The organism is Bacillus cereus group sp. BfR-BA-01430, assembly GCF_022663115.1.
Taxonomy (GTDB): Bacteria; Bacillota; Bacilli; order Bacillales; family Bacillaceae_G; genus Bacillus_A; species Bacillus_A cereus_BD.
The window spans coordinates 1-115343 of sequence record NZ_JAKUEW010000004.1 but is presented as its reverse complement, the minus strand read 5'-3'; the positions used below and the strand labels follow the sequence as shown (position 1 = coordinate 115343).

The following is a 115343-nucleotide window of genomic DNA, read 5'->3' as shown; positions in this document are numbered from 1 at the left end:
CGAATACACCGTTAATTGCTGTAATTAATGCTACGAAACCGATTAACATCGCCGCTACTGTTACAGCGATAGAGAAACCAAGCATAATATATTCGCCTAACATTTCAAAGAATGTTTGTTTCTTATCTTCTTGTAATTCTAAAATATCGTCCTCTTCTTTTACATCATATGGATTAATAATATGAACGATAATGAATCCACTAAATAAGTTTAATACAAGTGCTGTTACTACATATTTTGGATCAATCATTTTCATATAAGAACCGACGATTGACATCGATACTGTTGACATGGAAGATGCACAAAGTGTATATAAACGATTTTTCGGTAATTTACTTAATTGATCTTTTACTGTAATAAACACTTCACCTTGACCAACAATTGCAGCTGCTACTGCATTATATGATTCTAGTTTTCCTAAACCATTAATCTTACTTAATACGAAACCGACTGCACGAATGATAATCGGTAAAATTTTAATATGCTGCAAAATTCCAATTAATACAGCTAAGAAAATAATTGGCAATAGTACTGTTAAAAAGAATGGTGCTTGTCCATCATTTGCTAGACCACCAAATACAAAATTAACCCCTTCTTCCGCATATTTTAAAATAGCGCCGAAACCATCTGCAATTCCTTTTACTAACACATATCCTATTTTTGTATTTAATAAGAAATAAGCTAGCGCTAATTGAATAACAAGCATAATTGCAATTGGTTTATATTTAATTTTCTTTCGATCTGAACTTACAAGAAAGCCTAGTACAAATACTACCAGTAAACCAATTAGAAACATTACTAGTTTCATATGTGAATCCCCACTTCCCATGCGTTATCAGTTGTCCAACGAATGACGTCTGACTATTAATGTTAAAAAATAAAAATCCTTAAAATACGATTAAGCTACCCTTTACAATCAGTAAGCGTTTACATAAATTGCAATTTACAAATAGCGGTCTCTTCTTCCCTACCTTACTCAAAGTCTGAAATGGATACCACCTACAACACAAATTGTAAGCGTTATCTAACAGAAATGCAACATAATTTTTCCCTTATAAACAAAAGCAGCGAGTTTATGCTCACTGCTTTTAACCTTTATAACATTACACCAACAATAATTGCTGATAAAATACTTACTAAGGTTGCGCCATATACAAGGCGTAATCCAAACGACGACACAACATTTGATTGATTTTCGTCGATTCCTTTCGTGGCTCCTGCGATAATTCCAATGGATGAAAAGTTTGCAAAAGATACGAGGAATACAGAGAGAATTCCGACTGTACGAGCAGATAATTCCCCTCCCACTTTGCCAAGATCAAGCATCGCAACAAACTCATTTGACACTAATTTTGTTGCCATAATTTGACCCGCTGTTACCACTTCCGATTTTGGAATGCCCATTACAAATGCAAGAGGAGAGAAAATATATCCTAAAATAGCTTGGAATGTAATTCCAAAAATCGCATCGAACAAGCTATTAATTGCTGTAATTAATGCAACGAAACCAAGTAACATCGCTGCTACTGTTACTGCAATTGTAAAGCCAAGCATAATATATTCGCCTAACATTTCAAAGAATGACTGCTTCTTTTTATTTTCTAATTTTAACGTGTTTTCTTCTTCTGTAACATCATACGGATTAATAATATGAATAATAATAAATCCGCTAAATAAGTTTAGTACAAGTGCTGTTACTACATATTTTGGCTCAATCATTTTCATATAAGAACCAACAATTGACATCGATACTGTTGACATGGAAGATGCACAAAGTGTGTATAAACGATGCTTTGGAATTTTACTTAATTGATCTTTTACCGTAATAAATACTTCCGCCTGACCAACGATTGCAGCTGCTACTGCATTATATGATTCTAGTTTTCCTAAACCATTTACTTTACTCAACAGAAAACCAACAGAACGAATGAATAGCGGTAAAATTTTAAAGTGTTGCAAAATCCCAATTAATACAGCGAAGAATACAATTGGTAATAACGCTGTGAGGAAGAATGACGTTTCCCCCTTGTTCACAAGACCTCCAAATACGAAAACGATTCCAGATTCAGCATATGTGAGCAATGCTCCAAATCCATCAGAAATTCCTTTTACTAAAATATACCCAATCTGTGTACTTAATAGGAAATATGATAATGCCAATTGAACTATAAGCATCACCGCAATTGGTTTATACTTAATCTTCTTTCGATCTGTACTTATAAGAAAACCAAGTATAAATACAACAAGTAATCCTACAAGAAACATAACAAATTTCATATATAAAATCCTCCGTTTAAAACTTATTCAACATTTTAGTAGATTATTAAACGTTGAACGTCTGACCATAAAAAATAATCAATAATCCGAACTTTTATCTTTTACATAAAAACGAATATGATATCAATAAAAATCAATTTATCTCTTATTTACAAAGGCCTTAACCATTCTAACATAAATTTAAATTCACATCCTTATATTTCCGAAAAAAATTACAATAAACATAAAAAACTTATTAATGTTCGTCTTTTATAAATCCACAAAAAAGGTATCAGATTTTCTCTGATACCTCCTAATTACATAGTTTGTTCTTTTCCTTCTACTTTAGAATCTTCCCAGCACTCTGTATTTTCTAGCCCTGGAATCGAACTTGCATGAAACACTGGGTCTTTTCCTTGTTTCTTTTGTTTTACATAGTCTGATAATGCTGTAAAGGCAAACTTAGATAGAAATACAATCGCCACTAAGTTAATAACAGCCATAATTCCCATAAATAAATCCGCTAAATCCCACACAACTTGAATTGTAGCTACAGAACCAAGTATAACCATACCAAGCACTGCAATTCGATAAACGATTAATATCCCTTTACTTCCATTTAAGAATTCAATATTTGTTTCACCATAATAGTAATTCCCAACAAGTGAACTAAATGCAAATAAGAAAATCGCGACTGCTACAAAAATAGATGCCCAAGGTCCAATATGTTGACTTAATGCTTGTTGTGTTAATTGGATACCATTTGTATTGGTTAATCCTGATACATCTGATAATAAAATAATAAATGCTGTACAACTACAAATTAGCAATGTATCTGTAAATACCCCTAATGTTTGGATAAATCCTTGTTTGACTGGATGTGTTACATTCGCAGTTGCTGCTGCGTTTGGCGCACTCCCCATACCAGCTTCATTTGAAAATAATCCACGTTTTACCCCTAATAAAATAGCCGCTCCAAATCCACCACCAACAACTTCTTTAATTCCAAAAGCATGTAAAATAATTTCTTTAAATAAGCTTGGAATCTCTGCAATATTTGTAATGACTACAAACAGGGCAACTCCTATATAAATAAGTGCCATAACAGGAACAATCATTTCGACAGCACGAGCAATTCGTTTTACCCCACCAAAAATAATAATTGCTAACAGCCCAGCCATTACAACCCCGACTAATCTACTATCTGCATGAAATGCGCCATCAAATGCTGCTGCTACAGTATTTGACTGTACGGCATTAAAAATCAAACCAAAACTAACTGTAATTAAAATAGAGAAAATAGCACCTAGCCAGCGCTTATTTAGTCCTTTTTCCATATAATACGCCGGTCCCCCGCGGAACGTATTTCCATCTTTCACTTTATAAATTTGCGCTAATGTACTTTCTACAAAAGCAGATGCACCACCAATTACCGCAATCAGCCACATCCAAAACACAGCCCCAGGTCCACCAGTTGAAATCGCAATTGCTACACCTGCTAAATTACCTGTACCTACACGAGAAGCTGTACTCATACAAAACGCCTGGAACGACGAAACGCCACTCTTTTCCTTTTGTGCTTTACGTGTTTTCGAACTCGCTCCATCTCCTAGTAAGCGAATCATTTCACCAAAATAGCGAATTTGAACAAATTTAACTCGCAAAGAAAAATAAACGCCAATACTAATTAACATCCCAATCATAATATATGTCCAAAGAACATTATTTATATCCGTAATCAATCTCGCTAACATTTCCATCGAATCACTCCCCCTCTTCTAACAATAAGAAAATTATATTCTAAAAAATTTTAAGAATCAACAAGTTTAGACAAAAAAATGTTAGGTTTTATGACATGATTATGTAATTATTTATAACATCGTTTATTTCCTAAACAAACTGGGCATAATTATTTTTCATACAATTGAATTGACAAACAACAAAGCTGTAACTATAATGATTACATCAGATTGATAAAACAACCTGATCATAAAACTATCTATCCACCTTTAGATATATAGCTTTACTACTTATTTTATAAAATTTCGGAGGGATTTCTTATGAAAATTGGAATTATCGGAGCAAGCGGAAAAGCTGGAAGCCGCATTATGAAAGAAGCATTTGACCGCGGTCATGAAGTTACTGCAATCGTACGAAACGCATCAAAAATTACAGACAAGAATGTAAAAGTATTAGAAAAAGACGTATTCGATCTTACTTCTAATGACCTTCAAGTATTCGATGTAGTTGTGAACGCATTTGGCGCTCCAGCTGGTAAAGAGCATCTTCACGTTGATGTCGGCAACGTATTAATTGAAGCAATGAAAGGTGCACCACATACAAAATTAATTGTTGTCGGCGGCGCTGGTAGTCTATTTGTAGACGAAGCAAAAACAACACGAGTATTTGAAACACCAGGTTTCCCAGCAGAATATCTTCCAACCGCTCAAAACCAGGGCAAAAACTTAGAAATTTTACAACAAACAAACGATATTACTTGGGCATTCATTAGCCCTTCTGCTCTATTCGCATTAGGAAAACGTACTGGTTCTTATAAAGCTGGTAAAGATCACCTTCTTGTTAATTCAAAAGGCGATAGCTATGTAAGTTATGAAGATTTCGCTGTAGCAACACTTGATGAAATCGAAAATCCAAAACACGAAAACGAACGCTTCACAGTTGTTTCTGAAGCAGAATAATAAAGTAAAACTCCCATCTAAAATCTTGAGGTGGGAGTTTTACTTCTTATTATAATATCTTCCATCCAAAACCATCCACTCGTTTATCTCTTGTAAGGTGTAGATGATTTAAGCGCTTCAGCTTTTTCCAGCTCATAGCTAATTCTGAGCCTGTTTTTTCCTTGCTCCTTTCACGTAGTACAACTGCATTTTGAATTGTCGCTGTTCCCTTATGAGCTATCCCCTTTAAATTGAAGACAAAATTCCCCTTTTTCATTGATGACCTTTAACCAGTTGCTAGCACTTGATAGGTTCCACTCTTCGCCTTTACTTGAACTATAATCTTTTGTCAAAAAAACTCATCTTTTCATACCACTTCTTATTTTTAACATCAATATAAAATGATGTAACTATTCTTAAATCTCCTCTCCATATTTCACTCGCATCAAAAGCCTCTTCATTCTTTTTATGTAACGCGCGAACTATAATCAAAAAAGGAAAAATGAACAAAACTTACTCATTTTTCCTCTTTCTTCTCTATATTCGACTATATTTTAAAGAATTCTAAAATAAAATGTCTGCTCTCTTCCGTTGTCATCACTAAGTTATGGAATCAAATCCATATAGTTACGAATCATTTTTTATGTTAACATAAGTGTATATAGTATATAATAAAAGATATATATATATTATACACTTGCCGATAAAGGAACTTTTCTATTATGCGGACAAGTCATGTATCGGACAAGTTCATAAATAATAGGTAAGACATTATGATTTTAAATTTCTTCAACTGTAATTAGAAATTTAAAGGTATTGATCTCATTTTGTGAAGCTTTGTATAAAGTTTTGCATTTTTTTGCTGTTCTTACCTATATTCGGGATACTTATTCCACAAAATAAGAGTATTGTTATCGTAAAGGAGAATTGGAGATGCCAGAAACTATCACTCAAACAAAGCCTGAACAAGAATCTGTACAAATTTCTGCTAGCCAAGAACAACTAGATGTACTTGACCAGTTATTAAAACCTGAAGTACAACAATCATTAACTACGCTAGTAGAACAGCTTCCAAAATTAACTGAGCTTGTTAACATTTTAACTAAGTCTTATGATTTCGCACAAACTGTTGCAAATGATGAAGTATTAAAAAGCGACACTGTTGGTGCAATCCAAGAGATTGTAGAACCTGTAAAAGATACTGTAAAAACAATGGCAGCAACTGCTATTGAAGCAAAAGATCGCGCTGAGGAAAGCACTGAAGTTATCGGTCTTTTTGGTTTATTAAAATTATTAAAAGATCCACAAGCACAAAAAATGTTCCGCTTTGTAAATGCTTATCTTCAAATTAGTGCAGAACGCAATAATAAATAATTTATCTTATAACAACAATTAGTAAAGACGGGGGATATCATACTATGTCAAAACAAATTGTCATCTTAGGCGCTGGTTATGGCGGACTTCTTGCCGCTTTAAATGTACGCAAATATTACAGCAAATCAGAAGCACAAGTTACAGTAATTAACCAATATCCAACACACCAAATCATCACAGAACTACACCGCTTAGCAGCAGGTAATGTTTCTGAGCAAGCAATTGCAATGCCACTTACAAAACTTTTCAAAGGAAAAGATATCGATCTTAAAATTGCAACAGTTGAATCTTTCTCAGTAGATAAAAAAGAAGTAAAACTAGTTGGAGGCACTACTTTATCTTATGATGCACTTGTAGTTGCTTTAGGAAGTAAAACTGCTTACTTCGGTATTCCAGGATTAGAAGAAAACAGCATGGTATTAAAATCTGCTGCTGATGCAAACAAAATCTTTAAACATGTGGAAGACCGCATTCGTGAATACGCAAAAACGAAAAATGAAGCTGATGCGACAATCTTAATCGGCGGTGGCGGATTAACTGGCGTTGAGCTAGTGGGTGAACTTGCTGATATTATGCCTAAACTTGCAAAAAGCTACGGCGTAAATCCAAAAGAAGTAAAATTACTTCTTGTTGAAGCAGGTCCAAAAATCCTTCCAGTATTACCAGACGATTTAATTGAACGTGCGACAACTAGCTTAGAAGCACGCGGTGTTACATTCTTAACAGGTCTTCCTGTAACGAATGTTGAAGGTAACACAATCGACTTAAAAGACGGTCAAAAAATTGTTGCGAACACGTTCGTTTGGACAGGTGGCGTACAAGGTAACCCATTAATTGGCGAATCTGGTCTTGAAGTGAACCGTGGCCGTGCAACTGTTGATGACTACTTACAATCTACTTCTCATAAAAATGTATTCGTTGCTGGAGACAGCGCTGTTGTATTCGGTCCAGAAGGCCGCCCATACCCACCAACTGCACAAATCGCTTGGCAAATGGGTGAACTAATTGGATACAACTTATACGCAGCATTAGAAGGAAAAGCCCTTGAAGAGTTTAAACCAGTAAACTCTGGTACACTTGCAAGCCTAGGACGTAAAGATGCTGTTGCGATTATTGGTGCAAGCTCAACTCCACTTAAAGGCTTACCAGCATCATTAATGAAAGAAGCAAGTAACGTTCGTTACTTATCACACATTAAAGGATTATTCAGCTTAGCTTACTAATCCTTAATTAGCCCAAATCATACTTCACTATGGTTTGGGTTTTTTCATATCTCTTTTTATTCGCTACAAAAACAAAATAACCTTCAATAATAAAAGGAAAGAATTCTCCTCTTACTAATCACCCGATCAGTAGAGAATGAATCCCACTAATCGAAATTTCACTTTACCTATTTAAAACTTCACCTAGTTAAATACTATGTATATAAAAATTACTTTTCCTTCATTCTCTTAAAAAGTAAATCGTACATATCATTCCCATAGTTTAACGATCTTTTCACCCGAGAGATTGTAGCTGTACTTGCCCCTGTTTCCTCTTCAATTTCATGATACGTATTATGATTATAGAGCATTTTAGCCACTTTAAATCTTTGAAATATTGTCTTCATCTCATTTACCGTACATAAATCGTCAAAAAAACGATAACACTCATCTACAGTTTCCAATGATAAAACTGCTTCAAAAAATTCATCTAAATCTTTCCCACGTAATTTCTCTATTAGCATATGTCTACCTCCATTTTATTAGAGTAGTTGCTACGCTACCGTAATTTTATATACCTGCTTTTCTCTCTAACCAAAACAGATATTCTTTCAACTCTTAAGTAGAACGTCCGAATGATGCTACGTTCTTTTAAAATACATCAGAAAAATAATGAAAGTGATTTATTTATATTTCAATATTGTTAACATTTTAAAGAGCATAATATATTATATCATTATTTTATATTTTCGAGATAAGCAGCAATATTACATATTCATGGCGACTTTTTGTCTGAAATATGTCCGCAATAAAAAAAGCTGGTAATTACCAACTTTTTTTATTGCGGACATATTTCTTTGCAAATCAAACAAATTAACTCACTTTTCTTGTCTCTTCTAATTTGTGATTTCCATCATCTATAAAAGAAAAAATAACATGAAGAACTGGGACTATTAAACAAAATACAGCAAACGGCAAATATTCCAAGGTGGACACACCAAGTGTTCCTGTAATAAAGACACCACTTACTCCCCATGGAATTAAAGGATTCACAGCCGCACCTGCATTGGCTAAAATTCCGGATAAATTTTTAGGATCTAAATAAATTGCTTTAAACTGTGATTTAAATGCTTCTCCTGGTAAAATCACTGATAAATATTGCTCGCCTAACATAATATTAATACCTATAGAACTTAACGCCGTCATCAACATAACATTTCCTTTTGCATTCACCATACTTGAAATTTTTGAAATTAACTTTTCAATAATTTTCACTTCAACTAATAGTCCCCCAAGTGTTAAAGCGAGAAGAATGAGCGAAACAGACCACATCATGCTTTGCATCCCCCCACGTGTAAACAACAAATCTACACTCTTCACACCTGTTTTCGAAACAAATCCATCTTGCATAAAAGCAGCTATTTGATTAAAACTAGTATGCGGGTGATACACGTAACAAATTACAATAGTCATGGTGATACTCATTAATAAAGTTGGAATAGCTGGCACTTTTTTTCTTGCACATAAAAATAATATGAGTACTGGAATTAATGTAAAAATTGAAATGGTAAAAGATGAATGAAGTGTATGAATCAGTTCTTCTATTTTATTTCCTGCCGATACCGATGCCCCATGTCCCACAAATATAAAAAAGATAAGAGTTATAACAAAGGCCGGAATAATTGTCCGCATCATACTGCGAATATGCTCAAACAAATCTACTTCTGCAATCGCTGCGGCCAAATTTGTTGTATCAGATAAAGGTGAAATATTATTTCCTAAAAAAGCCCCTGATATAATAGCTCCTGCAATCATTGCAGAGTTTAGCCCCATCATTTGTCCCATCCCTAAAAATGCAATACCAATAGTAGAAATTGTTGTAAATGAACTACCTACCATCACACCTACGAGTGCACATCCTATAAAAACGGAGGGTAAAAAGAACTTCGCAGATAAAATTTTGAATCCATAAATCATAATAGTAGGAATTGTTCCCGCTGCAATCCAAACACTAATTAAAATTCCAATTAGCATAAATATAATGATAGGAATTAAACCTGGCAAAATTCCATTTTGAATTCCTTTATGGATTGTATCCCAAGAAACACCTTTTATTCTTGCAAATAACACAACAATTCCTATAGCGATTAAAATAGGGACCTGTGGCGGTAGACTGAATCCGATAATACAAATTCCTATAATTGCTAATAAAACGACTAAAAGAAAGATACTCTCTTTAATGGTTACATCTCTTTTCATCTTAATAAACTCCTTATCAGTTACATCGTAAAATACCATCAATATTTGCAAATTATTGTACATTCAATATCTAAACACTATATATCACAAGAATCAATAGAAACAACATTCATCATATATTCCTCTAATTATACAAACAATACATAATAAAAGAGCACAAACATCGATTTGGAATGAATATACAATACTGTTTACAAATCATACCAATAAACATTTATGCCCTTTTTATTTATCTAAAAATAGGAGTGATTGTTCTGAACTACTTAACGTAGATTAGCTTTATAAAGTGAAACTTTAATCAGTGGGGTTTTCTTCATCCCCCACTGATTATGAGCCCTCACCAATCGGGCTGTTACGGGCAGCCCTACTCCCACCTATCTTCCTTGCTTCTCTCTGCATCTTGAGGTGGGGAGTCTTACTGCCCTAAAATAGCGGGATAATATGCACCATGCCAAACAGGGCTAACAATATAAAGGTGAATGCATAACATTTTTTAATGTTATGCATTCCTACTCTTATTCTACTACATTGTAGATTCTTTCAAGTTTTTCTTGGATTCCCTTCTCCATCTTAACAGCATATTCTTCAAATACATCTTTATCGTGAGCGTATGGAGATAATGCACAAGCACGAAGTACTGTAACTTTTCCTTCACGATCCCATTCACTCTCACTAAATCCAAGACTCTTCACAAATGGCAGTGGGCTATTTCCGTAATCCGGAATCGCAAAGTCTGTATGAGATGTAATAAATTCATTATTATATAAGCCGCCTTTCACATAAGACGCTTGATCAAAGAAATCATGATTTAACTTGTTCATTTTTTCTAAATCTGTATTACCTTCTTCATTAAATACATAGTCAACCATATTAAAGTCTGGTTTTGTTAATGGATACACATGAATCGTTTTATCTCCAACTTTAAATTCTTTTCCTTTTAAGAAATCATAGAAGCGATACGCTCCTTCAATACTTGCACCAATCAATTTCCCATAACCAGTCACATTAAGCGGTAATACTTTATGAGCTGTCCAAACTGCTGCTGCAGTTGCCCCTGCTTTAGACCCTTCTAACATATAAGCACCTAATAACGCTGGAATATCTGCACCTTTTTCGAATACATAAGTCGCAAAGTAAGAAATTACATCACGCATTCGAATATCTTTAATAACAATACCGCCTGCAGAATAAGGGATATATCCCATTTTGTGTGGATCAATTGTAATTGTTTCTGCTTGATTCATCGCTTTAAATGAATGATATACCTCTTTTGTTAACCAATCACATTTTTCAGTGAAAATTTTATGTTTTGCATATACTTTTTCCAATTGGTCCCATTCGATAAATTGATTATTTTCATCTAAGAAAATAGACCGAGCATAACCACCATATGCAGCATCAACATGGATATAGAAATAGATACCTTCTTCAGCTAATCTCTCACGAAGCTCTACCATTTTATCAATGCGGTCAACTTGCCCTTCTTCTGTTGTCCCAATCACCCCAACAACACCAAGAACTGGAATTTCTTGCGCTGCTAATTCACGAATTTTTTCTTCTAATTTGTTAATATCCATACGATAATGATTATCTACCTCTACTTGCTCTACACAATCAAGACCTACACCGATAATATCAGCAGCTTTTAACCAAGAATAATGTTTTGTTTGTGGAATTAACCATTTCCCTAGTTTTTGCAAGTTTGCACCATTACGTGCAGAATGAGCTTTGATCTCATCCATTTTTTCAGGAATTTGATCTAAAATACTTAAAATATCTTCCGTAGACATATTTAGTAATTCCCATTCAGACTTTCCTTCTACAAACTCAGGAGCTACTTCTTTAATTGCTAGAGGTAATGATTTCATGTTTCGCGCATACCATAATCCCTCTAAGTTAGCGATAGAACCATCTGCACAAATATGGCCCCAACTTTCACCTTTTTTATAACTCATAAGTGCGGCAAATTCATGTCCAACTTCCTCTTCCATTTGAGACGTAGCTGGTGATGATTCATAAGCTACGTTATTACCATTCCATAGCATTGCAGCAGTATAAGCAATAATAGATGGCATTAATGTTTCAGAGTTCATATGCCCCCAAAAGCGGCCTGCAGCATGCCAAGGTAATGACTGTGTACGTAATTTTGAAGATAGTACATTAAATACACTACGAATATGATCGGCAGTTGCTTGGAAACTTTGAGAATGTTTATCCTGAGGTGTAATAACAGGTAAATCTTGTGGCATGTAATTTTGTCTCCAACCAACATGTTCATCTACCATTTTCATTAATAACTCTTTGAATAAATCGACATTTTCACCTTTATCTCCTAAGAATAACGCTTTTAAATTAATATCTGGCATTTCATATTTCATTTTTATTTCCTCCACTCACATAAGTATATTTATTTATAAAGAATTTTAGATTGATTTAATTAGCTTGTTTCAAGTATTCCTCGTTCTTCTCTTCTTTTTTCCACTCTGGTTTCTTACATTTGTTAATGATAAGAGCAATGCCGATCATAACTACTGTAGCAACCACTTGGTAAATCACATAGCCTGTATATTGGCTTGGTTTTAAAATGGAAGGTGGAATCAAACTTACAATAATCGTTAGAACAATACCTATCATTGAGAAAATAGATACGAACCACATTAATCCATTTCCTTTGCTGCCTAATCTAAATGGTCGTTTCACATTAGGCATGCTATAACGTAAACGAATAGCAGAAATAGCAATTAAAGCATATACGACACAATATAGAATTGTCGTTGTGATTGTAATAATTAAGAATGCACTATTCACATCAGGAACGACTACATATAAGAAAGATACTAGTGAAATAACAATTGCTTGAATCATTACGAAAGTAATCGGAATGTTTTTCTTCGTTCTCTTTTGGAAGAATTTAGGTAAATTCCCTTCCTCTGCCACTTTAATCATTGATTTACTTGGTCCAAGCACCCATGCACTTAACTGCACTAACACACCAATTAAAATCATTGCAGAAATAATGTTAACAAAAATTGATGGAATACCTAAATCTTCACAGAAGATTAAGTACGGTTGTGTAATATTTGCTAATTCTAGCTGTCCACGCGGCACTGCATTAGAAACCGTTAAACCAGCGATGATATTGAAAATGACTAATAAAATAACAGAAGCAATAACAGCAACAGGATAGTTGCGTTTTGGATTTTCAATATTATTAGCATGTACAGATGAAATCTCTACACCAGCAAAAATAAAGATGATCCCTGACAAATATGTTAAACTACCTAAATCTTTGAAGTTAGGAATTAAATCAGTTGGTTTAAAATCGCCTAAATAACTATTTGGTTGGATTCCATTTTTTATCATATAAATAACACCAAGAACAACAAGAATAACAAATGGAATGTATACACCAATAACAGCGCCCCAGTTTCCTGCTACTTTAACCATGTCAAATTTTAAATTTAATAGCGTTACTCCCCAATATGAAATGAGGATTACTGCAAAGATAAAGTAGTTGTTTGAAGATAGCTCTGGTTTATCAATGACATAACCTAGTAATACGCCAACTGTTGACGAAACCATTACCATTCCAAAAAACATCTGAACCCATAATAACCATGAAGTAACAAATCCCCATTTTTCACCTAATGCATTTCTCACCCAAACTTGCGGGCCACCTTCTTCAGGAAATCCTGTCGAAAGTTCAGCAGACATGAGGGCAATTGGTAGCGCAAATACAATCGCAGCAATTAACATATAAAATATTTGTGTCCACCCTGTAATGGAAAGTGTTGGCACACTACGTACAGTACCGAAAAATGCCATTGTAATGCCGATTAACCCAAACAGAGTTAATTTTTTTGCCTTGGCCATAACGATATCCTTCTTTCCTTTATTTAGTTTTTATAGAATTCGTACCATAGACTTATAACCTGAACTAATACGCTAGTTTTCAAAGAAAATACATATTTAAAAACTAGGGTATTAAAACAAGAAATCTGCTCGAAACTTGATAGATCTATCACTCCTTCTTTTTCGAAGATTTTATTATTTTGCAGAATACATCCCATTACATTTCATCAGACTAACAAAAAGATATTATTCACAAAATAATCATTTTCCTTATAAGAGCACTAGTCAAAAAATATAAAAATTCATTTGTGAATAATTATACAAATCAACTTACGACGCCAGTTTACTCCTGTATTTTTGTTTTGTCAATATCTAAACAAACACTGATATATCAATAAAAATAATATATTTATAAAAACTTATTATTTAAAGCATTAAAGGTTTAACGCTTTTATCAATTAAAACATTAAATCTTTAATTAATAAAACAAGTACCATTAAATATACATCTTATTTAATTTTTATTCATTTTGTATATAATAAAAAAGAGTGAAAAAATCACTCTTTTCTTAACATTTTATTTTATAAGTGAATTTCCCACCTCTTCTCTTAGACCTGGGTGCCATGTAAGCATATTGATTAACGCTTGATTCGCAACTGCATCATTTATACAAAATTTATCCATATCTAAATACAAAGATTTTCCACCCTTTAACTGATCCGCTACATTTTTTAGCAATTTACTATATCCAATGAAACGTCTAGGTGTAATTATTTTACTTTTCACAGAAGAAGATTCATTTTCCTGTTCACGAAAATTTAACAATTTCTCAGAATAAAATTCACACTGTTCTTTTTCTTTTATTGTTTTTACTTTTACATATAGACTTTCTGTAGTTCCTAGTGATCTGCTCCATAAAGAGGACCACTCACTACGTTTAATATAATATCTTCCTTGAAAGTAGCTTTTCATCATCGGAACAAGAATGTGAATTCTCGGATGATACACATCTCCTTGTTTTAAAATATCCAACATCCGAAAATATCCTAGATGAACTTGTTGTACTGATTTGTACTTAAACAGGCGATTAAAAGCAAGTAACATTCTATCTAACGCCTCATTAATCTCTTCTTTACCTATATTGTCTAGTCCGAAATCAATCAATAACCAATTCACTTGCTGCGTCTTATTAATTTCTGCTATGACACGGTGATTAAAATATGCTAATTCGACTGACCTTTCCCACGATGTAAGCATAATTAATCTCCTCGCTTCCACTCTATGCTAACAATTATTCTCCTAATTTCACTAAGCTGTAATTCTTTTTCCCTTTACGGATAATAACAAATCTTCCATCAAATGAATTTTCCATTGTAACATCTGTATTTACATCTGTTACTTTATCTCCATTCATTAGAATCGCGCCATTATTAATATCCTCCCTTGCTTGACGTCTAGAAGGTTCAATTCCTAAATCGACTAACCATTCAACAATATTTTTTGTTTCCTTTTTAGCATGGAAAGTTGGCATATCTTTAAAACCTTGTTCAATTTCATCAGCGGTTAATGATTTAATATCCCCGCTAAATAAAGCTTGTGTAATTTTTACCGCTTGTAAGAATGCTTTCTCACCATGAACAAATTTTGTCATTTCTTCTGCTAATACTTTTTGCGCTTCACGTTTATGCGGTTCAGTTTGAACTTTAACTGCTAATTCATCAATAATATCTTTTGTTAAGAATGTGAAGAATTTCAAGTACTTAATGACATCACGATCATCAGTATTTACCCAAAATTGATAAAATTCAAACGGTGTTGTTTTTTCAGGATCTAGCCAAATTGCTCCACCTGCTGTTTTCCCAAATTTCGTACCATCAGATTTTAATAATAATGGAATTGTTAAACCAAATACTTTTGCCTCATGCCCTTCTAATCTACGAATCAAATCTAATCCACCTGTAATGTTACCCCATTGGTCACCACCACCGATTTGTAACTGTACACCTTCTTCTTTGTACAAATGATGGAAATCCATCGCTTGAAGAATTTGGTATGTAAATTCAGTGAATGAAATACCAGTATCCAAACGACTCGCTACAATATCTTTTGCCAACATATTATTTACACTGAAGTTTTTACCGTAGTCACGTAAAAACTCAATAATGTTCACTTGATGTGTCCAATCGTAATTGTTTACCATCTTCACTTCGCTGTTACCACCAAAATCGAATAGTTTCTTCATTTGAGCTGTTAATGCATCGACATTATGTTGTACTTGTTCTAATGTTTGTAGTTGACGTTCTGTTTGTCGTCCACTTGGATCTCCAATTGTTCCAGTTGCTCCTCCAATTAGAATAATCGGATGATGCCCTGCTAATTGGAATCGTTTCATCATCATAAACGGAATCAAATGCCCAATATGCATACTATCACCAGTTGGATCTACACCACAGTACAAGGAAATTTTTTTCTCTTCTACTAGTTTTCGTAACCCTTCTGCATCTGTTTGTTGATTGATAGCGTCGCGCCATTCTAATTCATCAATGATATTCATGTTTTTCTAGCTCCTTTTTCGTTTTCTTTTTCTTATCTGAAATTCTTAAGAATATAAAAAGTCCCTATGTCTACACTAGACATAGGGACGATTCTTAACCGTGTTACCACCCGTATTGCACAAATAGTACTGATTGTATCCTATTCATGCCACTCTCAGCAATCGTATCGGTCGCTACTCCGCTTAGCATTACCTAAGATACTCCAGAGTGTAATTCACAAGTTTGTTTGTGCTAGGTTCCAGCAGCCCCTAGCTTTCTCGATAACAGTGACAAACTGCTACTGGGCTCTTTCAACGTATTTGTTATGTTAAATTATAGTCATTATAGTGAATTAAAATTTTATTGTCAATTCTATGGTAAAATGTTTTAAAAATATTCACATTTTATTTTTGTGATAGTAAAGAATAAAAGAGCTATCTCATAAGTCGAATTATTAATGATATGCCACTGTTTTTTAGGTTAAAAACGTTGATATATCAATGTTTCTATTTTTATATTTTTTGGTAGCGTATCCTTTTGGGACACCCCTCATTCATTTCCTACAAAAAAAGAGTTCTTTCAAGATTATACGAGAAATTATTATTTTGATATAATTATAAATCTTCCCCAATAATTCTTACTTCTCTTTCTAACTTTACACCAAACTTCTCTTCCACTGTTTTTTGCACAAAATGAATTAAATCGATATAATCTTGCGCTGTTCCGTTATCAACATTGACCATAAATCCAGCATGTTTTGTAGAAACTTCTACACCACCGATTCTCTTTCCTTGCAGTCCAGAGTCTTGAATTAATTTTCCCGCAAAGTGATTCGGTGGACGTTTGAACACACTACCACATGAAGGATATTCTAACGGTTGCTTAGATTCTCTTTTATATGTCAGATCATCCATTTTCGCTTTAATCTCTGCGTAATTACCTTTTTCAAGCTCAAATGTACCTTCCAATATAATGTAATGATTATTAGCAAATGTGCTTTTACGATATCCAAATTCAAAGTCATCTTTTGTAAGAGTGATAAGCTCTCCCGCTTCTGTCATCGCAAGTGCCTTTGTTAATACATAGGAGATCTCACCACCATATGCACCAGCATTCATATATAAAGCACCGCCCACAGAACCAGGAATACCACATGCAAACTCAAGGCCTGTTAAAGAATGTTCTAGCGCTGCTCTCGAAACATCAATAATCGCCGCACCACTTTGTGCTATGATTGATGTTCCTTGCACAGTAATATCCGTTATATGAGTTAAGCTTAATGTAATCCCGCGGATACCTCCATCTTTTATAATGACATTAGAGCCATTTCCTAAAAATGTAATGGGAATATTGTGCTCGCTTGCATATTTTACAACCTTTTGAATTTCCGTATAACTAGTAGGCATGATAAACACATCCGCCTTGCCTCCGACTTTGATGTGCGTATGATTTTTCAACATTTCATCTTGTTTCACATGATTCTCTGGTAATATTTCACTTAAGTATTTATAAACCTCTTGCATATTCATGATCCGATTCCTCTATTTCTATATTCTTTTTTCCCCGCTTATGACGGGCAATCATATCCCCACTAAAAAGATATGTTAAGAAACAACATAACGTGGTAGATAAGCTATAAACGTCTAATTGGAAATCATGCAACAGATAAAAAAATCTTACTCATTAAGGCATATTTCCCCACAAAACTACTCTGTGATTATACAAGATTCCAATCTCAGTTTCATACCTTATAAATCTGTTATTTTATAAGGTGTGCCACTCATATTAAAATATATATTTCTCAATAAAGCAACCCAAATAGGTCGAAACTCCATATATTTCAAATTTGTAACTTTAGCGTAATAAAGTAACACTTACATCACTCAGGATTTTCTTCGCACACTACTAATTATGGCACCTAACTTTCTTGCTTTGATGAGGGTCGCATTGCAATAAAATAGTTTGGTTTCTTTAATTGTTCGATAGACAAATACGCCTTATATACAGTCTCTTGTACAACGTCTAGCGCATCTTCTTTATTCCCTACATATAAGTAAGCGGTGCGATATAGCTGATTTTGATATAAACGGATCAACTGTTCAAAAGCTTCATCATTACCTTTTTTTGCTTTTTTCACTAATTTTACCCCACTATTTTAGGGCAGTAAGACTCCCACCTCAAGATTCAGAGAGAAGCAAAGAAGATAGGTGGGAGTAGGGCTGCCCGTAACAGACCGATTGGTGAGGGCTCATAATCAGTGAGGGATGAAGCCCCCCACTGATTAAAGTTTCACTTTATCTCATCCATCGTATCTCTCCTTTCATTGTATTAGATGCGCTGAACTACTATTTGGTTTCAAAAAATAATATTTTTATTCCACAACAAAAGCACATCCACTAGAATGTGCTTTTGTTCTTCATGATTGATTTTCTTCTTTTTCCTTATCGAACCATAATAACTCATCGTCATCAACGTCACCGTTATAATTAATCAATATCTCTTCCCCTGCTTTTATATCTGTATAAGCATAGAAATCGAATGTATGATTGTCAAAATTGATTTCGTATGTGGCATTCGGACGATATGCATGGTTAAACAGCATACCATATCCTAATAGAATCGCTGAATGATTCACCCCGTACTCAAATGCATAATCGGCAAGTAACGTTTTTTCAATAAATATATGTTCTTCGTTTGGATAAGAAATAACTGGCGCTTCATGCAATAGCTCACCTTTTTTTATATCACGTGTTGCAAATACCCCTCGATTAAATTCCCCACTACTAAGTGCAGATGTCTTAATTTCAATCATATTATTCACCTATATATTTCTTTCTCTACAGTATTTTCTTACCTTAAGCTTGACAGATAAAGACGAGAAAAGCAATTTATTTTCATAAATATTTCTGATCATTGCCCTTTCCACTCTAGATGAAAAAAATCTATGCGTACTTATTGGAAATCACCAAAATATTTAGTACACTAGTAAATGGAATGAATACGGCGATGGAGTTCGCCACAACCGCTGCTTAGCTAATGACTCCTACCAGGATACACACTGGTAGGAGTCTATTTTTTTTTGAGCAAACTAAGAGAGAGGTGAAGAAAATGGTCTATCTTATTGTTGGGTTAGCTGGGGTATTAGGTGCTCTTTCACGATATTATTTAGGACTAAGTATTGATGTATTGTGGCAGCATTCCTTTCCACTTGCTACACTATTTATTAATTTGATTGGATGCTTTTTATTAAGCTGGATTACCACTTATATTTCTCGTCTAAACATTTTTCCTTCAGAGGTCGTTACGGGGATTGGAACAGGATTTGTAGGATCTTTTACTACATTTTCTACCTTTAGTGTCGAGACAATGAAATTAATCAACCAATCAGCGTGGTCGATTGCTATCGTATATGTACTCTGCAGCATATTCGGTGGACTTTTCATGTCTAGTATGGGATACAAATTAGGAACTGTCTTATTTACAAAGCGCGCCGCTATAACGAAAAAGGGGGACTAAACAATGCCAGAATATTATGCATTACTCGTCGCTATTGGCGGCTTCTTCGGTGCGATTACACGCTTTTATATAAGCAATTGGTTTAAGAAAAGAAATAAAACCTCTTTCCCACTTGCCACATTCCTTATCAATATAACAGGCGCTTTCTTGCTCGGATTCATCGTCGGAAAAGGCATCGATAAAAGTTGGCAATTGCTGCTAGGAACAGGCTTTATGGGAGCTTTCACTACATTTTCTACTTTTAAATTAGAATCCATTCAGCTTTTTACAAATAAGAAGTGTGGAACTGGGTTCTTGTACATAGGAGCAACCTATATCATCGGAATCATACTTGCATGTATCGGAATAAAAATAGGTAGTTTATAAAAATAAAAGGGGTGGTAACAACTACCATCCCTTTTCCTTTCTATTCCTTCTTATGATTCTCTACTTTTTCAAGCAATCGTTCTTTTCTTATTTTAGAACGATCTATATATTCATCTGAAAACTCTGTAGCATATGTTCCTCGATACTTCTTAGGAGAATTCAGCACATGCTCTTCTTCCTGTAAAACCATTCTCTTCATATATATGTGGAAGAACACTTCTACTATGCCAATCAGAAGTGCTGCCCAAAACGAAGATGCAGTAAGACTCCGAGTTGCATCAATACCTGTAAGAAGATATGCTAATACCCAAATTCCGAAAAAACTTAAACCGAAATCAACAATAGTAGCAACTGTGTTTCCATACTTAGACAGAACAAATAAATCTCCAATTACATAGGCTGCTCCTGTAATGACTAATGAGATAAACAAAACTCTAGGAACTGAAACCTCCCAGAAAATACCTAGTACCATAAGCAATACAGCACTAATTGCCATATACTTAATCAATAAAGCAACAATATGTTTCATTGATTATCCTCCATTTTGAACTTCCATATGGAATCGTATTTTCACCCAGTACTAGATTGTGTTGATTTCATAAAAGCATACAGGAAATTGCAACCATTACATTATCTGATTTATTCTGCTATTTTAAGGAAGTAACAGCCCGAGTCGTGAAGCTTTATTTATACCCTTATTCATACAGAGAATTGTCGTATAATTTGCTTATTATTTTAAGCAATTGGTGTTCCATTTGGAACTAGCTCATCAGGTTTTAAAAGCACAACATCCCCTTCTTCTGGAACACCACCTATTAGTAACACCTCTGATTTAAATCCCGCAATTCGTCTTGGTGGAAAGTTCACAACTCCAATGACCTGTCTACCAATTAACTCTTCCGGCTCATATCTTTTCGTAATTTGGGCTGAAGATTGTTTCATCCCCACTTCTTCTCCAAAATCAACTTGTAATTTTATCGCAGGCTTCCGCGCTTCTGGAAATGGCTCTGCTTCTACAATCGTTCCGATGCGGATATCTAATTTCATAAAGTCTTCAATCGTTGCCATATATATTACCCCCAATTTTTGAAATACTTACCTACATTTTAGACAAATAAAATAAAAGATGTTTCACCAAAAATCAGCTGTTTTTATCTATATGTCATATATTCGTTACAACTTCCCAATCACCTTTGCGATATTGACTTGGTGACATCCCCTCATACTTTTGGAACAAACGAGTTAAAGAAGACTGATGCTCTAATCCAACTTGTATGGCAATATGTAAGATAGATAAATTTGTATTTCGCAATAATTCTTTTGCTTTATTGAGGCGAACTTCCTGTATATATACCGATGGAGATTTTCCTGTTTCTTTTAGAAACCACTCCGAATAATAAGAACGATTATAGTGCTCAATCGCCGCTAATTGTTGCACAGTTATATTTTTATGATAATGTTCATGAATATATTGAATAGACTTCGGCTGCCGCTCTTTAAATAGGTAGCGCGAAATATATGGATAGAGTTCTTTCAAGGAAGATTGTTCTTGTTCTATTTCATTTAAAATGAGATAACGAATACCTTTCCACTGTTTATCGAACGCATGTGAAATCCCTGTCCTCTGCATATTTCCTTCAGGGATCATGAAATGAGGAATATCTAATACTAAAAATTCATTGCGTACAGCGGAATAAAAAGTATGATTGCATGCAGGAGGGACAAAAAATAACGTCTGCTGGTCAATGAGAAGATTTTGTAACCCTGCTGTGATAGAAAGTTCTCCTTGAAGAGGTAAAATTAACTGAGCATGGCTATGAGCATGCGTATGTTCAATCTCTCTATACGTTCGGCGTTCCGCAACAATCTCTTTACATATTTCCATATCCTCTTCTTCTCCCTTTTCATATTTGGATTTATCATATCAAAAAAAGTAGTGCAAACCAATCGCACGGTCTGCACTACTTTTTTAATGTTTTTTTAAATCTCTCAAATTTGATATATATAAAGCGATTATTAAAATAAGAATTGATCCGGCATATAATAACGTTTCAAATGGTTCTTCATGAGAAACAATAATTAAGCGAATAAGTGCTGTAATTCCTATATAAATAAAATAACGTAACGGAAAATGATAATTTGACTTAAAATACTTAATAATTAACGCGATAAACTCAAAATATAAAAAGTACACAATAATGCTTTCAACAAGCTTATACGATGTAAATTTTTTGGCTGAAAATATGTACTGTATAAATGTAATGGTTTCATTCACTAAAAAGATAGCTAAAACAATAGATAATATAATAAGTGCAATGTTTAAAATCCATTGTAAAATACTTGCGATAAAGCGATCAATATGCAATAACTTCATTTCCTTTAGAACTCCTCTTCCTATTCATACTTATATATTATAGTAAAAACATATTCTACGGAAGTTGAAGCTGCATTTCTCGCCTGTTTATTTATCATATCAGATCTAATTTTTCCCATCGCAAATAAAATAGCCCGCTCAATTACTTTCTTGTACCGCAACTTACGACTGTATCCTTTTCCGAATCGTAGCGATAACGAATAAAATAACTGGTATTACAATTTGGAGTGGAATATGTAGAAAGATTGGAATCGTCTTCAGTCCAATTTCTTCATGCTCCATATAATTCGTCGCAACCATAATTGATAACAGGACTACTACTGCACCAAACACAACAACTATAGAACGATAGCTTTTCAATCTAAACAATTGAGCAGTTCCTACTGCAGCACCATATAAAAACGATCCCACTTTAAAAAATCCACCGACCATCATTGTTATAATGATAGCTACATCCATTCGTTCAATTAGATTTCCAATAGATGCTATCCTCACGATTGTAAGCAGTGGATATGTTTTCATACTAATTAAATTGGGTCCTAGAACGGAAAGAATACTAATCATATTTACAGTTAATAAAATTCCCGCTACAAGGACCACCACCATCCCTAATTTCTTTGCCTCTCTCGGATCATGTAATGCCGGCCAAAACATCATAAACAATACCATTTCACCGAATGGAAATGTGATGGTAAGAGGAAAGGCTGCCTTCCATACTGGTCCGAACCCTTTTTCTAGTACAGGTGTGAGCTGTTCTACATCAACAACTTGAGAGCTGTATACAATAGCCCATGTTAATATCGCAATAAGAAACAGAAAAGGAAAGAATATCTCCCCCATACGTCCGAATACTTCAAGTCCACCATATAAACAATACACAATAACAACTATAAAACTGCCGATAACGATAATAAGAGGCGTTTTCGGCAAGAAGGTTCCCGTTATAAGTTCACCGAAATCTCTCAATACTCGTGCGGCTATATAAACAAAATAAAGAATATAGATTACACTCAAAGGATAACCGATAAATTTGCCCACAATTTTAGGAATCATTTGTGTAAGGGTATCTCCCGAGTAGTACTCGAATAAATTTGTATATATCCACATTAAAACGAGACCACAGAACATGCTGACTAGAACGACTAACCAAGCATCTTGTTTCGCTTCTACCCCTAATCCATAAATCACTGTACTTCCTACTTCGAAAGCCATCATAATATAAAAAAGTTGCATAAATCCTATTTTTTCCTGCCTCATATCTTTTTCTCCTTTGCCTAAGGAACATACGATATTATTCTTTCATGGTATAAGACCTCTTTTTTCTAATGAAAGTGATAAGTAACAGCACTGTTGGAATAAGCGTCATCATGCACGGTATATAAAAAGGAGAAATATTCCCTAAAAATTGAGTCATTTCCTGCCCGCTAGAAAATGCCCATATACCAAATAGTATGACAAGAAAACCAAGCGGAAACACTATGGGACGGTAGTCAGACAGATGCAGCCATTGAGCAGTTCCGAGAACAAGTACATAATAGAATACGGAAATTTTGATGAACACTCCCAACACCCAAAGAATAATCACAATTGACTCAAGATGTTCAAAAAAAGTAGCAACACGAATGTATCGAAAAGCAGTAAACACCGGATATATATGACTAATTACTGTTCCTCCAAACAGCAAAACTCCAATTACATTAGCATAAAGCAGAATGAACATAGCGACAAACACCGAAATCATCCCCCACTTTCTCCCTTTTTCACGATCCGTTACAAAAGGAAGTAGCATAGAGATAAGAGAAATTTCACTGAACCAAGCCTGCGGTACAGTGGAACCAAGGATTGAAGGCAGCATACCATGCTCCATAACCGGAAACATATTCTCTATTTTTAAGTCAGGTATAAGTAAGAAAAAAAGGACAGGTGGAAGTAAAAATAGCGGAACGAACAGTTGAGATGCCCTTCCTAATACTTCTATACCACCTCGAACCGCAAACCCACAAATTAGAACCATGCTTCCAATCACTACAATGATTGGAGTCTTAGGTAAAAAAGAACCAATAACGAAATCTGCGTACTCCCTAGTTATTATGCCGCATATATGCAAAATAAAGAACAGATAGACAAGCCCAAGGATCTTCCCTGGGATCCGGCCGACGATATATTTACTATATTGTATAATCGATTCCTCTGGATAACGCTTATGCAATTGATATACGACAAATACAGTAAAAAAACCATTGAGGGACGCCCAAATTGGCGAAATCCACATATCGCGCTCTGCGTGCTGACTTGTAATGGCTGGAACAATAAGAACAGCCGTTGCAATGATTGTCGGTATGATGATAAGCGCCATCTGAAACGCAGAAATTTTCCCTTTTTCGACCATTTTCTTGTCTCCTTTTTGTCCTACTTTTTCTCAAGCAGTTTACCAAGCGGTTTAAAAAGCTCCTCAACCATTTGCGTAGGCCCTAACATGTCCGGAAAAAACAAAAGGAGAATAGCGAGCAAGTATCCGATCGCTGTTAAGGTGATAAAGGCCACTTTCTCCTTTTTCTGATCCCGATTCATTTTTGGCCACTCATATAAGGCAATGACAGCCATGCACACTGTTATTCCTGCTATTGTTAGCCATTTCATTTCTTTTCGACCTCTTTTTCTTTCACTCCCACTGGTGTGGTAGACAAACCAGGTCGGCGTACGCGCGTTTTAATAACAATCTTCACATCCACCTGCGGAAGGAGCTTATCCCAACGATGTTTACTCCCATTCTTTTGGATATTTGCGGTGAAACGCATCTGCAAAACCAAATGCGTCCGCATTCATTCCCTTCTTCACTTGTTTCAAGGCTAGGTTCATGTACTGTTTAATATCTTTTTCTAATTCTTTTTCTACCTTCTTCACAATTTTGGGGCTCATAATGTCAAGATGGCTTCCATTTTGTACAATTGTACCTTCTGACTGAACTCTCGCTACAATTTTCCACTTTCCATTCTCAATAGTAGGAAGAAGCTTTGTCTTTTGACGAACTGGATCTAACGAGATGGATTCTCCTTTTTTGGGATTTACTGTCACCACACTCTCTTGAATTTCATTTCGTAACCATAATATCCCTCTAGTTACCTTCGTATTCATTCGACCGATCATTTTATCTTTCTTAAAAACAGCTGTGCCAACTACAGTAGCCATCGTTTCATCTTTGTTTTTTCGGGATACTGGTGGTAGCTTTTTAATCAAAGGTAGTAGAGCCACTCCTGCCTCACTTATTAACATCTGTTCAAAATCTATCACTGTCACATTTATACCGATATGTAGCTCTGATAACTTTCGGAGCGCTTCTCCCACATATGACTCTAAAGGTGGCTGTAACTTCAGAAGATCGATTGCTTCTCCATCACTAACGAACAAATAAGCTCGTTCCCGAGGTTCTGGGTGGCGAAGTAAAAAGTCAATTTGCTTATGAATATCCCCTTCTTTAGCAAACTTTTTACTGAAAATATATATTTTACAGTGCCCCCAAAAGAGCTTACGTGGAAATTTCGCTTGAAGCTTTGACGCAGCATCCGCCATATTTTCTCCAATCGCAGACCTTACCAAAATTTGAGATCCTCCACCACTTCCTCCCCCTGCCTCGGACTGTCCTCCGTTCACAGCCCGAGGCACCAAAATTTGAACGGTAAGCCTAATGTTTTTCCCTTTTTCTTTATCAATGCCAGTCCCTAACACTAGCGCCGTGTCATTCACTTCTCTTCTGTCCCAACAACCAGAAAGTAAGACACTAGCTAACAAAAAGAGAAGAATGAGAAACCTGTTTATGATGTTCCGAGATAAGAGATTCATACTTGTTCACACCCTTCTCGTCATATCTTTACTCTATGAATCGTCTCCTTCGCTTGGATTTGGTTTTTGACCAGAGGCCTGTCGGTAACGATTGAATTCATTCGTTAAATGGGGACGTGTATTCATCTTCCACCACGGAGCTCGAATTAAAGTATCTTTCAGCTCATGTGCATTCATCGGAGCGATTGGTGTAAGATACGGAATACCAAAAGAGCGCAATGTACATAAGTGAACGACGATTGCAATCACCCCAAGCATCACCCCAAGTAATCCTAGAGAACCGGCAAGAAACATAATTGGAAAGCGTAACATCCGCAACGCAATCCCTTGTGTATAATGCGGCACCATAAAAGAGGAAATACCTGTAATCGCAACAACGATAACCATCGGAGCGGAAACGAGACCAGCTTGAACAGCAGCTTGCCCAATAACTAAAGCACCCACAATACTAACAGCTGCTCCTACCTGTTTTGGAAGTCGAATCCCCGCTTCGCGCAGTGCTTCAAATGTAACCTCCATCATGATTGCTTCTATAAGAGCTGGAAAAGGAACTGTTTCCCGCGAAGATGCCATACTGATCAGCAAAGATGTCGGCACCATTTCCTGATGATACGTTAATACAGCTACATAGATAGAAGGCAAAACAAGAGAAAATATCATAAACACAAAGCGCAACAGACGAATGGCTGAACTAATTAAGAAACGTTGGTAATAATCTTCAGGCGATTGAAGTAGGGAAAAGAAACTAATCGGAGCAATTAAGACAAAAGGTGTACCATCCACCAGAATCACCACACGTCCCTCTAAGAGATTAGCAGCAGCTACATCCGGCCGTTCTGTATTAATAAGTTGCGGAAAGGGTGAATAAGGATTATCTTCAATCAATTCCTCGATATAACCACTTTCTAATATGCTATCTATGTCAATGCGCCGCAATCGGCTTTCGACTTCCTCAATTAGTGATTCATTCGCAAGTCCTTCTATATAAGCAAGTACAACCGAAGTATCCGTATAGCGACCGGTTTGTATTAATTTCATCTTGAAAGCCGGGCTTTTAATTCTTCTGCGAAGTAAGGAGGTGTTAACTGACAACGTTTCCACAAAACCTTCACGCGGTCCTCGTACGACATTCTCAGCCACCGGTTCTTCAATCGAACGCTTTTCCCATTTCTCGAGCCCTAACGCAAGCCCCGACATTTCCTGGTGCACGAGAAGTACAGGGTGTCCGCTGGAGATATTCTCTATACAATCTGTAAATGTCCTGATTTCTTTCGTCTTTGAAAGATGTATCTGTTTTTCTAACACTTCCAGTGGACTAAGCCCGTTCCCCTCTGCTTCCGACATAAGCGGAGAGAGCACATGAGTATGAATCTCCTCAACATTAGATAATCCCTCTACATAAATAAGAACTGCTCTCGTTTGTCCACGAATCAAAAACATACGAAAAACCACATCAAAACAATCCTGATACATAGAGCGAAGAATCTCTAAATTTTCATCTAGATCCGAAGAAAGTAAAACTTGTTGTTGCTGATCAACCTTTTTTTGATTCTTTCGAAAGAACATGAACAGCTCCTTTCTTTTATTCAATGTTGCATGAAAACTACCCTTATCTTGCGATATATCTAGAAAATCTATCCAATATAATTAAAAAATTCTTCAATTTATTTATGACTCTCTAGATTGACTTACAGAGAATGAATGGGATGAATAAAATACTGCATACGTAGGTGAAGAGGATATTTTACAAAATATTGATAAGCCAGGGATTGTTGATGATAAGCGTTTCTGATAATGAGACGTTATGTCAACTTCACATGAATATTCTATTCATCCAAAATTGCTCTTATTGATGATATAATTAAAATCACGGAGGGGTATTATGGAATATATTTTGTATTTTATTTTGGATTACCGTTTCTTATAATTGGTACTGCATTATTTTTATTTATTATGGCTGCATTACCAAAAATCAGGAAGAAAAATCTATCATTCGTAATGATCGGTTTAGGAATAAATATACTTGCCATTCCGTTGTCTTTTTTTATAGGTGGGATGGCAACAGATTCCCCAGGTAGTACTATGCTCGATTTTTGGAAAGGATTTTTCTTTATTCAAGCAATACCGCTCTTCTTACTACTTCTAACTTTAGTGTGGTGGTTTATTCGCAAGAACAAGAAAAAAGTCCATATGTAGAATCTTAAAATGACTTCTTCTAAGAGACGTTATGTGAACTTGACATAAATATGATATACATCCGAAAATCCTAACAAATCTATTCTTTCAAATGGAACAATTAGGAAGAAAGAAGTGTAAAATCACGAATAAACGTTCGGATTTCCTATTTATAGAAATTAGTATATACTTTCTCGTATTGACTTTAATAATAAATATTCAGAATGTTACATAAACTCAGACGTTAGATGTCAACATTATGTCGAGTGTAACAGGGGCAGCTTTATTATTCAAATACATAAAATTGATCATAAGTAAGGCATTCATATAGATGATTAGGAGGAAGCATCTACGATATCCCATTTATGACCGTGTTTTATACACCTAATCCTGTTTAGTAGAATGGTTTTGAAAGATAATTTTGCGATATTAGGCTTTAAAACCGATGATTTTATGCAAAGTTACGGGTTATTTTGTTATGTGATTTAAAGCATATATTTTCATGAAATGAAAGCTTATAATTGAATATATTGTTTATTAATAATTAAACGAAAATTATTAATAGTATATATAGATAATAGATTTGATGATGTTGATTTGCAAAAACATATTTTGGAAATATCGCTATAATAAAGTAATATTGATTTACATAACAGATTAAATAGCGAAAAGGACAAACCTTACAGTTACGTTATCATAAACGTCTATATAGAATATTTTCTTTACGTTTATATGGTGAATATGTAAGTTGACGTGATTATGCATCTTGGTCATTTTTTTCTTTTTATAATATGAGTAACAATAATAAAAGAGGGCATTAGTTAGGAATAAAGTATCCAGTACAATCATATGGGGAATGGGATTGTTAGCTCTTGGTGCTTTTATTAATTGGAAAAAATCAGAAGTGTTTTCTAGCTTTTTTCACGGTCTTAGGAATATTAGCAAATCTCGCAAATCCCGCTAGATTTCCGTTCGCATAACGGTTAATTAATTCTAGAAAAGCTCCAGAAATAGATTCTTTATCATAGTTCCGAGCTAAAAATGCTCGATTCTCTAGTAAGGTACTTAATTCTTGAACTTTAAATAGTTCCTTATCATTTTCTATTGCTTTTGATTCACTTACTCCTAACCAATTTTTACAGTAAGGGCAATAGCCAACCAAACTTTTCTATGCAATATTGGTAAGTTTGTATCATAATAAGAGCAGATATCTTTCAACTCACAATTATGATATGCACAAATATTTATATCTTTAAAAAACCAAACCAACGGATAATACGCCTCTTCTTTCCAAGTATTTAAACATCTTGAACACCAAGCTAAATTTCTTGAGGAAACAAGATTTTTAATTTCTAACAACGTTGTATCTTTTAAGTCTGTTCTTCCTGTTAATGATTCTAAAATCCGAGTCAATTCTGCTGCATTTTTGGCAAAACCATTTAAACTTTTAGCTCCATCATAAAACCTATTTCCACCATTAATACTACTGTTCAATATGTACTTACTCTTTAACATAGGTGTAACTATTTTACTAATTAATATTCCAGGTAAGATATTATGCTCTTTAGCTAATCTCATAATATAACTAGTTAGGCTTTCATAACTCCCAAAACTTTTATATTTAGGTATTACACCATATAACACATTAATATCATTTTGTGGCAATTTTATCATTATGTTTAATCCTCCAATACTTTTATTATTTTCAACAGTTCTTTGCAAGTTTAAACTCTAATTACTGTTTTTTCATAATTTTAAAATTATAAAAATCTACAAATGAAAAAATCAGTAAATATCTCTCCTGTAAATCTAAATTTTGTATAGAATCTTTTAAAGACAAAAAATAGCCTTGTATATACACAAGACTATTCCCTTCATAAATTAATGTGTTGTGATAATTTATTTATATAAAATGAACGCAGTAAGAAAAAGAATACTAGTTCAATTATCCAAAAAAGACACAATACAAAGCCCAACTCTTTTAATAAGATAACATCAAACTGACTTTGTAAAAATTTAACAGCGAATATAGTGTGGATTGTAGCAACGATATAAGGAATAAAGAATAAAGCTGCCAATTGAATTGTTGCTGAACGAAACATTTCTGATTCAGTTAATCCAATTTTTGTGATTGTGATATATTTCATTTCCTCATTTGTTAAATCGGTATACATCCGGAAATATAGAACACTCGCTGCCCCTATAAAGAAAATAACTCCTAAAAATGTACCGATAAAGAAACCAGAAATATTATTTTGCTTACTTACATGTAGTGCGTCACTTGCTGTATAAATATTGAATATTGCATTTTGATTTCCCTCTTTAGATTGTACTAACCTCTCACTATCTTGACTAATTACTTTTAGCATGCTTTTTGTAGGTATCAGGCTAGATTCCCAATCATCAACAAAATAATTATAAATTGTCGCTGTCTCCAAATGAGGAATCATCCTATCAAATACAATATCTCTCATGATCATAACCTCTTGGTATGGTTCAATTACCTTTGATAAAAAATTCTTTATAGGAAATGTCTTCTTATTGGAATCTAAAGTAATAAAATTTTGTTTTACAAAAGGGTTAGTGTTAGTCAGTACATTCGATGTAAATGGTGATGCAATAACAACTTCAGTATCCTCCAATTGAATCTCCTGTCTATCTAATAACCTAGAAAGGGAATTATAATCACTTTCTTTCATAATCATGATTTCTCTTTCAAAAGCTCTGTCCTTTAGAACAATAGACTTGTACTTTTTATACTTGAATTGGTGATTCCTTAACTCTTTTTCAATGATAGTAATATGTTTTTGCTCTAATTTGTTGTTTTCATAAGATATATACGTAAAAGGTATTGGATAATATTTTATAATATCTGACTTTGTATCATTATTTATTGCAAACAACGCTGTAATGATTGTAAATGTAAGTGCAGATAACATCGTAACAATAAAGAGCATATTAATATTTTCCCTTGTTCTATTGGCTAAATCAGAAATCCATAACATATTAATTTGCTTCATATAAAATTTACGACTCTTTTTTAGCAAACTAATACACACAAAAATAATTTGTGAAAATAATAAGTAAGTTCCTATTGATACAAGAGGAATAATCGAAATGATAATATAATCCCTATATATATTTGCAAAACCATTTTTCTTCATGTACCAATCCGTATCCCCAGCAATATAATAACCTACTCCTAGACATACTAAGCCTAAGAAAGGCAGAAGAAAAGAAGGTTTTCTCTCTTGTTTATTTAGATGCTTCTCTTCTATAAGACGTTTTGTCTTACGAGTACGAATAAGTATAGGTGTCAACATAGATACTATCAAAAATAAAATGATAAATATTATAATTGTTAATATGACTGCTTTTATTGGTAAATATAAATAAAGATTTTGTGCACCTGTTAACTTTGAAGTAATTAATAGAAAAAGATAAAAAAAGACCAATCCCGCTTGGGTACCCATAAAAATTGATAATACTCCAATAAACATATTTTCAATAAACACAAGTCGCCTTAATTGCTTGTTAGAAATTCCGAGAATAGTTAAAACACCAAATTGTTTTTTACGAACTTTTAAAAATGTACTAACAGAATAGAGTAAAAATAAAAAAGAAAAGAGAACAATTGTAACTTGAGCACTTTGACTCATATTTAGGAGAGCTTCATGTTCTTGTAATTCTTGTATTTTTTGTAGTTGGGGATGAAATACATAAACAGAAAATGAAAAAAAGACCGCTATAGAAAAGGAACTACTCAAAAAATAAGCAAAATAAGCCCGTGAATTGCGCAAGACATTTTTTAATGCGAATTGCCAAAATTTCACCAACTTACCCCTCCTTTAATTGATTATTCTCAATATCAACAAATCAGAGATTATAGACCATTGAAAAATGTCCATATATCCTCAAAATTCTTGCCATGTATCCTTTATTTAAAGCTACGAATAATAACAATGTTATTCTTTCCAGGTTATCTTAAATCGATATCCTAATCCTCGTACTGTTTCAATAACATTTTCGATACCAAGATCATTAAATTTCTTACGCAAACGTGTAATATTTACATTCAGCGTATTTTCCTCAACAAAACTTTCTTCATCCCAGAGAGCAGTTAATAGATCCTCACGACTAACCGTTCTAGGATATTTAGTTAGTAATGCCTCAACTAACACCGCTTCTTTTTTGGTAAGAAAAATTTTTTCATTTACAAAATGAAGTTCCGGGCGTTCAGGAAATAATTTCACCCCTTCTAATACCACGGTGCGCTCTGAGATATTTGGTGCATACTCACCGTACATACGTCTTAGCTGTCCCTTGATTTTTGCCATTACAACGTCGTAGTAGAATGGTTTAGTAATATAATCATCTGCACCACTTTCAATAGCCATAATTTGTTCCATTTCACCAGCACGAGCAGAAATAAAAATAACGGGACATGTAGACTCATGACGAATCTGACGACACCAGTAGAATCCATCAAATTTAGGCAAATTTACATCCAATAACACAAGGTGTGGTCTAACTGAATTAAATGACTCCATAATATTATCAAAATTATCTACTATCACTGCCTCATAACCATATTTTTGAATATGAGCTTGTAATAAAGAAGCAATGCTCAAATCATCTTCTACAATTAAAATTTTATACATTTATATTCCCCCATAAATTATGATCTTCATTCTTGTTATAAAAATACAACTACTATCATTCCATTTTCCGCCCATAAAAATACCGAGTAGGATATACTCGGCACTTTTACTATCATTCTTTCGGAAGTACAATTCCTTTATATAATTGAACAGTAATGAAGTAGTAAATCGTATAAATAACTACAAAAATTACAATTGGTAACCAAATACGGAAATACGGATCCACTAAAATAAATCCAAAGATATTCATCCCCATTAGTACGTGTGCAATACCTACTACAGCTGGAAACAGGAATACAAAAAATAGTTCTTTATAAATAGACTTTGCTAGTAATTCACGGCGAACACCTATTTTACGAAGCATTTCATAACGAACAATATCTTTTGAAGCACCGGTAAGGATTTTAAACATTAAACAACTTGCCATCATCGCTAGAAACGCAATTCCTAGGAAAAAACCCATAAATACCGTTCCGCTGGCAACAGCATAAGATTGTGTATATAGATTGTACTTACTTAATAAATCATCAGCATTTATTTTATATTTATCTAGTTGTAACTCGTCAATTTTTTCCCATTCTTTTTTATATGCCACAAAATTGTCTGTTCTTCCAATCAGAACTCTTTTTTCAGCTTCCTGTATTTCATCATACATTTTTTGATCTACAATTTTAATCGCTTTATTCATATAGTTTAAATATGTCGGTTGTATAGATATTAAAGCCATATTCCACGTATCTGGAATAACGTTTTCATTCTCCCCTTCTTGACTATCTCTTGAAGTGGCACCTACTCGAAGTTCGTCCGATACACGTTGAAATTTATCTGAACTCTTTTTTCTATCAGCATCATACACCAGTGGATGGTTTTTCTCTAAATCTTCTTTTAAGTAGTAAACGAATTTATCATCTACTTTATAGCGATATTCACTTTTCTCCTTAAATGTAATACCACTTAAAATTTCCCTCTCTTCAGGAGTTGGATTATGAATCACTGTATCATATATTTCAAACTGCTCAACAGAGTTCATAACATTATTTTTAAAAGCCATTCCACCAGAAATTGCACCTGCGCCAAGTGCCACAAGCATTGCTACTGTTGCTAATACTTTCGTTAAACTAGTAACACGGAAATTCAACTGTGAAAATGTAAAAGCATTAATTCCTTTTTCATTACGATTTTTATTTCCCTTTAACTTTTTAATAATAAGCGGGAGAACTGAAGCGAAGAGCAAATATGTTCCTGCTGTAGTTGTGAACATCGCAATCATCAGGCCTTGTTCTTTTAATTTATTCATATAAATCATAGAAGCATAGCCAATACCTAATAAAACGATAGCCAGAATTGCAATTATACCAGTCCACTTCCCTTTAATCATTGTACGTTCTGCTGAAGCATCTGCATGTACAAGCTGTAAAACTGAAATGCGCGATAGTTTCATGCTATTCATAATTGCTGAGAACAGAAATAATATAAAGAAGAATACACAAGTAATTGCTATGGATGGGACATAAAATCCTTGATATCCACTTGCTGTAAAATCAAGTTGTTTCATCAATAGCTTGCCAATTCCTTGGGCAAGACCCACACCAACCGTGATTCCGATTGCTAAAGATGCTATTCCAATCATCATTGTTTCCAAAAACATAAGCACTGTAATCTTATGTTTTTTCGCTCCTAACATCATATACATCCCAAACTCTTTTTGACGAAGTGATAATAAGAATGAGTTTGCATACAAAATATAGAAAAATGTAATAATTGCTAGTAACACTGAACCTGTTTGGAAAACCACTCCGACTGATTTAATCATCGCATTTGATTCCAAAAATGATTTATTTAGTGCTAATGTTTGAAACATGTAAAAAATTGAAATTGACATGACAAGACCAACAAGTAAAACTATATAATCTTTCAATTTACTTTTTAATCCTGACATAGAAAGTTTAAATAACATGCTGAACTCCCTTTCTTATACCTTTTTTGTTCCTAAGGCTGCCAGTACATCTAAAATTTCTTTATAGAATGATTCGCGCGTACCACCACGGTGAATTTCTTTGTACAATGCACCATCTTGAATAAACAAAATGCGCTCACAGTAACTTGCACTATATGGATCATGAGTCACCATCATAATAGAAACATCTTGTTTTTCGTTTAAATTTTTCATTGCTTCTAAAAGACTTGTTGCGTTTTTAGAATCGAGTGCTCCTGTCGGTTCGTCCCCTAAAACAATTGCTGGCTCATGTACAAGAGCACGGGCCGCTGCGGAACGTTGCTTTTGTCCGCCAGATACTTCCGATGGATACTTTTGAAGTATTTCTGAAATCCCTAACATTTCTGCTACCTTTTCTACTTTTGGTCCAACCTTTTTTGAAGGAACGTTTTGAAGCGATAGTGGTAAAGCAATATTTTCATAGATTGATAAATTTTCAAGCAAGTTAAAATCTTGGAAGATGAAACCTAATTTTTGAGAACGGAAATCCGAAAGCTCTCCTTGCTTCATTTTAGTAATATCTGTACCAGCAATTTCAACAACACCATCTGTTGCTTTATCCAAAGTGGAAATAACATTTAGTAATGTTGTTTTCCCTGAACCAGATGGTCCCATAATTCCAACAAATTCACCCTCTTGAATTGAGAACGATACACCTTTTAATGCATGTGACTGACTTTCACCTTTTTTCCCGTATACTTTTTGTACATTTTTAACATCTACAACTAATTTGTTCATATATATATTCTCCTGCTTTTATTATTTTTTTAGTTTTTCCTTTGCCTTTTCAGGAACTTCATTTTCTTGTACTTTTTCAAATTGATATACATATTTACCTTTTACATGAACCTTCAAATAATTATTTCTATATTCATCTTTACCAGCAAACCCTAGTTTTATGATATTTTCATCACCTGATTCATCAACTCCATTTAACATGGAAAAATATCTCTTACCACCATGTTCAGGATCAGGCTTCGCTTCTTCTTTCTGAAGAACGTACACATCATTTTCTTTCACGAGTGGATTAAATCTATCTCTATTTTCCTCTCCTATATAAGCTAATAATCCTCCACCCACAACGATTAATCCGGACATTGCAATTAGTGCTTTTTTCATCTATCTTTTCCACCTTTCTTTTCTCATCAAAAATTATTTTTATTCCTTTTTTAATATTTCAATGAACATGTATATACCTCATCAGTACATTTCTAAGTATAGATATTATTTCTTAACAAAAAACAAGGAGCTTTCTTAAGTTTTTCTTAACAAATACTTTCATAAAGCATAAAAAAGAACTCTTCTGATTAAGAGTTCCTTTCTATCGAAAATATTCAATTTTTTAACTACATTTATTAAATGTAGAGGTGTGATTATTTTTCAGTTGTAATGGGTAATAAAATAGTAAACCTCACAATACCATTTTCATATTCTGCACGAATTTCTCCATCTTGCACTTCGACAATACTTTTTGCAATTGCAAGTCCAAGCCCTGAACCTTCAGTGGTTCTACTTCTTGATCGATCTTTTTTATAAAAACGTTCAAATACGTTTTCTAACTCTTTTTTTGTAAATTCTTCACTTTGGTTCGCAACAGAAATTTGAATATAATCTTCCTGCCTTTGAAGAGAAACGTTAATTTCTCCCTCATCTTTACTATACTTAATTGCATTCGTTAACAAATTATCAAAAACACGTATAATTTTCTCCGAATCAAGTTCAGTATATATACGTTCATCCGGAAATTCTTTCACAAATGCAAGACCATGCTCCTCAGCTTGGGGTACTAATTCCTCGACTAACTGATCAAGCATTTCATTCATGCATACTCTTTGTTTTTCCAATACAATTTTTTCATTTGTTAACTTTGTATACTCAAATAAATCTTCTATTAAATTTTTAAGTTGTTCTGATTTTGAAAAAGCAATCTTTATATATTCATTATACTGCTCTCTATTATCATATTTTGCATCGCGTAATAAACGTAGATATCCCATAATAGAAGTAAGAGGGGTACGTAAATCATGTGAGACATTCGTAATCAATTCATTTTTTTGTCTTTCAATTTCTCTCTCTTTTTCAATTTTCATCTCAAGTTCCTCAGCCATTTGATTAATATTTTTTGTTAACAAAGCCATCTCATCTTGCCCCCCCTCTTCAATTCGATATGCTAGATTTCCTTTTGCAATTTCATTTACTCCTTGAGCCATTACCTCAATTTGTTTCATCTTTCTCTTTGTAATATAAAAAAAAGAAAAAATAAACACGATAATCCCAATAAGTGATGGAAAAATCCCCTCTTCTATATGATATGTGATATATCCGTCTGGAATTCCACTTACAAACATATATAGATTTTCACCTTCAACTGTAATTGGATAAAAAGTGATAAATTCTTTACGTGTTTCATCTATATCTTTTACTCTTTCATTCAATTTAGATTGATTAACTGCAAAATTCATTACATTACTAATTGTGTTATGCAAGTTAATCTCTGCTTCTTGCGCTTGTTTCGTTTTATATAAAACCTTTCCTGTTTCATTTGTAATTAATACTTTTAGGGCAAGCACACCCTCTTCGGCCTCACTATTAATTATTTCCTGCAAACTTCCTATATTATTTTCACTTACTGCTTTTTCTGCAATCCTTTTTGCTTGAAAGTTAATATTCTTCATACCAGCACTATAATCAACGAAAGCTTTCGAATTTATATCTTCAGCAAGGGGGGCTACACCTCTTGATACAATGAAACCTAGTGATGCACAGAGAAAAAAGGTTGTGATGAGTTGCAGCCTAATACTTTTTAAAATATAATCACTACATCCTTTGATTAAATTCGTCAATTTATTGTTTAAATAATAAATTGGTTTAAATATCTTTTTCAATTTTATATCCTACTCCCCAAACTGTTTTAATGTAGCGGGGTTTCCTTGGTGTTTCTTCAATCTTTTCTCGTATTTTTCGAATATGGACCATCACGGTACTATCAGATTCAAAAAACTCCTCTTTCCACACTTTTTTATAGATTTGTTCAGCGCTCATTACTATTCCTTGATTTCGAGCAAGTAATTCTAAAATTGCAAATTCCCTCGGCGTTAATTTTACTTCTATATTCGTAACAATTACTCGATGCGTTGCTACATTTATTTTCATATCTCCAATTTCAATTTCATTTTCGTTTTGCATGCTTATTCCACTGTTCATTTTCATATATCGTCGAAGCTGTGATTTAATTCGAGCAATAAGCTCTAATGGATTAAAAGGCTTTGTAACATAGTCGTCTGCACCGGTTGTTAATCCTAAGATCTTATCCATATCTTGTGTTTTCGCAGATAACATAATAATAGGCATTTCTGCTATTTCTCTCACTTTCATACACATATGAATTCCATCAATTTTCGGCATCATAATATCAAGTACAATTAAATGTACTTTGTTTTTCTTTAATATTTCTAATCCTTCTTCTCCATCTCCAGCTTGTAAAACTTCATAGCCCTCATTTTTTAAATAAATAGCGATAAGTTCCCGAATTTCCTTTTCATCATCCACTATCAGTATCGTTTCTTTACTCAAAAAATCTCCTCCAATGTTGTCTCTATGCTATAGATGCTTTTCTAATTACTTATTACAGTACTCCTTCTTTTTATATGCAATACTAACAATAACAAAGACGATACTACCAAAGTATATACTGTATTCTGTCGCAAATACTACAGTCACTTCTATATGCTTTTCAAATAGGGAACCCAGCACAAAATAAACAAGCGTCCAAACAAATCCTGTCATATAGGAATGCGCAGCGTATCTTTTAAAGGATCTGTTATTCATGTCGACTATATACGGTACAATATGTCTTACGACAGGAATAAAGTAGCGTGTTACTAATGCATAATGCCCATATTTTCTAACCATTTCTTGTGATTTAAAAAGATACTTCGCCTTTTTCTTTTTCATCAATTTATGAAGCACTTTTATACCGAACAACTTTCCTAGTATACATCCTAGAGAAAGCCCTGATATAACACCTAGATATGTTAACAAAAAGCAGGAATTACACTTAGTATACCCACTGATGATACAAACCCACCGCTCATAACAATCATTTCATCTGGAATTGGCATTCCTACAATCCCAAGCCATAGACAAAAGAAAATCGTCATATAACCATATTGGTTAATATACGATAATAATTCATGTAACTCCATTATGCGTATATCCTCCTTGCATCTTTTTGGCAGCTAAGCACAAAATTTAGCCACAACTTTTTCAGTGTGACTTCTGGAAAGAAGTATTGGATAAACTCTTTTTTCAAAAGTGAGTATTGAAATGTAATAAATTTACCATTCTCATGCATAAGCTCCATAACATTACTTAAAGTTTGTGCCGAAACTTCTTTTGGTAAAGAAGTAAAAAGTAGACCTGATAACATATAATGAATGCATGTTATATTTAACTCTTTCATATACTTTTTTATATCTTCAGCTAAATCATGAATAACAATTACATTCAAATCATCTTTAAACTTTCTCTCTAATTTTTCAAAAAATAATTCATTAATTTCAATAAGGATGAGTACTGTTTCTTTTTTTCTTTCTCTTCATAATCTCTTTCGTAAAAATTCCTGTTCCCGGACCCAATTCTACTATACATTTGGTTGCATCAAAATCAATCGTATTTACCATTTGTCGGGCTAGCATATTGGAACTTGATGCAATTGCACCAATATTTTTCGGTTTTTTTATAAATTCACTTAAAAAAGTAATAAATTGTATTAACTATCCCCTCATTTATTCTTTATTTTGTTAGGTTGGCTTAAGTATGAATTAAATTTCTTAATAAATATTGAGGGGATTTCTTAACGTTTTCTTAATAAATATAGAAAAAATTTGATGACGTATAATACTATTGAAATTCTCGTACTAATTTAAATGTTTTTTATATGAAAACAAGAACCTTAGACGATATAAAAGACAGATTGTTGAAATGAATCTCATATAAAAAAATTAATGTTAAATGCGAGGAGGAATAACTATGTTTATAAAAGTTGAAAATAATGTACATATTTTTGTACAAGATATTAACCCTCATGCTAATAGTAAACCTATTTTTTTCGTTCACGGTTGGCCTTTAAATCATAAAATGTTTGAATATCAGTTCAATATACTTCCACAATACGGATTCCGTTGTATCAGTATGGATATTCGAGGCAATGGACAGTCTGATAAGCCATGGGGAGGTTATTCCTATAACCGATTAGCGGATGATATTTTTATCGTATTAGAAGCTCTTCAAATTGAAAATGCTACTTTACTTGGTTTTTCAGTAGGAGGTGCCATCTGTATCCGTTATATGACTCGATACCAAAGTAAACATATTTCAAAGCTGGCATTAGTAGATGCCGTTTCTCCTTCGTTTGTTAAAAATACTAATTCTCCATATGGAGTTCCTAAAGAACAAGCAGACGCCCTTATTAAACAAATGCATGTAAACCGTCCCAAGTTCCTGCATGATATATCTCTCATGTTTTTCAACCGAAACTTAGGACCAGAAATGCTAGATTGGTTTGTAAACCTTGGACTCGAATCCGCTTCGTATGCCCTCATTAAAATACTTCAAGCAGCAATAAATGAGAACGTAATAAATGATTTAAATCAAATTAATGTTCCAACAGGTATCTTCCATGGTGTTCATGATCAGCTTATTCCATTCCAAAGTGGGGAGCTTACTCAAAAACAAATTAGAGGCTCACAATTATTCCCTCTCAATAATAGTGGTCATGGATCATTAATTGAGCAAGCAAATGATTTTAATCAAGCACTTATACATTTCATTCATGCATAATAACGTGACAAAACTGTAATATTGATGTCATGATTTTAGATGTTTTCTCCCAAAAATATTCATTATGATACTCATAGTACGAAAACATAAAAACAAGAAGGAAGTTGATTAATTGTATGAAACGATATATTTTATTTTTTAGTCTTTTTGCTCTATGTACTATGATGTATATTAAAAGTTATGATCTTAAACATTTTTTCATCCATTTAACAAGTGATAAATACTATGTTCAAATCACAGATAATGGAAAAGAGAATGTTGAAACCTTTGAAAATAATGAAAAACCATTTAAATCTTATCAATACAAACTAAAAGGATTTGATAAAAATGGAGAAATAAAAACAATAGATTTTACAGCTTACAGAACCCTTCGTAACAAAGCCTTTTTATGTGTATATCATGACGGTAAAAACGTGGTAGATTGGGACGAAATAAAGAAAGAAGAATTACCAGAAAAAGCGAAAGTAAAATTAAACATATAGCCTTAAAAGAGTTGATTTACTTTTAATAAAAAACATCAAAAGAAAGAGCTGTTAAAGCATATAATAAGAAACCCTATTCTTTTAAAACAAGTCAAAAGAATAGGGTTTTTTATTTCAATTCACATGAAATTCTCCTAATTCATTTACATAAATATTTTTCTTTGTGAATATATATTTTTTAAACAGAAATCTACTGTACATTAGAAACATAAATTAGCTGGAATTTACATATTATTGAGGAATTTTAGTTTATTATTCGTGGAAAAAGGAAACATAAATGTATCTTGGTGTCATTATAATAACCTTCCCCCCAAGATACATCTTGAGTCTTTAAAATATTAATTAAGGAGCTGTTATGTAGTTACAACATTCTTTCTAAGTTTTTAAGAATCTCTGAAGAATTTTATTATGTATTTGTTGAAGAAGACTCTTTATAATTTAGAATGTCTCATTACAATTTTTAATCCTATTTCTGAAAAACAGATATATAAGGAGCAAGATAAATGAAGAAATTACTACTTCTAATCATAGGGTTGGGGTTCATAGTATATGTATTACCTTATATTTTACGAGGAGATCTTGACAGATTTAATCCATTCTTTAAACAAAAGTATGTATATGCTATGGCAAAAGGGCATGGAATACCTGACCCCAATTATAAAGGAAGATATATTTATAAATTAAAAGGCTTTGACGAATCGGGAAAAGAAAATAAATATACAGTAGGCGTTAATAATCCTAATGATTTTATAAAAAAAACATACTTAAAAATTTCTGTTCAAGGAAGATATGTCTTATCTTATGAAAAAATATTAGAAAAAGAAATTCCAGAAAAGGTTAGAAAGAACTTTAATGTATAATTCATAAAGAATATTTTTTAACTCGTATAAAAAAATCATATATCTTAAAAGCGTTATTCTTTAAAACAAATTGAAAGAATAGCTCTTTTTTTATTGCAATTTAGATGAAATTTACCACGCAGTTGAACTAATTGGCTTTCTTTAGAGGTTATATAAAATTTAGAATTAAACAATCTGTTACTTTGGAAGCATAATGTTGCCATAAATAAAAAGAACCATAATTTTGCCAAAGTGGCAAGGTTATGGTTCAAATCACACAATGTAAGTTAAAGAATATATTGTCCTCTAAATTAATCATAATTTGTCCAAATCATTCCTATTTTCATTTTATATAATTATGTAAAGAAAAAAAATCTATCACATAAATTGTCCTAAACACGTAAAATTAACCATATAATGTCCCTAATCCATTATATTCCACTCTCTTTGTATCACTTGTTTCCAGAAAACCCTTATTCCATACCTCATCATAGAAAACATAATGTCCACATCAATTTAATTAATACAAAATTTGGTCAGTATTTCCATTTAGATTAACCAAGCATTGAACATAGAATAATAGAAATGTACTTTCAAATTGTAAAAAAAATCAGGTACTATGATTATTAATCCGTCTTCTGTTAAAGATACAATAGATACATGCGAACAACTTATAGAGTATATAAAACTTATTATGATTGGAGACCTGTTAGAATTATATCCAGAAAGAGAAATTTATCACCTAACTATTAATCAAATAATAAAACCTAATACAATAGATGCTATTTTTACAATCGGAGTATGTAAAAAGGAATGTTAGACAAGAAAAAATTAAAAATTATTCCTTGAAGAATGGCATTAGCAGGAGTAACAAAAATATTAATATGATATTTCAATGTTATAGATCATCTCCACTCATTGAAATACAAGGAATGAGAACTATATTCTACACCTGTTTTTAGAAAAATACTCCTTACTGTCCAGATATATAATAAGGAGTATTTTCATTTTATTTTTCCGAGAAGCACTCTTTCCTCTTTATTAGTTTAACTTAACTACCTAAAGTGGATAAAATCGAAGTTACCTGCTGAAGAATACCCGTGGCTACTATACTACCTGTCGTACCTTCCGCAATATTTCGTACGGATTTCAGTGCTTCTTTAATAATAACTTTTTTAGGATTAGGAGATTTTAATTGTGACTGAAGAACCTCAATTTCGGAAGCTAGTTCCTGCTTTAGTGTCGGTTCTTGTAACTCTTTTTGAAACTGATCTAGGTTACTGATTAAAGAATCAAGACTTTCTATTTTAAATTCCTCTACTTTCAGCGATTGATTAGAATGTTCCGTATTTTGTTGAAGCTGAGAATTTATCATTGTTCCAATATGATTTATAATAGGCGCTGTACTTTTTACTGCCATTTCCTTTTCTTTTTCACTAAATGTCATACCCTCACCTAACACCCCTTCTTCTTCTAATTTTAAAGTCCATTGAAGTATGATATTTCGAACTTGGTCCAAAATATTATTGAATTGAGATACCGGTATATGCAAAGATGTTTCAAATTCGTGTTTAGTCATTTTCATAAACATCATTTGAACATTTGACGGAAACTTATACATAAGTGTTCCCCCATTTTCCTCCCCTTGTTTTACCAACAATTCAACTTCAGTAAGGGGTGAAAATAAATTCCGCTTTCTTATCATACTCTCAATTTCAGTATGGAAATAGGACGGAATATAACCATGATAAGGATTAAATGCCTTTATCTCGCCATGCAATACCCTATAATCTGGAAGGTCTTCAGCTGCCTTATAACCATTCAACTCCAGCTCTGCCCATTCAGTAAGCTCTTTTACCTTTAACTTTATTGATAAAGCATATGCTTTTCTAAGCAAAACAGATACCGATGTTCGCTGTTGATATGCTTCATGCTGTAACTCTAAAACAAGTGACTCCATACTTCTCCACATCCCATTTTTTTATCTGTTTATTACACTTTTATTATAATACTGATTTAACTTTATATGGTAGATAAGAAGACTCCATTTTGAAAAAAGATTAATCAAAATGGAGTCTTTGGCTATAAATCAGCATTTAATTTTATAAAAAGGTTGTTCAAAAAACTATACAATATGACAAGTAGCCCCATAAGCTAACTCATAGCTAACAATAACATAGATAAAAATATTTCTCTCTTTTATAAAGTAAATCAAAAAATTTATAAATAACAATGATACAAACCTTATCTCTCAAAAAACAAAGCATAAACTGTCCATATCGGACAATTTATGCTTTAACTTACACACAAAAATGTGACTTAACCCATAAACTTGCATACCAATAACCCATAACTTTGCATAAAATTATCGGTTTTAAAGCCTAATATTGCAAAATTATCATTGAAAATAACCCATAAACTTGCAGAAAGTTTATTTTAGAAACATAACATTGCAGGAATTTTTTACACTGGATATCTTATCTCCCTACCATACCAATCTATTTTATCCTTTGTAAATAATTCTCCTAAGCCCACGCCGGTACAATAACTAAATCTTAATAATTCATCCAAATAAATTTTGGTTCTCCAGCTCTCAGTGGTACATAATAATAATAATTCCCTACCCATATATTCATAAAATACATCTGCATTACAGTTAAATTGTTGTTTAAAGCATTCACCAATCACATCAAAAACTTTGTTTATGCTAGGAGTAGCGATATTAGGAGCGGCTATCAATAAACCTCTTATATTTTGATTAATCCAAGATTTCCATTCCTTTTCCTTTTCTATCATTTGAAATTTGGCATGTGTAGCATCAGATGTCCCTAACCACCTATTACATTTTTGACAATGTACATTGCTGTATCGATTAAAAGTTTTTTGTATACTTTGACAATCTATATATGGACATTTTGTAAGGAGCGTTCTATTATGTTTTGGGCAAAAATTTACTTGTTCAAAAAACCATATTAACGGATCGTATACTTCCCCATGTGCATTAAACATTTCATTATAACAATCTGGACACCAGGCTCTTGTTTCCTTGAATATCCCCTTACTATGTAGAATATACTCAAAGGTTAACATAGTAAGGGGTTTAAGATTCTTATTGCAAGTCATATATTCTAGCCCTTGGACAAACCATTTTATAAAAAAAAATATACCATTCAAACTTGTATTACATCTGTGAGAATATGTTCGTTTTCTCCCTCCATCTTTTCTTACTTGACTACTAATTACATCTTCTATTATAAATTGTGGTTTCACATTATGTTTATAAGCTAACCTTCCCACATAACTAGTTAGGCTCTCCACAAAACCAGTACCCAATCCATAAGGCTTTAAATTTTGATATATACTTCTTCTTGGATAATCCGCATAGATTTTTCTTTCTATGCTCACTAAATCAAATATTTCTACCATCTATTTTCCCTACTAAGTCCCGTTTAGGCTTCCTCTGCCCGACCTTTTTTACGGTATTATTCTTCTTTGGCAGCATTTCTTCTTGGACATTGAAGCCCAACATATAATGAATCTTCTTTCTTTTTTCTCCATCTTCCATAAGTAAAGATTCCCCTAGCAATACCTCAGACACAATTTTATCAATCTTACTTATAGAAAGTGCATATTTCTCCAAATCAGCAATTTCAATACACTCTCTTCCATCACTTAATACTCCGTATAAACAGCGCTCTAGCCAATTTTTTAAAATACCAACACATCCAACAGTTCTTTCGTATATAAATTCCCAATGTTCTAGCAAATCTATTTGATTTGCTAACGGTAACTTTCTCTGCAAACTATAAATAATCCTTTGAAAATGAATTATATCTTCTTGTTCTAAAGTGTATCGTGGAAAATTAACATCAACTGTACGCCTACTTAACTGCCCACTAAGATTAGTGAAATTTATTAAATCATAAGTTCCTATTAAAACATGTGTTATCCCTGTTATATTCGCTATAGATTTTATTGAATCTAGCTGATCCTGAACTCTTTTACCACTAGTCATTTTGGCAAAATGTTGCGCTTCGTCTATTATAAAAGCTAGTGGTTTACGATATTTAAATGCTTTTTCCAAAGACTCCCTGTACTGCGGAGCAGTCCTAGGGTTCGTATGGCTAAAATACTTTTTCTTCTCTTCACCATTTATCACTTTTTCAAAACTAATTTTATGTTCAATCAGAGGTTCCTTTAGCGCTTGTAATGCCCTTTTATAATAATCCTTCCAATTAAAATTCCCTAAATCAGGTGAAACTAACTCAATCCCGGTGACTGGTATCATCCCTGGATCTGACTTTAACTCCGGCATTAATTTTTCAACAATCTTTACTTCTACTAACCTTTTCAACGTTGTTTTCCCTACACCACTTGGACCAAAAACCATAATAATTGATGCTCCAGCTGGCTTAAATATATTCTCCAACAATGTATCCATTGTATCTTGCATAGTCTTGTGATTAACAGTGAGATTTCCAAAATAAGCAACTCTTTCGTTTATAGATTTGCTTAAAAGCTCAGCTGGAAAAAGATATTGTTCACCCATCATTCACACTCCTCAAAGAAATCTAACATTTCGAGTTCAGTATAGTCTTGCAATAAATTTCTTTTGACTGACTGTTCGAGATTCTCTACCTTCACAGAAGTGCTATTACTTTCAATCACCTTAGTAACTCTCTGTTCCTTATCCTTCATTTGCTGGATTAACAATTTTTCATTATCTTCCATCGTTTCAATATGCCCAGCAATCAATTTTGCGTTTATATTTAGAGTTTTAGAATGGTTTTTATTCTGTTTTCTTATTTCAGAAGCTATAATCTTTAATTCCTTTTCAGTTCGTCCCTTTAACATCGAATAATATTGTGAGATACACGTTACCCATTTACCATTAACGAACGCATAAGCAGTTCCCAAATCGTATGGATCAAAGCGAACAGGAACTATTGTATTCTCTACACCTGGATCTTTAAATACTTCATTCCAATAATAGATATAATTAATTTTCACACCGTTTCCTACTTGAACTTTGGCCCTTCCCTTATCTGTAGTAGGTAATGTAATGACTTTAAATAATTCATCATAACGTATTAAACGATACGGACGCTTTCCACCTAAAGAAATTCCAAGTTCAAATGCTTCTTTTGGTGATTGACCGAGCGCTGGATGATCTAACTCATGATAGACATCCTCTATCCAACTATTAAAAACCGTATTTAAATCTCCCAAATTCCAAACTGCATTATTCTTTGGAAGAAATTCTTTTGTTACCTGTCTAACATTTTTCATTATTTTTGTATGCCCTTTAAGATTATGTATGAATGTTGTATTCACTGTGCCAAACATTCTTTCTACTACATTTCCAAATCTCGGCTTCGCTCCTGGCCTTACTTTCTTTGTGCATTCATAAGTAGCTAATAGGGTGTCAAAATAAGTACTGTGAAACTCCTTCAGATATAGTGACGCGTTTTCCTTAAATGTAAAATAGTGTCAAAATAAGTACTGTGAAACTCCTTCCCTCCATCAACTACCATAATTTGTGGTAAACGAGAATATTTACTTACACATTCTCTTAGAACCATCATTGTAGAACGATAACTAGGAGGATCAAAAGTTATATAATGCGCTAAAATTTTCCGAGAGTATGCATCAACTAGAAGTGTAATATATGGCCTAAAAGTATACTTTTGAGATGTAGATAAAACCAATTCAATATCTAATTCAGTATGATCCACATGACATACTTCAAAAGGGCGATCTCCATGTCGCGGTGTAGTCTGATCAAGTGCCCAGTAAAACTTTTCATACTTATATGCTGAACGTCTTCCCTCTCTCTTTCTGACCTGCCTTTCTTTAGAGCTATTTTTAACATATTGACAGAATGTTTTATAGCTAGGTGCAATAATATTTTTCTCTTCACATATATTTAATAAATGTCCATGAACCACTTTTTTAGATTTTTGCTTCATATTTTCATAATGCTTATCTATAAATTCAGTCATTAACTCCAGCGTTTCAACTGGTAATTTATTTACTCGGTTCCCTCTTTTATTCGCTTTTGGAATTAATCCGGTATATCCATTTCCGTATAACTCTTCAGCTTCTCTATAAAGTCTTCTCCATTCCATTAAGGTACGCCATGGTACTATATCTTCACTAATTTTTTCTCCATATAAACTTCTTTTTACAATTTCAAATCGTTGATTAGCAATTGCTAGGTCTTCTTCTGATGCTTCCAGTAATAACTCTTTCTCTTCTTGCATATGCTTAGGCAATTGTAATTCACTAATCCCTTTTATCTTACCTTGATTGAAAAGAGAAACTATCCCCTCTTTTGGCAACTCAATAAATTGTTTTTGACTATTAATTAAAGTTAAATTTTCCAAACCTATATTTACAATTTTCCATGCTTGTCCTTCCCATGATATCTCTTGGCCAATTGTTATCTCTAAATCAAGAAAAGCATGTACTGATTTTCTTTTATCATTCAGAAGGATTTCAAAAGCCATTGATTGTTCTTTAGTCAAAAATACTGGTACTCGGTCATATTCAGCTATAGAATATTTGTTAATGTCTATATAAATCCTACTTTGAATTAACAACGTATATAAATCATCAGCTTGAAAGCCCCGCCCTTTGCTAATTAAATCTAATAAAAAAATTCCAGGTTGCTTAGAAATTAACTTCTCAACCTCTTCTATCTTTTGAATTGAAACCTCTCTATCAGTATCAAACATATAATCTTCAAGAAATGAAATGTTCCTTTCCAAAGTTCTATTTATTTCAGAAGAAGATCTAACGTGAAATTCTAAACCAAATTGGGCTGCATATTCTTCACCAGGAGGACATCCCCAATACCACTCTTGTCCTTTTTATAACGATTAGGGTTTTTAGCCGATAAAGCGATTAGTTCCGACTCTGTTTTCCATTCTTCCCATGCAGCCGAATCTTTTCTGATAACAAAAAAATCTGGTGTATATATCACCCCTATATTTTTCTTTTTGCTACCAGAATAATTGATTTTTATAGAATTAGGTTGATCATAATATTCCAACACATTTGAATCATGTTCCATCATATAAATCCCCGGAAACTCTACAGTATGACTCTCAAATTGAATACTGACTCCCATCTTTTTACTAGGATAAATTCCAGGAACATTCCTTCCTCCACTACTCACTGACCTTACCGGCTCTGACGATCTAATCTTTTCTATCATCGCCTTTGCTTTTTCCGATACATTATTTTTCTTACACCAAATAATGAATTCTTGTTCGCTTAACAACCACTTCACCCCTTAATTATGAATAATCTCCTTCCATACTTGTTGAATATATTTTTCACGTAATACAGCTGGTTTCCCTAAACGTTTTTCAACACTTCTTCTACTTGGATAAATGTCATTTCTCATTAATTCTTCTACAGCAACTTGTACACGAGAAGCAACCGTTTCTTTGCGCTTCAAACTTTTTTTCTCACGATACTTCTTGTAATTTTCTACAATTTCTTTACATTGTTCTGGGCAATGTCGATATAATATTTTCCTGTCATACCCTATTCTTTTAGAAATTTCACTTAAAGACAATGTTTCATCTGAATGAGTATAACCTTCCAGTTTTTTATTGAGTAATGCAGAACTAATTTCTCTCCTTCTATTGGTTTTATTACTTGAGTAAATTACAATTCGCTCTTTTGTTTTTTCTACTGAATAATTAAGTGTTTTGATATTACCGGTTAGGAGATGCCCTATCGATAATTCCAATTGCAAACAGATTTTCAATAATCCCTCTAGGCTTGGTAAACGTCCTCCTTTAAGCCAATCCCACATCGTCACTTTAGGAATACTCATTAGACGAGCAAATTCTGCAATATTCCCACATGTGACCTCTCCAATTAATTTTTGTAAGGATTGAGAAATAATTTTTAAGTTAGTGGTATCTATAGTTAATAACTCTTGTATATTTTTACTGATGAAAATATCTTGATTTGTAATACCGGAAGTATGTTGAGGCTCACCTAGCCATCTTTTACACAATGGACAGTAACCATTTATGCAACTTCTATGTAAAATAGGGAGTTGTTTATTACAATGAGGACAAATATTTGACAGGTATATATTATGAATCAAACAGACTTGCGTTGAAGATAGGTGCCAACTTAAGGGATAATAAATTCGACTACCTTCAGCTCTCCAATCGAAGATACAATTAGGACACCAAGATAGATATTCCCTCAACAAACCCCTCAAAGATACAATATTTTTCCATTTTATTAAAGTCAAATCTATTAGACTATTATGTAAAGTTAAAGACTCTAATACCAGTGAGCAGTCTAATGCATTTTTGCAATAACCATTTATACTTTTGGCACCGTCATAAAATCGATTACCACCTCTTTGTGCACTTTTAATTAAATATTTTTTATCCATGTTAGTTGCCAATATTTTATTAACTAATGTTCCAGTTAAAATATTATGTTCATAGGCCAATCGACTCATATAACTTGTTAAACTTTCTACATAAGAAGTTTTCAATGCAATTGGCTGAAGACAATACAGTTCACTAAATTTTTCATTCCGAAAATTTCTTATATAAATGTACTGAAAATCCCCCATATAATCCCCCCTAAATTAATCTATTCTATTACATACAAGTATGGCTATTTTCACTTATTCATAGACATTTTTAATACAAAAAAAATTCATTTGAAACAAAGATTTGTTCAAATGAATTCTTTCTACTCTATATTGAAATTTACTTTTATAACATCCTGACTTATTATCTAAATTGGGGTAATTAATTGTGATGAACACTAATTCTGTACTAAATTATTTGTGCAATTATATGATGAACAGAGCTTCCTAATTCAGTCTTTAATGCCTTATTATCTGTGGCATATCCCTCTTCAATATGATTAAGGAATTCAGGGAATTTTTCCACAAAGAAATTCGCATTAAATTTAGCCTTTTTATAATTTTCACCAAAACTCTTTAAAGCTTTATTCAACTCATCTTCTACAAATTTTTTATTCCTTGAAACTCTAGGGTTTTCTAAAAGCTTTGACTTATCGTATTGTTTTGCATCATTAATATGTAAAAGTAAATAAAACTCAAAATTCGGATTGGTTATACCTAACAGGAAGTTATTCTCTTCACATATTTTTAATACTTGATCATATTGGAAATCCTTAAAGCTTCTGTAATCCCTATCTAATATTAAGCATATTCTATCATAATCTTCTTCATAAGTATTTAATTCTGTTAATACTCGTATTTGTTCTATAACATTATTATTATAATCTGTAATAAAGGAGTCTTTCATATCACCTAGTATGTCATCAAGAGCATCAATCAAATCCACTTCACTTATCTTTTCTTCTTCATATTCATTACATAAATTAACAAGCTGATCCTTTATTTTATCGTCAAGCTTTGCATTTTTTGCCAAATAATTTTGAATTGAAGAAGTAATTTTATACTGATTAGAATGTGCACCTTGAATTCTTTCTAAAATTAATACATCAATAATAGAATCTTCTTTTACATTTTGTGCTATCTCTCTAATGTAGATATGCTCAGTTTTTTCTCCTTCTAAAACAAAGAAATATTTTCTTTTAGCTTCTCTCTTTTCGGGGATACTTCTTGATTGATTGGGTAATTTATTAGAAAGTCTAAATGTCACAACTAAATTCCACCTTTGCTATTCTCTCGATTCTAAATCATTAAAAACCTTAAATTGAGGAATACTTCCATATCTCCCTTCTAAATACGCTCTCAAAATATCCCTATCAAATCTTTCTTTGAAATTTTCTAGAGAATATAACTTCGAATCTCCACCTTCTTGTTTTTCTACAAACCAAACTTCATCTCTACGTAACATTTCTAAATCTAAAAGACGATCTTCATGAGTAGTAACAATTAATTGACCTTTATTCTTCTTTTGTAAATACGACTTAATAAAATTATATGTTAAATTCGGATGTAAACTACGATCAATCTCATCTACTACAAATACCTTCTGGTTATTACTAGCTAAAATATCATAAATCTCTACTAATCGAACAGTTCCATCAGACTCTTCACCTAACGAATAAAAGACATCTTCAGAAGAGTGCTTAAAATAAACTGTTTTAATACTTACATCTCCATTTTTCTCCTCTATTTCGTGTATATTATGAGGCGTTCTTAGCAATGCATGTGTAGCGTCTGCATCACCTTCTCTAATCTGTTCAAGGATTTTTTTGACTATCCTAGAAGGCATTTCATTATACAAATCTTTCTCATGTATGTCTTTAGTACATACTTCCTTTACACCTGTACCAAATGCATCTAAAAAATTAGACAACGCAATTCCCTTATCTTTTCTTAAATAAGTAATACCAGTTTCTGCCGGAGATTCGTCAGGAGAAATTACCTCTAAACTTGTCTCAAACCATAAATATAATAAATTAAAAATTGATAAGTTATTGCGATCCAAAAATGGTTTTTTATTCTTATTTATTTCAGTAATGAATAAGGAATCCATTAACTCCTTAGAATCTTCTAAATAAACATTTAATCTAGACTTTTCTACATCAGAAAAATTTAAATACTGATTATTTAATCTAAATTCATATTCATTTCCCTTTAATTCCTTAACAAATATCTCTTCTTCACCATTATTTTCAAGAGAATACAACCATTCTCTATATACTACTTTTTCAAATAGATTTATTGAAAAACCATAAGAATATACAATATCATTAAAAACTATCTCATATTCAAAATGTGTAAGTTCTTCTTTATTAGAAGGAAATATCTTACAATATTTATCTGAAGTTATTGTATTTTTAAATCCTTTAACTACTAAATTTTTTGAAAATCCAATTGCCTTAACTAAATTTGATTTCCCTGATGCATTTGCTCCGTAAATTGCGGCAAATTTTAATAATGAAACATCTTTAAATTTCATTACATGCTTTGGGTGTCTTCTTGTACCTCCAGACACCATTGAAAATTCGGCTAACTCATTATAAGATAAATAATTTCCGAATCTAAAATTAACTAACATAAAATCAACTCCCTAAGTGATATTTTCACTCTTACGATAATTATAAACGTTTAAAAGCAAAAATATACCCCTAAAAACAAAAATATATGTGATTTTTTCTCATTTGTCTCCGTGATGTTTATTCCTAGTTTCTAAAATAAAGATTTAAAACTCTTTATTTCAGAATGCATACACTTCTTCAAATACTTAAACTAATATTTGAGGTAATATTATTATAAGAAATATAATTCTATTTCGAATCTATATTAAAACAAAATATCCTTTATAAAGATAAGTTGTGTAAAAACCCTTTAGTTTTCGACAGTTATTCTAAAAAATAAAATCCATTTTAAATATTTAAAACTTCTAAGAAGCATATCCCTGCACAACAAAAAAGGAAGCATAAACCTGCATTTTATGCAAAGTTATGCTTCCTGTTATAAAAAATAAAAAAACCACCAAATATGTATTGGTGGAGACGGTGGGAGTCGAACCCACGTCCAAAGATATTGGCACTTAAGCTTCTACGAGCATAGTCGATATATTAGCATTTCGCAAACTTTTCGGCCTATCGACAGGCTTCCAAGTCGCTAGTCTGATTGTTCTCTTCCTTTGCCCTCAGACGGTGAGCTCCGGCGTAGTCCACTTAGAGTGAGTCCCTTACCCTACCACATGGACGATGGAGGGAGGAACCGCTAAGCTGTATTAAGCAGCTAAAGCGAAGTTGTTTTGTTGTTTGCCAGTTATAGGCTTTGACGTTTTAACGAGGCCGATCCCCTCGACTCGCAACTTAAGCTCAAACTACCCCTGTCGAATCCGTAACGTCCCCATATAAGAAATGGAGCATACGAAGTATATGCGTGATAGCTACAAATGAGCTGTTTTTCAATGTTCACTGGCCTTACATGAATTATTATATCATACGTTCGACATTTTACAAATGTAAATTTCTGTATTACATCTTTTGACGATCACGGAAAGCACGTGCAATTTCACGTTTTGCTTCTTTCTCTTTTAAGTCATGACGCTTATCATATTGTTTCTTACCACGCGCTAAACCAAGTGCCATTTTTGCAAATCCATTTTTCAAATAAATTTTTAGTGGAACAAGTGTATAACCTGTCTCTTTTGTATAACCAATTAGTTTCTGAATTTCTTTCTTGTGAAGAAGTAATTTTCTTGTGCGAAGCGGATCATGATTGAAGCGATTCCCTTGCTCATATGGACTAATGTGCATATTATATACCCAAACTTCACCATTATGTACGCGAGCAAAAGCATCTTTTAAATTAATGCGCCCAGCACGAATCGCCTTAATTTCCGTTCCTTGAAGGACAAGCCCTGCTTCGTATGTTTCGTCGATGAAATAATCATGAAATGCTTTTTTATTTTGTGCAATAACTTTACCGCTACCTTTTGGCATTTAACGTCCCTCCTCTATTTGTACTATTTTAACAAAAGTTATAAAAAAGTGAAAGTGGCTCGCTCAGAATGTGAGAAGAAGCGAAGCCACTGAAACTGAAGCTAGATTATAAAAAAGTAAAAGTGGCTCCGCTCTATTACAAGCGAAGCCATCCCTTCCTTACTTACGCTTTTTCTTTTTCTTCTTGAATCCTGGGACGTTCTCAAAGAATGGCTTTTTCTTTTTGCCACCTTTTTTCCCAGGGTGATCCGCTCCACCTTTTCCATGGCTGCCGCGCTCATGTTTGCGACCTTTTCCGCGCTCGTCACTACCACGGCCACTGCGTTTCTTTCTGCCACCTTTAGGTTGTTCAATGACAACTGGACGATCTTTGAATTTACGTCTTGGCGTGCCTTTCATACCGACAATTTCAAAATCAATCGCGCGCTCATCTTTATTAACATTCATTACGCGAATTGTAATTTCATCACCGATGCGGAAGACGTTACCTGTGCGCTCACCAATCATCGCAAAGTGCTGTTCATCATAACGGTAGTAGTCATCTGTTAAATAACTAACATGAACGAGACCTTCAATTGTATTTGGAAGCTCTACAAATAAACCAAAGTTCGTTACAGAGCTAATCATACCGTCATACTCTTCACCAATCTTATCAAGCATGTACTCTGCCTTTTTCAGTTCATCTGTTTCACGTTCTGCCTCAACAGCGCGGCGCTCCATATTGGACGAATGCTCTGCGATATCTGATAACTTCTCACGCCACTTTGCTTGTGTTTCATTGTCTATATTGCCATTAATGATATATTCACGAATCAGTCTGTGAACAATCGTATCTGGGTAACGACGAATTGGCGAGGTGAAATGTGTATAGAATTCTGTTGATAGACCGAAATGTCCTAAGCTTTCCGCATCATAACGCGCTTGCTTCATAGAGCGAAGCATCACTGTTGAAATAACTGGTTCTTCTGGTTGACCTTGCACCATTTCAAGAATTTGCTGTAAAGCGCGAGGATGCACTTCATTTGCACGTCCTTTTACCGCGTATCCGAAGTTTGTGACAAACTCGAAGAAACGTTCTAATTTATCTTCTTTCGGATCTTCATGAACACGGTACATAAACGGTACGTTCATCCAGTGGAAATGCTCTGCCACTGTTTCGTTTGCAACAAGCATAAATTCTTCAATGAGCTTTTCAGATATTGAGCGATCGCGCAGCACAACATCTGTCGGCTTTCCTTCTTCATCAACTAGCACTTTTGCTTCTTTGAAATCAAAGTCAATAGCACCGCGTCTCATGCGTTTTTCACGTAAAATTTGCGCTAATTCTGCCATCTCTTTAAACATCGGAACAAGCGGCTCATAACGTTCCATTAATTCCTCATCTTCATCTTCCAAAATGCTTCTCACATCAGCATATGTCATGCGTTCTGTCGTCTTAATTACACTTTGGAAAATTTCATGTTTTACAACATCGCCTAGATGATTAATTTCCATTTCACAAGATAATGTTAAACGATCTACTTTGGGATTTAATGAGCAAATTCCATTAGATAAACGATGCGGAATCATTGGAATTACACGGTCTACAAGATAGACACTTGTCGCTCTCTCTGCTGCTTCTACATCAATTGGAGAGCCTTCATGAACATAGTGACTCACATCTGCAATATGCACGCCTAGCTTATAGTTACCGTTCTCAAGCTTCGTGACTGTAACTGCATCATCTAAATCTTTCGCATCTGCACCATCGATTGTCACAATCATTTGATCACGCAAATCACGACGATCCTTTAAATCTTCTTCCGAAATTGTTTCCGGTACACTGTTTGCGTGCTCCATTACTTCTTCTGGGAACGCTAAAGGCAAATGATGTTTATGAATAACCGATAAAATATCTACCCCTGGATCATTTTTATGTCCTAAAATTTGAATGACTTCGCCCTCTGCACTTAAACGATTTTGCGGATAGCTAGTAATTTTCACAACTACTTTATGTCCTTCAACAGCACCCATAGATGCGCTTTTCGGGATAAAAATATCGCTTGTCCATCTTTTATTGTCCGGAATAACAAACCCGAAATTTTTTGATTCTGTATATGTACCAACTAATTCTTTCGTTCCGCGCTCCACAATACGAATAATCGTACCTTCTTGACGTGAGCCGCTAGATCGCGAGCTAATTCGTGCTAATACTGTGTCTCCATGAAGTGCACCGTTTAATTCTGTCGGCGGAATGAAAATATCATCGTCTCCCGTTTTCTTCTCTTCTGGAACAACGAATGCAAAGCCGCGTGCATGTCCAATTAATTTACCGCGCACTAAATTCATTTTTTCTGGAAGGCCGTAGCGATTGCTGCGCGTACGCACAACAAGTCCCGTTTCTTCCATCATAACGAGCGCTTTGACAAAATCTTTAAACCCTGCGGAATCTTCAATTCCAAAGGCAGTTTCTAATTCTTGTATCGTTAGCGGTTTATACGCTTCTTCTTTCATAAATAATAACAACTTATCAATATGTTCTTGAATGATATCTTCCAAGCACAAATACCTCCTTTAAACCCTCATATTGTCTAGTGTATCCGAAAGATGAGGGATATATAAAGTGAAACTTCTATAAACATTCATTTTTCACCATTTATCTTGCGATTACTTCTACCTAAAAAAGAGTTACATCCCCATGAAAAAAAGAGGCAACTAGATCTTACCAATCTAGTTGCTCCAAGAAGTTATATACATCTTCATGTAGCTCATCACGTTGTTTATCCAGCGTAATGACGTGAGTAGAGTCTTCATACCATTTTATTTCTTTTAATGTAGATTCTACACCGTTATAAATAATGTTTGCACTGTCAGTATTAATCATTTCATCATGGCGTGCTTGCACAACGAATGTTGGTGCATAAATCATATCTACATTATTGCGTACGTCACGAATTAAACCTTGTAGTGCCTTTAATGTATTCATTGGTGTCTTTTTAAATTCGAACATCTCTTGTTCAATTTGCTCTGGCGACTTCTGTTCGCGTTTTTTATACTCACGCGCATATGCCAATATACCTTGGTACATCGTTTCTTCACTCTTAATATACATTGGGGCACACATTGGTACTACACCTAAAATTGGAACTGTATAAGCAAGCTTTAATGAGAATACACCACCAAGTGACAATCCAACAGCAGCAATCTTCTCATATCCTTGATCTTTTAAATGCTGATACGCGTTCATTACATCTTTCCACCAGTCTTCAGGACCTGTATGTACAAGCTGTTCTGGCGGCACACCATGGCCTTTATAAATAGGGGCGTGGCAAGTATATCCTTTTTTTTCTAAGAAACGCCCTAACATACGTACATCAGCTGAGTTTCCCGTGAAACCGTGTAATAACAAAACAGCGCGGTCTCCACCTTCAAATGTAAATGGTTTCGGAGATGCTAATTTCATCATCATCTTCTCCTCTTTCTCTTCTGTAATCTAGTCGTATTGTTTCTGTCCTTAGTTTACCATAGTTCTATTTCTATAATCTAATTTGAAACGTTGTTTCCATCATAAAGCACAAAAAAAGAAGAACCACTAGCACAACATTGCTAATGCTTCTTCTTTTTTCTTATAAGTTAAAGTACGTAACACCAATTGTTAGTACGAAGAATAATACAGCTAAAACAACTGTAATGCGGCTTAATACCGCTTCCATTCCGCGTGCTTTTTGCTTGCCGAATAACTGTTCCGCACCGCCTGAAATTGCACCTGAAAGGCCTGAACTATTACTAGATTGCATAAGTACCATCACAATCATTAAAATCGATACAATAATTAGTAAAACTGATAAAAACGTATGCATCTCAGCGTACCTCCTACAAGATTCAGTTAGTTTAACTGTAGCATAAATTGTACAGAAAAGCGAGAGCCGTTCGCTTGCTCTCGCTTTTCTATATTATACAAACATCATTGCAAATAAAGGTCCCAGTAAGCATGTTAAAATAGCCGTTAATGTCATTGTTACCGATCCAATAACACCTTCACTCTCATTATTTTTCATCGCTCTCATAACACCCATAATATGTGAAGCACAGCCAAATCCAATTCCTTTACCAACTGAATTTGTCACACGGCTCCATTTCAATAAAAAAGGCCCTGTAATCGTCCCACTGATTCCAGCAACAACAACGAACGCTGCTGTTAATGACGGCACACCACCAACTTGTTCTGATACGCTCATAGCAACTGGCATTGTTACTGATTTTGGTAAAGAAGATAAAATTAAACTTTTATCTGTTCCCATCAGCGATGCAATAATAAAGTCACTTGCAATCGCAACCGTTGTTCCCACAATAACACCACCAGCAATCGGTACAACATATTTTCGAAGTACATGACGCTGTTTATAGAGCGGAATTGCAAATGCTACAACACCTGGTCCAAGTAATTTAGAAATCCAGCCCCCGCCACTTTGCATGTATTGTTGATACGGTACATCCAGCATCATTAATAAAATAATCATGAGCACTGTTGCGATAATCATTGGAATCGTAAACGGCGTTGGCAATATCTTATAAATCATTTTAGATAATTGATATACTAACACTGTCAGAAGAACCCAACCAATCCCGATTAATATACTACTCATCTTGTCTTTTTTTCCTTTCTCGTCGCAAGATATTGTCCTGTATGTCCTGCGACAATAATAATTAAAAATGTGCTCGCTAAAACTGTAATGAAAAGAGAAATTCCTTTACTCATAAAAAAAGCACCGTAATTCATTAAACCAATCGTTGGTGGAATTAATAAAAACGGCATAATCGCGACGAGTGTTTCGGCTCCTAAATCAAACCATTTCACAGGCAGAACTTTCAAACCAAGTAAAACAAGCAATAAAAACATCCCAATCAAGCTTCCTGGTATTGGAATTTCTAACGTTTCTTGTATCCATGTTCCTAACATGTAAAACACATACAGAGCTACGACTTGAACAATAATCTTTGTAAACTTCATGTTCATCATCCCTCATGTTTATACGATCTTTTCTTTCTTATCCTTATCATAGTATAAATTGTAAAAACCTGCAATTTATCAACTTGACAAAGAAAAACGCATGTGTTATACGCTTACATCCTTGATATGACTGGATTTTCGATTCGAATTTACGTCAAAAATGTTGACCTAAAGGTAAAAGTTTTTATTTTCTGAATTTTTAATTTTGCTATTGCGATAAAACATCATCTTCTTTTCATTTACATAAAAAAACAGACCGTGATTTCTCACGGTCTGCCCTTACTTTCTACCATTATTTTTTAAGGTTGTAGAAAGATTTTAAACCATCGTAAACAGCGATTTCGCCTAGTTCGTCTTCGATGCGTAATAATTGGTTATATTTCGCAATACGGTCAGTACGGCTCATAGAACCAGTTTTGATTTGGCCAGCGTTTGTTGCAACTGCGATGTCAGCGATTGTAGCATCTTCAGTTTCACCAGAACGGTGAGATACAACTGCTGTGTAACCAGCACGTTTAGCCATTTCGATTGCTTCGAAAGTTTCAGTTAAAGTACCGATTTGGTTAACTTTAATTAAGATTGAGTTTGAGATACCTTTTTCGATACCTTCAGCAAGTTTCTTCGTATTTGTTACGAATAAGTCGTCACCTACTAATTGAACTTTTTTACCAAGACGCTCAGTTAATAATTTGTGACCATCCCAGTCGTTTTCGTCTAAACCATCTTCGATAGAGATGATTGGGAAGTCTTTGCAAAGTTCTTCGTAGAAATCAACCATTTCTGCAGAAGTCATGCTGCGACCTTCACCAGAAAGATCATATTTACCAGTTTCTTTGTTGTAGAACTCAGAAGAAGCAACGTCCATTCCTAAGAATACGTTCTCGCCAGCTTTGTAACCAGCTTTTTCGATTGCTTCGATAATTACTTCTAATGCTTCACGGTTAGAACCAAGGTTTGGAGCGAATCCACCTTCGTCACCTACTGCAGTGTTAAGACCTTTATCATGTAATACAGCTTTTAATGCATGGAATACTTCAGCACCCATACGGATTGATTCTTTGAATGATGGAGCACCAACTGGTAAGATCATGAACTCTTGGAAGTCCACGTTGTTATCAGCGTGAGAACCACCGTTGATGATGTTCATCATTGGAGTTGGTAATTGTTTTGCATTGAACCCACCAAGGTAACGGTATAATGGAAGACCTACGAAATCAGCTGCTGCGTGAGCTACTGCCATAGACACACCAAGGATTGCGTTCGCACCTAATTTACCTTTGTTTGGAGTACCATCTAATTCGATCATAGCACGGTCGATACCAGCTTGGTCAGTTACATCGAAACCAACGATTTCTGGAGCGATAATTTCGTTAACGTTTTTAACTGCGTTAAGAACACCTTTACCTAGGTAACGAGATTTGTCACCGTCACGTAATTCTACTGCTTCATATTCACCAGTAGATGCACCACTTGGTACTAATGCGCGTCCGAATGCGCCGCTTTCTGTGTAAACTTCTACTTCTACAGTTGGGTTACCACGAGAATCAAGGACTTCGCGAGCATAAACATCAATGATTGTTGACATAATATTTTCTCTCCTTTAATTACATAAATTATTTAATAATTGTTTTACCTGTCATTTCTTTCGGTTGTTCAACACCAAGAAGTGTTAGCATTGTTGGAGCGATATCTCCTAAAATGCCACCTTCGCGTAATTCTACATCTTTCTTTGTAACGATGAAAGGAACCGGGTTCGTTGTATGAGCTGTCATTGGATCTCCATCTGGAGTTAACTCTTCATCTGCATTACCATGGTCAGCTGTAATAAGTGCTACACCATCTTTTGCAAGAATTGCTTCTACAACTTTTCCTAAACATTCGTCAGTTGCTTCTACTGCTTTAATTGTTGGTTCCATCATCCCAGAATGGCCAACCATATCACAGTTTGCAAAGTTAAGAATGATTACATCATGTTTATCATTTTCGATTTCATTTACTAAAGCGTCGGTTACTTCGTAAATGCTCATTTCAGGTTTCAAGTCATACGTTGCAACCTTCGGTGAGTTAATTAAAATACGTTCTTCCCCTGGGAATTCAGCCTCACGACCACCGCTAAAGAAGAATGTAACGTGTGGATACTTTTCAGTTTCCGCGATGCGAAGTTGTTTTAATCCCGCTTGCGAAACAACTTCACCTAATGTGTTATCAAGGTTTACTGGCTTAAATGCCACATAACCATTTACAGTTTCACTAAAGTGTGTCATACAAACGAATTCTGGAATGTGAGGTACTTTTTCACCACGATCGAACTCACGGAAGTCTTCGTTTGTAAATACGCGTGCAATTTGGATTGCGCGGTCTGGACGGAAGTTATAGAAGATGACTGCATCATCATCATTGATTGTTGCAACTGGCGTTTCATCTTCATTTACAATTACAGACGGCAATACGAACTCATCATAAATACCATTTGCATAAGAATCCTCTACACACTCATATGCATTTTTGTAAGTAGGGCCTTCGCCATACACCATAGCACGGTAACATTTTTCAACGCGATCCCAACGTTTGTCACGGTCCATGGAGTAATAACGACCGGAAATTGTCGCGAATTGTCCTACTCCTGTTTCTTTTATTACTTCATTTGTTGCATCGATATAGCCTTTTGCTGTTTGTGGTCCAACATCGCGGCCATCTAAGAATGCATGAATATATACTTTTTCCACGCCTTCTTTTGCTGCTAAGCGAAGAAGAGCAAACATATGGTCAATGTGACTGTGCACACCACCATCAGAAAGTAAGCCGAATAAATGAAGGGCTGTACCTTTCTCTTTCACATGTTTAATTGCGTTTTGGAATGTTTCATTCTTATCGAATTCACCTTCACGAATCGCAACGTTCACACGAGTTAAGCTTTGATATACAATGCGGCCAGCACCGATATTTAAGTGTCCAACCTCTGAGTTACCCATTTGACCTTCTGGAAGACCTACCGCTTCACCACAAGCTGTAAGCGTTGTGTGAGGGAACTTGTTCCAGTAACCATCAAAATTAGGTTTCTTAGCTTGTGCTACAGCATTCCCGTAAGTTTCTTCACGTAGTCCGAAACCGTCAAGAATGATTAAAGCTGTTGGCTTTCTCATTTTACCGCCTCCAAAAGACCTAAGAAGGAAGCTGGCTCTAAACTTGCACCGCCAACTAAAGCGCCGTCGATGTCAGGTTGTGCCATGTATTCTTTAATGTTTCCTGGTTTTACGCTACCGCCGTATTGAATACGAACAGCTTCTGCAGCTGCTGGAGAAACAGCTTCTGCAACAACTTTACGGATGTGTGCACATACTTCGTTTGCATCTTCTGCAGAAGAAGATTTACCTGTACCGATTGCCCAAATTGGCTCATATGCGATAACAGTAGCTTTCACTTGTTCTTCTGTTAAGCCTGCAAGTGCTTTCGTCACTTGATTTGCTACTAAATCAAATGTTTTTCCGCTTTCGCGTTCTTCTAAAGTTTCACCACAGCAAACGATTGGTGTTAAACCATGTTCAAATGCTGCAAGAGTCTTTTTATTTACTGTTTCATCTGTTTCAGCAAACATTTCACGACGTTCAGAGTGACCAAGTACTACGTAGCTCACTTTTAAGTCGCTAAGTGCTACTGGGCTAATTTCGCCAGTGAATGCACCATTTTTTTCGAAGTGCATGTTTTGTGCACCTACTTTTAAGTCAGTTCCTTGAGTTGCTGCTACTAAACGCTCTAAGAATAGAGCTGGAGAACAAACAACTGCATCAACAGCTGAAGCTGCTGGAATTTGACCTTTTACTTCCTCTACGAAGCTAACTGCTTCAGATAGAGTTTTATTCATTTTCCAGTTACCTGCGATAATTGGTTTACGCATGCTTTGCACCGTCCTTTTTTCTTTGGCTGCTAATTATTTGTCATTCAGACAAACTACACCTGGAAGTTCTTTCCCTTCCATAAATTCTAATGACGCACCACCGCCAGTAGAAATGTGGCTCATTTTATCAGCCATGCCGAATTTTTCAACAGCTGCTGCAGAGTCACCACCGCCGATAACAGAGTATGTACCTTCTGCATCTGCTAATGCTTGTCCTACTGCTCTTGTACCATTAGAGAATGGAGTCATTTCGAATACACCCATTGGTCCATTCCATACAACAAGCTTAGAGTTTTTAATTACATCTGCATAAATTTCGCGTGTCTTTGGTCCGATGTCCACACCTTCCCAGTTTGATGGGATAGAGTCGATATCTACAACTTTAGTTGTTGCAGTTTCAGAGAATTCTTCTGTAATAACAATATCAACTGGCATGTAGAAGTTTACGCCTTTTTCTTTTGCAAGTGCCATAAACTCTTTTGCTAGTTCAATCTTGTCATCTTCACATAAAGATAGACCAATTTCATGACCTAATGCTTTTACGAATGTGTAAGCAAGACCTCCACCGATGATTAAGTTATCTACTTTATCTAATAGATGACGAATTACACCGATTTTATCTTTTACTTTCGCACCACCGATGATTGCTGTAAATGGACGATCTGGATTAGAAAGTGCTTTTCCAAGTACTTCCAATTCTTTTTCCATTAAGAAACCTGATACTGCTGGTAGGTAATCTGCAATCCCTGCTGTAGAAGCATGAGCACGGTGAGCTGCACCGAATGCATCGTTTACGAAGATATCAGCAAGAGCTGCAAATTCTTTCGCAAGTTCTGCATCGTTCTTTTCTTCGCCCGCATAGAAACGAACGTTTTCAAGAACTAAAACATCGCCTTCGTTCATTGCTGCAACCATTTCTTGTACAGCTGGTCCGAATGCTTCGTCCGCTTTTTTCACGTCTTTACCAAGAAGCTCACCTAAACGAACTGCTACTGGAGTTAAACGCATTTCTTCTACTACTTGACCTTTTGGACGGCCTAAGTGGCTTGCTAAAATAACTTTCGCACCTTGTTCTACTAAATATTGAATAGTAGGAAGAGCTGCACGAATACGAGTCTCGTCTGTAATTTTGCCATCTTTCATAGGTACGTTGAAATCAACGCGGCAAAATACACGTTTACCCTTTAAATCTACGTCACGAATTGATTTTTTGTTCATTGGATTTCCCTCCGACTAGTTAGGATTGACAAAACCCATTCAAAAGCTTATCACATTTGCTTATAAAACGAAAGAAGAGAGAGGGAACAAACCCTCTCCCTCGTTTTGTCATTGATAACTTATAAACTTAAGGATTAAAGACCTTTTTTAGCCATGTAAGCAGCTAGGTCTACAACGCGGTTAGAGTAACCAGTTTCGTTATCGTACCAAGAAAGTACTTTAACCATGTTACCTTCCATAGTCATTGTAGATAATGCATCGATTGTAGAAGAGTTTGTGCATCCGTTATAGTCGATAGATACTAATGGCTCTTCGCTGTAACCTAGAACGCCTTGAAGTTCACCTTCAGAAGCTGCTTTGAATGCTGCGTTTACTTCTTCAACTGTTACTTCTTTATCAAGTTCAACAACTAAGTCAACAAGAGAAACATTTGAAGTCGGAACACGTACTGCTCCACCGTTTAATTTACCTTTAAGTTCTGGTAATACTAATGCTACTGCTTTCGCTGCACCAGTTGTAGTTGGGATCATGCTCATTGCTGCTGCACGTGCACGACGTAAATCTTTGTGTGGTAAGTCTAAGATTTGTTGGTCGTTAGTGTAAGCATGAACTGTTGTCATCATACCGCGTTTGATACCGAATTTTTCATTAAGAACTTTTGCGAATGGAGCTAAGCAGTTTGTAGTACAAGAAGCGTTTGATACTACGTTGTGGTTAGCTGCATCGTATGCTTCGTGGTTAACACCCATAACGATTGTGATGTCTTCGTCAGAAGCTGGAGCAGAGATGATAACTTTTTTAACTGATCCACCTAAGTGTTTTTCAGCATCTGCTTTTTTAGTGAAACGTCCAGTAGATTCTACTACGATTTCTACTCCGTAGTCGCTCCATGGTAATTGAGCTGGGTCACGTTCAGCGATAACTTTGATTTCTTTACCGTTAACAACGATGCTGTCGCCGTTTACAGATACTTCTGCATTTAAAGAACCGTGAACTGAGTCATATTTTAAAAGGTGAGCTAATGTTTTAGCATCTGTTAAGTCGTTGATTGCAACTACTTCTACCTCAGAGTTGTTAAGAGCTGCGCGGAATACGTTACGTCCGATACGTCCAAATCCATTAATACCAATTTTAACTGTCATTTGAATTTCCTCCTTGGGGGATTATATTAAAGGGTAATACCCTTTGTTAACTGTTTTGCTGCACCTTCATCTGTAATCAGGATTGAAGTGTGCCCTTGTTTAATTACAGCCTGTATCGCTTTTGCTTTTGAAGAACCTCCAGCGACGGCGACAACATGAGATACATGTTGTAAATCTTTTAATTGCATGCCGACTGTTTGTACCTTATGAACGACATTACCTTGTTCATTGAAGTAATAACCGAAAGCTTCGCCAACTGCTTCATTGTCTTTAATTTTTAACCAATCTGCTTCTGAAGTATTTCTGCGACGTGCCATTGTTAACGCATCACCTATTCCATGAATGACGATATTGGAAGAGCGAATCAACTCAAGAACTTCTTTCACGGAAGGTTCCGTTACAATAGATGCATACGCTTCGCTACTCACTTGATCCGGAACATACAATAAGCGATAATGACTCATCGTATTTTGTGCCATTTTCGCACAAATGGTATTGGCTTCTAACTCGACCCCTTCTCCAATTCCGCCACGCGCTGGGACAAACAGCATATGTAAATCTTTGCAGTCTAGTTGCATCATGTCCGCGACGGCAGCTAGCGTTGTTCCTCCAGCCACAGCAACGATATTATTTGCTTCCAGACGGTCTTTTATACAAGTTACACAAGCACGGCCCATCTCCAGTTTAACCCAAGGTGATTCATCACTATCACCAGGGACAACGAAAACTTCATCCAAGTCTAATGTTTCCTTAAGTTGCTTTTCTAAAACCTTTAACCCGGAAATTTCTTTCATAAAGTCTTCCAAAGCAAGAACTAAAGCTGTTCCTTCTTCTGTTAAAGTCATCCCAGAAGAAGCGACGTGAACTAAGTTTTGTTCTTTCAAAACTTGTACTTCACTTCGCAATACTCGTTCTGTCATGCTAAGACTTGCAGATAAATTTCTTCTTCCAATCGGCTGCATGAGACGAATGTGCTGAAGAATTTGCATTCTTGTTTGCATAACCGGTAGCAAATCGGGTAATAATTTTTTCATGTTCTGAATCCATGAGCGCATATCATTTCTCCTCACTACATTGGTTCATTTACTATATGGTCACTTTATGTCCCGCAGTGACATTTTGTGTCCCACATGGCTTAAAAAAATAATCCCTGCTACGTGTATTATTGTAACAGGAGATAGAAACTTATTCAACTCTTAACTGACTTGTTTATATAGTTTATTATGACATCTCTGTGAATCACGCCATATCCTACCTGTTCTCCATCAATTTCTACAACCGGAATCATCATTTGGTACTCCTCTAAAAGCTCCTCGTTGTCATATATATCTATTTCCTCGAGGTGAAAAGAATATACCTTTTGTACTTCCTTCAAAACTTGTTTTGCCTTTACACAAAGACCACAGTCTGTTTTCGTATATAAAATAATCTTCATCTTCTTCACCTATCCAATTGTTTTTCTCAAAGAAGATGCCGGAATGTGCATTTGTTCCCGATATTTCGCGACCGTTCTTCTTGAAATTACAATCTCATGCTCTTCTTCTAATAATTTTGAAATTTTTTGATCTGAAAGTGGCTTTTTTTTATTTTCCTTTTCTATAAGCGTCTGAATCAATTGTTTTACACGTTTTGTAGAGATTGCTTCATCTTCTGTTGTAATGACTGCATTACTAAAGAATGATTTCATCTCAAATAACCCATATTGCGTTTGTACATATTTGTTACGTGTAGCACGACTAATCGTAGATTCATGTACGCTTAACTCTTCCGCTACTTCTTTCAAAGAAAGCGGCTTTAAATGTTCCGGCCCTTTCCAAAAGAAATCATGTTGCTTCTTCATAATAATTTCCATCACTTGTAAAAGCGTTTGTTTCCGCTGTTTCAAACTGCGCATAATCCATTGCACATGCTGATACTTCTCAGAAACATAAGAAGCAACTTCACTCTCACTATTATTCAGAAGTGCGCTATATTCTGAATGAATTTCAATTCTCGGCATATTTCTTTCATTCATTTGTAAAATAAGCCGTTCTCCCTCTTTTTTCACTGCCATATCAGGAACGATATATAATGGCTTTTCAGATGAAAATGCAAGTCCGGGCTTCGGTTGTAATGATGTAATACAATCAACCGCCTCTTGTAATTCTTCATTATTACATTTCATCAATTGGATTAGTTTTCGCCAATCTTTCTTCACAAAATAAGAAAAATATTCACCTACAATCATCTCCGCAAGTACATCTTTTTTTTGTAAGCGCTTCAATTGGATTGCTAGACACTCTTGAATATTCCGCGCTCCTACCCCTGCTGGCTCTAGTGATTGGACAATCTCCACAGAACGTTCGACGACATCGATGGGCATGGTAAGTAGTTCAGCTAATTCTTCATTCGTTTCTTCTAGATACCCATTTTCATCCAGATTCATAATAATGAAAGAAGCTGTCTTCCGATGCTCTTCATCTATTTTATAATACTGTATTTGATTCAATAAATGTTGTTGAATCGTTTTAGAATCCACACTGTAGATCTCCATTTGATTATCAACTTGCTTGCTCGTACTTTTACTTTTGCTAGAGCTCTTTTTTCTTTCCCTCTCAAAACAACCTAACTCAATAAGGGGATTCTCTAGCGATTGCTCATACAAAAACTCCGATAATTCTTGCACGTTATACTGGAGCATTGTAATCGCTTGCCTCAACTCTTGTGTCATTGCCAAACGTAAGCTTTGTTCTTGTAAAAGACTTGCCTTCAAACTGATCTCCCCCTTGTTTCTATTGTACAATAAGTTTGGTAAAAGGAGAATCCTAACGCAGACACCCATTCCAAAATATTATTAATTTATATGTATTAATGAAACTTATCTCTTACAACTGAAAAATGAATATTATTGAAAAAAACTATTTTATTACCACATACTAATAGTAAATCTTATCATCAGATATAACAAGTGTATTTTCAAAAAGTATTCTCTCCGCATATTCATGCCTCCCCTATTTTCAAACATATTTGGCATAAAAAAAGTCCTAACTCACAATTGTAAGTTAGGACTTTTTGACGCGCCCAGAGGGATTCGAACCCCCGGCAGACGTGGTACCGGAAACCACCGCTCTATCCAGCTGAGCTATGGGCGCATGAGAAAACTTTGAAACATCAAAGATTGAAACTCTTTTGTTCTTTACTTGTAGACTAAACAATTTCTCAAGAAAGTTTTCGTCCAAGGTGTAAAATCATACCTCTAATTATACAAGAAGCATTCTTCCATTTCAATAAAAAAAGAGCAGACTACTGATCATTCAACTTTCCTATTTGCTTTATCTTTCTTATATTGTCAAATCATCAATATCCCCCTGCCCTATTCATAAACTTTAGTTAATTTTCCATTCCCTCTCTTAATAGACCTAAATTTGGAAAACATATTTTTCCTCCCACTTACAAAATATAACTTGTGAATTGATATTCAAAAGGAGGCTTTATTCAATGACTGTTATTACAAAGCTAAAACAAACAGTAGCAGGTTTAAAAAGTGCACAAGCGAGTTTAGAAGGCTTCGCTCTTGATACAGATAATCAACAAGCAAAACAGCTTTTCCAAACAGCTGCACAACAAACGCAATCTATTATCGATTCTTTAAACCCGCGTGTAGAAGAAGTTCAACAAGAAGAGCCTCAATATACACAACAATAAATGAAAGTACCACCTTATCTAGAGAAAGGATGATTCTATATCATCCTTTTTCAACAAATTACATAAAGCAATAGAAATGGAAGGATGATTATGAGAAAACTTGGAGTGATCACTACACTACTCGTACTCCTATTTAGTGTATGTACTGGCTGTGACAATAGCCCTTTAGATAAAAAAGTAAAAAAAGAAGAAACAAAAAGGCAAGACAAAAAAGAAGGACCAGAGTTAACAAAAATGAGCACGGAATCCTTTAATCAATCTATTTCACAAGGCGCAAAGAAAATGGCGCTTTCTATGGGAGAGATTGAACAAGCTACAGCCGTTAACTCCAATTTAGATCTTTACATAGCCATCAAACCAGAACATCATGAAAGATTTACACTAAAATCTTTACGAAGCAAACTAAAAAAACGACTGAGTGATGAATATCCAACATTTAATGTTCACGTCAGTACCGATCGAAAAATCTTTATGCTATTAGATGAGCTGGAAAATAAAATTCAGAAGAAACGAGTAAACAAAGATAAAATTAAAAAACAATTGAAACTCATTCAAACAGAAATGGAATCTAATACGTAATGACACGTGTTCTAAAGGAAAAGGAAGGATTCAAATGTCCAGTAAAGATAAAAATTTAACACCTGTACAACAAGAATATAAAAAATTCGAACAACAACGGGAGCCAAAACGGCCTGTTTTAAAAAATTGCATAAAAGCTTTTTTTGTTGGTGGATTCATTTGTTTTATCGGCCAACTGATTGCAACTTTTTACATTCATTTTTTTGATTTTACTGAGCGTTCCGCTGGAAACCCGACAGTTGCGACTCTTATTTTTATTTCCATGCTACTTACTGGGTTTGGAGTATACGACCGCCTTGGACAGTTCGCCGGAGCTGGGACAGCAGTACCTGTGACTGGATTTGGTAATTCTGTTATTGCTGCTTGTATTGAGCATCGAACAGAAGGATTTGTTCTCGGCGTCGGCGGTAACATGTTTAAGTTAGCTGGATCCGTTATTTTATTTGGTGTATTTTCAGCTTTTGTTATCGCTTTAATTAAAACCATTCTTGTTCAATGGGGAGGGTTGTAAATGCTACAAGGACACCGAACATGGGTATTTGAAAATAAACCAGTTATTATCTCAACGGGAGTCGTCGGTGGCCCATTTGAAGCAAATGGCAAAATTCCCGAAGACTTCGATACTCTTCATGGAGACTTATGGCTCGGCCAAGATTCTTATGAAAAAGCACATACAATTTTATTTGAGGAAGCTTGTAGCCGCGCTATTGAAAAAGCAAAACTTCGTAAAGATGATATTCAGTTTGTACTCGCAGGCGATTTAATTAACCAAATTACGCCAACAAGCTTTGCATGTCGTACACTTGGCACTCCTTATCTCGGATTGTTTGGAGCTTGTTCGACCTCTATGGAAGGATTGGCGCTTGGAGCAAGCATTATAAATGCAAAAGGAGCAAAATATTTATTAACCGGTGCTTCAAGTCATAATACCGCAGTGGAAAAACAGTTCCGCTATCCAACGGAATATGGAGGACAAAAGCCTCCGACCGCTCAATGGACTGTAACTGGAGCTGGTGTTGCTCTTTTAAGTAAGCAAGGAAATGGCCCACAAGTAACATCGGCAACGATTGGACGTGTTGTTGATATGGGACTAACTGATCCTTTCAATATGGGAGGTGCGATGGCTCCCGCCGCTGTTGATACAATTGAAGCCCATTTACGCGATCGACAAATCGATGTCTCTTACTATGATTTAATCGTAACAGGCGACCTTGGACATGTTGGACGTGAAATTGCTTACGATTTACTACATAAACATGGGCTAAACATAACGAGCAAGCAATTTCAAGATTGCGGAATCCTCATTTACCGAGAAGGTCAACCTGTACTAGCTGGTGCAAGTGGCCCTGGTTGTTCCGCAACTGTCGTATACGGACATTTATTAAACAGAATGAGAAGAGGAGAGTTGAAACGAATCCTTGTCGTTGCAACAGGCGCTTTGCTCTCTCCACTTACTTTTCAACAAGGAGAAACGATCCCTTGTATCGCTCATGCTGTATCAATTGAACTTGGAGGTGCAAAGCAATGATTTTTTTCTGGGCTTTCGTCATTGGCGGTCTCATATGTGTAATCGGTCAACTCCTGTTTGATATTGTCAAACTAACACCTGCTCATACGATGGCTACACTTGTTGTTGCTGGTGCCATTTTAGATGGGTTCAATTTATACGAGCCGTTAATTGATTTTGCTGGGGCTGGAGCAACTGTGCCAATTACGAGTTTTGGCAACGCTCTCGTTCATGGTGCAATGGAAGAAGCTGCAAAGCACGGCATTGTCGGAGTAATTACCGGCATGTTTAAAGTAACAAGTGCCGGGATATCAGCAGCAATTATTTTCGGATTTATCGGTGCACTACTATTTAAACCAAAAGGATAAGAGGTGTTTTCATGACAGTTATTACTAACGTAAAAACGTGTCTTGCTAGTTTAAAGAGTGCTCAAGCAAGCTTAAGTACTCTTTCGCAAAATGCTGCGGATGAAGAAGCAAAGCGCGTATTTCATGAATGCATGTTAGAGATGGATAGCGTTATCGCTGATTTAAAAGATCGAGTTTCACTATTAGAACGTGAAGAACCTCAATATAAAGGGTTTTAAGCAGACTGGAGGAATTTGCTATGTCTCATCTACCCGAATGGACACTTGTCATTCTCCGTTCTGTATTTATATTAATGATTTTATTCGCTATTACAAAATGGTTAGGTAAAAGACAAATTTCCCAACTTTCCTTTTTTGAATATATAGCGGGAATGACAATTGGTGATATTGCTGCTCAAATAACAACAGGGCTAGATCAAAAATTTTTCCACGGCGTCTTTGCCATTCTTATTTTTGCGGTAGTTCCTTTTTTCACAGGTATTCTTTCTTTAAAGAACAAAGCTGCCAGAGATTTTTTTGAAGGAAAATCTACTGTTTTTATAAAGGATGGTAAAGTTCTCGAGGATAACTTAAAAAAAGAAAAATATACAAGCGACGAATTACTCGAGCTTCTTCGAAACAAAGGAACTTTCAGTATATCCGAAGTAGAATTTGCAGTGCTAGAGCCAAGCGGTGAATTAAACGTATTATTAAAAAAAGATCGCCAACCACTTACAGCAAAAGACATCGGCTTAAAAGTACCAAACGAAAAAGAGCCACAAACTGTCATTATGGATGGTAATGTACTCGATGAACCTCTGTCAGCAAGCGGGCATAATCGAGCTTGGCTACATGCTGAACTGGAAAAACTCGGTGTCGTAATTGAAAATGTATTTCTCGGTCAAGTTGATGCGTATGGACAACTTACGATTGATGTCTATAATGATAAACTTCAAATGCCTTCCCCGCAGAATAAACCTTTATTATTAGCATCTTTAAAAAAATGCCAAGCTGATTTGGAATTGTTCTCATTAGAAACAAAATCAAAATCAGCAAGTGAAATGTACAGTAAAAATGCAAAACAAATCGAATATATTTTAAATAAAGTAACCTACCTTTTAAAAGAATAAAACATGAAAGAACGCCTCTATAAAACAGGCGTTCTTTTATTATTACTACACTTTTTGTTACGTTTAATTTTATAAAATTCGGTTATGATGTTGAAAGATACATAAGCAGGGAATTCCAAGAAGCATAGCGAATAAATCATCTTACAACTACATATTTTTTGATTTAAAGTGGTTTTGTTTGACCTTTATTGACCATAATTGTATTATAAGACTAAGAAAGCTTTCAAAGGAGGAAATAACAGATGAATTTAATTCCTACAGTAATTGAACAAACAAATCGTGGAGAACGCGCTTACGATATTTACTCTCGACTATTAAAAGACCGCATCATTATGCTTGGTAGCGCAATTGATGACAATGTAGCAAACTCAATCGTTTCCCAGCTTTTATTCTTGGAATCTCAAGATCCAGAAAAAGATATTCATTTATACATCAATAGCCCTGGTGGTTCTATTACAGCAGGTATGGCAATCTATGACACAATGCAGTTCATTAAGCCAAACGTATCAACTATTTGTATCGGTATGGCAGCATCTATGGGTGCATTCCTACTTGCAGCTGGTGAAAAAGGAAAACGCTTCGCACTTCCAAACAGTGAAGTTATGATTCACCAACCACTTGGCGGTGCACAAGGACAAGCAACTGAAATTGAAATCGCTGCAAAACGCATCCTATTCCTACGCGATAAATTAAACAAAATCCTTGCAGAACGCACAGGCCAACCACTAGAAATCATCGAACGCGACACAGACCGTGACAACTTCATGACAGCTGAAAAAGCACTAGAATATGGCCTAATCGATAAAATCTTTACAAATCGTTAATACCACTTAAAAGCGGAAGCGGCTCGCACAGAATGTGAGGGGGATAGAGCGCCTTCCTGCGAGGCACTCTTTGCCTCGCAGGAAGGCGCGAAGCCACCGAACATTCTTGCCGCTGGAGCTGGATACCACTTAAAGTGGAGGCGGCTCGCTCTGAATCGCCACATAAAAAAGGGCTATCGCAACACATTGCGATAGCCTTTTTTATCGAGCATATTACTAAATATCAGCAACCTAACACAAGTTGTCGGCGCAAATTGAAATATATCGGCGATTCGATACAAGTTATCGACCGCTCGACAATATTCGGCAAGTTCATCCAATCAATAAAAGCTATCGCATTTACGCGATAGCTTTTATTGATTAGTTTGCACGTAAGCAACGAGCGCTTCTAATGCTTCTTCTGCATCTGAACCTTCTGCCATAATTGTTATGTGGCTACCAGATCCAATCGCTAAACTCATAATCCCCATTATGCTCTTAGCGTTAATTGTTTTGTCATCTTTCTCAATGAAAATATCAGCATGAAAGCGATTTGCCTCTTGCACAAACAACGCAGCCGGACGTGCTTGCAAACCACCTTTTCGTACAACCTCAACTTTTTTTTGAACCACGGCTCCATTTCCCCTTTACCTTTATTTTTTTGCTACTGTTTCCCCCGCACGTAATTTCTCCGCAATTTCGTCGATTTTACGCAAACGATGATTGATACCTGATTTACTAATTTTCCCTCCAGATACCATCTCGCCTAATTCTTTCAATGTTACATCTTGATAATTAACCCTTAGTTGTGCAATCTCTCTTAGTTTATCTGGCAAAATATCAAGGCCAACCGTCTCATCAATGTAGCGAATATTTTCAATTTGCCTTAATGCCGCACCAATTGTCTTGTTGAGATTAGCGGTTTCACAATTTACTAAGCGATTGACGGAATTACGCATATCACGAACAATACGAATATCCTCAAATTTTAAGAGTGCATTATGCGCGCCAATAATATTTAAAAATTCCGTAATTTTCTCTGCCTCTTTTAAGTACGTAATATATCCTTTTCGCCTTTCTAAAGTCTTACTATTTAAATCAAATCCATTCATCAATTCACATATAGAATCATTATGTTCCTTATATAACGAAAAGATTTCTAAATGATAAGATGATGTTTCTGGGTTATTTACTGAACCACCTGCTAAAAATGCGCCTCGTAAATACGATCTTTTACAACATTTCTTCTCAATTAATTCCTGTGATATATTGCGGATAAACGAAAAGTCCTCTCGAACAATTTGAAGATCCGCTAAAATTTCGCGTGATTTTTCAACCAGCCGAACGATATAGACATTGTTTTTCTTTAATCGCATTTTTTTTCGAACAAGTAATTCCACCGTTACGTTATAGCCCTTTTTCAAAAGTGTATAAATCCTTCTCGCAATTGCTGCGTTTTCCGTTTGAATATCTATGGATAGACGACGATTTGAAAAAGAAAGCGATCCGTTCATTCGAAGTAATGCTGATAACTCAGCTTTCTCACAGCATTCTTTCATTTCAAGCTTTGTGAGCTCTTTCTTTGTTTCCGAAGCAAATGACACAGTCAACACCTCCTTATACAATTTTTTGGAACAAAAATCTTGTCCTATATGAATGAGGAGCGTTACCTCAAACGAGGCAACGCACATTTATAACAATGAATATAAAATAGAAGCTAGTTTTAACGTATCATGTCTTACAACATGATCATCATATTTCGCTAATTGATCTTGAATGACCTCAATATTATTTTCAGTAAAACGTTCTTCATCCACTACAACTGGTGTAGACATTTCTTTCTCATATAACTTACGTAATTCACAAGGAATATCACGGTTATTCACAATTGCAGTATCGATAAATGGTTGCCCTAAATGATCATGTAACGCCTGCACATGATCAAAAGCAGTATATCCCATCGTTTCACCGGCTTGTGTCATAACATTACACACATATACCTTCTTCGCTTTTGCAGCAAGAACAGCGTCCCCAATTTTGTTAACAACTAAATTCGGCAATATACTCGTATACAAACTTCCCGGACCGAAAACAAGTAAATCAGCTCGTTTAATCTCAGCTAGCGTCTCATGCAATGGCTCTACATCTTCTGGAGTTAGAAAGACACGGTTAATCTTCTTTCCGTAATAAGGAATTTTTGATTCACCCGTTACAACTTCCCCATCTTCTAGTTCCGCATGAAGTACGGCGCTTTGATTCGCTGCTGGTAATACACGTCCTCTGACATTTAATACTTTACTCGTTTCTGTAATCGCATGGAAAAAGTCTCCTGTAATCGAGGTCATACCTGCCAATAATAGATTTCCTAACGCATGACCTTTCAGTCCGTCTCCTGTTGTGAAACGATGCTGAAATAAAGCTTCCACCAGCGGCTCTACATCCGATAACGCAACAAGTACGTTACGAATGTCACCTGGGGGTGGAATTTCTAGCTCATCACGTAATCTACCTGAACTGCCACCATCATCAGCGATTGTAACAACTGCTGTAATATCAACAGGATATTGCTTTAATCCTCTTAATAAAACAGAAAGTCCAGTTCCCCCTCCCATGATGACAATTTTAGGTTTTCTCTCTTTTTTCATCCCTTAATGGCCCTTTCTCTTCTCCACATCACGATGAGATACATGAACACTATAATCTGGTTTCAAATGTTTCCCAAGGTACTCTGTGAGCGTAACAGAACGATGCTGTCCACCTGTACATCCAATTGCAATTACAAGTTGACTCTTACCTTCTCTTTTATAATGAGGCAGCATGAAAGTAATCAGATCCGTTAATTTCTCTAAAAACTTATGTGTCTCATTAAACTTCAGTACATACGATGAAACTTCTTCATCTAGTCCTGTTAATGGCTTCATATGTGGAATGTAGTATGGATTTGGTAAAAAACGAACATCGAATACTAAATCTGCATCAATTGGAATACCGTACTTAAATCCAAATGACATAACATTTACACGAAATGCTTGCTCAGTTTCGGTTGAAAACAGCTGAACAATTTTTTCACGTAATTCTTTCGGTTTTAAATCCGATGTATCAAGCACAATATTCGCTCTTGCTTTCATGTCTGTTAATAAACTGCGCTCTGCCTCGATTCCTTTTAAAGGAAGACCAGTTGGCGCAAGTGGATGCGAGCGTCTTGTTTCCTTATAGCGCGTTACAAGCGTGCTATCCTTCGCATCTAAAAATAGAATATGAGGAATAATCCAAGTGCGTTCTGATAAATCATCAAGTGCTCCCCATAAATGTTCAAAAAACTCGCGGCCACGTAAATCAATACCTAGCGCAACTTTATTCATCTTGCTTTTTGAATCCGCCATCAGCTCAACAAACTTTGGCAATAACATCGGAGGTAAATTATCTACACAGAAATATCCTAAATCTTCGAAGCTTTGTAGTGCTACTGTTTTTCCAGCACCAGACATCCCTGTAATAATTACCATTTTAATATCATTATTCTCTGTCATCGTATCCCCTCCCGGAAGATTTAGCTTGGGTCTAATCGATATGAAAGTAATTCAAAATCTGGTGTATATACAAATGTACCGTAAATGATACCGTTTCCTTTAATTAAGTAATCAATAATATGATAATCTCCCGGTGCCATTGGTAATTCATCAATTTTATCAAGTGTGTGCCAGCCAATAATGCCTTCTTCGCTTTCTAATTTGTTTTCTCCTGCAAAATCAGTTGCCAAGAAGGAGAACATCATCCATTCAGAAACAACTTTATCACCCTCTTGGATGACAAAGGTGAAGACCCCTTTTAATGCTGGGTTCTTTAAATAAATTCCTGTTTCTTCACGATATTCGCGAACGACTGAATCTCTTACTGTCTCACCGCGCTCCATCTTCCCGCCAGGTGCAACCCACCAATTTCGACGTGGCTTTTGGAGTAGGAGGACTTCATTACCTTTTATTAACACACAGTTTGTGACTCTTTGCATGTTTCTTCACCTCAGCTACTTGCGATGAATGATCTCATCTCATCACATACTTATTTCATTATACTATCAAAAACAGTTTGTCACAATGAAGGAGACTCTCTCCCAAAATAAGGGATTCTCTGCTTACTTGCGCATACACACATATAAAAAATCCCCTTAACGAACTATATCGCTAAGGGGGAGTGTCTTCTTATTTCTTACCAAAATAGGATACAATCGCAAACCCTAAAATAAATGTAATAATAGAACTTACAATGGAAATTCCACCGGTCGGAATTCCAGGAAATACGACTGCAATCGATCCAATTACAAGCCCGATAATCGCAGCGAATGTCGCACTTTTATAATTTGATAATAAGTAGCTAATTCCTTTACTACTTACAACAAACCCTACTACAACGCCCGCACCAATTACGGCAATTAGCGGCAAATTCAATGTTGTTAATGCATGAATTGCAGTTGGGTATACGCCGATAATTAATAAAATAAACGACCCGCTAATACCAGGAAGAAGCATTGCCATACTAGCCATCCATCCTGCGAAAAATAAACCGATTGTATTTAAAATTGTTAACGTCGTAATTGGATCTGCCGCTTTATCGGGCTTAAAGAAAGCTGTTATTGCAACAAGAATTGCTGCGATGATTAACAAGACGATATGACCACCTTTAAACGTCGCCTTTGCATCAGCTTCTCTCATCAACATTGGTAATATACTAACAATTAAACCGAGGAAGAAAAATTGAGTCGGTTCATAATGATTTGCAAGTAAATATTTAATAACATGACTTAACGTTAAAAAAGCTGCTGCCACGCCTATAGCAAGTGGAATTAAAAATCCTAAATGTTTTTTCCATTCACGACTAAAGAACCCACTAATTGCCGCAAGCAATTGTTCATAAATCCCTAATACAACTGCGATTGTTCCGCCGCTTACACCCGGAATTAAATCACTAACTCCCATACAAAAACCACGATATATGTTGCGCCATTCCATATCGAATAAACTCCTCATTTCTTATCAGCATTTTTTCGTAAACTTTAGTATATCAATAAGAAATCTTATAATCTAAACATTTTTTGACAAATATTTGACATTTTGAGTAAAAAAGAAAAGACGAAAGCTATCATTTGTAGATCACTTTCGTCTAAAAAAATCGTACTTTTTATTTTTCAGTTACAGTGTTTAATTCCTCTAATAACTCTTCTACATAGTGCTGTACACTTTGTGCTGCGATACTACCATCGCCAGTTGCTGTAACAATTTGGCGAAGCATTTTTTCACGAATATCGCCAGCTGCGAAAATACCAGGTACTTTCGTTTCCATGCGCTCATTTGTTTCAATATAACCATTTTCATTTGTAATCCCTAATTCAGCAAATGGTTTTGATAATGGTAACATACCGATATAAACGAATGCACCGTCCGCTTTAAATTCTGTTTCTTCACCAGTGTTCACATCTACAATTGTAACACTACCTACTTTACCGTTTTCTTCGTTAATTTGTTTTACAGTGTGGTTCCAAATGAAGTCTACTTTCTCATTTTGGAAAGCGCGGTCTTGCAGGATTTTTTGTGCACGAAGAGCATCGCGACGATGAATGATTGTTACTTTTGAAGCGAAACGTGTTAAATATACACCCTCTTCAACCGCTGAGTCTCCACCACCGATCACAACAAGTTCTTTCTCTTTAAAGAATGCACCGTCACATACTGCGCAGTACGATACACCGCGGCCTCCAAGTTCTTTTTCACCTGGAACACCAAGTTTTTTATACTCTGCCCCACTTGCAATGATAATGGCACGTGCTTTGTACTCTTTTTTACCTGCTATAATTGTTTTATATTCTTTTCCATCGATGACTTCTTTTACATCACCATATGCATATTCGGCACCAAATTTCTTTGCGTGCTCGAACATTTTATTTGATAAATCCGGTCCTAAAATGGATTCATAACCTGGATAGTTCTCTACTTCTTCTGTATTTGCCATTTGTCCACCTGGAATACCGCGTTCTAACATAAGTGTACTTAAATTCGCACGAGATGTATAAACTGCAGCTGTCATCCCAGCTGGTCCTGCACCAATAATAATGACATCATAAATTTTTTCTTCTGACACACTATTCACTCCTATTCATACCTACAACTTACCCTCATTATACTGTTAGCATTTGCTTTTTCCTAGCGATATGCCTATGCATGTGTACGCCTTACTGCTTGCACATATTTTCTTAGCGTAGCTACAGATACATTATATATATTTCCTAGTTCGGCCTGTGTCATTTTATTTTTTTTCTCACTGCGGACAATATATTCAATTGCCGCTGACCATCCAAATATATTAGTAAAAGCCGTATCGGAAGTATATAAACGTATGAAAGTACAGAACCAAAAATGTAAGCACTCTTCAATTAATTCATCTTCTTTATTTGTGTAGTTATATAAGATATCCGCAATTCGAATACATTGTTCAAATGGCTTTAGTTCAGATGGAATACTCTTATGACTACCAAGTAAGAAGAAGCATTTTGCAATTTCTGACACAATGGGAACACCGTTCTTCGCCTGTACAATATCAAAGAAAAAACCAATTTTTTCAGGCGTTGTCAGTTCATTCATTAAATATAGCGCTAACATTTGCTCTTCTAACGTTGTACTTTCTTGAAATGTTTTACGCAATTCTTCAAATAAAACTTTTTGCCCTTCATCAGCTAAATTCAAGGCATTCCAAGGTTCTTTTCCCTTTTTATCAGGGTGTAACTCTACCACTGACTGCCACATTCTCTCCGCTGTACGATAATCTTTTACCATATAAGAAGCGTATGCGAACCAATAATAAAAGCTAACATCACCATCATATCCTTGACGTTTCAATAGCTTTAACCATTTATAAGCATGCTCAAAATGACCGATAGTTGCAAACGTTGTTCCTAATTTTAATCGATGTTCAAATGAAATTGGATATACAGATTTCATTTGTTCTGCTAGCGCTTCTACTTGCTTATGTTCTCCAATTGAGTATAGAAAAATAAGTGTGTTACAAAGAGCATGCATGTTGCCGGGATTTTTCTCTAAAATCATTTCTGTTAACTTCAGCGCCTGATCTACATTCCCCGACTGAAAATGAGCAATTGCTAAATTATTATAACCGGACCAAAATTCCGGATAATCCTTCGTAACAATTTCTAAAGTAGCAATCGCTTCTTCTAATTGACCATTACGAATGTAACGATTTGCTTCTTCCTGCATCACAATCAGTTCGTCTTCATCTTCCATCTCTTCAGCATCCCATGATTCCTCTTCCATAATTTCAAGTAATTCTAACGTATCTTCTACAAATTCCTTTTCAGTTGCAATTTCTAAATATTGCTCCGCATATTTTTTTGCCTGCTGAAATAAGCCAAGATAGGCATAATTATTCGCGATAAAATAATAGCACTGTTCAATCTCAGAATGAGAACGAATCAATTTTAGAAGAATTTGATTCGATTCTTGATATTCACCAGCCTCAGATAACACAGTTGCTAATTGGCATAAAATAAACGGCTCTTTCTTATTTTGTGCCGCTCTACGAAAATATTTAATCGCATCTTCTAATTTATGCCCTTGATACGCTTTCATCCCTTTTTTATAAAAGAAATCCGCTAATTGATGAAAAGAGATAACTTGTCCATTCTCCTTATATATTCTTTGATTTTTCCCCATAAATCCTCCAGTTTTTTGTTTTCTACGTTCACACATTATTCTATCTTTAAGTATAAACGATTCTTAAAAAAACAAAACAGTATATTATAATCAATTATTTCCTTTTTATTCATCAAAAGAGAAAGAAAATGTTACATTTTTAACTTTGATCTTCTTTCGTATAAATAATACGCATCGGATTCCCACCTACAAACGCACCTTTTGGAACATCGCGGTGAACGAGCGTACCCGCGGAAACAATAGCACCATCCCCAATTGTAACGCCTGGTAATATTGTTGAATTTGCCCCAATCATTACTTCATCTCCAATGATTACTTCACCAAGTCGATATTCAGTAATTAAATATTCATGAGCTAAAATTGTCGTATTATAACCAATGATTGAATTTGCTCCAACTGCAATCTTTTCTGGAAACATAATATCCGGCATTGCCATAAGCGCAAATGCGGTTTGTTTTCCTACTTCCATTCGCAAAAACGTGCGATATAGCCAATTTTTTACCGTTAAAAATGGTGTATAACGCGCAATTTGAATTACAATAAAGTTTTTCATGACCTTCCAAAATGATACGGTTTTATATACATTCCATAATGAATTTGCTCCTGAAACAGGGTAGCGCGTTGTCCGTCGCACTTTCACACACTCCCTCTCTCCATTATTCAGATAAAATTGATAATAAATCACTCATTTTATTTAGTACGTAGTCTGGTTTATAGGATTCTAAATATGCTCTTCCTTTAATGGTCCACCCTACCGCTGCTGTTTTTGTACCAGCATTCTGTCCACCTACAATATCATGATGATTATCGCCAACCATTAATGTTTCTTTTGGTTTTGCATCTAATAATTGAAGAGCTTTTTGAATTGGCTCAGGATGCGGTTTCACATGTTCTACATCGTCAATTGTGACCACCACATCAAAAAATTCATTTAGCTTGGACAAATTCAATCCCATTTCCACTGTTTGTCTTGCTTTTGTTGTGACAATCCCAATTTTATAACCCTTTTCTTTTAATGTTTGAACTGTCTCATAAACAGTTTCATATTCTTCTACTAGTTCATCATGGTGATCGTGATTAAATTGGCGATAGCGTGTAATCATTTCCTCTACTTTCCTTTCATCAATAGAATGAAATGTTTCCTGTAAAGATGGTCCAATAAATGGTAGGACATCTTCACGCTTATACTGATTCGGGTAATATGTATTCAAAGTGTGTAAAAAAGAAGAAATAATGAGTTCATTTGTATTAATTAACGTTCCATCTAAATCAAATAGCACTGTATTGATCTTCATCTTTCTCATTTTCCTTTCTGTTTCAGCTGTCTCAATACGAAAGAAGCAGCATCCTCTATAAGATGCTACTTTCTTCTACTTTTCTAAATATCTTTTATCAGCTTGCCCCGCTTTACGTCTTACAATAATAAAAATAATTGAAATAATAATAAGCCCAATAGACATCACTTGCGCAATACGAAGCGGTCCTAACATTAAACTATCTGTACGCAGTTCTTCTACAAAGAAACGGCCAATTGAATACCAAATTAAATACGTAAAAAACAATTCACCACGGCGTAAGTTTGCTTTTCGCAATAACAATAATAAAATGACTCCAGCAAAATTCCATAATGATTCATATAAGAACGTTGGATGATAATAGACACCATCAATATACATTTGATTCACAATAAAATCCGGTAAGTGCAAACCTTCTAAAAACTGTCTTGTCACTTCGCCACCGTGGGCTTCTTGGTTCATAAAATTGCCCCAGCGCCCAATCGCTTGTCCAAGAAGGATACTTGGTGCCGCGATATCCGCTAACTTCCAAAATGAAATTCCTTTTACTTTTGCATAAATAATTCCCGTTATGACAGCTCCAATTAGACCACCATGAATGGCTAATCCACCTTGCCGAATATTAATAATTTGAATCGGATTTTGCATATAGTATTCCCATTCAAACGCAACATAGTATGCTCTTGCACAAATAATCGCAATTGGCACTGCAAATAAAACAAGATCGACAAATGTATCCTTCGGAATACCTAATCGTTCTCCTTCGCGAGTAGCCAGCCAAAGTCCGAGTAGAACACCAGTCCCAATAATAATCCCATACCAATAGACGGGGAATGGTCCAAGCTGAATTGCTACGCGGTCTAACTGCGGTACAGACCCTAAAATCATATGTATGACCTCCTTTTGTGCCTACTCCTGATTTCCTAATTCAATCGCACTCATTAATCGTTCTGAAAATTGCTGAGCGGCATTAACTCCCATACGTTTTAACCTAAAATTCATCGCCGCTACCTCAATAATGACCGCTAAGTTTCGGCCCGGGCGAACCGGAAGTGTAATCTTCGTAAGTTCTGTATCGATAATCTTCATTTTCTCTTCATCAAGACCTAGGCGATCGTAGTTTTTATTTTGGTCCCAAATCTCAAGATTAATAACAAGCGTAATACGCTTATAATTTCGGACAGCACCTGCACCAAATAACGTCATAACGTTAATGATACCTAAACCACGAATTTCTAATAAATGTTCTATTAAATCTGGAGAACTTCCTACTAATGTATCTTCATCTTCTTGACGAATTTCTACACTATCGTCAGCTACTAGACGATGGCCACGCTTGACAAGTTCAAGAGCCGTTTCACTTTTCCCAACGCCACTTTGACCTGTAATTAAAACGCCAACACCGTAAACGTCTACTAATACACCATGAACAGCTGTTGTTGGTGCCAACTTTCCTTCTAAGTAGTTCGTTAAACGACTTGATAATCTCGTTGTCGTTTGGGAAGAACGTAACAATGGCACACTTGATTCACGTGATGCTTGTAATAATTCCTTAGGTACATCTTGATTACGCGTAACGATAATACAAGGTGTTTCTTCTGTACAAAGTGCCTTCATTCTTTCTTGTTTTTGATCATTTGTTAACGTATCAAAGAAAGTAAGCTCTGTTTTTCCAAGAAGCTGAATACGATCTGCTGGATAATAAGTAAAAAAACCTGCCATTTCAATTCCAGGTCGCGATAAATCACTTGTATCAATCGGACGATGAATTCCTTCTTCACCACTTACGAGTTCCAATTGAAATTGTTCAATTAAATCCTTTGTCCTTACTTTCGGCATATATAAACCTCCACTCCGCTGCGGGCTCATTCTCATTTGATGTACAATTCCATTCTAACGGATATTGTACCATTTTTTTCTGAAAACAAGAAATAAGGTTTCTAACAAATAGAAAAAAACATTTCATAGCACAAATGAAATGTTTTTCTATTTGTCACGTTTCTATTTCTTTTCAGATAATGGCTCCACAATCACTTTATCAATCAGCATGTTCAGAATAGAAATACAAATGGCTGCAAGAATGGCCACGCCAAATCCAGATATATTAAAAGCATCGCCTAATAATGAATCTGTTATTTCTAAAGTAATCGCATTGATGATAATAAGGAAAAAGCCAAATGTGAGTACCGTAATTGGTAATGTAATTAAAATTAAAAATGGTTTTACAACTACATTTAAAATCGCCAAAATAATACTTGCAATAATAGCTGTTTGAATGTTTTCTATGTAAAATGCGTCTGGTGCGATTCCTTTTAAAAGACCGGATACAACAATTAATACTACGCTATTTACAAGAAGTGATAGAATCCATCTCATTTTCTTACACATCCTTTTACTATATATATTTAATCATACGCTAATAGACTATAAACGCCAAGTACGAATCCAAACGAGAAAACTTCTATAACAACTTATTCTATCCTTCTCTCTTGTATACCCACTTCTCTTCTCACCAATGATTACGAGTAAAATATGGGCCATGCCATCTTGCTTCATGGGTTTTCACATACGTCCACGTAAAATCATCATCTACAACATATATATCTCCTTTGAACAAATCATCTGTTTCTCGTAACAGATCATGAGCATGTAGTGCATTTGCATCTTTTATTATGAGCATCTCATTGCAATGTTGATAAAAGATATAACAACTATTTTTCCTTTCACCATGAAATGCTTGCTCTGCCTGTTCACCTTCTAAATACCGCTTCTTCTCATAACTAAACATATACCATAAGTAGCCACATGCATCACGATTACTATATAGACCCATCTCTTCTTTTTCTTCTTCGCTTAAATGACTTGCAAAGTGACTTGCCCATCGCTTTCTAAAGTATGGGCCCCACTTCGAAATTTCTCTTACCTTTATTTTTTTATGTTTCAATCTATCTACAAATTCCATCCTATACTCCTCAAATATAAAGCAAAGAGCTAGCCAATCAGCTTAGCTCCCTACCTCCACTTCTTTTATTTTCTCTTTCATGCGGGCTGTATCACGTTCTAAAATCCCTTTTAAATATTTACCTGTGTACGAACGCTCTTCTTTTACGACTTGTTCTGGCGTTCCTGAAGCGACGATTTGTCCACCTTTATCTCCACCCTCTGGACCAAGATCAACAATGTAATCTGCTGTCTTAATCACATCTAGGTTATGTTCAATCACAAGTACTGTTTCACCGCTTTCAACAAGACGTTGCAGCACTTCAAGAAGGCGCGCAATATCATGTGCATGTAAGCCCGTTGTCGGTTCATCTAAAATATATAGTGTACGTCCTGTAGAACGACGATGCAATTCAGATGCTAGTTTTACACGCTGCGCTTCGCCGCCTGATAACGTCGTAGCTGGCTGTCCGAGCTTCATATATCCGAGCCCAACGTCTACAAGCGTCTGTAATTTCCGTTTAATTTTCGGGATATTCGCAAAGAATTCAACTCCGTCTTCAATTGTCATCTCTAATACTTCTGAAATGTTCTTATCTTTATATTTTACCTCTAACGTTTCGCGGTTATAGCGTTTGCCATGGCACACTTCACACGGAACATATACATCCGGTAAGAAGTGCATTTCAATTTTGATAATTCCATCACCGCGGCAAGCCTCGCAACGCCCACCTTTTACGTTAAAGCTAAAACGACCTTTTTGATAACCGCGTACTTTCGCCTCATTCGTTTGTGCAAACACATCACGAATGTCATCAAAAACACCTGTGTATGTTGCTGGATTAGAACGAGGTGTCCGTCCGATTGGTGATTGATCAATATCAATTACCTTATCCAAATGTTCAAGACCTTTAATTTCTTTGTGAGCCCCTGGCTTACTTTTTGCTTTATATAGTTTCTGTGCTAAAGACTTGTACAATACTTCATTAACCATCGTACTTTTACCAGAACCAGATACACCAGTTACTGCTACAAAAGTGCCGAGCGGGAATGACATTCTTGCATTCTTTAAATTATTTTCTTTCGCACCAATAATCTCAATTTTACGTCCGTCCCCTTTTCTTCTTTCAAGCGGAACAGGAATAAACTTTTTCCCACTTAAATATTGACCAGTTAATGAATTCCCGTCATTCATTACTTCTTCTGGCGAACCAGCTGATACAACTTGTCCCCCATGAATACCCGCGCCAGGACCAATATCAATCAAATAATCTGCCGCCATCATTGTATCTTCATCATGTTCAACAACAATGAGCGTATTTCCTAAATCACGCATGTCTTGCAATGTATGAATAAGGCGATCATTATCGCGCTGATGTAACCCAATGGACGGTTCATCTAAAATATAAAGAACGCCAGTAAGACGAGAGCCGATTTGTGTAGCGAGGCGAATGCGCTGCGCTTCACCGCCTGACAACGTCCCTGCCGCACGACTTAGCGTTAAATAATCGAGCCCGACATTATTTAAGAAAGTGAGCCGCTCTTTAATTTCACGTAAAATTTGGTAAGCAATTTTCGCTTGCTTTTCTGTCAGTTCAATCTTTGAAAAGAAATCATATACTTCTTGCACAGAGTACTTCGTCACATCAGCAATTGTTTTTCCGCCTACGAATACAGCTAAACTTTCCGGTTTTAAACGACCGCCTTTACATTTTGGACATGCTTGCTCCGCCATATATTTTTCCATTTGTTCACGAATATAATCAGAACTCGTTTCCCGAAAGCGGCGTTCAATATTCGGAATGACTCCTTCAAATACAATTTCGCTTTCTTTCACTTGCCCAAAGTCATTGACATAACGGAAATAAACCTTCTCTTCTCCACTTCCATACAGCACCTTATCAAACAACTCTTTTGGAATGTCTTTTACCGGTATATCCATATCGATACCGTAATGTTTGCATACAGATTGTAATAATTGCGGGTAATATTGTGAACTTGTCGGTTCCCACGGAGCAATGGCATGCTCATTTAAAGATAAATCCCAGTTTGGAATCACAAGTTCTAAATCTACTTCTAATTTTGAACCAAGTCCATCGCAAGTTGGACATGCACCAAATGGACTATTAAATGAGAACATGCGCGGCTCTAACTCGCCAATTGAGAAACCGCAATGCGGACATGCATGATGTTCACTAAATAACAGTTCTTCCTCGCCAATTACATCGATTAACACACGCCCCCCGCCTAGTTTCAGCGCACTTTCAAGCGAATCAGCAAGACGACTTGCAATTCCATCTTTTACAACGATACGATCGATGACAACTTCAATGGAATGTTTCTTATTTTTATCTAATGTAATTTCATCAGATACATCAAGCATTTCCCCATCCACACGAACACGTACATATCCTTGTTTCTTAATATCTTCTAGTACTTTCACATGAGCGCCTTTACGCCCTGATACAATCGGCGCTAATACTTGTAATTTTGTACGCTCTGGATATTCAAGAACACGGTCGACCATTTGCTCTACTGTTTGGGAAGTAATTTCAATCCCATGCTTCGGGCAGATTGGTGTCCCAATACGAGCAAATAATAAACGTAAGTAATCATAAATTTCCGTTACTGTTCCAACTGTTGAACGCGGGTTACGGCTCGTCGTTTTCTGGTCGATTGAAATCGCTGGAGATAAGCCTTCAATCGTATCGACATCAGGCTTATCCATTTGTCCTAAAAATTGACGCGCATACGCAGATAAAGATTCCACATATCTGCGTTGCCCTTCTGCATAAATCGTATCGAATGCTAACGATGATTTCCCTGAACCAGATAGCCCTGTCACAACAACAAGTTGATTTCTCGGAATGGTTACATCAATATTTTTTAAGTTATGCGCTCTCGCACCTTTTACAACGATATGGTCTTTACTCACTCTCTTCACCCTTCCGCTTTTAGTTCTAGTATTACATCTCTTAACTCAGCCGCACGCTCGAAATCTAAAGCTTTTGCTGCTTCCTTCATTTCCTCTTCCATCTTCGCAATTGTTTTTTCTCGTTCTTTCTTTGTCAGTTTCTTCGTTGGTGTCGTTTCATATACTTCTGTTTCTTCCGCCGCTACTGTCGCACGAATCACATCGCGCACTTCTTTTTGAATTGTTTTTGGTGTAATGCCATGTTCTTCATTGTAAGCTTCTTGTTTTTCACGGCGACGTTTCGTTTCAACAATGGCGATCTGCATCGATTTTGTTATACGATCTGCATACATAATGACGTGACCGTTCTCATTACGCGCCGCACGGCCAATCGTTTGAATAAGCGATCGCTCTGAGCGCAAGAAGCCTTCTTTATCCGCATCTAAAATCGCAACAAGCGATACTTCTGGAATATCAAGACCTTCTCGCAATAAGTTAATTCCAACAAGTACGTCGAACTTGCCAAGACGAAGATCACGAATGATTTCAATTCGCTCAAGCGTTTTAATTTCAGAATGCAGATAGTTTACCTTAATCCCGATATCTTTTAAGTAATCTGTTAAATCCTCTGACATTTTCTTCGTTAATGTCGTAATTAACACGCGCTCATTTTTCGCAATTCGATCTTGTATTTCTCCTAATAAATCATCAATCTGTCCTTCAATTGGTCTTACTTCAATTTTTGGATCTAAGAGCCCAGTTGGACGAATAATTTGCTCTACAACTTCTGGCGCATGCTCTAATTCATATGGACCTGGCGTTGCCGAAACATATATAATTTGATTCGCCTTCTCTTCAAACTCTTCAAACTTAAGCGGTCTATTATCTAAAGCTGACGGCAAGCGGAACCCATGATCAACAAGCACTTGCTTACGCGCCTGGTCACCGTTATACATCGCTCTTACTTGCGGAACTGTTACATGAGATTCATCCATTACGATTAAAAAGTCCTTCGGAAAATAATCTAATAATGTATATGGCGTTGAACCAGCAGGACGGAGCGTTAAATGACGGGAGTAGTTTTCAATCCCTGAGCAAAATCCCATCTCACGCATCATTTCTAAATCGTAACGCGTCCGTTGCTCGATGCGCTGCGCTTCTAACAGTTTCCCTTGCTCATTTAATTCTTTTAAACGTTCTTCTAATTCTTTTTCAATATTTTCAATCGCGACTTTCATCTTCTCTTCACGTGTAACGAAGTGAGATGCTGGGAAGATTGCTACATGCTCACGTTCTGCCAATACTTCACCTGTTAATGCATTCACTTCTCGAATGCGATCAATCTCATCTCCAAAAAACTCAATTCGAATGCAATGTTCATCAAGAGATGCTGGAAAAATCTCTACGACATCACCGCGAACGCGAAATGTTCCGCGCTGAAAATCAATATCATTGCGTCCATACTGCACATCAACGAGCTCGCGCAGCAATTGATTGCGATCTTTCTCCATGCCAACGCGCAGTGAAACGACAAGCTCACGATACTCTTCTGGAGAACCTAAGCCATAAATGCAAGATACACTTGCTACAATAATGACATCATCACGCTCAAATAAAGCTGACGTTGCCGAGTGGCGCAGCTTATCAATTTCGTCATTAATTTGTGCATCTTTTTCAATAAACGTATCGGTTTGTGGCACATATGCTTCCGGTTGATAATAATCGTAATAACTAACGAAATACTCAACTGCATTGTTTGGAAAGAAATCTTTTAGCTCGCTATACAGTTGTCCTGCTAATGTTTTATTATGAGCCATAACAAGTGTCGGCTTTTTCACTTCTTTAATTACATTCGAAATTGTAAATGTTTTACCCGTTCCTGTCGCTCCAAGCAACACTTGATGTCTCTTACCGTTTTGAATTCCCTCGACAAGCTGCTCGATTGCTTTCGGCTGATCACCCTGCGGGGAGTATTCTGAAACAATTTCAAATTCACGTTCCACCAAATCCGACCTCCTCTAAAAAATTTGTATTCCCATTTTACCACGAATACCCATAAAAAGACCAAGAAAACGAACAAATATTCGGTGAAATTTTCGACAATACATAATGAAAAAAGAAAAAAGCTGCCTTCATCACATTAAGAAAGCAGCTTTTCTTTCCCCTTCTTTTTCTTCGGAAAAATTACATATGAAAAAGTAATAACCGTATCAATTAAAAAAACAATTCCCCACACTCGGCTGAAACGACTTGCCGATTTATCTAAAACAATTCCTTCGTCCAACCAATTCTTCCATTCTTCCAATGGGGCAAGCCCATATATAAAGAAAAAGATCATATGGACAGTCATAAATAAAATAAGATGTAATCCCCACTGTCCTAGTTCTTGTTTCGCATAAGCCCATCCAGTCAATTCTGACGCCTTTTCCATAGGAGGCACCGGCTCATTTCGCCATTTTGCAATAAGTTTTTGTACCCACATATCTAATTTTCGCAAATCCTTTTTTCCATATAAAAGTGCATAGATTAGTATAATCATGGTGATGAGTTGAAAGTTTGAAAACTTACCTGTTTGATAGTAATCAAGAACGCCTAGCGCGAGTATAAATAATTCGTTTAAAAGTAATACAATACCCGCAATAAAACTTGCTTTCCGAAGCCGAAACCCATACCGCAAAATAAAAAATCCAATCGCCGATATCCAAAATACAATTTCCGCGCCAATTAAAAAGTACCACCTATATTCTATCAGTATACTCATCTTCCTCGCTCCCTTTCATCGTATATCCGAAAAGCTTCATCCATATATACGAAAAACTCTTCCTCCATTGGATACATGTTCATATTTTGCGAGCCCTCTTTTGATTTCCGCACTTCCCATAATTTATCTAAAAAGGCTTCATCTCCATCCGCCATCGCCAAACATTTCATCATTAATTGCTTCGTAGCTTCCTGCACATCATCATGGGATGGCTCCTTCCCTTCTTTCATAAATCCACGTAACTGTTTAAATAATTCTATCCATTCCTGAACTTTTTCATTATCTTCACTCATATTTGGTAATTTCTCAAGAAGCTTTTTTTCTTCCTCTGAAAATACCTGTTGTTGAAATTGTCCACGTATATGCGGGGACTGCTTTGAAAGTTGAATCAGTTCAAACATGACCTTCCAATTTAATTCCCCTTCTAACTCCGTAGAATATATGACAGCTTGTAGCATTTTCTCCATTCGTTCAAATTTCTTTTGCTCCCCTTGAACAAATTTCAGCTGCCTTTCTAGCGACTCCTTTAAGCTATATTGATCTGTTACTAACATATTCATAATCTCTTTTAATGAAAAACCCATTTCTTTTAAAAATAAAATTTGCTGCAACCGAATGACATCCACTTCACTATATAACCGATGACCTCCATCCGTTTTGCCACTTGGCTTTAATAAACCGATTTGATCATAATAACGAAGCGTTCTCACCGTAACCCCAGTCTCCTTAGTCAGTTCCTGAATCGAAATCATCCTCATTCCCCTTTCCATTCCATTGTAAAACATGACGTAACGTAACTTTCAAGGTATTTTGTAAAAAAATAACATAGATTGAAGGTGGTGGTAAATAGAGTGAGGGGCGCGGGGATGGGATCGGGTTCAGGTTCAGGCATGGGCTCGGTACATGAAATTCAACATTTCGGCAGCATCCTTGTCGGTACATGAAATTATATCGGCGCTTAAGCCTCTTTTATCAGCGCAAAATGAAAAATATCGGCGCTTGAACCACTGTTATCGGCGTTTCGACAGAGAATATCGGCGAGTCGACAAATCACGACAAGAAAACAGCAGCTCTCACCTATCAAAAAGGATTCATTCAATTACATAAAAAGGAGGCATATAACTTACGCCCCCTTTCTCTATATCACATAAACTAAAATGTACCCAAGAATAGAAAGAGAAACGGAGCCAATCATCCCTGCTACAAATGCTTTGCTTCCTAATTTACGGAACGCTTTACATTCTACATTTAATCCGAGCCCTGCCATCGCCATCGCAATGAGCATATAGGCAATGACGACAATGTAACTCGCAACAAGCTCTGAAACCACTCCAAGTGAATGCACCGCGCTCATCGCTAAAAATCCAAAAATGAACCATGGAATTGGAAGATCACGCCACGACCTTTTTTGCTTGCTGTCCTCGCTCTTTCCGAACCATAGACCAATTAAAATGGCTACTGGTACAAGCATAGCAACGCGCGTTAGTTTTACAATCACTGCAATATCAACAGCTGTACTTCCTCCTGGCGCGGCCGCAGCAATGACGTGTGCAATTTCATGTAGCGTCGCACCAGAAAAGACGCCATAACCGTATGGTGATAAAGGAAGCACTGGATATAATAAAGTATAAATGAGTGTAAATATTGTACCTAAAATTGCGATGATTGCCACGCCAACTGCTGTTTCATCGTCCTTCGCTTTTACTTGCGGCGCAATAGCCACGACTGCTGCCGCGCCACAAATTGCCGTACCGCATGCCGTTAAGATTCCTATTTTCTTATCTACTTGGAATATCCTCGTTAACCCATATACAACAAAGATCGTAAAGGTAATAATAATTACAGCTATCACTAACACCTTTGGCCCTGCCTTCGCAATATCAATTAAATTTAAACGCATCCCGAGCAAAATAATGCCAAAGCGAAGCAACTTCTTACTCGCAAAATTCGTACCCGCAATCGCTTCGGAAGGTAGACCAATTCTTGCTCTCCAAATCATCCCAATTAAAATAGCAATCACTAATTGCCCCATTATATTGAAAAGGGGAAAATTGGCTAAATATTTTGCAGCAATCGCAATGAATAACGTAATCCCAATTCCTTTCGAAAAACCAAAACGCTTTCTCTTTTGTATAGCAACTGTTTCTTCCACTTCGTACCACTCCAATAGTCATATTGGAACATGCATGTTCTATCTATTTACATTATAGAAGAACTTTAATAATAAGTTTAATACCAATATATAATCCCAATCATAAAAAAAACTTATGATAAAATGAAATGAAGAAGCGCAGGTAGCTTACTTTAAAAAAAAGTTTCATAATAAAAATACAAAGGGAGTCATACAATGAATGTCGACATTTTAAAAATATTCGTTACGGTCGTAGAACAACAGCATTTTTCTCGTGCTGCAGATTTGCTCAACCTTTCTCAACCAGGGGTTAGCATGCATATTCGCAATTTAGAAAATGAATTTGGCACGACACTGATTCAACGTTCTCCAAAGCATGTCCAAGTCACAGAAGCTGGCAATATTTTATATACCTATGCAAAGCAAATACTCTCTCTTTATGACGAAGCAAAGCAGGAAATTAACGAGCTACATAACGTTGTAACAGGAACTCTCCGCATTGGTGCTAGTTTTACAATTGGCGAATACTTACTTCCTAAAATATTAGCGCCCTATGCTAAAGAAAATCCTTATGTCGAAGTGCATACGTTCATTTCCAATACAGAAGAAGTACTTCAAAGCCTTCGCTCGAATCAAATTGATATTGGTTTAGTAGAAGGACAAGTTGTATATGCCGACATAGACGTAGAACCCTTTATGCAAGATGAAATGAAGCTCATCGTTCCACCAAATCATCCATTGCTTTATATAAATGAAATAAATGAGCATACATTACAAGATCAAGTTTGGATTTTACGAGAAAGTGGATCTGGAACACGCGCTTATAGTGATCGCTTTATTCATCAGCATCATTTAAAGATGAAACGGTTCTTTACATTTAGTAGTATTCAAAGTGTGAAAGAAGCCGTTAGCGCTGGGCTTGGTATTGCTATCCTTTCTAACTGGACCATTCGAAAAGAGTTACAAGCAAAAGAGTTGTTCCATATTGCCCTTCCCAATGAGAAGCTTATTCGCCCCTTCTCGATTGTCCGCGGTAAATATTTTACTCCGTCCAAAGCTATTCAAGTCTTTCTAGGTCATGTACAGTCTTTTACAAACAAACAAGGTTGACCTTTGCACGAATGTAAAGGTTTATACTGTATATGAAAGCAGGGGCGTGCATTGCGAATTGGAGAATTAGCTAAACAAACTTGCGTAAGTGAACGATCATTACGATATTATGAAGAAAAAGGATTGCTGCCTTCCAAGCGCCTCGCCAATGGATATCGTGATTTTGATGAGAGCGCTATCAAGGAGGTAGAGCTGATCCAAATGTATGTAAGGATTGATTTAAATTTAGAAGAAACGGCACAAATGCTACGCTGCCTAGAAATTGAACCAAATCTTTATGAAAATCCATGCAGTAGTATTCTGACACTGTATGAAGATAAACTGACTGAAGTAACAAGGCAAATTTCATTACTCTCTACCATTCAAACAAATCTACAAAGGCACGTTTCACTCCTAAAACAAGCAAAAGAAAAGGAGTGATTCTATGTTCGTTATACACGGAAGTTCCCGACCAAATGGAAATACAGAAACTCTTACACATGCGATGATTGATAGTATTCAGGCAAAACAAATTTATTTGCGTAATTACAATATTCAACCCGTTACAGATCAACGTCATGATACGAAAGGATTTCAACCAGTCAATGATGACTATCAAAATCTCATTGAACAAATGCTAGCGCATCATACCATTATCTTCGCTACACCGCTATACTGGTATGGCATGAGCGGACATATGAAAAACTTTGTTGATCGTTGGTCTCAAAGTTTACAAGATGCATCTCTTCCTTTCAAAGAAAAAATGAAATCGAAACAAATGTATGTTGTCATTGTTGGAGGGGATCATCCAACATTAAAAGCATTACCGCTTATCGCTCAATTCCAATACATTTTTGATTTCGTCGGTTCATCATTTGCGGGCTATATAAGCGGAGAGGCTAATGCACCAGGAGACATTTCTAATGATAAAGATGCAATAACAAAAGCACAATTGTATAATCAACTAATGAAACAAAACTAACAAATAAGGAAGCTCTTCATCAGCTTCCCTATATTTCAGCAAGACATTTCATATTTCCCAAGAAATAGATAGCATTCAACATAATCTCATTGCTTTGTTTATCCATTAAAAAAGACCTTCTATTCCGAAGGTCTTTCACTTTATACAGCTTCTGTATCCCACTGATGATCTTGTTCTACAAATACAATCCCTAATTCATGATGTCCATCTGCATACAATGCCGTTTGCGCAAGACGAAGCTCACCTTTTGTATCAAGTACTTCTAGTTTACAAAACGCTCCTGTTGTCTTCGTTTGCAAAGCATCGTAAAATTCCTCTGTTGTTTTTGGAATCACACCATTTACTTTTGTAATCATCTCTCCTGGCTTTAATTGTAGTTCTGCCCCAACAGTGTTTGGAATCGTATCTAATACTACTAGTCCAGCTTCACGTGTTGCAAAATAGGCTGGGCGTGTCTCATCGGCAATTCGCTCCTGCATCGCAATTGTAAAGCGTCCAAGCATTGCGGCTCCCATCGCTACAATGGCTAATACATGCCACCAATAACTTGCAATACCTAAAACCAGCACAATTATAGCCAATCCAAATACACGTCTTCCTGTAAATAGCAGCGCTTCTCTCGGCTCATAACTTCTAATTTTCCTCATAAAACCGATTAAAAATGGAACAAGAAATAAAGAGTATGTTTGCGAACCTACTGAAACAATAGGCCACCATGAAAATAGTTGTGTTACAGCATCACCTGGAACAAGAATAAAGAGTGGAACGAGCCATATACGCTTCGATTCATGCAGTCCAATCTTTAAGCCGCGCTTACTTCTTTTTAACATCGGTGTAGAATATCGGACTGCATTCTTCGAAATTAATCGTCCCTCAATAACGAGCATAATCCCGAGTAAAATCGCAAGTGATACAATCGTCTCTTCTTCTCCTGCACCTATTTTTAGCAGAGAGATTGGTATATTTGTAGATAATAAAACGACGACAATCGCTATCCCAAATGTGTAAGCTGCCGATAAATATCGATACCAAGCCGTTAAAGCAAATATGAGTGTCCAAATGAAAATCATCCATATACTTGCCTCTGATACAACAAGTCCAAGCCCAATCGTTACAATCGATGCGAACAGCCCATATCCAATTCCAGCCAATAAAGATGTTCGCAGTTCAAACCAAAGATCATATACTTTAAAAGAAAAATCTTTTCGTTCTCTTACTATACGTAAATAGCCAACAAAAATACTACTTATTACAAATATATAGACAGCAGGATGCAAAAAAAAGCGTCCAACTGCTCGTATAATTTCAAAAGCCCACGCCTCCACGAATTCATTCACCACCATTTATATCATTCTTTCTTTTTATATTATCACAACTAAACAAGCGTTTGTTTAACACGCATAAAAAAACACAGGCATCGCATTTTGCCTGTGTTTTTTCTTATTTCGCCATTAATTTTAATGCTGCTTGCAGCTGCAAGTCATTTTCACCAGAGCGAATCTTTTCAATAATTTTATTTTGAATAGCTTCTGCTGTTTTTTTATCAAGCTCTCCCGTTGCTTCCATCTGATTTGCATTTTGGAACGCTTTAACAGCTGATTCTGTTTCTTTGCTGAAATATCCATCTTCACGACCTGGCACATATCCGAGACTTTTCAACATTTGTTGAGCATGTTTCACTTGTACATCATTTGAATTATAAGAAAGTGTCTTTTCAATTTGAATTGGTGTTGCATGATAATAATCTGGCTGCTTTACCTCTACGGTTGGGGCAATCCCTTTTTTATGAATCCAATTGCCATTCGGTGTTAGCCATTTAAACATCGTTAATTTAATATTACTACCATCTTTAAACGGAACAGCTTGTTGCACAGTTCCTTTGCCAAATGTTTTTTCACCAACTAAATTATATCCTTCTCCTTCTTTTAACGCACCAGCTAAAATTTCCGAAGCAGAAGCACTTCCACTATCAATTAATACCGAAATTGGATACGATTTTCTCTCTTTTAATGAAGTATAGAATTTCTTTTTCTCACCATTGCGTTGTTCTACTTGCAACATTGGCTTTTTATCGGTCATGATTAATCCTAAAATATCTTCAACACTATTTAAATAGCCACCTGGATTACCACGTACATCGATTATCAATCCTTTAATTTCTTTCTTTTCAAGCTCTTTTAATTGATCTTTAAACTCCTTCGCTGTGTTTTCAGAGAACGAAGTAATTTGCATGTACCCAATGTTTTTGTCCATTTCCTTCTTCACGGAACTAAATACAGTAAAAATCGGAATCTTATCGCGCTTAATTTCAAATTCGATTGGATCATTGACTCCTGCACGCTTAATTTCAATTGCAACCGTCGTTCCTTTTTTACCACGAATCTTTAACACAGCCTCTTCACGCGATAAACCTTTTACACTCTTTCCATCTACCGATAAAATTTCATCATTCGGTTTCATACCTGCCTTCTCTGCCGGTGACCCTTTAATTGGAGAAACAATAATCAATTTGTCATCTGTTTTGTTCACTTCTGCTCCAATTCCTTCTAGTTCGGGATCAAGAGCTTCATTAAACTGTTTTGCTGTCTTTTTGTCCATATACGTGGAATAAGGATCTTTCAGAGTAGATAACATTCCTTGTATCGCACCCTCCACAAGCTTGTCATCCTTCACGTCTTCCACATAACGCGAATGAATCAATGCGTACGCTTCACTCATTTTTGCTAAATTCTCTTGTGTAGTGCCAGCACGATCGTTTGTTATTGTTTGCGCAACATATGACGGGTTAATACCAAACAGATACATACCCGCAAACATTCCACCAGCACCGATTAAAAATGTAACAATCATTCCAATAATCGCGACTCTACGTTTCAATGCGGAATTCCCCTTTCCAAAACACACAGGTGGTGTAGCAAAAGGCATCACACATTGTGTGATGCCTTTACCTATTTCTACTATATGATAAGCTTGTACGAATTATGTTTGCAACTTTTTATACTTTTAAGAAGCGACGAATTGACATGACACTTCCCCACATACCGATTAAGGCACCAATTAACACTAATAAACCTGCTAATTGGAATACGAATGGGTTATATGGTAACAGTTCAAAAATTGTTCCTCCTAGTTTCTCATTAAACATACCTTGTAAAGAGTTGTAAGAAGATAAAATTACGATAATCGGGATGATAGAACCCAAAATACCTAAGAATAAACCTTCTAACAAGAACGGCCAACGAATAAACCAGTTTGTAGCACCTACAAGTTTCATAATTTCAATTTCCGTGCTTCGTGCATAAATTGTAATTTTAATTGTGTTAGAGATTAAGAACATAGCTGTGAATAAAAGACCGGCGATTAGCACGATTCCGATGTTACGGCCTGTTTTTACAGTATCAAATAATTTTTCAACTTGTCCTTTTCCGTACTGAACATTACTTACAAACTGCATTTTTTCAATCTTCTTCGCGATTGTCGCTGTATCTGTTGGTTCTTTTGCTTTTACAACAAATACATTTTTCAGTGGATTATCTTGTTCAAATAACTCAAATGTTTTTCCACTATCACCTAAGCTTTTAATTAAACGTTTTAACTCTTCTTCTTTAGAAGAATATTTAATAGAGTCTACTTTTGCAATCTTACTCATATCATCTTCTAATTTCTTTTGATCAGCATCTTTTGCTGCTGGATCAATGTGTACACGAATTTCTACATCTTGCTCTACTTTCGTTGCAAAATGGTTCATATTCATAATCGCTGTTAAAAAGACACCTACAAGTAATAATGTAACTGTTACTGCACTTACAGAAGCAAACGTCATCCATCCGTTACGGGATAGATTTTTTACACCTTCTCGTAAATGTCGACTAAGGGTTTTAGCCTTCATATCCGTATCCTCCCTCAATCTCATCTCGAACAATTTTTCCGTCTTCAATCGCAATTACGCGATGGCGAATTGTATTTACGATATCTGCATTATGCGTTGCCATGATAATTGTTGTACCACGCTCATTAATGCGTTTAAAAATATTCATAATATCAAGCGCTGTATCAATATCCAAGTTACCTGTTGGTTCATCGGCAATTACAACCTTTGGTCTATTTACAATCGCTCTTGCAATTGCCACACGTTGCTGTTCCCCACCAGAGAGCTCACTTGGAAGTGCACTTGCGCGATCCTCAAGACCTACAAGACTTAATACTTCTGTTACTCGCTCACGGATTGCATCAGGTTCTTCTTCAATTACTTCTAAGGCAAACGCAACATTCTCATATACCGTTAATTTAGGTAGTAATTTGAAATCTTGGAAGATGACACCTAATTGGCGGCGAAAATATGGAACATCTCTTTCTGCTAAACTTTCAATTACAAGACCATTTATATTAATAGATCCTGTTGATGGTTTCTCTTCACGATACATCATTTTAATAAACGTTGATTTCCCGGCTCCACTCGGCCCAACTACATATACGAATTCACCCTGCTTAATAGTAACCGTAATCCCAGAAATGGCTTTCATACCATTCGGATACTCCTTATAAACATTCGTCATTTTTATCATTATTTATCACCCAATACTTAATGATTTTTTTTTCGAAACACTCTTTTTATCTATTTAAAACTTAGAGTAATCGCTCTTACTCCCCAATTCTTATTGCATCAAAACCTATACAAAATAACAGTGATAAAGCTTTATTCCTTATCACTATCGTTACCTTATGTATGTCTTTCATCAAAATTCTACAAATTACATTGTAACATCAATCGGTTTCCAATTCAGATACAATTTTGTTACAGTTATGTTACAGGAAAGAAGAATTCCACTGCCTTCAAATACGTAACAAAAAATCCGAGCAAACTCTCGTTTCATACATAAAAAATTAATCTGATGAAAGTTTAAGTCTGCTCGGTTTCTCAATTGTATCCTCAGTAACTCACTTCTTATTTATGCTCCGCCAACCATTCCGCTACTTTTTTTGCATCTTCACCTTGAATCAATCCTGGCGACATTGATCCGCGGCCCTTTTTAATAATATCTTCAATATCAGCGGCATCATATTTATCGCCTACTTTTCTTAAGTCAGGTCCAGTTGCTCCAGATAAATCCTTCGCATGACAACCTGCACAACTCTTTTGGAAAATTTGTTCTGCAGTATCAGTGCTTGCAGATTGATTAGAAGATTTCTCTTCCTCCTTCTTTCCGCATGCCCCTAGGGCAAAAACTAATGATGTTCCTAAGACAACAGCCAACAGTTTCTTTTTCAACTCTATCGCTCCCATTGTTCATATTCATTTCGCAATCGATGTAGCTATACCTTTCATATGCTCTCACTTGTCATTATAATCATTATCCTAACGAAGAAAAACTAACCTGCATAGAATAATTTTAACAATTCCTCTAGAAAGACTATAGATATAGCACTTCTGCCAATTGTTTCAATTCTGTGAACATCTCTACACCTTTATAAAGAAGTTTTTTCAGAAAAAAACAACCGAAAATCTTGAATGTATTTTCTTTATTTGTATCCTAATTCTTATATTTTCCGCTTTTTACAAAACAATATGTAACCTTGTATGCTAAAAACAACTCCAGCAAAAAAGAAGTTGCTACTCAACTTCTCCTCCTTTTTCCTACCTATACAGATAAAGCCTCGTTTTATCCCCTATTTTCTCTCCGATATGGGGTATCCAAAAAAGCAGTGAAACTTGAATTTTTGGAGCCCTTTTTTAATTTTTGATCAAAGATTCATCCACTGTTTATACATGTCACATCTTCTCATCAACAATTGAAAAGTTCATATGAGACAAAACAGTAAAAGAACACATTTTTCGCATGAAATCGGAGTTTTTTTATGCAAGCCACCGTTATAAAAAATAGTAGCTCAGACCATAGTTGTGATCTGCGCTACTATTATTAGCATGTTTGTTAGGAAATGCGAGAACGTAAATATGCATCAATAAATGGATCAATTTCTCCATCCATAACCGCTTGTACGTTACCAATCTCTGTATTTGTACGATGATCTTTAACAAGAGAATATGGGTGAAATACGTAAGAACGAATTTGGCTACCCCAGCCAATTTCTTTTTGTTCCCCACGGATTTCATCTAATTCCGCTTGTTGTTCTTCTAATTTCTTTTGGTACAATTTCGCTTTTAACATTTTCATCGCATGTTCACGGTTTTTAATTTGTGAACGTTCCGATTGACAAGTTACAATTGTGTTTGTTGGTATATGTGTAATACGAACTGCCGAATCTGTCGTATTAACGTGCTGTCCACCAGCACCACTTGCACGGTACGTATCAACTTTTAAATCTTCTGTACGCACTTCAATTTCAACTTCATCATTAAATTCAGGTACAACTTCACAAGATACAAATGATGTATGGCGACGACCTGAAGAATCAAATGGTGAAATACGAACAAGGCGATGTACCCCTTTTTCAGCTTTTAAATAACCGTACGCATTATGACCTTTAATTAACAGTGTCACACTCTTAATACCAGCTTCATCACCTGGTAAGTAATCCACTGTTTCCACTTTAAATCCGCGCTTCTCAGCCCATCTTGTATACATGCGCAATAACATAGAACCCCAGTCTTGTGACTCTGTTCCACCTGCACCTGGGTGCAATTCTAAAATGGCATTATTTTTATCATAAGGATCACTTAATAATAATTGCAATTCGTATTCATTCATTTCTTGTATTAAAGATTTCACTTCAGATTCCAATTCCTCATGTAAATCTTTATCATATTCTTCTTTTAACAGTTCATGTGTTACTTCTAAATTTTCAAATGTTTCATCTAGCTGACGGAACTTCCCAACCATGTCTTTTAATGCATTCGCTTCATTAATAACAGTTTGAGCACCTTGTTGGTCATCCCAAAAGCCTGCTCCCATCATCGTTTCTTCTAATTCTGCAATGCGCTTTTCTTTTGCAGGAAGGTCAAAGAGACCCCCTAAAAGCCGCTAATCTCTTAGCCATTTTCTCTAATTCCTGTCTAATTTCAACTAATTCCATTTCCTTCACCTCTATGCAATTACTGTTACGTTTATATAAAAAACAAGGGAAACTCTCCCCGCCTTTTACAGAGAGAGTTTTGCTCTTTTTATTATATGAATATTCCTAAAAACTTTCCATTTTCTTTGCAGAAATGCTTGCTTCAGAATACAAGTTACTTTTCTTTGATGCAGCTCCGGCCGCTAGAATGCTCGGTGGCTTTTCTTACTTCCCAACACCGCAGCAGTTTTTATATTTTTTACCGCTACCGCATGGACATAAGTCGTTACGTCCAACTTGTTCACCTTTGACAACTGGTTTTTTCTTTGCTTCTTCACCGCTATCTACTGGTTGAACTGCTTCTCCTTGTGCTACTTCTTGGCGCTCTAGATTTTGTTCAATTTCCGCTTTCATAATGTAACGAGAGATTTCTTCTTCAATGGAAGCGACCATTGCTTCAAACATCGCAAAGCCTTCCATTTGATACTCACGAAGTGGATCAATTTGACCGTAAGCACGTAAATGAATCCCTTCACGAAGTTGATCCATCGCATCAATATGATCCATCCACTTCGTATCTACAACACGGAACACAACAACTTTTTCAAATTCACGCATTTGTTCTTCTGGCAGAAGTTTTTCTTTTGCATCATAGCGCTCTAATACTTTTGCCATAATTGGTTCGCTCATCTCTTCTGGTGCAAGACGACGTAATTCTTCTTCCTTCATGTCGCCTTCTTCAAGAAGAGTTGTATTTAAGTAGTCAATGAGACCTTTTATGTTCCAATCTTCTTCCACTTCTTCTTGTGTATGAAGCGCAACTGCACGGTCTATCGTAGACTTCATCATCCCTTCGATGATGCTTCTTAAGTTTTCAGATTCCATTACTTCTTGACGTTGTTTATAAATTACTTCACGTTGTTGACGAAGTACATCATCATATTGCAGAAGCTGCTTACGTGCATCGTAGTTGTTACCTTCTACACGTTTTTGTGCTGATTCTACCGCACGAGAAACCATTTTACTTTCGATCGGTTGTGAATCATCCATTCCGAGGCGATCCATCATCGCTTTCATATTATCAGAACCGAAGCGACGCATTAGTTCATCTTCCATAGATAAATAAAACTGCGTCACACCAGGGTCTCCTTGACGTCCCGCACGACCGCGTAACTGGTTATCAATACGGCGGCTCTCATGGCGTTCTGTCCCGATAACGGCTAAACCGCCCGCCTCTTTTACACCTTCACCTAGCTTAATATCTGTACCACGTCCAGCCATATTTGTCGCGATTGTTACAGCGCCTTTCACACCAGCTTCTGCAATAATGTCGGCTTCACGCGCATGGTTTTTCGCATTTAAGATGTTATGACGTACACCTTTTCTTGTTAACATTTTTGAGATAAGCTCTGACGTTTCAATTGCTACTGTACCAACAAGGACTGGTTGACCATTTTTATGACGTTTCACAATATCTTGAACAACCGCATTGAATTTGCCTTCCATCGTTTTAAAAATTAAATCTGCACGGTCATCACGAACAACAGGTCTATTCGTCGGAATGACAATAACATTCATATTATAAATGTTGCGGAACTCTTCTTCTTCTGTCTTCGCTGTACCTGTCATACCTGATAACTTTTCATACATGCGGAAGTAGTTTTGGAATGTAATTGTAGCAAGCGTCATGCTTTCATTTTGAATTTCTACGCCTTCTTTTGCTTCAATTGCTTGGTGTAACCCTTCACTGTAACGGCGTCCTTTCATAAGACGACCAGTGAATTGGTCTACGATCACAATTTCGCCCTCTTGTACAACATAATCCGTATCACGGTGCATTACAACGTGTGCGCGAAGAGCTTGATTAATATGATGAAGAAGTGCTACATGTTTTAAATCAAATAAGTTTTCAATATGGAATGCTTTTTCCGCTTTTGTAATTCCATCTTCTGTTAACATCACATTTTTTGTTTTCACATCAAATGTATAATCTTTTTCATTTTCTAATGTACGAACAAATGCATTCGCAAACATATATAGTTCTGTTGATTTTTGTGCCTGTCCAGAAATAATAAGCGGCGTACGCGCTTCATCTATTAAGATAGAATCGACTTCATCGATAATCGCAAAATGAAGCGGACGTTGCACGCGCTGCTCTTTATATAGCACCATGTTATCACGTAAATAGTCAAAGCCAAGTTCATTGTTCGTACTATATGTGATATCAGCAGCATACGCAGCTTGTTTCTCCTCCCGCGACATACTATTTAAATTAATTCCCACTGTTAAACCAAGAAATTCATGAAGTTGTCCCATTTCACTTGCGTCACGCTGTGCTAAATATTCATTGACTGTCACAACATGAACACCTCTGCCTGTTAAAGCATTTAAATATACTGGTAAAGTAGACGTCAACGTTTTACCTTCACCAGTTTTCATTTCTGCTATATTCCCTTCATGTAAGGCAATACCACCCATTAACTGAACTGGGTATGGGCGCATACCCAGAACGCGGTGTGCTGCTTCTCGCACAACAGCGAAAGCTTCTGGTAATAAATCATCTACTGTCTCACCTTTTGCCAGACGCTCTTTAAACTCAGCAGTTTTTCCCTTTAATTGTTCATCAGTTAATGGCTTTATCGTCGGTTCAAGTGACTCGATTTGATCTACCATTTTCTGCATACGTTTAATTTGGCGTTGATTTGCATCAAATACCTTTTTTAAAATACCGATCATAGGAAATACGCTCCTCTTTTTATTAAAATAAAACTTCTGATTGCGTGCTCTCTATATTTCATCAATCAGTCGTGATAAAAAGCAAATTTATGTTCTGCCAATTTCTCTCCTAATTTAAAAAACCAAAATGTATAAACCTAATGATAATTGTAACACTTGTTTTATAGCTATGACAACAATCGTCCAAATGTATCCTTTATATAAAGTAACTCGATTTTTTAAACTATGACAAAAAACTAGACAAAAGTTTTATAAATTAGCGCTTCGCTTCATACAAAATAATAAACACATTCTATTTCATAAAATTAAAAAAAGCGTAGCCTTTGACAGCTACGCTTTTGAATCGTTATTTTGCTTCAATTAATCCATATTTTCCATCTTTGCGGCCATATACAATATTTGTTTCGTTTGTATCCGCATTTGTGAAGACGAAGAAGTTATGACCTAACATATCCATTTGTAAAATTGCTTCTTCAACGTCCATTGGTTTTAAGTCAAATCGTTTTGTACGCACAAGTTCTAATTCATCTTCCTGCACTTCTTCTTGACCTAATTGATCTGGAAGAATAAAGGCAGTTTTAGCAGAACCTTTTTCACGTAATTTACGATTTACTTTTGTTTTATGTTTACGAATTTGACGCTCAATTTTATCAACTACTAAGTCAATTGCAGCGTACATATCGCTATGAGTTTCTTCGGCGCGAAGTAATAAGTCTGTGAATGGAATTGTTACTTCGACTCTTTGCTTGCCAGAGTATACTTTTAAATTGACTTTCACTTCTGGGAATGTATCAAAATAGCGCTCTATTTTGCTAAGTTTCTTTTCTACATATTCCTTTAATGCTGGAGTTACTTCAATATTTTCACCACGAATGTTGAATTTCATAGATGAATTCCTCCTTTCAAGCCTATGTATATTGTTTCGACACTGGCTTAAAAAAACCTTTTAACTTTTTAAAAAAGTTGTTGAAATTGCAATTTTTATCATTTTTTGTTGAAAAGAAAAGATGCATCGTTTCTATTTTCATTTTACCCTATTAACATCATAAATAACGAATATAAGTATGGACAATTCGTTACAGAAAAGAAACAACTTTTTGACAATACTTTCTGCATACGATCGATAGCGGTTCTGCCTAACAGGATCCATACAACATAAAAAACCCTTGCTGAGGCAAGGGTTTCCAATTATATAAACGTTGCCACAATCGCAGCTCTATGTTCTCCAAATCCTTTACAACTTCACAACATTCACTGCTTGCGGCCCACGTGCTCCATCTACGATATCAAATTCCACACTTTGTCCTTCTTCTAATGTTTTATACCCCTCTTGCTGAATTGCAGAAAAATGGACAAAAACATCATCACCATCTTCGCGCTCAATAAATCCAAATCCTTTTTCTGCATTGAACCATTTTACTCTTCCTTGCATGTTTGTTCCATTCCCTTCACTCTAAAAATCAGGACATTCGCCCTATAGTTTGACTATAACGAATGACAACTTATCAAGTCAAAGAAGACTTGTCGTCTTTTTATTGTATCTTTCGACATCCACTATCCTCGGCAAAGTGTCAAACTGGATACACTTTGCGCACCTGCATGATATAGTAATTTACCGACTTGTCTCACCGTAATCCCCGTCGTATATACGTCATCTATAATTAAAAGATGTTGCCCTGTTAAACGCTCTTCTTCTTGAAAGTAAAAGGGATTGGCAGCAGCCATTCTCTCTATTCTCCCTTTTTTACTCTGTTTCTCTGTCTCTTTTCTAGTTAAAGATGTTGGGAAAATGGGAATTGGTAAGCAAGCCGCTAATCGTTCAGCCTGATTAAAGCCACGCTCATATTCTCGTTCCTTACTAAGGGGCACAGGAATAAGAAATTGCGCATTTGAAAAGTATTTTTGAAATGTCGATACAAAGCCAACTTGAAAAATCTTCACAAGCTCTGCATCACCTCGAAACTTAAACCGTGCTAATATCTCTTTCATTCCATCATGATACACATATGTAGAACGATTCATTATGAAGGGAAAGCGATTTTCCTCTTTCCATTTCACACAATCTCTACAAATGTCCCCGCATCTATATGCTGGATCAAGAGAAGAGAAAGGACGACCACAGTCATAACAACATTCTCCTATAATATAAGAAAGTTTTCGTTCACATAGATTGCATATGCATCTATCGTGAGACCGAATAAAAAAAGAATACCAACTCGCTTCTTCGGCAATATAATCGTCACAAAGTAAACAGTGCATCAATCTATCAACCCTTCTCGTTTAGCCCTTTTATTCATAAATTGAATATGTTTCTTCGCATCAGTCATTGCCTTCGTTTTTCCATAATGAAAATAAATGACTTCTCCCTTTGGATTGCGAGAACTTCTACCAACGCGGCCGGCTATCTGAACAAGCGCATTTTCAGAAAAAATATCCTCTTCTGCACCTAGCACAGCTACTTGTAAATTCGCGACCGTTACACCTCTCTCCAATATCGTTGTAGTTATGAGCAATGGTATATCCCCTTTACGAAATGCCTCTACTTTCTCTTTTCTCATTGGATCTTCTGCATGAACACCAGTAATTTTATGATGTAAACTTTTTAGCGCAGCTGTTACTTCCTCTACATAACAAATATGAGGAACAAATAAAAAGATAGGATAATGTTTTTGAAGATATATAAGAAGCCAGTCTAATAGAACTTGAGGAATTTGTTTACGTCTAAGTAGTTTTCGCCAGTTCCCGCACCATCTTAATTTAGGAACTGGTAAAGGATGACGATGGTAACGCCCTGGTATAATGACACCTTTCTGTTTACCATTTTGCACACTCCGTTTCCATTTCTCTTCTGGAGTTGCTGTTAAATAAATATAGGAAGCATCCTCCTTCGCCGCTTTTCTTACGGCCTCATGTAACATATAATCCATCGCATACGGAAAAGCATCGATTTCATCTATAATTATGACATCAAACGCCCTATAATAGCGAAGCAACTGATGCGTTGTAGCTACGATAAGCATCGCTTCTTTCTCATATTCTTTACTACCTCCGTATAATGCCGCGAATGGTACAGCCGGAAACACTTCTTGTAGCCGGGGAGCCAATTCTAATACAACATCTTTTCGAGGCGTCGCAATACAAACACGCTTACCGCTTTTAAGCGCTTCATCTATGCCGTAAAACAACATCTCTGTTTTTCCAGCACCACAAGTAGCCAGTCTTGAATACCGAAAATATTCGAGACAAAACAAAAGAGCACAGCGTGTATAAGTGGTGCTCCCAACACCCTTATACCGTCCGCCTAACCACCTAGGCAAACACTTGCTGTACTCTTACGCACTATTTTACAGTACGTAAGGGCTCCTTAGCAACAGTTTGCTTACATTCAGGCATTCTGTTGCTTTTTTGTTTCTACAAAGGAGACAAACCATTATGAAGAAAATCACAGCTTATAATAAAGATGTTCAAAAATATATGCAACTAAACCAATTATGCTCTAAAAAGAAAAGTGAAATTATTACAGCAATTAGCGAACGTATCAATGCAAATAATCAAAGCTTTGAACGTTTATTTCCTATTGGTTCAAAAAGAAAAGACGTTATGGATCATGTCGTATACATGCTTTCAGGTAATGGTATATGTAAAATTTCTGCTGAAACATTAGCACGTAAAGCTGACTGTTCCGTAAGAACTGTGAATGCAGCAGTTCGCGCATTAAAAGAAACAGGTGAAATCGTAGTTGGCGGATTAGCTGATGGCAAGAATAAGTATGTATTTGTATTAAAAATGCATTCTAATTTTACAACAATCATGAAAGAAGTATTTTATATAGATGCAGAACAAATTGCAGAACTAAATGCAGGACAGATTGCAGAACAGAAAAACCCTGAAACCCTTGATACTGTAAGTCTGAAAGGCGAAAAAACAAGTTCTAACTATAATAACTCTATTAACTCTTTTAATTCTTTAAAACAGGAAAAAAATAATGATATAGTATCGCTAACGAAATCAATTGAAAACGAATTAGAAGAAGCTCAAAATGATATTCAAAAAGAGTTCGAAAGAGTCCATACATACTATGTGAATGAATATCAAGAAATGATGTACCATACAATCAAAGCTGGAACTTATCATGATACTTTAAAAACGAATGCATCTATTATCGGTTTACGTGTGGGTAGCAATTGTGATAAGGGGTTATTTTGTCTCGCATTGAATGCACTAAATAAAGTTGATAGATTCTTAAAATGTAATGGCACTCTCACAGACAGTGTACAAGCTTTATTCACGAAGGTTTACAGCGATAATATCAAACTATCTAAGGAACATAAACAAGCTAACACAAGTAATTCTGACGCACCAAAACCACACACTAAAGTGCTTTTTTATAATTGGTTAGAAGAGGACAAATCAAAGGAGCCCTCCACAAATGCAAACACAATAGACAGCTCTCTTATTCCAGGTGTATATTACAAAATATCTAAAGAAGAAGCTAATGAAATGGGGTTGTATTAAATGAATTATAAACTTACTAAAGAAGATGCATATGAAAGAAGAGAAATGAGTACAAGAAGAAAGATTAATTCAACGTTTAAATGTTCAACATGTGGTGAAAAAGTAAATATCCAAACTCACAAATACTTTTATCTTGTAAACGAATATTTAACTAATCAATTTGATTCGGGTAGATATTGCTCAAAAGAATGTGTGATGAAGTTCTTAGAAGATAGAAAAGTTAATGTGGAGGAATGTGTTAAAGAGCACAATCAAATGATGGATATAATTGAGGAGTTTAATAAGAATCAATAAATTCAACGGAATTGTAAATAACTTAATGGACAAGTTCTATTTTGATAAGGAATTCATGGGAATATAATCCCTCCTAAAAAATACGAACAAGCGTTTGATTTTTTCTCAACACCTTGATATTATATGGTTAGATATTCCATATATAAGCGAGGGACACATCATGAAACCATTAACATCTAAACAAGCTCAAGTGCTAACTTTTATGCAACAAAAGGTAAGCGAAAACGGATATCCTCCAACTGTACGTGAAATAGGAGAAGCAATGGGTGTTTCATCCCCTTCTACTGTACATAGTCATTTAATACATCTTGAGGAAAAAGGATATATCCATCGTGACCCATCGAAACCAAGAGCAATTAAAATTTTAATAGGAGGAATAAAATATGAGAACTGATCCAATTGCATTTGAAAAAGACAAACTGATTAGAGAAATGATTTCAGCTCAAAAACAAGGTGGGCATATATTATACCACCACAAGAACCAAGTAGAAATTGCACATCTTATTTATGAACATCAAGGCTATAAACAATTTTTACTTGAAAACCCTAGCGCGTTAAAAATTCCTTTAGAAGAATTAAAAGAGAAACATGAACAAGTATTTAACTTACTCGAACAAGCAAAAAATCTCTAAACACACATTTTATAAATTCATAAATAATCCCAGCATCTCCAAACTTTGATATAATGATGTCGTATTATATCTACTAGGAGGTCTAACATTGAAAAAATCATCGTTTTTTATAATATTACTACTTTTTGTAGTAACGTTACTTTCGGCATGCAATACAGGAGATGGAAAGATTTCTAAAAAAGAGTTTAAGCAACTAAAAAAGGGAATGAGCATTTCAGAAGTCGAAAAAATTGTGGGTGGCAAAGGAAAAAAAGAGATAAATAGTGCTGATTCTTCACTTGTTGAATATACATATCCAGCACTAGATGGTGTAGAAAAAGATGGATATGTATACATACTCTTTAATGATGGAAAGGTAGATACTATTTTAGACTATGGGTTATTAAAAAAGAAAGAATCTACTCCTACAAAAACAACAGAAAAAGCAGCAACTGAAAAACAAGAACCTAATAACAAACAACTGGATAAATCTAATATTGAAAATGAAGCTGAATCTATCGTAAAAGATTTAATGAGTATATCTGTTAAAAAGATTGAGGTAAACGAAAATTTAGGTACTGATAATCCAGATGATTATATCCTTTTACTTTATTTATCGTTCGATGCTAAGAATACTAAACAAACAACAAAAGAAATGATTGAAATGTATAATAATGAGATTGGTGCTAAAGTTGGAAAATCATTAAATAACGTTCAAGAATTAGCGATTTTTTGGGAAGTTCCATATCATCAAAAAGATATTAATCTAGCGAAAGCGAATCTTGAAAGAGTTGGGGATAAAATGAAGTTCAAAGAAAATTGGATCGCTCCTGCTCTAAAGTAATTTTTAATAGAAATTTACAATCATTTTACATTTAATGGTTATTTATAATGATATAATGAACATACAGCATCATATCCATGGTAGACTCCTTTTAAATGCTCTCTTCGGAGAGTGTTTTTTTTATAAAGTAAAAAAGCCGACTCAATTAAGAGCCGGCTTTAATTCATTACTGAAGATATTCATAATACCAGTTACGCTCATCTAACCATGCAGTAAAGTTGTCCATCTTTGGGTTTGCAAGTTTCTCAGTTAATACATAAGGCGCTTCACCTTCAAACAAGATAGCCCCCTTAATTCCTTTGCTGCACAGCACTTCTGACACTTCTTTGATAGCGTCGTATCCTAAGCCACCTGTTTTGATTTTTCTACGGCCGTCGTCAGTTGTCATAGAAACATCCCCTCCGTTATATGCTTTTTGTACTCTTGCAATAAAACTATTCCATCGTCCTTCAGCCAGTATTCTATGAGGACAATACTTCCCCGACCATGATTGATGAGTCCTTACATTTTCGATAGGGATATTGTACATAGACATAAGTTGACGTACAACATGAACAGCATTTTCTTCAGCCTTATAATATCTATCTCCACCCGACTTAGAATAACAAATTTCTACTGAGATAGATTGACGGTTTCCAGGCCCATTACCATCACCACAAGCCCAAGCATTGCGTTCCCACGGAATGCCTTGTACCGCTTCTTGGTCATCTACAGCAACATGGAATGAAACCTCATTGTTATTGTTAATCATATATTTTACTTCGTTTGCAGCTGGAGCATCATTATAAGTGTTGTGTACCGTGATATATTCCGGATTCATTGTATACGGACATTTAATACCGTATTTACTTGGACTAACTAAGTTTTTTCTAATTTCCATTATTTAATATCTCCTTTTTTATTTTCTTGTTTTTGTTTACTGCCTAAAACCTCAACTGCATTTGTTAATGCTTGTGGAAGGGGAATCCCCATTCGTCCAGCATTTTCTAAAAGTGATAATAGCTCATTTCCAATAAAGAAAAAGATTGTTGCTTCACGGATAGCACTATTGCTACCAAATGTGGAATCTAATTGAGCTGCCACTCCAACCAAAAGAAAAAGCACCACTTTTTTAGCGATGCCTTTGAAACCAACTTTGCTTTTTAGTTCTCCGTTGTATCCTGCTGCGATTACTCCTGTGAGGTAATCAATAGCTGCCATAATTACTAAAACTTTCAATGTTGTATCCCATCCTCCTAAGAAATAACCGCAAAAGCCACCAAAAGTAGCAATAAATGTTTTTAGTAATACATCGATACGATCCAATTATTTGCCTCCTACTCCGCCTGTTCTGTATCTTCATTTTCTTGTGTTTCTTTCGGATACTCACCCGTAATCTTTTGATAGTCTTCAGCGCATACCATTCGCTTAACAAATCCTAAATCTAGTTCGTATAAACGAGCGCCTTTTTTACAGATATCGCAAATAGTAGCAACTCGAATACAGATGGTTCCGTCGTGAACTTCCCCCCACACTTCAACTTTATTTGTCCCCATTTCTAATCCTGCGTTATCTAACATATCGAATGGAATTTGTACAGTAATTCCGTTTTCCGTTCTCTCTAAATCTACAACTCTACCCAAAAAGGGCATTCCCTCTCCTTCTTGTAAGGGAAAAGGGAAGGTAATGTTCGTATTGCCTTCCACAACAATCACTCCTATCCTAATCTATTAAAAAACCAACCATTTGAATTGTGGACGTAAAATCCGATTCCTTGGTTTCCATCGGCAAAACGGATATGCCCCCAATCTTGAAATCCATTTCCGCCAAGATTGACACCTTGCGTTGCTCTGATGTTATTGTGAAACTTCGTCTCTAAAGTTCCGCCTATATCAAACGTTTTTCTATCTTGGGCAACATTAATCGTACCTTGACTATCGCCAAATTCTAATCCATCGATTGGCATAATACCACCATATACACTGCCACTTTGTGCTTGCCAACTATACATAGAAGGGTATTTACCTGTTACCATTTCCACACCAGATACACAAACAGCTGTTCCTTGGCCAACGTCTCCTTCCGCTTTCAAGCGAATGATTACAGCGTGTTCGCCTGGTCTGTAACTCGTTGGTATCGTGATTGTGAATGCTCGTCTTTGGATATCACCATAATACGTGCTAGGGGCATCGAAAGATTGGCTTACTTCGTACCACGTCGTATAGTGTACATGGTCATCGTACTTTACATATAAAATTTGGATTACAGGTTTGGCTGTAACACGTTGATTATTGATTGTTGCTGCACGAAAGTGCGCTGATACAGTATAAACGTTCCCTGGATGAACTCCATTTTTCACTGTAGTTTCAACATAAGAATTTCTATCTACCCGAGTTGCATTTACCATTCGTTCATAGCTAAATGCCAACGTGTCATTTTCAATCACAACAGAACCAACTTTCTTCCAAAAACGGCCCGTTTCAAACCATGAAAATGCTGTATTACCTGGCATAACTTGTTTAGGAACACTTGAAAAATCATGGTCAATAACAAGGTTTCGTTTGGCTTGCATCGTTGTTTTTAACCCTCGTTCATCTTCGAAAAGGAAATCTAGCATTTTAATCGTTACACCGTTTTTGTCGATTGTAATCTTATCGCCATTAATTCGAATGAGATTTGTATCAATACCTTTTGCGGTTAGCCATTTGACCATTGTGTCTGCGTTAATGGCTAATTTAGCTACATCAATTGTTAGCTTCTCTGCTGACAGATTGATAGCTGCGATAATATCGCCTTTTTTCACTTGAGCTAGAATTCCTTCATCTAATACTTGTAACTTAGACCCCACTTCTTTGACATAAGCGTCGAAAGTATCATTCACAAAGGTTTCGTGTTTTTCAGATACAATTTCAACGCCTTTTTCATTAGCGCTGATACTTCTTTCTAATTCCGTTACTTTTTGGTTATATTGTTCAGTTGCTATCTTGTCCGCTAAGTCATCCATGATTTTATCTTTGTCTACAAAATCATTTGGATTTTCTAAAAAGCTAGAAGGTATCGTTCCGACTTGTAGCATTGGTTGAGCCATCCACAATGTACCGTTTCGTCTTACCTGATAACGAAATATTGCTTTTACTGTACCAGAAGGGGCAATTGCGCTTTTATAAACTTTTAACCACTGATCTTTTGCTAATTTTAGTTCCTCAGAAACTAGTTTAATTAATCCACCGCTACCCAAGAACTTAATTTCTAATGCTGCGCCCTGATCTAGTCCAGCGGGGTTATCAGTTCTAAAGTAAGCAGAAGCGACAATTGTTTCACCTTCTCTCAGTTCTACTGTTTGTTCAGCTCCGTAATAGTGATTAGAAGTATTTCCTGTAGAAACCGTTTTGAAGGAGTTTATACCATCTTTAACAACAGTTGTATCAATATGTGTCCTTGTAGCGTCATGTAATTTCCAATACTTAACACCATTAGTTAATTTGGCATTTCTAATCAAGTTAATGCTACCAATGCCACCCACATAATCCTCAA

109 protein-coding genes, 1 tRNA gene, 1 other RNA gene, 6 pseudogenes, 1 riboswitch and 1 other annotated feature (1 of these 119 running past the window's edge) are annotated in these 115343 nt (G+C 35.6%); of the genes and pseudogenes, 25 read left to right on the top strand and 92 right to left on the bottom strand.

The genetic code is table 11. The features are described 5' to 3' along the window. From MR058_RS10435 to MR058_RS10425, 3 genes are all read right to left on the bottom strand, one after another. Positions 1–808: the 5' portion of a NupC/NupG family nucleoside CNT transporter gene (locus MR058_RS10435; protein ID WP_242143964.1), read on the bottom strand. Its footprint begins 374 nt before the window's first position; the window shows 808 of its 1182 coding nt (coding positions 1–808); its start codon is at positions 806–808; its stop codon lies beyond the left edge, outside the window. 287 nt (positions 809–1095) lie between these two features. After that, a complete protein-coding gene (locus tag MR058_RS10430) occupies positions 1096–2277 on the bottom strand; it encodes a NupC/NupG family nucleoside CNT transporter (protein WP_242143963.1) in 1182 nt (393 codons plus the stop codon). Positions 2278–2573: 296 nt separating this feature from the next. Next, positions 2574–4016, bottom strand: a complete 1443-nt coding sequence (locus MR058_RS10425; protein WP_242143961.1) for an alanine/glycine:cation symporter family protein — start codon at positions 4014–4016, stop codon at positions 2574–2576. A gap of 300 nt (positions 4017–4316) precedes the next feature. Here MR058_RS10425 and MR058_RS10420 point away from each other — a divergent pair, with 300 nt between their 5' ends. Beyond that, a complete protein-coding gene (locus tag MR058_RS10420) occupies positions 4317–4955 on the top strand; it encodes an NAD(P)-dependent oxidoreductase (protein ID WP_242143958.1) in 639 nt (212 codons plus the stop codon). Between the two features lie 49 nt (positions 4956–5004). Here MR058_RS10420 and MR058_RS10415 read toward each other — a convergent pair. Continuing rightward, positions 5005–5184: pseudogene (locus MR058_RS10415) on the bottom strand (hypothetical protein); the annotation flags it as partial. 683 nt (positions 5185–5867) lie between these two features. Here MR058_RS10415 and MR058_RS10410 point away from each other — a divergent pair. Both MR058_RS10410 and MR058_RS10405 read left to right on the top strand, forming a co-directional pair. Beyond that, positions 5868–6308: a DUF1641 domain-containing protein gene (locus tag MR058_RS10410; protein WP_242143954.1), complete on the top strand. Its 441-nt coding sequence runs from the start codon at positions 5868–5870 to the stop codon at positions 6306–6308. 44 nt (positions 6309–6352) lie between these two features. After that, entirely contained in the window at positions 6353–7531 is a 1179-nt protein-coding gene (locus MR058_RS10405; RefSeq protein ID WP_242143952.1) for an NAD(P)/FAD-dependent oxidoreductase, read from the top strand. 209 nt (positions 7532–7740) lie between these two features. On the opposite strand, the gene MR058_RS10400 is transcribed toward MR058_RS10405, so the two are convergent. The 9 genes and pseudogenes from MR058_RS10400 to MR058_RS10360 form a co-directional block, all read right to left on the bottom strand. Further along, positions 7741–8034 carry a YerC/YecD family TrpR-related protein gene (locus MR058_RS10400; protein ID WP_242143950.1) on the bottom strand — a complete coding sequence of 98 codons (294 nt, stop codon included), beginning with the start codon at positions 8032–8034 and terminating at the stop codon, positions 7741–7743. Positions 8035–8383: 349 nt separating this feature from the next. Continuing rightward, entirely contained in the window at positions 8384–9769 is a 1386-nt protein-coding gene (nhaC, locus tag MR058_RS10395; protein WP_242143948.1) for a Na+/H+ antiporter NhaC, read from the bottom strand. Positions 9770–10284: 515 nt separating this feature from the next. After that, entirely contained in the window at positions 10285–12147 is a 1863-nt protein-coding gene (gene tdc / locus MR058_RS10390; RefSeq protein WP_242143946.1) for a tyrosine decarboxylase, read from the bottom strand. 55 nt (positions 12148–12202) lie between these two features. Next, positions 12203–13642 carry a tyrosine-tyramine antiporter gene (tyrP, locus tag MR058_RS10385; RefSeq protein ID WP_242143944.1) on the bottom strand — a complete coding sequence of 480 codons (1440 nt, stop codon included), beginning with the start codon at positions 13640–13642 and terminating at the stop codon, positions 12203–12205. Positions 13643–14197: 555 nt separating this feature from the next. Next, entirely contained in the window at positions 14198–14878 is a 681-nt protein-coding gene (locus MR058_RS10380; protein ID WP_242143942.1) for a protein rep, read from the bottom strand. Positions 14879–14912: 34 nt separating this feature from the next. Beyond that, on the bottom strand, positions 14913–16175 hold the full coding sequence (tyrS, locus tag MR058_RS10375; protein ID WP_242143941.1) for a tyrosine--tRNA ligase: 1263 nt from the start codon (positions 16173–16175) through the stop codon (positions 14913–14915). A gap of 80 nt (positions 16176–16255) precedes the next feature. Then, positions 16256–16479: a binding site (T-box leader), on the bottom strand. A 290-nt stretch (positions 16480–16769) separates the two neighbouring features. Beyond that, on the bottom strand, positions 16770–17684 hold the full coding sequence (gene murB / locus MR058_RS10370; protein ID WP_242143940.1) for a UDP-N-acetylmuramate dehydrogenase: 915 nt from the start codon (positions 17682–17684) through the stop codon (positions 16770–16772). 422 nt (positions 17685–18106) lie between these two features. Beyond that, a pseudogene (locus MR058_RS10365) lies at positions 18107–18292 on the bottom strand (sigma factor); the annotation flags it as partial. Positions 18293–18571: 279 nt separating this feature from the next. Beyond that, positions 18572–18967 (bottom strand): SET domain-containing protein, encoded by a 396-nt coding sequence (locus MR058_RS10360; protein ID WP_242143939.1) that lies wholly within the window; start codon positions 18965–18967, stop codon positions 18572–18574. A gap of 181 nt (positions 18968–19148) precedes the next feature. Continuing rightward, a riboswitch (Fluoride riboswitch) is annotated at positions 19149–19208 on the top strand. Between the two features lie 55 nt (positions 19209–19263). Here MR058_RS10360 and crcB (MR058_RS10355) point away from each other — a divergent pair. Both crcB (MR058_RS10355) and crcB (MR058_RS10350) read left to right on the top strand, forming a co-directional pair. Continuing rightward, positions 19264–19671 (top strand): fluoride efflux transporter CrcB, encoded by a 408-nt coding sequence (crcB, locus tag MR058_RS10355; RefSeq protein ID WP_242143938.1) that lies wholly within the window; start codon positions 19264–19266, stop codon positions 19669–19671. A 3-nt stretch (positions 19672–19674) separates the two neighbouring features. Then, on the top strand, positions 19675–20037 hold the full coding sequence (gene crcB, locus MR058_RS10350) for a fluoride efflux transporter CrcB (protein ID WP_242143937.1): 363 nt from the start codon (positions 19675–19677) through the stop codon (positions 20035–20037). Between the two features lie 40 nt (positions 20038–20077). On the opposite strand, the gene MR058_RS10345 is transcribed toward crcB (MR058_RS10350), so the two are convergent. From MR058_RS10345 to MR058_RS10305, 9 genes are all read right to left on the bottom strand, one after another. Further along, positions 20078–20566 (bottom strand): YndM family protein, encoded by a 489-nt coding sequence (locus MR058_RS10345; protein ID WP_242143936.1) that lies wholly within the window; start codon positions 20564–20566, stop codon positions 20078–20080. A 206-nt stretch (positions 20567–20772) separates the two neighbouring features. Continuing rightward, positions 20773–21105 carry a chaperone CsaA gene (gene csaA / locus MR058_RS10340; RefSeq protein ID WP_242143935.1) on the bottom strand — a complete coding sequence of 111 codons (333 nt, stop codon included), beginning with the start codon at positions 21103–21105 and terminating at the stop codon, positions 20773–20775. Between the two features lie 94 nt (positions 21106–21199). After that, positions 21200–21922 (bottom strand): helix-turn-helix transcriptional regulator, encoded by a 723-nt coding sequence (locus tag MR058_RS10335; RefSeq protein ID WP_242143934.1) that lies wholly within the window; start codon positions 21920–21922, stop codon positions 21200–21202. Between the two features lie 84 nt (positions 21923–22006). Then, entirely contained in the window at positions 22007–22411 is a 405-nt protein-coding gene (psiE, locus tag MR058_RS10330; RefSeq protein WP_242143932.1) for a phosphate-starvation-inducible protein PsiE, read from the bottom strand. A gap of 162 nt (positions 22412–22573) precedes the next feature. After that, positions 22574–23668 carry a GerAB/ArcD/ProY family transporter gene (locus MR058_RS10325; RefSeq protein ID WP_242143930.1) on the bottom strand — a complete coding sequence of 365 codons (1095 nt, stop codon included), beginning with the start codon at positions 23666–23668 and terminating at the stop codon, positions 22574–22576. Between the two features lie 34 nt (positions 23669–23702). After that, positions 23703–24800 carry a GerAB/ArcD/ProY family transporter gene (locus MR058_RS10320; RefSeq protein ID WP_242143928.1) on the bottom strand — a complete coding sequence of 366 codons (1098 nt, stop codon included), beginning with the start codon at positions 24798–24800 and terminating at the stop codon, positions 23703–23705. A 20-nt stretch (positions 24801–24820) separates the two neighbouring features. After that, positions 24821–25051: a hypothetical protein gene (locus MR058_RS10315; protein ID WP_242143927.1), complete on the bottom strand. Its 231-nt coding sequence runs from the start codon at positions 25049–25051 to the stop codon at positions 24821–24823. 120 nt (positions 25052–25171) lie between these two features. Further along, positions 25172–26200, bottom strand: a complete 1029-nt coding sequence (locus tag MR058_RS10310) for a Ger(x)C family spore germination protein (protein ID WP_242143926.1) — start codon at positions 26198–26200, stop codon at positions 25172–25174. Between the two features lie 84 nt (positions 26201–26284). Beyond that, positions 26285–27817 carry a spore germination protein gene (locus MR058_RS10305; RefSeq protein WP_242143925.1) on the bottom strand — a complete coding sequence of 511 codons (1533 nt, stop codon included), beginning with the start codon at positions 27815–27817 and terminating at the stop codon, positions 26285–26287. A gap of 300 nt (positions 27818–28117) precedes the next feature. Between MR058_RS10305 and MR058_RS10300 the strand changes: the two genes are divergently transcribed. Next, positions 28118–28447: a hypothetical protein gene (locus MR058_RS10300; protein WP_396021437.1), complete on the top strand. Its 330-nt coding sequence runs from the start codon at positions 28118–28120 to the stop codon at positions 28445–28447. A gap of 877 nt (positions 28448–29324) precedes the next feature. On the opposite strand, the gene MR058_RS10295 is transcribed toward MR058_RS10300, so the two are convergent. The 11 genes and pseudogenes from MR058_RS10295 to MR058_RS10245 all read right to left on the bottom strand — a co-directional run bounded on the left by MR058_RS10295 (position 29325) and on the right by MR058_RS10245 (position 39855). After that, positions 29325–29588 carry a hypothetical protein gene (locus MR058_RS10295; protein ID WP_242143924.1) on the bottom strand — a complete coding sequence of 88 codons (264 nt, stop codon included), beginning with the start codon at positions 29586–29588 and terminating at the stop codon, positions 29325–29327. Beyond that, entirely contained in the window at positions 29552–30100 is a 549-nt protein-coding gene (locus MR058_RS10290; RefSeq protein WP_242143923.1) for a TniQ family protein, read from the bottom strand. Before MR058_RS10290 ends, MR058_RS10295 begins: the two co-directional genes overlap by 37 nt. Positions 30101–30300: 200 nt before the next feature. After that, positions 30301–32259, bottom strand: a complete 1959-nt coding sequence (locus MR058_RS10285; RefSeq protein ID WP_242143922.1) for an FtsX-like permease family protein — start codon at positions 32257–32259, stop codon at positions 30301–30303. A 132-nt stretch (positions 32260–32391) separates the two neighbouring features. Then, positions 32392–33087, bottom strand: coding sequence for a response regulator transcription factor (locus tag MR058_RS10280; RefSeq protein WP_242143921.1), 696 nt, complete (start codon positions 33085–33087; stop codon positions 32392–32394). Between the two features lie 112 nt (positions 33088–33199). After that, a complete protein-coding gene (locus MR058_RS10275; RefSeq protein WP_242143920.1) occupies positions 33200–35044 on the bottom strand; it encodes an FtsX-like permease family protein in 1845 nt (614 codons plus the stop codon). Between the two features lie 15 nt (positions 35045–35059). After that, complete coding sequence (locus MR058_RS10270) at positions 35060–35821, bottom strand: ABC transporter ATP-binding protein (protein WP_242143918.1); 762 nt, start codon at positions 35819–35821, stop codon at positions 35060–35062. Between the two features lie 21 nt (positions 35822–35842). After that, positions 35843–36202 (bottom strand): YxeA family protein, encoded by a 360-nt coding sequence (locus tag MR058_RS10265; RefSeq protein ID WP_242143917.1) that lies wholly within the window; start codon positions 36200–36202, stop codon positions 35843–35845. A 254-nt stretch (positions 36203–36456) separates the two neighbouring features. After that, entirely contained in the window at positions 36457–37968 is a 1512-nt protein-coding gene (locus MR058_RS10260; RefSeq protein WP_396021435.1) for a sensor histidine kinase, read from the bottom strand. After that, positions 37952–38656 (bottom strand): response regulator transcription factor, encoded by a 705-nt coding sequence (locus MR058_RS10255; RefSeq protein ID WP_242143915.1) that lies wholly within the window; start codon positions 38654–38656, stop codon positions 37952–37954. The genes MR058_RS10260 and MR058_RS10255 overlap by 17 nt, the downstream gene beginning before the upstream one ends. A 45-nt stretch (positions 38657–38701) precedes the next feature. Beyond that, positions 38702–39288, bottom strand: a pseudogene (locus MR058_RS10250) (DedA family protein). Beyond that, positions 39288–39855 (bottom strand): annotated as a pseudogene (locus MR058_RS10245) (class I SAM-dependent methyltransferase). Before MR058_RS10245 ends, MR058_RS10250 begins: the two co-directional pseudogenes overlap by 1 nt. Positions 39856–40114: 259 nt before the next feature. Between MR058_RS10245 and MR058_RS10240 the strand changes: the two are divergent. The 3 genes from MR058_RS10240 to MR058_RS10230 all read left to right on the top strand — a co-directional run bounded on the left by MR058_RS10240 (position 40115) and on the right by MR058_RS10230 (position 42266). Continuing rightward, a complete protein-coding gene (locus MR058_RS10240) occupies positions 40115–40924 on the top strand; it encodes an alpha/beta fold hydrolase (protein ID WP_242143914.1) in 810 nt (269 codons plus the stop codon). 116 nt (positions 40925–41040) lie between these two features. Further along, entirely contained in the window at positions 41041–41406 is a 366-nt protein-coding gene (locus MR058_RS10235; RefSeq protein ID WP_242143913.1) for a YxeA family protein, read from the top strand. Positions 41407–41909: 503 nt separating this feature from the next. Next, on the top strand, positions 41910–42266 hold the full coding sequence (locus MR058_RS10230; protein WP_242143911.1) for a YxeA family protein: 357 nt from the start codon (positions 41910–41912) through the stop codon (positions 42264–42266). A 1030-nt stretch (positions 42267–43296) separates the two neighbouring features. On the opposite strand, the gene MR058_RS10225 is transcribed toward MR058_RS10230, so the two are convergent. From MR058_RS10225 to MR058_RS10105, 25 genes are all read right to left on the bottom strand, one after another. Further along, a complete protein-coding gene (locus MR058_RS10225) occupies positions 43297–44205 on the bottom strand; it encodes an AbiTii domain-containing protein (RefSeq protein ID WP_242143910.1) in 909 nt (302 codons plus the stop codon). Positions 44206–44708: 503 nt separating this feature from the next. Continuing rightward, complete coding sequence (locus MR058_RS10220; protein ID WP_242143909.1) at positions 44709–45671, bottom strand: TniQ family protein; 963 nt, start codon at positions 45669–45671, stop codon at positions 44709–44711. Beyond that, a complete protein-coding gene (locus tag MR058_RS10215; protein WP_242143908.1) occupies positions 45655–46794 on the bottom strand; it encodes an ATP-binding protein in 1140 nt (379 codons plus the stop codon). The genes MR058_RS10220 and MR058_RS10215 overlap by 17 nt, the downstream gene beginning before the upstream one ends. After that, positions 46794–47534, bottom strand: a complete 741-nt coding sequence (locus tag MR058_RS10210) for a Mu transposase C-terminal domain-containing protein (protein WP_242143907.1) — start codon at positions 47532–47534, stop codon at positions 46794–46796. Before MR058_RS10210 ends, MR058_RS10215 begins: the two co-directional genes overlap by 1 nt. 161 nt (positions 47535–47695) lie before the next feature. Next, positions 47696–48982 (bottom strand): integrase catalytic domain-containing protein, encoded by a 1287-nt coding sequence (locus MR058_RS10205; protein WP_242143906.1) that lies wholly within the window; start codon positions 48980–48982, stop codon positions 47696–47698. A gap of 71 nt (positions 48983–49053) precedes the next feature. Beyond that, positions 49054–49530 (bottom strand): Tn7 transposase TnsA N-terminal domain-containing protein, encoded by a 477-nt coding sequence (locus tag MR058_RS10200; RefSeq protein WP_242143905.1) that lies wholly within the window; start codon positions 49528–49530, stop codon positions 49054–49056. A gap of 12 nt (positions 49531–49542) precedes the next feature. Continuing rightward, complete coding sequence (locus MR058_RS10195) at positions 49543–50859, bottom strand: TniQ family protein (protein WP_242143904.1); 1317 nt, start codon at positions 50857–50859, stop codon at positions 49543–49545. A 208-nt stretch (positions 50860–51067) separates the two neighbouring features. After that, a complete protein-coding gene (locus MR058_RS10190; RefSeq protein WP_242143902.1) occupies positions 51068–51925 on the bottom strand; it encodes an RloB domain-containing protein in 858 nt (285 codons plus the stop codon). 18 nt (positions 51926–51943) lie between these two features. Next, the gene (locus MR058_RS10185) at positions 51944–53293 is read right to left on the bottom strand and encodes an AAA family ATPase (protein WP_242143901.1); all 1350 of its coding nucleotides are present in this window, start codon (positions 53291–53293) and stop codon (positions 51944–51946) included. 449 nt (positions 53294–53742) lie between these two features. Beyond that, positions 53743–54101: a transfer-messenger RNA gene (gene ssrA, locus MR058_RS10180) on the bottom strand. A 126-nt stretch (positions 54102–54227) separates the two neighbouring features. Beyond that, entirely contained in the window at positions 54228–54695 is a 468-nt protein-coding gene (gene smpB, locus MR058_RS10175; RefSeq protein WP_242143899.1) for an SsrA-binding protein SmpB, read from the bottom strand. Positions 54696–54854: 159 nt separating this feature from the next. Then, positions 54855–57233, bottom strand: coding sequence for a ribonuclease R (rnr, locus tag MR058_RS10170; RefSeq protein WP_242143895.1), 2379 nt, complete (start codon positions 57231–57233; stop codon positions 54855–54857). Between the two features lie 163 nt (positions 57234–57396). After that, positions 57397–58137: an alpha/beta hydrolase gene (locus tag MR058_RS10165; protein WP_242143894.1), complete on the bottom strand. Its 741-nt coding sequence runs from the start codon at positions 58135–58137 to the stop codon at positions 57397–57399. Between the two features lie 163 nt (positions 58138–58300). Then, positions 58301–58534 (bottom strand): preprotein translocase subunit SecG, encoded by a 234-nt coding sequence (gene secG, locus MR058_RS10160; RefSeq protein WP_242143893.1) that lies wholly within the window; start codon positions 58532–58534, stop codon positions 58301–58303. A 93-nt stretch (positions 58535–58627) separates the two neighbouring features. After that, complete coding sequence (locus MR058_RS10155) at positions 58628–59320, bottom strand: LrgB family protein (protein ID WP_242143892.1); 693 nt, start codon at positions 59318–59320, stop codon at positions 58628–58630. Further along, on the bottom strand, positions 59317–59694 hold the full coding sequence (locus MR058_RS10150; RefSeq protein WP_242143890.1) for a CidA/LrgA family holin-like protein: 378 nt from the start codon (positions 59692–59694) through the stop codon (positions 59317–59319). The genes MR058_RS10155 and MR058_RS10150 overlap by 4 nt, the downstream gene beginning before the upstream one ends. Before the next feature lie 283 nt (positions 59695–59977). Next, positions 59978–61270 carry a phosphopyruvate hydratase gene (gene eno, locus MR058_RS10145; protein ID WP_242143889.1) on the bottom strand — a complete coding sequence of 431 codons (1293 nt, stop codon included), beginning with the start codon at positions 61268–61270 and terminating at the stop codon, positions 59978–59980. 28 nt (positions 61271–61298) lie between these two features. Continuing rightward, positions 61299–62828: a 2,3-bisphosphoglycerate-independent phosphoglycerate mutase gene (gene gpmI / locus MR058_RS10140; RefSeq protein ID WP_242143888.1), complete on the bottom strand. Its 1530-nt coding sequence runs from the start codon at positions 62826–62828 to the stop codon at positions 61299–61301. Further along, positions 62825–63580, bottom strand: coding sequence for a triose-phosphate isomerase (gene tpiA / locus MR058_RS10135; protein ID WP_242143887.1), 756 nt, complete (start codon positions 63578–63580; stop codon positions 62825–62827). The genes gpmI and tpiA overlap by 4 nt, the downstream gene beginning before the upstream one ends. A gap of 33 nt (positions 63581–63613) precedes the next feature. Then, positions 63614–64798, bottom strand: a complete 1185-nt coding sequence (locus MR058_RS10130; RefSeq protein WP_242143886.1) for a phosphoglycerate kinase — start codon at positions 64796–64798, stop codon at positions 63614–63616. 134 nt (positions 64799–64932) lie between these two features. Then, positions 64933–65940 (bottom strand): type I glyceraldehyde-3-phosphate dehydrogenase, encoded by a 1008-nt coding sequence (gene gap / locus MR058_RS10125; RefSeq protein WP_242143884.1) that lies wholly within the window; start codon positions 65938–65940, stop codon positions 64933–64935. A gap of 26 nt (positions 65941–65966) precedes the next feature. Beyond that, on the bottom strand, positions 65967–66995 hold the full coding sequence (cggR, locus tag MR058_RS10120) for a sugar-binding transcriptional regulator (protein ID WP_242143882.1): 1029 nt from the start codon (positions 66993–66995) through the stop codon (positions 65967–65969). A gap of 134 nt (positions 66996–67129) precedes the next feature. Further along, on the bottom strand, positions 67130–67375 hold the full coding sequence (locus MR058_RS10115) for a glutaredoxin family protein (RefSeq protein WP_242143877.1): 246 nt from the start codon (positions 67373–67375) through the stop codon (positions 67130–67132). Positions 67376–67384: 9 nt separating this feature from the next. Further along, on the bottom strand, positions 67385–68692 hold the full coding sequence (gene rpoN / locus MR058_RS10110) for an RNA polymerase factor sigma-54 (RefSeq protein ID WP_242143876.1): 1308 nt from the start codon (positions 68690–68692) through the stop codon (positions 67385–67387). 303 nt (positions 68693–68995) lie between these two features. Continuing rightward, positions 68996–69071, bottom strand: a tRNA-Arg gene (locus MR058_RS10105). Between the two features lie 346 nt (positions 69072–69417). Here MR058_RS10105 and MR058_RS10100 point away from each other — a divergent pair. The 8 genes from MR058_RS10100 to clpP all read left to right on the top strand — a co-directional run bounded on the left by MR058_RS10100 (position 69418) and on the right by clpP (position 74010). Further along, the gene (locus MR058_RS10100) at positions 69418–69624 is read left to right on the top strand and encodes a DUF1657 domain-containing protein (RefSeq protein WP_242143875.1); all 207 of its coding nucleotides are present in this window, start codon (positions 69418–69420) and stop codon (positions 69622–69624) included. A 90-nt stretch (positions 69625–69714) separates the two neighbouring features. Then, complete coding sequence (locus MR058_RS10095; RefSeq protein ID WP_242143874.1) at positions 69715–70203, top strand: YhcN/YlaJ family sporulation lipoprotein; 489 nt, start codon at positions 69715–69717, stop codon at positions 70201–70203. A gap of 34 nt (positions 70204–70237) precedes the next feature. Continuing rightward, on the top strand, positions 70238–70714 hold the full coding sequence (gene spoVAC / locus MR058_RS10090) for a stage V sporulation protein AC (protein WP_242143873.1): 477 nt from the start codon (positions 70238–70240) through the stop codon (positions 70712–70714). Then, on the top strand, positions 70715–71731 hold the full coding sequence (gene spoVAD, locus MR058_RS10085) for a stage V sporulation protein AD (protein ID WP_242143872.1): 1017 nt from the start codon (positions 70715–70717) through the stop codon (positions 71729–71731). It abuts the gene before it with no gap. Continuing rightward, the gene (gene spoVAE / locus MR058_RS10080) at positions 71728–72078 is read left to right on the top strand and encodes a stage V sporulation protein AE (RefSeq protein WP_242143871.1); all 351 of its coding nucleotides are present in this window, start codon (positions 71728–71730) and stop codon (positions 72076–72078) included. The genes spoVAD and spoVAE overlap by 4 nt, the downstream gene beginning before the upstream one ends. Positions 72079–72089: 11 nt before the next feature. Next, positions 72090–72296: a DUF1657 domain-containing protein gene (locus MR058_RS10075; protein WP_242143869.1), complete on the top strand. Its 207-nt coding sequence runs from the start codon at positions 72090–72092 to the stop codon at positions 72294–72296. 20 nt (positions 72297–72316) lie between these two features. Next, a complete protein-coding gene (locus tag MR058_RS10070) occupies positions 72317–73186 on the top strand; it encodes a DUF421 domain-containing protein (protein ID WP_242143867.1) in 870 nt (289 codons plus the stop codon). Between the two features lie 242 nt (positions 73187–73428). Then, positions 73429–74010 (top strand): ATP-dependent Clp endopeptidase proteolytic subunit ClpP, encoded by a 582-nt coding sequence (gene clpP / locus MR058_RS10065; RefSeq protein ID WP_242143865.1) that lies wholly within the window; start codon positions 73429–73431, stop codon positions 74008–74010. A gap of 353 nt (positions 74011–74363) precedes the next feature. Here clpP and MR058_RS10060 read toward each other — a convergent pair whose 3' ends face one another. The 19 genes from MR058_RS10060 to MR058_RS09970 form a co-directional block, all read right to left on the bottom strand. After that, positions 74364–74621, bottom strand: a complete 258-nt coding sequence (locus MR058_RS10060; RefSeq protein WP_242143864.1) for an HPr family phosphocarrier protein — start codon at positions 74619–74621, stop codon at positions 74364–74366. A gap of 21 nt (positions 74622–74642) precedes the next feature. Next, the gene (gene whiA / locus MR058_RS10055; protein WP_242143862.1) at positions 74643–75593 is read right to left on the bottom strand and encodes a DNA-binding protein WhiA; all 951 of its coding nucleotides are present in this window, start codon (positions 75591–75593) and stop codon (positions 74643–74645) included. An 87-nt stretch (positions 75594–75680) separates the two neighbouring features. Then, the gene (locus MR058_RS10050) at positions 75681–76634 is read right to left on the bottom strand and encodes a gluconeogenesis factor YvcK family protein (protein WP_242143861.1); all 954 of its coding nucleotides are present in this window, start codon (positions 76632–76634) and stop codon (positions 75681–75683) included. 3 nt (positions 76635–76637) lie between these two features. Then, a complete protein-coding gene (gene rapZ / locus MR058_RS10045; RefSeq protein ID WP_242143860.1) occupies positions 76638–77519 on the bottom strand; it encodes an RNase adapter RapZ in 882 nt (293 codons plus the stop codon). Between the two features lie 20 nt (positions 77520–77539). Continuing rightward, complete coding sequence (locus tag MR058_RS10040) at positions 77540–77998, bottom strand: NUDIX hydrolase (RefSeq protein WP_242143859.1); 459 nt, start codon at positions 77996–77998, stop codon at positions 77540–77542. Between the two features lie 190 nt (positions 77999–78188). Beyond that, positions 78189–78995: a DUF368 domain-containing protein gene (locus MR058_RS10035; protein ID WP_242143858.1), complete on the bottom strand. Its 807-nt coding sequence runs from the start codon at positions 78993–78995 to the stop codon at positions 78189–78191. A 169-nt stretch (positions 78996–79164) separates the two neighbouring features. After that, complete coding sequence (gene trxB, locus MR058_RS10030) at positions 79165–80121, bottom strand: thioredoxin-disulfide reductase (protein WP_242143857.1); 957 nt, start codon at positions 80119–80121, stop codon at positions 79165–79167. Positions 80122–80195: 74 nt separating this feature from the next. Then, complete coding sequence (locus MR058_RS10025; protein WP_242143856.1) at positions 80196–81707, bottom strand: tetratricopeptide repeat protein; 1512 nt, start codon at positions 81705–81707, stop codon at positions 80196–80198. Positions 81708–81846: 139 nt separating this feature from the next. Continuing rightward, positions 81847–82341: an acyltransferase gene (locus MR058_RS10020; RefSeq protein ID WP_242143855.1), complete on the bottom strand. Its 495-nt coding sequence runs from the start codon at positions 82339–82341 to the stop codon at positions 81847–81849. Positions 82342–82363: 22 nt separating this feature from the next. Then, entirely contained in the window at positions 82364–83002 is a 639-nt protein-coding gene (gene ppaX / locus MR058_RS10015) for a pyrophosphatase PpaX (RefSeq protein ID WP_242143854.1), read from the bottom strand. A 75-nt stretch (positions 83003–83077) separates the two neighbouring features. Further along, entirely contained in the window at positions 83078–83890 is an 813-nt protein-coding gene (lgt, locus tag MR058_RS10010; RefSeq protein WP_242143852.1) for a prolipoprotein diacylglyceryl transferase, read from the bottom strand. A gap of 21 nt (positions 83891–83911) precedes the next feature. After that, the gene (gene hprK, locus MR058_RS10005) at positions 83912–84841 is read right to left on the bottom strand and encodes an HPr(Ser) kinase/phosphatase (RefSeq protein WP_242143851.1); all 930 of its coding nucleotides are present in this window, start codon (positions 84839–84841) and stop codon (positions 83912–83914) included. Positions 84842–85003: 162 nt separating this feature from the next. Continuing rightward, positions 85004–85378, bottom strand: a complete 375-nt coding sequence (locus MR058_RS10000) for a phage holin family protein (RefSeq protein WP_242143850.1) — start codon at positions 85376–85378, stop codon at positions 85004–85006. A gap of 133 nt (positions 85379–85511) precedes the next feature. Then, positions 85512–85964 (bottom strand): DUF4275 family protein, encoded by a 453-nt coding sequence (locus tag MR058_RS09995; RefSeq protein ID WP_242143849.1) that lies wholly within the window; start codon positions 85962–85964, stop codon positions 85512–85514. Positions 85965–86006: 42 nt separating this feature from the next. Beyond that, on the bottom strand, positions 86007–88877 hold the full coding sequence (uvrA, locus tag MR058_RS09990) for an excinuclease ABC subunit UvrA (protein WP_242143848.1): 2871 nt from the start codon (positions 88875–88877) through the stop codon (positions 86007–86009). 5 nt (positions 88878–88882) lie between these two features. Continuing rightward, positions 88883–90859, bottom strand: coding sequence for an excinuclease ABC subunit UvrB (gene uvrB / locus MR058_RS09985; protein ID WP_242143847.1), 1977 nt, complete (start codon positions 90857–90859; stop codon positions 88883–88885). 137 nt (positions 90860–90996) lie between these two features. Beyond that, complete coding sequence (locus tag MR058_RS09980; protein ID WP_242143846.1) at positions 90997–91617, bottom strand: hypothetical protein; 621 nt, start codon at positions 91615–91617, stop codon at positions 90997–90999. After that, entirely contained in the window at positions 91614–92375 is a 762-nt protein-coding gene (locus tag MR058_RS09975) for a MerR family transcriptional regulator (protein ID WP_242144088.1), read from the bottom strand. The genes MR058_RS09980 and MR058_RS09975 overlap by 4 nt, the downstream gene beginning before the upstream one ends. 380 nt (positions 92376–92755) lie before the next feature. After that, the gene (locus tag MR058_RS09970; protein WP_242144087.1) at positions 92756–93769 is read right to left on the bottom strand and encodes a YeiH family protein; all 1014 of its coding nucleotides are present in this window, start codon (positions 93767–93769) and stop codon (positions 92756–92758) included. Positions 93770–93964: 195 nt separating this feature from the next. Here MR058_RS09970 and MR058_RS09965 point away from each other — a divergent pair, with 195 nt between their 5' ends. From MR058_RS09965 to MR058_RS09955, 3 genes are read left to right on the top strand one after another with little or no spacing between them, the layout of a single operon-like run. Then, positions 93965–94858, top strand: coding sequence for a LysR family transcriptional regulator (locus tag MR058_RS09965; RefSeq protein ID WP_242143845.1), 894 nt, complete (start codon positions 93965–93967; stop codon positions 94856–94858). A 51-nt stretch (positions 94859–94909) separates the two neighbouring features. Further along, the gene (locus MR058_RS09960) at positions 94910–95278 is read left to right on the top strand and encodes a MerR family transcriptional regulator (RefSeq protein ID WP_242143844.1); all 369 of its coding nucleotides are present in this window, start codon (positions 94910–94912) and stop codon (positions 95276–95278) included. Positions 95279–95282: 4 nt separating this feature from the next. Then, positions 95283–95819, top strand: coding sequence for a flavodoxin family protein (locus MR058_RS09955; RefSeq protein ID WP_242143843.1), 537 nt, complete (start codon positions 95283–95285; stop codon positions 95817–95819). 140 nt (positions 95820–95959) lie between these two features. Here MR058_RS09955 and MR058_RS09950 read toward each other — a convergent pair whose 3' ends face one another. From MR058_RS09950 to MR058_RS09900, 11 genes and pseudogenes are all read right to left on the bottom strand, one after another. Next, positions 95960–97162, bottom strand: coding sequence for a PDZ domain-containing protein (locus MR058_RS09950; protein WP_242143842.1), 1203 nt, complete (start codon positions 97160–97162; stop codon positions 95960–95962). A gap of 97 nt (positions 97163–97259) precedes the next feature. After that, entirely contained in the window at positions 97260–98696 is a 1437-nt protein-coding gene (locus MR058_RS09945; RefSeq protein WP_472927008.1) for a S41 family peptidase, read from the bottom strand. 118 nt (positions 98697–98814) lie between these two features. Then, complete coding sequence (ftsX, locus tag MR058_RS09940; RefSeq protein WP_242143840.1) at positions 98815–99708, bottom strand: permease-like cell division protein FtsX; 894 nt, start codon at positions 99706–99708, stop codon at positions 98815–98817. Continuing rightward, entirely contained in the window at positions 99698–100384 is a 687-nt protein-coding gene (ftsE, locus tag MR058_RS09935) for a cell division ATP-binding protein FtsE (RefSeq protein ID WP_277926532.1), read from the bottom strand. The genes ftsX and ftsE overlap by 11 nt, the downstream gene beginning before the upstream one ends. Positions 100385–100764: 380 nt before the next feature. Next, complete coding sequence (gene cccB, locus MR058_RS09930) at positions 100765–101088, bottom strand: cytochrome c551 (RefSeq protein ID WP_041810127.1); 324 nt, start codon at positions 101086–101088, stop codon at positions 100765–100767. 661 nt (positions 101089–101749) lie between these two features. Beyond that, a protein-coding gene (gene prfB, locus MR058_RS09925) for a peptide chain release factor 2 (protein WP_242143839.1) occupies positions 101750–102851 on the bottom strand; the annotation gives its coding sequence in 2 pieces (ribosomal slippage) (positions 101750–102778 and positions 102780–102851; 1101 coding nt in all). Positions 102852–103055: 204 nt separating this feature from the next. Then, positions 103056–105566 (bottom strand): preprotein translocase subunit SecA, encoded by a 2511-nt coding sequence (gene secA, locus MR058_RS09920; RefSeq protein ID WP_242143837.1) that lies wholly within the window; start codon positions 105564–105566, stop codon positions 103056–103058. Positions 105567–105912: 346 nt separating this feature from the next. Continuing rightward, positions 105913–106452, bottom strand: a complete 540-nt coding sequence (gene hpf, locus MR058_RS09915) for a ribosome hibernation-promoting factor, HPF/YfiA family (protein ID WP_242143830.1) — start codon at positions 106450–106452, stop codon at positions 105913–105915. Between the two features lie 348 nt (positions 106453–106800). Next, on the bottom strand, positions 106801–106998 hold the full coding sequence (locus tag MR058_RS09910; protein WP_242143829.1) for a cold shock domain-containing protein: 198 nt from the start codon (positions 106996–106998) through the stop codon (positions 106801–106803). A 122-nt stretch (positions 106999–107120) separates the two neighbouring features. Continuing rightward, the gene (locus MR058_RS09905; protein ID WP_242144085.1) at positions 107121–107825 is read right to left on the bottom strand and encodes a ComF family protein; all 705 of its coding nucleotides are present in this window, start codon (positions 107823–107825) and stop codon (positions 107121–107123) included. Beyond that, a pseudogene (locus tag MR058_RS09900) lies at positions 107825–108781 on the bottom strand (ATP-dependent helicase ComFA); the annotation flags it as partial. The gene MR058_RS09905 and the pseudogene MR058_RS09900, both read right to left, overlap by 1 nt. A gap of 217 nt (positions 108782–108998) precedes the next feature. Between MR058_RS09900 and MR058_RS09895 the strand changes: the two are divergent. The 5 genes from MR058_RS09895 (at position 108999) to MR058_RS09875 (ending at position 111830) form a co-directional block, all read left to right on the top strand. After that, complete coding sequence (locus MR058_RS09895; protein WP_242143828.1) at positions 108999–110081, top strand: helix-turn-helix domain-containing protein; 1083 nt, start codon at positions 108999–109001, stop codon at positions 110079–110081. Then, positions 110082–110375 carry a hypothetical protein gene (locus MR058_RS09890; protein ID WP_242143827.1) on the top strand — a complete coding sequence of 98 codons (294 nt, stop codon included), beginning with the start codon at positions 110082–110084 and terminating at the stop codon, positions 110373–110375. Positions 110376–110535: 160 nt separating this feature from the next. After that, positions 110536–110769, top strand: a complete 234-nt coding sequence (locus MR058_RS09885; protein WP_242143826.1) for a LexA family protein — start codon at positions 110536–110538, stop codon at positions 110767–110769. Continuing rightward, a complete protein-coding gene (locus tag MR058_RS09880; RefSeq protein WP_242143825.1) occupies positions 110759–111007 on the top strand; it encodes a hypothetical protein in 249 nt (82 codons plus the stop codon). The genes MR058_RS09885 and MR058_RS09880 overlap by 11 nt, the downstream gene beginning before the upstream one ends. 88 nt (positions 111008–111095) lie before the next feature. Beyond that, positions 111096–111830, top strand: coding sequence for a hypothetical protein (locus tag MR058_RS09875; RefSeq protein ID WP_242136658.1), 735 nt, complete (start codon positions 111096–111098; stop codon positions 111828–111830). A gap of 166 nt (positions 111831–111996) precedes the next feature. Here the strand turns inward: MR058_RS09875 and MR058_RS09870 are convergent, their stop codons facing one another. From MR058_RS09870 to MR058_RS09855, 4 genes and pseudogenes are all read right to left on the bottom strand, one after another. After that, on the bottom strand, positions 111997–112710 hold the full coding sequence (locus MR058_RS09870) for an N-acetylmuramoyl-L-alanine amidase (protein WP_242136659.1): 714 nt from the start codon (positions 112708–112710) through the stop codon (positions 111997–111999). Next, positions 112710–113135 (bottom strand): phage holin family protein, encoded by a 426-nt coding sequence (locus MR058_RS09865; RefSeq protein ID WP_242143824.1) that lies wholly within the window; start codon positions 113133–113135, stop codon positions 112710–112712. The genes MR058_RS09870 and MR058_RS09865 overlap by 1 nt, the downstream gene beginning before the upstream one ends. 11 nt (positions 113136–113146) lie before the next feature. Then, positions 113147–113461 carry a hypothetical protein gene (locus tag MR058_RS09860; RefSeq protein ID WP_242143822.1) on the bottom strand — a complete coding sequence of 105 codons (315 nt, stop codon included), beginning with the start codon at positions 113459–113461 and terminating at the stop codon, positions 113147–113149. 65 nt (positions 113462–113526) lie between these two features. Continuing rightward, positions 113527–115343 (bottom strand): annotated as a pseudogene (locus MR058_RS09855) (phage tail spike protein); the annotation flags it as partial.

Coding starts and splice junctions, on each gene's coding strand:
- MR058_RS10430 (WP_242143963.1), bottom strand. CDS start 2,277: ATGAAATTTGTTATGTTTCTTGTAGGATTACTTGTTGTATTTATACTT.
- tpiA (WP_242143887.1), bottom strand. CDS start 63,580: ATGCGTAAACCAATTATCGCAGGTAACTGGAAAATGAATAAAACTCTA.
- MR058_RS10195 (WP_242143904.1), bottom strand. CDS start 50,859: ATGGGGGATTTTCAGTACATTTATATAAGAAATTTTCGGAATGAAAAA.
- MR058_RS10315 (WP_242143927.1), bottom strand. CDS start 25,051: ATGAAATGGCTAACAATAGCAGGAATAACAGTGTGCATGGCTGTCATT.
- MR058_RS10000 (WP_242143850.1), bottom strand. CDS start 85,378: ATGAGATGGATTCTATCACTTCTTGTAAATAGCGTAGTATTAATTGTT.
- csaA (WP_242143935.1), bottom strand. CDS start 21,105: ATGGCAACGATTGAAGACTTTATGAAATTAGATATCCGCATCGGAACG.
- cggR (WP_242143882.1), bottom strand. CDS start 66,995: ATGCGCTCATGGATTCAGAACATGAAAAAATTATTACCCGATTTGCTA.
- MR058_RS10265 (WP_242143917.1), bottom strand. CDS start 36,202: ATGAAAAAAGCACTAATTGCAATGTCCGGATTAATCGTTGTGGGTGGA.
- MR058_RS09890 (WP_242143827.1), top strand. CDS start 110,082: ATGAATTATAAACTTACTAAAGAAGATGCATATGAAAGAAGAGAAATG.
- MR058_RS10220 (WP_242143909.1), bottom strand. CDS start 45,671: ATGGTAGAAATATTTGATTTAGTGAGCATAGAAAGAAAAATCTATGCG.
- MR058_RS10335 (WP_242143934.1), bottom strand. CDS start 21,922: ATGGAAATATGTAAAGAGATTGTTGCGGAACGCCGAACGTATAGAGAG.
- MR058_RS09995 (WP_242143849.1), bottom strand. CDS start 85,964: ATGGAATTTGTAGATAGATTGAAACATAAAAAAATAAAGGTAAGAGAA.
- hpf (WP_242143830.1), bottom strand. CDS start 106,452: ATGAAATTCAACATTCGTGGTGAAAATATTGAAGTAACTCCAGCATTA.
- crcB (WP_242143937.1), top strand. CDS start 19,675: ATGCCAGAATATTATGCATTACTCGTCGCTATTGGCGGCTTCTTCGGT.
- psiE (WP_242143932.1), bottom strand. CDS start 22,411: ATGAAGTTATTGCATATTGATCGCTTTATCGCAAGTATTTTACAATGG.
- MR058_RS10025 (WP_242143856.1), bottom strand. CDS start 81,707: ATGGGGAAAAATCAAAGAATATATAAGGAGAATGGACAAGTTATCTCT.
- MR058_RS09950 (WP_242143842.1), bottom strand. CDS start 97,162: ATGGTGGTGAATGAATTCGTGGAGGCGTGGGCTTTTGAAATTATACGA.
- MR058_RS10230 (WP_242143911.1), top strand. CDS start 41,910: ATGAAGAAATTACTACTTCTAATCATAGGGTTGGGGTTCATAGTATAT.
- gap (WP_242143884.1), bottom strand. CDS start 65,940: ATGACAGTTAAAATTGGTATTAATGGATTTGGACGTATCGGACGTAAC.
- MR058_RS09955 (WP_242143843.1), top strand. CDS start 95,283: ATGTTCGTTATACACGGAAGTTCCCGACCAAATGGAAATACAGAAACT.
- MR058_RS10075 (WP_242143869.1), top strand. CDS start 72,090: ATGACAGTTATTACTAACGTAAAAACGTGTCTTGCTAGTTTAAAGAGT.
- MR058_RS10095 (WP_242143874.1), top strand. CDS start 69,715: ATGAGAAAACTTGGAGTGATCACTACACTACTCGTACTCCTATTTAGT.
- tyrP (WP_242143944.1), bottom strand. CDS start 13,642: ATGGCCAAGGCAAAAAAATTAACTCTGTTTGGGTTAATCGGCATTACA.
- spoVAC (WP_242143873.1), top strand. CDS start 70,238: ATGTCCAGTAAAGATAAAAATTTAACACCTGTACAACAAGAATATAAA.
- MR058_RS10225 (WP_242143910.1), bottom strand. CDS start 44,205: ATGGAGTCACTTGTTTTAGAGTTACAGCATGAAGCATATCAACAGCGA.
- MR058_RS10320 (WP_242143928.1), bottom strand. CDS start 24,800: ATGGTCGAAAAAGGGAAAATTTCTGCGTTTCAGATGGCGCTTATCATC.
- MR058_RS10100 (WP_242143875.1), top strand. CDS start 69,418: ATGACTGTTATTACAAAGCTAAAACAAACAGTAGCAGGTTTAAAAAGT.
- MR058_RS09895 (WP_242143828.1), top strand. CDS start 108,999: ATGAAGAAAATCACAGCTTATAATAAAGATGTTCAAAAATATATGCAA.
- MR058_RS10345 (WP_242143936.1), bottom strand. CDS start 20,566: ATGAAACATATTGTTGCTTTATTGATTAAGTATATGGCAATTAGTGCT.
- MR058_RS10205 (WP_242143906.1), bottom strand. CDS start 48,982: ATGTTTGATACTGATAGAGAGGTTTCAATTCAAAAGATAGAAGAGGTT.
- MR058_RS10325 (WP_242143930.1), bottom strand. CDS start 23,668: ATGAGGCAGGAAAAAATAGGATTTATGCAACTTTTTTATATTATGATG.
- ppaX (WP_242143854.1), bottom strand. CDS start 83,002: ATGAAGATCAATACAGTGCTATTTGATTTAGATGGAACGTTAATTAAT.
- MR058_RS09980 (WP_242143846.1), bottom strand. CDS start 91,617: ATGAGTATACTGATAGAATATAGGTGGTACTTTTTAATTGGCGCGGAA.
- MR058_RS09905 (WP_242144085.1), bottom strand. CDS start 107,825: ATGCACTGTTTACTTTGTGACGATTATATTGCCGAAGAAGCGAGTTGG.
- MR058_RS09860 (WP_242143822.1), bottom strand. CDS start 113,461: ATGCCCTTTTTGGGTAGAGTTGTAGATTTAGAGAGAACGGAAAACGGA.
- clpP (WP_242143865.1), top strand. CDS start 73,429: ATGAATTTAATTCCTACAGTAATTGAACAAACAAATCGTGGAGAACGC.
- MR058_RS10290 (WP_242143923.1), bottom strand. CDS start 30,100: ATGATAAAATTGCCACAAAATGATATTAATGTGTTATATGGTGTAATA.
- gpmI (WP_242143888.1), bottom strand. CDS start 62,828: ATGAGAAAGCCAACAGCTTTAATCATTCTTGACGGTTTCGGACTACGT.
- lgt (WP_242143852.1), bottom strand. CDS start 83,890: ATGATTTTAGGGTCTGTACCGCAGTTAGACCGCGTAGCAATTCAGCTT.
- MR058_RS10405 (WP_242143952.1), top strand. CDS start 6,353: ATGTCAAAACAAATTGTCATCTTAGGCGCTGGTTATGGCGGACTTCTT.
- MR058_RS09870 (WP_242136659.1), bottom strand. CDS start 112,710: ATGGAAATTAGAAAAAACTTAGTTAGTCCAAGTAAATACGGTATTAAA.
- crcB (WP_242143938.1), top strand. CDS start 19,264: ATGGTCTATCTTATTGTTGGGTTAGCTGGGGTATTAGGTGCTCTTTCA.
- MR058_RS10040 (WP_242143859.1), bottom strand. CDS start 77,998: ATGCAAAGAGTCACAAACTGTGTGTTAATAAAAGGTAATGAAGTCCTC.
- ftsE (WP_277926532.1), bottom strand. CDS start 100,384: ATGATAAAAATGACGAATGTTTATAAGGAGTATCCGAATGGTATGAAA.
- hprK (WP_242143851.1), bottom strand. CDS start 84,841: ATGCCGAAAGTAAGGACAAAGGATTTAATTGAACAATTTCAATTGGAA.
- MR058_RS10280 (WP_242143921.1), bottom strand. CDS start 33,087: ATGTATAAAATTTTAATTGTAGAAGATGATTTGAGCATTGCTTCTTTA.
- MR058_RS10425 (WP_242143961.1), bottom strand. CDS start 4,016: ATGGAAATGTTAGCGAGATTGATTACGGATATAAATAATGTTCTTTGG.
- smpB (WP_242143899.1), bottom strand. CDS start 54,695: ATGCCAAAAGGTAGCGGTAAAGTTATTGCACAAAATAAAAAAGCATTT.
- nhaC (WP_242143948.1), bottom strand. CDS start 9,769: ATGAAAAGAGATGTAACCATTAAAGAGAGTATCTTTCTTTTAGTCGTT.
- spoVAD (WP_242143872.1), top strand. CDS start 70,715: ATGCTACAAGGACACCGAACATGGGTATTTGAAAATAAACCAGTTATT.
- ftsX (WP_242143840.1), bottom strand. CDS start 99,708: ATGAAGGCTAAAACCCTTAGTCGACATTTACGAGAAGGTGTAAAAAAT.
- MR058_RS10410 (WP_242143954.1), top strand. CDS start 5,868: ATGCCAGAAACTATCACTCAAACAAAGCCTGAACAAGAATCTGTACAA.
- MR058_RS10150 (WP_242143890.1), bottom strand. CDS start 59,694: ATGATGAACATGAAGTTTACAAAGATTATTGTTCAAGTCGTAGCTCTG.
- MR058_RS10275 (WP_242143920.1), bottom strand. CDS start 35,044: ATGTTATTTAAACTTTCTATGTCAGGATTAAAAAGTAAATTGAAAGAT.
- MR058_RS09910 (WP_242143829.1), bottom strand. CDS start 106,998: ATGCAAGGAAGAGTAAAATGGTTCAATGCAGAAAAAGGATTTGGATTT.
- MR058_RS10155 (WP_242143892.1), bottom strand. CDS start 59,320: ATGAGTAGTATATTAATCGGGATTGGTTGGGTTCTTCTGACAGTGTTA.
- rapZ (WP_242143860.1), bottom strand. CDS start 77,519: ATGACAGAGAATAATGATATTAAAATGGTAATTATTACAGGGATGTCT.
- MR058_RS09880 (WP_242143825.1), top strand. CDS start 110,759: ATGAGAACTGATCCAATTGCATTTGAAAAAGACAAACTGATTAGAGAA.
- MR058_RS10235 (WP_242143913.1), top strand. CDS start 41,041: ATGAAACGATATATTTTATTTTTTAGTCTTTTTGCTCTATGTACTATG.
- MR058_RS10130 (WP_242143886.1), bottom strand. CDS start 64,798: ATGAACAAAAAATCAATTCGTGACGTAGATTTAAAGGGTAAACGTGTA.
- MR058_RS10240 (WP_242143914.1), top strand. CDS start 40,115: ATGTTTATAAAAGTTGAAAATAATGTACATATTTTTGTACAAGATATT.
- MR058_RS10115 (WP_242143877.1), bottom strand. CDS start 67,375: ATGAAGATTATTTTATATACGAAAACAGACTGTGGTCTTTGTGTAAAG.
- eno (WP_242143889.1), bottom strand. CDS start 61,270: ATGTCAACAATCATTGATGTTTATGCTCGCGAAGTCCTTGATTCTCGT.
- MR058_RS10360 (WP_242143939.1), bottom strand. CDS start 18,967: ATGATTGAAATTAAGACATCTGCACTTAGTAGTGGGGAATTTAATCGA.
- MR058_RS10165 (WP_242143894.1), bottom strand. CDS start 58,137: ATGAAATTAGCATCTCCGAAACCATTTACATTTGAAGGTGGAGACCGC.
- secG (WP_242143893.1), bottom strand. CDS start 58,534: ATGCATACGTTTTTATCAGTTTTACTAATTATTGTATCGATTTTAATG.
- MR058_RS10420 (WP_242143958.1), top strand. CDS start 4,317: ATGAAAATTGGAATTATCGGAGCAAGCGGAAAAGCTGGAAGCCGCATT.
- MR058_RS10035 (WP_242143858.1), bottom strand. CDS start 78,995: ATGGAATGGCGCAACATATATCGTGGTTTTTGTATGGGAGTTAGTGAT.
- spoVAE (WP_242143871.1), top strand. CDS start 71,728: ATGATTTTTTTCTGGGCTTTCGTCATTGGCGGTCTCATATGTGTAATC.
- MR058_RS10215 (WP_242143908.1), bottom strand. CDS start 46,794: ATGGGTGAACAATATCTTTTTCCAGCTGAGCTTTTAAGCAAATCTATA.
- tyrS (WP_242143941.1), bottom strand. CDS start 16,175: ATGAATATCATTGATGAATTAGAATGGCGCGACGCTATCAATCAACAA.
- MR058_RS10400 (WP_242143950.1), bottom strand. CDS start 8,034: ATGCTAATAGAGAAATTACGTGGGAAAGATTTAGATGAATTTTTTGAA.
- tdc (WP_242143946.1), bottom strand. CDS start 12,147: ATGAAATATGAAATGCCAGATATTAATTTAAAAGCGTTATTCTTAGGA.
- MR058_RS10380 (WP_242143942.1), bottom strand. CDS start 14,878: ATGCTTACATCGTGGGAAAGGTCAGTCGAATTAGCATATTTTAATCAC.
- MR058_RS09965 (WP_242143845.1), top strand. CDS start 93,965: ATGAATGTCGACATTTTAAAAATATTCGTTACGGTCGTAGAACAACAG.
- MR058_RS10050 (WP_242143861.1), bottom strand. CDS start 76,634: ATGAAAAAAGAGAGAAAACCTAAAATTGTCATCATGGGAGGGGGAACT.
- secA (WP_242143837.1), bottom strand. CDS start 105,566: ATGATCGGTATTTTAAAAAAGGTATTTGATGCAAATCAACGCCAAATT.
- MR058_RS09975 (WP_242144088.1), bottom strand. CDS start 92,375: ATGAGGATGATTTCGATTCAGGAACTGACTAAGGAGACTGGGGTTACG.
- MR058_RS10185 (WP_242143901.1), bottom strand. CDS start 53,293: ATGTTAGTTAATTTTAGATTCGGAAATTATTTATCTTATAATGAGTTA.
- MR058_RS09885 (WP_242143826.1), top strand. CDS start 110,536: ATGAAACCATTAACATCTAAACAAGCTCAAGTGCTAACTTTTATGCAA.
- MR058_RS10270 (WP_242143918.1), bottom strand. CDS start 35,821: ATGAACAAATTAGTTGTAGATGTTAAAAATGTACAAAAAGTATACGGG.
- MR058_RS10210 (WP_242143907.1), bottom strand. CDS start 47,534: ATGAAAAATGTTAGACAGGTAACAAAAGAATTTCTTCCAAAGAATAAT.
- MR058_RS10305 (WP_242143925.1), bottom strand. CDS start 27,817: ATGTTCTTTCGAAAGAATCAAAAAAAGGTTGATCAGCAACAACAAGTT.
- MR058_RS10070 (WP_242143867.1), top strand. CDS start 72,317: ATGTCTCATCTACCCGAATGGACACTTGTCATTCTCCGTTCTGTATTT.
- murB (WP_242143940.1), bottom strand. CDS start 17,684: ATGAATATGCAAGAGGTTTATAAATACTTAAGTGAAATATTACCAGAG.